We start from the raw sequence: 112,857 nt of genomic DNA, 5'->3' as shown, positions 1-112,857 counted from the left end.
GAACGGACGAGGTCCGAGAGTGTCGCGACCCCGTCCTTCGTGCGCAGCGCAACCAGATTGGACGTCGTGCATTGCAGTTCGCGGGTGTCTTCGATGAGCACCACCCGGTCGGAGGTCTTGGCGACCTCGGCCAGCAGCGCATTGGTCAGCGTGGTCTTACCCGTGGATGTACCACCGGCGACGAGGATGTTGGCGCGGGATGCCACCGCCTCGCGAAGTGCATCGGCGGCGGCCCCATCCATGATCCCGGCGCGGACGTAATCGTCGAGCGTGAAGACGGCGACGCCGGGCTTGCGGATGGCGAAAGTTGGCGCGGCGACGACCGGAGGGAGCAATCCCTCGAAGCGTTCGCCGGTTCCGGGTAGCTCGGCGGATACTCGCGGCGCATCCGCATGGACTTCGGCGCCGACATGATGGGCGACGAGGCGAACGATCCGCTCGCCATCGTCGGCGGTAAGCGTGGCACCCGTATCGCAGAGACCCTCGCCGAGCCGGTCGACCCAGAGGCGTCCGCATGGATTGAGCATCACTTCGACGACGGCGTCCTCGTCGAGCCAGGCCGCAATATCCGCACCAAGCGCCGTGCGGAGCATGCGGGAACCGCGCTCGATCGCTGCTGATTTGAGAGTGTGGACGGTCATAGGCGGCCCCGCAATTGAGTACGGGGTCGATCAAGAAGCCCGCTAAAGGATCATTCGCAACAGGTTTGACGGGGTAGTAGTGCGGTGGCGTAGAGAGGCAGGGACAAGCGCATTTCACATGAAGTCGCGATGGCGTCAGACGGTGGATGTTCGCTCGCGGATGTCCTCCGATACTTCCTTGGTGAGCGTTTTCCCCTTTGCGAGTCGCCGCCCGAGCGCTTCTACGAACCCGTCATAACGCTCCTTGCCCGAGGCCTGTGCGGCCTCGCGCATCTCATCCGGCGGCGGCGGCGTGGTGGTCAGCCAGAACTTCACGAACAGGGCCATCGCCTCATTGCCGATGGATAGATCGCGTTCCAACCGTTCCACAGCCCGGGTCAGCCGATCCAGACGTCGGACGATCGCCGCCTCGCGCTGATCCGCTCCGTCTGGCGACAGGAAAGTGGCGAGCGCCGCCTCCACGATCTGCGATTTCGAGACCTTCCGCCTCGCGGCCAACGCCTCCAACTCACCCGACAAAGCCGGATCGAAATACACGTTCAGCCGGTCTTTCTTCACGGCCACCTCCTAGAGCTCGATCCCGTCATCGGGATCAAGCGAGGCCTGCCGTGCGACCGTGCCGAACCGGTCACGCATGGCCTTGGCCCGCTGTGCATCATCCTCCGGTTCGTCATCGAGATCGGCGAACTCGCTGCGTGCCGGAGCCGGTTCTGGCGCGATGTCTTCATGTTCCGGCAAGTCAGGTTCGCGACGGACACCACTATCGGTGTCGTCGGTTGTTGACTTTCGCTTCTTCGGTGGCGGCGCAGCGATCGGTTCGCCGCCGCTCCAATCGTCTGCCGTGCTGCTAACTGAGTCATCGCTGGCAGTGCGATCCGGCGGCGGCGCAATGCGAGCCTTGAACTGGGGATCGGTATAGTAGCGCGCTTTCTCCGCGCGCACCGGCGGCGAACCTGAGACCAGCACGATCTCTTCGGTCGGCGGCAGTTGCATCATTTCGCCGGGGGTGAGCAGCGGCCGCGCCGTCTCTTGGCGCGAGACCATCAGATGCCCAAGCCAGGGGGACAGCCGATGTCCGGCATAGTTCTTCATCGCGCGCATCTCGGTCGCTGTCCCGAGCGCGTCTGATACGCGCTTGGCCGTGCGCTCGTCGTTTGTTGCGAAGGCGACGCGCACATGGCAATTGTCGAGGATGGCGTTGTTTTGCCCGTAGGCCTTCTCGATCTGATTGAGCGACTGGGCGATCAGGAACGCCTTGATGCCGTAGCCCGCCATGAAGGCGAGCTGGCTTTCGAAGAAGTCGAGGCGGCCGAGCGCCGGGAATTCGTCCAGCATCAGCAGCATGCGGTGACTGCGCTTGGCGTGCAGGTCTTCGGTGAGCCTTCTGCCGATCTGATTGAGCACGAGCCGGATGAGCGGCTTGGTGCGCGAGATGTCGGATGGCGGCACGACGAGATAGAGCGTCACCGGCCTGTCGCCGGTCACGAGATCGTCGATCCGCCAGTCGCAGCGGCGCGTGACTTTGGCCACGACCGGATCGCGATAGAGCCCGAGGAAACTCATCGCCGTCGAGAGGACGCCTGATCGTTCGTTCTCGGATTTGTTCAGGAGTTCGCGCGCGGCCTGCGCGACAACAGGATGCGGGTGATCTCCGAGATGCGGCGTCCGCATCATGGCGGCTAGGGTCGACTCGATCGGCCGCTTTGGATCGGACAGAAACGCCGCGACGCCCGCCAACGTTTTGTCTGCTTCGGCGTAGAGAACGTGCAGGATTGCGCCCACGAGCAACGAGTGGCTCGTCTTCTCCCAGTGGTTCCGTCGTTCGAGGAGGCCTTCGGGGTCGACCAGGATATCGGCGACGTTCTGGACGTCGCGCACTTCACTGTCGCCGCGCCGCACTTCGAGCAGCGGATTGTAGGCCGCCGAGGTCGGGTCGGTTGGATCGAAGAGCAGTTCCCGGCTGAAGCGGGAGCGGTAGTTCGCCGTGAGCTGCCAGTTCTCGCCCTTGATATCGTGGACGATGGCGGAGCCGGGCCAGGTCAGAAGCGAGGGCACCACCAGACCGACGCCCTTGCCGGATCGCGTAGGAGCGAAGCACAACACGTGCTCGGGGCCGTCATGCCGGAGGTAGCGGGACTGGTAGCGTCCGAGGACCACACCATCGTCGACGAACAATCCTGCTTCGCGCATATCCTTCTCGGTGCCCCAGCGGGCGGACCCGTAGGTGGTCACGTTGCTCGCTTCGCGGGCGCGCAACACGGAGAGAAAGATGGCCATGCCGACAGAAGCGATTCCGCCCGCGCCCGCGATGATGGCGCCTTCCATGAAGATGCGCGGCGCATAGGCGTCGTACCAGTACCACCAGACGAAGACGTTCCAGGGCGCGTAGATCGGCAGACCAAGGATCGTCGTCATCGGCTCGCCCAATTCGGACTGGAAGCCGAGCCGGAACGCGACCCATTGCGTCGCCGCCCAGACGAAGAGCAGCGCGACGGTCGAGACGATGAGGATCTGGCCCCACAGGATGGCGGTGGCGGGCGATGCATGTTTCTTCGAGGTCACAAGGTTCTCCGGGTCAGATCGAAAGGCCGCGTTTGCGGCCGAGCGACCAGTTGATGCCGCCGCCGGCTGTGGCGGTGCCCGAGACGGTCTGGCCGAGATACTTTTCGAGCTGGGGTTTCCAGGGCACGAGCTCGAAGCCCATGCCGTCATCGATCATGGCGAAGCGGCCCGAGGCGAGGTCAAGGCGTTGGCGATAGGTTCCGGCAACGGTCTCGCCGTCACCGGACTTTCGAAATGGCAGACCGGTCTCGTCTGTGGTCTTGCTCGCCGCTCTATCGAGATCGCGCTGGCGGAGTGTCTTCAAGAGATCGCGGTTGAAGGTGCCTCGGTGACCTTGCCGCGTCGCAAGACCCTGACCGACCAAATGCTCGGCGCGTTTTTCCAGAGCGTCGCGGACCTCGGCTCCGAACCCGCTCTGCGCCAACGGCGCGCGTGTCTTGGCGAGCGCCAACCGATCGACCCAGGTCGCGCCGTCGGCATCGACTTGTTTGCCGAGCGCGATGTCCGACCGCCCGACTAAGGCGAGGCGTCGCGCCCCAACATCCTTCCCGGCCCAGCTCCGCGTCTCGACGATCCCGCCGAGAGGCGTGTCGCCGGTGAGATCGAGATCGCGAAAGCGCAGATGATGGAGACGGCCATCGACCCCGTCGATGACCGCGTAAGCTTCGCCCGAGAGTTCGTTGTGCAGCCCGCGATCGACCAGCTTGCCGAGGATGGGAGTGTCCGGATGTCCTTCGATGGCGAAGTCGGTTTGTGCGCGAGCCTGACCACCCATCGAACGATGCATCGTCTTGATGATGTCGCCGCGCACGGCCATCTCGCGCAGCGTGTCTTCCATGCCGGGCTTGAGCTGCCAGACCGAGGGCGCGAGCTTTTCGGCGAGCCCGAACCGTTCCAACGTCTGCGCGCGCCCGATCATCCGGCGCTTGAGGTCTTTGTCGTCGAGATCGGGTGCGCCCGGCCGCATATCCGCAATGCCGAGTGTGTCGTCCGAGTAGGACCGCAGCACCCGGTCCAGTCCAGTCCAGCGCTCGGCCTTCACTTCGACATCGAGACCGGCGGCGATTTCCTTCTCGCTGCGTGGTCCGAGTTCGAGCTCGACGAGTTCCTCTGCGCGGCCCCGCAAACCGCGGCTGATGTAGTCGCGCGAGATCACGAGGTCTTTCCCGTCATCGGCCTTGCCGCGCACCATCACATGAATATGCGGATTGTCGGTGTTCCAATGATCGACCGCGACCCAACTGAGTTCGGTGCCGAGATCGCGCTCGGCTTGGGCCATAAGGTCGCGGGTGAAGGCGCGCAGATCCTGCATTTGCCCGGCGTCTTCCGGCGAGACGATGAAGCGAAAATGGTGCCGATCGTCCTCGGTGCTGGCGGCAAAAACGCGGTCGTCGGCCTGCTCATGTTCTTTGTCGAACATCACCGCATTTCGGCCATCCTTGGTGACGCCCTCGCGCTTCAGATAGTCGAGGTGCTTGGCAAGCGGCACCGAGCGAAACTTCTGGCCGCGATGTCTAACGATCCGCGCATTCACGACAACCCGGCGCTGGGCTCGCGCGAGGCCTCTTGAGACTCGCACGAAGCGTCCACGCCCGAACGTCGATCGACCAGAGCGAGCGCCGCTCGTCCTGAAATGATTGCCGGTATGCCCCGCTTTCTTCGCGGCACGCATGACCTGTCCGACGAAGCTCTTGGCGCGTTTGGCTGACGGGCCTTTGTCGCGGATGCGACCCGGCTTGATGCGGATGTCGTTATCGCGCTGGCTCATGCTCGTGCCTCCCCAAAAACAGGCGTGGCACGGTGAAAGGGACGGAGAATCAGTGAGATAACCCTGGGTGCAGCACTTTGACCAAGCGGGCAGCACGCAAAAACCCTAACAACAACAACGCCGTAGACGCTTTGCGCGTCCGGCCTTTTATCTTGCCCTCCCGTCGTTGAGTTGGTCTGCAATCCTCCGCCTGCCGCATTCCATACGAAGCAGCACGACGGAACGGGGCGCAGCCAGATCGCTACGATCATCGGTCTGACTCCTCGGTTCTGGAGACGAAAAGCGGGTTTGGTTGGCTGTTCTGAGAACCCGATTGGCGGGGTTTTTCGGCAGACCGAACATCAGCGGATGCTCGGTCTGGCTCTGCACTGCGTTGCGTTTCACGCGAAGCTGATACCGATGCAAAGATCGGTGCGGACTGCCACCGATCGGTAGAAACTGTGCGCACTGGCTGCAACGGCGCTGCATCCGAAAAGCCAAGCTCTTGCGAAAGCGCGGCAACGTAAAGACGGGTCTCACGCGGCAAGGTGCGCCCAGTTCGCAGGTGCTCGGCATACCGCCCGGGGCCAGCATTGTAGGCCGCGAGAAACCCCGGCGCGCCAAACTGGTCGTACATCTGACGCAGATAGGCCGCGCCCGCGAGGATGTTCTCGCGACGGTCGAACGGGTCCGATCCGAACCCATGGGCCGCGCGAAGCTCGGCCCAGGTGCCGGGCATGATCTGCATTAGACCCATCGCACCGGCGCTGCTGACGGCGCGGGGATTGCCCGCGCTCTCGGCCTGCATGACGGAGCGTATCCAGCGCTCGGGGATGCCGAAGCGCTGCGCCGCTTCTGCGATATACGCTTCGATGTCGGACGTCGGCCCGGAGGTCTCTGCGGAGCGCGAGACCGTATCCCGTGCGTCAGCGGCGGGCGGATTGGTGCAACCGGAAAGCACGAACAAGATCGCGGAAGCGGCAACGAAGCGACGGCCGGAAGGGCGAAGGAAGGCCATCGCGTCAGCCCTCCCGCGTGAAGATCGCGACGGCGCGGCCGATGATCGTGTCGCGCGGCAACGGCCCGAAATACCGGCCGTCGAGGCTCGCCTCGGTGTCGGGATTGAGGAAGAAGATCTGTTCGTCGGTGAGCAGATGACAGCCCTGCCAAACGGGCAGCGGGCGGTCGAAGCGGTCGCGCTCTTTCGCTGTTGCTACCGCTACCCCGTCAATGCTGACCGTGACGCCAATGCGGCAGACACGCTGTCCCGGAAGGGCGGCGACATGCTTGATGAGAGGGACGTCGGCGCCGAGATAGCTGTGCTCCAGGAGCCAGTCGCCGAGCGGCGATGGCGGTTCCAGTACGACTAGCTCGCCAATCTTCGGGGCGTCGATGGGCTGCACGGCGTAGAAGCCGATGGGCACGCTGGCCGATGCGTTCCAGACCAGGATCGGGTTGGCGTGGACGATCGCGGAGAATGCGATCAGGGCGATACCGGCGCTGCCGATGATGAGCGAGGTGTGTGCGCGTTTCATGCTGCCAGCGCCCGACGTTTGAGCCAGGCGGCATGCCGAAATGCTGTGTAACGACGCGGTTCGAGATTACAGTTGAGGCGGTTATGGACGTGCCGCCAGTGGTCTGGGCAGACGTCCTCCGGCGCGATGTGTTCGGCCTCGATCTGGTCGATTGAGAGCAGCGCCGCTTCGACCTTGGGCCAGCCCGAAAGCCGCAGCAGAGACACCCCGCCTGGCGTCACGAATGGGACCGTCGAATAGCGCTCGCCCGGGCGGGTCGCTTGCAGGATATCGATCCGGCTCTCGATTGTGCCGTAGTCGTTCGCGGCCCAGCGAACGAAGGCGAAGACGCTGCCGGGATCGACACCGACGACGCGGATCGAGCGGCTTTTGATCGTCTCCTGAACGATCCGTCCGAAGCGCAGCCAGCGCTCGATGCGGCCTTCGATCCATGTGAGTTCGATGGTCGTGCGCCCGCTCATGAGCGCTTCTCGCCGCTATAGGCCGGCGAGATCGCCGCATGCCGTTTGGCCGGAAGCACGGTGTCGCCGGTGTCGTCGGAGGTCGAGCGTTTCTCGCCGCGGCTGACCCAGGCTTGCAGATCTTCGACCGCGTAAACGACACGCCCGCCGATCTTGGAATACTTCGGGCCGGTGCCGTAAGTGCGGTGTTTCTCCAGCGTGCGGCCGGATAGGCCGAGAAAGCGGGCGGCTTCAGGGGTTCTCAGATAGCGCGGCGGAAGGCCGGCATTGGGATCGGGCATCGGGGGCTCCTCTGGTCATCGCGGGTCCGTCGCGGGATGCGAGGGACGGCTGATGGCCAGAGAAGCGGAGAAGAGCGCCCAGGAGGGATGATGAAGATTCTCGCGAGGAATCGTCACCCCTTCGAGAAGGACGAGTGGTGTTCCGATAGGATCTGTTTGGGGGACGGTGAGACAGTTACTTTCGAGGCAAGCGGGCTGCTGATTTCCCGCGCAATAGCTGTCGATAGCCGTCACTTACGAGGGTACGTCCATATGCGGCGAGACGCGCGACCTGCGCTTTCAGAGCGCTCGTCTTCCAAGGTTCGGCGGCGACCCGTCGTGCGCCGAAATAGGTCACCGCAATGTCGCGCAGACGCGTCCCCGATTGCCGTGCATCGTTCGTGCGGAGCGCATGACCGATGCGTTTACGTCGTTGAAGGGTGAACAGAGCGCGTGGGGTTTGACCACGCCAGACACGCCTTAGACGCTCTGCGGTGGCGACTCTGATGGACCAGTCAGGCGTCAAAGGCACGATGACGGCGCGGGGGCGGTCTTCGGTCAAGGCGTCGTCCGAAACGACGATCAATCCGGTACGAATGCACGACCAGTAGCGACCATGGTCGCCACGCCTCGTTTCGAGGATGATTTGATCGAAGACAGCGTGTTCGGCCTCACAGAGATTTCTGGCCGTCATCAAGCATGTTACGACTGGCGCAACGGATGGCTTCCAGTAGAGTTTCGCATCCGTTGCCTTTAGCTCAGGATCGACCGGGAAATCGCAACCTCCAAGCGGCCGCCTCGTTCTCGGTCATATCTGGAAACGCGGCGCGGTAGTCTGGATTGCGCCTGAGGCATTCCCAGGCCAGACCGGAGGCATCGAGTTTTTCGATGTAATCGTAATCGGTTTCGTCTCTCCAGTTCGTCGGCATATCCGCTCTCCAACTGTTACGCGCCGAGCGTCAGACGCTTTGGACTCAGCAATATGCTCGCGTTAAACGGGAAAGCGTAGGGAGACGGACGGCATAGGGCGATGCGCGAAGGGCATCACGCGCAAGCTCGCTTATTGCGGCTTCAGGCGTTCGTCAGGAGGTCGCGGTAGCCTTGCTCAGCGACCCAGTGAGCGCGCACGAGGTGATTGTTATGCACGCGTCTGGCGCGCTCCGGTTCGTCTTTGGCGTCGATCCCGAACAGGCGGTGCGCGACTTCCGAAAGCGCCGCCCCATCGGCTTCCGCGTCGAGGAGGCGTGCATAAAGCTTGAGCTGGGCGCGGTCATATTCGGTCAGGTGGTCGCTGTTTGGCGGGGTATCGGTAAGTTTTCGACTAATCTCGCTGCTCATCTTATCCCCCATGGGCACCGTTGATGCCCATATGGTTAATGCCTCATTTACATGGCTTCGCGCAACTGCCGCACGGCTGAAAGGCTGCATTTACGTATCTGATCGCTGAACGACATGGCATAGGATGTGTATTATAATACGTCGCACTAAAATACGCGATAGGTCTTTTGTCGTCGGATGGATATCCGGCAGATTTTTGGGAACAATCTCAAGCACTACAGAACTTTAGCTGATATGAGCCAAGCGGCGTTGGCCGTGAAGATGGGCGTGGATCGCGCCCATGTGAGTTCGATGGAGCGCGGCCAGCAGAACGTCACGATCATAACCCTGTGGCACGCCGCGCTGGCGCTGGATGTGCGACCGGATCTGCTGTTGAAGGAAGGCACACGAGACGAAGGCTAATCCTTCGGCGGCAGCCCACCCAGATATCGGCTCTTGGGACCGGAGCGGTCGTACACCGTTGAAAGCCGAACGGCGGTTTTTCGCGTTTACACATTTTTGAATGCCGGTCTGGTCTAGGCGTCCGTGTGACGCCCTTTCCGATAGTTTTTGGAGAAGTGACCGAGCATCCGGGTCAATGCCGGAACGATCACGACGGTCATCGCGGGGACCATCACGCCGGTCAAAAGGAGCGTGCGCAGGGCCAAAGGCCAATGCCCAAGCGTTCCTTCAAGAGCGAACAACAGTGCCGTGATTGTTGGCCATGCTGCCGCCCAGGTGATCAGCACCCCGCGCATGTCAGGCTGCCAGTGCTGCTGCGTTGGCTTCCAGATGCGCGATTGTCGTCGTGCCGGGAATGACAAGGACGTTCGGTGCGCGCGCCAACAAGGTGCGTAGTGCTTCGCCCGGATCGACCGCTGCGCCCTGTTTCATTGGGTTTGCACCCAATGGACCGTGCGGCACAAACGCGGTGCCATGTTCGTTCAGCCAGTCGATCATCTCTTCTAGCGCGGCATCATGTTCATCGGCGGGCGAATAGCGGTTCTGCACCGCCGCAATCGGCGCGACCTTCAGCGCGTCCTCGACTTGCGTTTGGGAGACGTTGGATAAACCGATCATTTCAATTTTTCCTGCTTGGCGCATCTCTTCCAGCGCTGCCACACTCTCGGAAACCGGTGTGACGCCGTCGGGCGCATGCACATAGTAGAGGTCGATCTTGTCCGTGCTGAGGTTGGCGAGACTATCTTCGAGATGTCGTTTCATCGTATCGGCCGAGGTATCCCGCGTGAGGCTGGTGGCGCTTTTCTCGACGCCGCCTTTGGAGGCGATGAACATATCGCCATAGCTGCCATCGGCACCCACTAGCGCATCCGCGATCAGTTTTTCGTTCTCATGCGGGCCGTAGGCCCGGGCTGTATCGATGTGGTTGATTCCGAGATCACGGGCACGGCGCAGCAGGTCAATGCCGCCCTGCCAATCGGCGTAGGGACCAAAATTGCGGGGCTGGCCTGTTAGGCGCATGGCACCATATCCGATGCGGTTCACGGTCCGCCCGTTCAGGAATGTAAAGGTCGTGTCTAATTCATTGGTCATGTCTTGGTTCCTTTCGTTTCTGTTGCCAAGAACATACCCATCACTCTCTGAGACGGTAGTAGCATGAAGAGTAAGACTGCTATACGATCAACGTATGAGCACCCGTTTTGACCGCCTCGCCCTTCTTGAAACCTTCGTTCGTATTGCTGAGCGGCAATCGCTCTCCGGGGCAGCGCGTGATCTCGGCACGTCACAGCCCTCAGTTTCCAGGCAGCTTGCCGCCTTGGAGAGCCGACTTGGCGTTGTTCTCGTGCGGCGCACCACACATGATGTCACGCTGACGCCAGACGGTCTGGCGCTGTTGGCAGATGCGCGGCGTATGATCGGGGAATGGGAGGCGATTGAAGATCGTCATAGCGAAGATGACGCGCTGAAGGGCACCATCCGGGTCATCGCACCGGTCGCCCTTGGCCAGAGCCTGTTTATTAGGGCTTCCGCGCAGTTCATGAAGGATCACCCAAACATCACGATAGACTGGCGGCTGCGAGATGATCCGATCCGTTTTGCCGAGGAAGGCTGCGATTGCTGGCTCAAGGTTGGTCCTGTCCAGGATGAGACGCTTGTCGTGCGGGAACTGGCGCGGGTGGAACGACTTGTCGTCGGGACACCGGAATGTTTGGCGCGACATGCTGGAATTGATCTAGAGACAATGCCCTGGCTGACACTTGGTCCCTTCGAGGGAAACCGGATTGGGTTGTTCGATGAAAGCGAAACGCCGCAGACATTCTCCGTCACGCCGAAGATGGCGAGCGACAACATTTTTGCCGTTTATGAAGCCGCGATGCAGGGCGTTGGCATCGCGATCATGCCGCATTGGTTCGTTGCGGCTGACCTTGAAGAAGGCAGATTGGTCGACGTGAAACCGGCCCTGCGAGCCGCACGCTTACCAGTGAATCTCGCACTTGCTTCGGGGACAAGGCGCCCTGCACGAGTTGAGCAGTTCTGTCATGCGGTTCAAAGCTGGTGTGATGCGCAACTCTAAGAAACCAAATAAAAATAGCTAAGTTTGCAAACCGTAGAATCTCAAAATCGGGCTCGGCGCCGCCATTCGATTGCGGGATGAGCGATCACGATACACACATTCGCAAATACTGGTTACCCGTATAGGAAAAAACCCCGCCCGGTCTCCCGGGCGGGGCTGAGGCTGCGGTGCTCAGTCGCCGTTCTTGCGGCGTGCCCGGGACCAGATGAGGCTGAAGGTCTCTTCGCCGCCTTCGACGACCGTGTCATCGAAGAGGTTGGCGTAGATCGGCTGGGTGAAGCTCGGATCGTCCAGCTTGAGGCTAAGATAATCGCGGTCCTCGTTCGAGCGCTTCGACCAGGCGGCGCCGATCTCGGCGCGGCCGACGAAGACCCGGTGGGAGGGAGCGTTCTCGCCTGAGGTGCTGTCCTCCGGGACGATGCGGACGTTCTGCGCCTGCACGTTGAGGGTGACGATTTCTCCGACGTATTCGTTGCCGGTCTTCTTGAAGGTTCCGATGGTGGCCATGTCATTTCTCCTTTGGTTTTCGATCCCGCGCCCGTCGCGGTCTCGATGGCGATCGTCAGGACCGGGACGATCCGCCGACGCAGCCCTTGGCCCGCAGCGCCAGCGGAGGACGCCGGGGGCGGTCTTTCTTGGACCCGTAAGGGTCGTCCCGCGAGGAATGGGCAAAGCCCAGGGGAAGAAAGTCCGCCCCCGGCGTTGCGGCTGAGGCGGTCGAGGCGTCAGCCGATCCCGGTCAGATCAGCCCAATGAGAGGCCGTGACGGACGCGGGTGACGAGGGCATGGGATGAGAAATGACCGCCACCCTCGGACCGGGCAATCCATCGGCAATGTCGGTCGGAGAAAGACAGGCTCTGGCGTGCAGAACGGCGTAGAGCATGTTCATCGACAAGCTCTCCCGGCATTGCGAGAATGCTCCCTCCCACTTAGGCTTGGAAGTGTTTGATATGCGTTGTGCTTGGTCGAGGCGCTTTAACGAGATCAAACGCGCTCAGCCGAATGCCCATATCCGAGCTTCGGCCTGACCTGCGCTATACCGTGATGTCAGGCTTTCTGAAACGGCGAGGTGTCAGCGATCATTCGCGAAAGGGCTCGCCTGGATGGCTTCTGTGTGCTGCCCATCATCCTCGCCAATAGGACCGGCGAGGCTTGCGATCCGCACCCAGGCGGTGCCTGCGGTGACGATCCCGCCGATGATCGCGAATGCCAGTGTCCAAGTTTCGGAAGCACCCCCGATCTGCGACAGGCCCTTGATCGCGGAAAAACCGGCGACGCCGGCAGGCGCCGCGAAGAGCGCGCCGACGGCGAGACGGATGGGGACGGACTGGACCTTGGCGAAGACAATCTGGCCAATGAGATAGGTGAAGACGGCGGCAAACATACCAGCCACTAATGCCGCGATCACGCCCGCCTCGGTGTCGTAGATATACATGCCGACGCTCATCCCGACAAAGGCGGGGAGCGCGTAGACAGCGAGTGCGAACAACACCCAGACGAGGAAGCCGAGGCCGATGACACTTAGGAAGGCTGATACGAACATAGGCGGTCTCCTCTCATGGGATGCGCCTCCACCACCGCCACGGCACTAATAAAGTATAGCATATCCACGGTGTTCGCGGAATATTCCCGTTGAGCGCATCGCGATGCGATATACGCATCACGGGTCATGACGATCCGCCTTTCGTTGCGCGGAAATCATAGAGCGGGATGCCCAGCACCTTGGCTTTGTCGGCGAGATTGTCGGTGATGCCCGAACCCGGGAACACGATCATACCGATCGGCAGGGTTTCCAGGAGTTGATCGTTGCGCTTGAACGGCGCTGCTTTGCCGTGGCGAGTCCAGTCTGGCTTGAAGACGATCTGTTGGCACTTGCGATTGTCGGCCCAACAGGCCGCGATGCGTTCCGCGCCTTTGGGCGACCCACCATGCAGGAGCACCATGTCGTCGTGCTTGGCGCGGACCTTGTCGAGGGCGGCCCAGATGGCCCCGGTATCACTTACGTCCTGCCCGCCGGTGAAGGCGATCTTGGTGCCTGTCGGAAGCAGCGGTTCGAGTTCGGCCTTGCGCTTCGCGTCGAGATAGTCGCGGCTGTCGATCATCGCGGCGGTCATGTGCTTGCGATTGACGTGGCTGCCCGAGCGCGGATGCCAAGTCTGGCCGAGATGTGCTTCGAAATGCTCGGCAGCGAGATCGCGCATGCCCTCATAGGCGTTGCGCTGTTCGGTGAGCGTCAGCCCTTCAGCGATGAGGCGTTCCAGTTCGACCGAGCGGATTTCAGAGCCGTCCTGGCTGCGCTGCGCGCGTCGCTGCGCCTGTTCGTTATCGTCGAGCTTGCGATCGATGCGGGTCGCCATGCGGTGGAAGACATTGGTGGTCGACCAGAGCAGGTCTTCGAGATCGGGTTCGAGCCGCGTGTCGCCGAGCGCCACGACAAGTGCATCAAAGATGTCGGCGATCGCGCCTTCGACGATGCTGGCGTCTGGCAATGGCCGCGGATCGGGCTCATCGGCGAAGGGGCGATGTCCGAAGAGCTGGAGTTCGTCGAGGACGAGGGCTGTGGCGGAGCGTGTCTCGGGTTCGTGCTGGGTCATGGGCGTTGTGCCTCCTTGTCGCTGACCGCGCCTCGCGCGGCATTCATGGGCGACGGAAAGCGGGACGCAACCGGGCCTGCACCCTTCGCCAGAAGGGCCGGAGCGTCAGCGGAGGATGGCAGAGGCGACGCCGTTTTGAATCGCGATGCAAAGCCGGGCTCGCCCGGCGGCGGAAAACGGTGTCGCCGCAGCCATTGCCGGACCGGGCGGGTTCCGCTCCGGCTCGCCCCTCTCGGGAAGGCCGTCAGGCGCGGCTCCGTGGCGAGGGCTCATTCAGCCTGTCCCGCTGACGACACCGGTTCTCGACTTCAGCCGGTCTCGACCGCCAGCAAGGTCGGAACATCGACCGGTGAGAGCTGGGGACGCAAATGGCTGCGCATCTCGTCGATGCCGCATTTCCGGAGATCGCCGTTGAAATCATCCAGCATGGGTCGCAACGGCAAGAGGTGCAGGTCGCTGTCCGCGAAGCGCTCGACCAGTGCATCGAAAGCCGCCTGACCGGCCCCGTCATTGTCGATGGCGACATAGAGTCGGCGGCGATCTGCGGGCGGATCGAACGCTGCGAGATGGTTGCCGGAAAGCGCTGCGGCAACCGTAAGACTGGAAAGTGCTTGCCTTATCGAGAGCATCGTCTCCAGGCCTTCGCCGACAGCGAGAATGTCGGTCGGTGATCCGATCCTGGCGGCGTGGCCGAGCAGATTGCCCATCGCCTTGCGGTTGGGATCGAGCGGAGCCTTTTCGGCCGTCTGCGGATCAAGCCAGGTCCGATGAACGCCGGTCAGGGTTCCGGCAGTGTCGGTGACCTTGGCGAGTAGTGCGGGCCAAGCGTCGGGTGCGTCGTCGACATCTGCACCCTCTCTCCAGTAGTAGCAGTTCGGATGAAACCGGAGTGCGCCCACACTTCGAAGGCCTTTCAGACCGCGTGCGGAGAGATAACGCTCCGCCAACGTGCCCGCGATCGGCTGACCCATCGCCCAAAGCCGCCGTGCCGCCTCGGGCGATCCACGCGCTACCGGCGTCTGGGGCTGTCTTGCGGGCGGTTCGGGACGTGGCAGGCTCAGAAAGCGTCGTGCCTCGTCGAGCGTGTCGCGGAGTGTGGAGAGATTGAGATTGGCTGCTATGAGGTCGAGCAGATCACCATGTTCGCCGGTGGCGGCATCGGTCCATTTGCCCGCTGCGCCCTTGCCGCGGGTCGGCCCGGAGAGACGGATGTAGAGGCTGCGACCAGGAGTGTTGTCGACGTCGCCGACGACCCAGTAATTGCCATGCTTTCGACCATTGGAGAGGTATTGGCGGCACACAGCCTCGGCCTCGCGGCTCAGCTTTTGCGATAGGTCCGTTGCGGGACTGTCCATGTCGGTCTCCTGAAAAATACACAAAAAAAAGGCCTGCCGCGTCCGACAGGCCCCAGGGTGAGGGAGTTGGGGGAGCGTCTCCCTCGGTTGGTGGTCGCCAACTGCTCGAAGAATTGGGCGAAGGCGGCTTCGGCGACAGGTTGATCATCACCCAATCGGGTGGTTCGAACCATCGACCAAGAGCCGCCGAACGCCTGCCTTTGTGCCCTCACTCGGCGGCTTGGAGCGCGACCGCTTCCTCGTCGTCCTCGACGGCGGGTTCCTCTGACGCGACATCGCCATCATCGACGATCTCGAATTCCGGCTCGTCCGGGTCTTCCGCGAGTGGGGCCGTGCGCAGCGGTTGCGGGAGCCAGCCGGAGCCAGCCAGCAGCTCTTCCGCTGCGTCGACCATGTCGGGCTTCTTGAACCCGGCGATCCGGTCGGCGTCCTTGTCGCCCTTCGCCTCGCGGACGGCGGCGAGGATCTGCGCCTTGGTCACGCGACCGAGATAGCTGTCGGCCGTCGGCGTCCAGCCTGCCTTCACCATGTCGAACCCGAGCGTCGATGCGAGGATATCGGCATGTGCAATCTGGCGCGGCTTGCGGTGGTGCGGCTCCTGCACGGCGTTGACGGTCATCGCCACGCAATGGGCGAAGAGCGCGTCCCGGCTGTCGCTGTCCCACTCGGTCAGCGCATCCCACAGCTCTTCCGGTTGCTTCGGCAGATTGCCCGCCCAGGTCTCGATCCCGAGATCGATCGACTGAACGTAAGCAGCGTCGCCGAGGTTCGGGGCTTGCGATCCAAACTGCGCTGAACGCGGGCTGATCTCCACGCAGCTGTCCTGGCCGTAATGGTAGAAGAGCTGCAGGACCATCGCGTGCAGGCAGGCGAGCATGGCCAGCTGCGGATCGTTCGCGAGTGCGTTGCGCAGCGCCATCGTGCGATGGACGGTCAGTTCGCAGACGAGGCGGTCTGACAGCGGCTTGGTACCGTCGTCATCTTCGTCCTCATCGTGATCCTGATCCGTCACTGGATCGGATGCGTCAGCGACTGCATCGTCCGTATCAGGATCGACGGTTGTACCCTCCGGATCGTCCTCCATCTCGACTGCCGGTTCGTCCTCGGGGCGGACATAGCCACGCTCGACGCGAAGCCCGCCGGAGCCGTCGATGCTGACGAACGCGCCCGCGATGGCGTAGTCCTCCGCCTCGAACCGGATCGGACGATTCTGGAGCGCTTCCATCGCCGTTTCGATCTCGCCAAGCCGTTTGTCGACGTCTTCGGGAAGTTCATCCGCTTCGGCGTAGTTGTCTTCGAGCTTGTCGTACTCGGCCTTGAGCGCCTCGTAGGTCTTCTCTTCCTCCTCGCTCATCGGTTCGGCTTCGCCGCGAATGCGCCGAAGGTCATAGGTGTGGCCGTAAGGAAAGTCGGTGCCGACCTCGATCCAGTGCCAGCCTTCGGCGCGGATCGCCTCCGCTTCTTCGTTCAGCTTCTCGGTGACCATGGTTTCCAGCAGCGCGGCATCCTGAAGCCAGCCGCCATCGTCGGTCTGGAAGAGATCGCGCAGCACTTCGCCACCGGCTTCGACATAATTGTCGAGACCCACGAACTGCGCGCGGCGGTCGGAGGCACGCACGGCGCCTTCGGTCAGCATACGGCGGATTTCATAGGGCTGTTTGGAATAGTGCTGCTTGAGCGCGTCCCAGACTTGTTCCTGGCGTTCGTGGTCGGGATTGACCGTGAAGGCCATCAGTTGGTCGAGGGTCATCTCTTCCTCGGTATAGGCGTCGAGCAGTGTCGCCGAGACGGCGGCCAGTTTGAGGCGTTGCTTGACGAAGCCCGCGGAGACGAAGAAGGCCGCGGCGATCTCCTCTTCAGACTTGCCCTTCTCGCGCATCGCCTGGAAGGCGCGAAACTGGTCGAGCGGATGGAGTGGCGCGCGCTGGATGTTCTCTGCCAAGCTGTCCTCTTCGGCGAGACCTTCGGTCCGGACGATGCAGGGCACGGGCGCGGTCTTGTTGAGCCGACGCTGTTTGACGAGCAGTTCGAGCGCGCGGTAGCGGCGCCCGCCGGCCGGGATCTCGAACATGCCGGTTTCCGCGCCCTCATCGTCGAGGACGGGGCGCACCGTGATCGACGACAGGAGCGTGCGCCGGGCGATGTCCTCGGCCAGCTCCTCGATCGAGACGCCGGCCTTGACCTTCCGGACGTTGGACTGGCTGAGCACGAGCTTGTTGAAGGGGATGTCGCGCGAGGCGCTGAGGGTGATTTTCTTGGACTTTGTCATGGGATTTCTCCGCGACGGGCGGTCATGAGACTCTCTCTGACCTCCAGACCCGTCACGAAAATCCCGGCCCACCTCTTCCTCTGAGGAAGCGATGGGCCGGGGACAGGCTCTCGGGATAGGTGCGGAACCGTGGCCTTCAGGCAGCCGCCTCCAGCAGCTTCTTGGCGCGCGTCTCCATGGTGAGCCGCGCATCCTGCTGCGGCTTGGACCGCGCGACCGCCGTAATGCCCTGGACGAAGTCGAACACGCTCTCGGGCAGACGGCCTTCTTCGGCCAGCACCGTCTTGACGATCTTGCCGGTCTCCGCCTTGGAGAAGCCGCGCTTGCGCAGGAAGTCGGTGCGGTCCTCGTCGCTGCGCGCGACGATCCGTTCGCGCGCCGCCCGGATGCCCTGGATGAAGGGCTGCGGGGAGGAGTCAGCGAAGTTTGCGAGCGCCGGAGCCGCCTCGTGCGCGAAACGGTTGGCGGCGTATTTGGAATGCCGGATCGAAATCTCTTGGAAGTCCTCGACCCCCCAGAGATTGCGGTTCTGGCAGACGGCGCGAAGATAGAAGCTGGCGATGCCGAGCGTCTTCGCCCCCACCTCCGAATTCCAGCAATAGAAACCACGGAAGAAGAGATCGGGCGAACCGTCGGGCAGCGTGCCCGCCTCGATCGGGTTCCTGTCGTCGACTAGGAAGAGGAAGACATCGCGGTCGGAGGCGTAGAGCGTGGTCGTGTCCTTGGTGACGTCGACCATCGGATTGTAGACGCCGGTCGACCAATCGAGCACGCCCGGCACCTTCCACCGCGTGTCACCGACGCCATCGCCCGCGATGCGCTGGACTGCCGAGACCAGCTCATGGTCGAAGATGCGGCCATAATCCGGACCGGTCACGGCACGCAGCTCAGTGCGGGCGTTCGCGACCTCCATCGTCTTGACCTGCTCGGCGCGGTGATTGGTGAGGCCGTATTGCAGGTTGATGCCGGCCAGAGGCGCCGGCAGCTGGCGCAGATAGGCCGCCGGCGCGCCGACAAGGCTCGCGAGCTGGCCGAAGCTCCAATGGGTCGGCGCGACGGGCGCCTCGGCGTCCGGCAGCACCAGCGCGAGCTTTTCGGGATCATCGCGATGGGCCTCCACGCGGATCGCCGCGCTTTCGACCGTCCGCGTCTTGCTCCGCGTGGCCCGGCCCTTCACCGATGCGTATAGGTCCGAAAGCGAGAGATACTTCTCGTCGTCGGGCCGCGAAAACCATTCGGACGACACCCGCCCATTGTGCCCACCGCGGGACACATCCACCTTGTAGCCGCCGCTCTCGGGGCGGCCGTTCATGATCTCAATTGCAGTCATGGCTGTTCTCCATGACGGGCGACCTGAGAGCCTCTCTCTCGACCTTCAAACCCGTCACGGCGACAGCCGCTTCTCTCTTACTCTAAAGGGGGCGTTGCGGGGTCTCCCCGCAGAAGGGGTCGGGCGAGACTGCAGGCTCGACCGCAGGGGAAGGCTTTCCCCTCATGGCTAAATCCCACTCACATAGAGTCTTTCAAAGGCAGGATTTCGGACAACTAGAAGCGCCAGAAGCCTGAGTGCTCGCTGGTCTGTTATCCCTTAAACCCGTTGGGAATCGTCTGAGAGATATCTGATTGGTTCTTGCGGGGTGCCTAGTGCAACTGGCGTTGCCAACTCCAATATGTCCAAGAAGCTGGATTTGCGCTCGGCGCATATGCTGATGCGCCCGTCAGCTAGATCAAACTCCAGTCGACCCATTTCCGGAAAGTAGTACGTTACCTGCTGTTTTCGCTCAGATTCTTCCAGCGTTCCCCCAAAATCCATTTCAACTTCTTCGAGACGTCGAACAACTGAATCGAACTCTGGACCGCGTCCATGAATACGGCAGACGACACGATCAAACGTGATGCCAAATATCTCGTCGATGTCCTGAAGTTTTTCCTCAGAGTCGTTGCGCACGGACAAACAGCGCATGATTTGGATCTCGGCAGGGTCGTCTGGCGTTTGCCTGACCTCTATCCAAAAACGGAAATGATCGGTGTCCAATGTGTCGTCACCGGTTCCGATATCATCCCGACGCAGCCGGAGGACACGCTTGGCCTCTTTATAGTAATCTTCGATTTCTTCGGCGATCTCTTCTTCAAGTAGGCTACGTGCAAATTCTGCACTGCTTGCATTCACATTATCGGGCACGAAGTGTTTCTTTGAGCGGGAGAACCCCGGCAGTTTGTGGTACGCGCGCGTTTCAATGTGGCTGAAAAATATGGCGTCCGGGCTGAACGATAGACCCGTGAAGTCATTCTCGGGCGGGACCGGTTCCTCTTCCTCGTTTACTTGGCATATCGCGAAGCGGTTTGTTGCTGACGTACGTGTGAGCGGGGTCTGCTGTGCCGCTGTAGACATGTTTTTCGTTATGTAACGACGGACCGATGTGCCGAGATAGTCTCTGAGCGAGGCGTCGGTAACGACTGAATACGCATCAATCGCATCTGGCGCCTTGCCACGGAGCGCATTCACGAGGTGGTAAGACCAAACACCATGCCCAAGCCCGGCATGACTGTAGGATTTCTGTCCTGGGGTGCAGGATAGGAAGACGCCCACATACTGGTCGACTTTCACGAAGTCTTTGAATTCATTTTCGCTCATAGTCGAAACCACGTCGCGGCTGCTGAACTGTTCTTCAAGATCCACAGCGCAAGCATCAATGAATGCGAGGAGTTGTTGGCAGTCGCTTTTCTCAACGGGATCGAAAAGTAGCTCACGCAGGTTGAGGCAGGTTCCAGATAGGTTGTAACCGTTGCTGTCCCAGACTGTGATCAGGTTTGAGACACCATTGTGAAAACCATGTCCTGCATAATAGAATATCAAAAGGTCGTTTGGTCCTGTCGCGTAGATGGCTTCTTTGACCCCATCCTGGACGCTCATGTTCGTGGCCATGCTATCGATCAGCTCGATGCGGTGTATCTCTCTGCCCGGGAACATTTGATCGAGCGCCGCCGAAAAAGCGACTGCGTCGGCCTTGGCAAAATCGACACTTGGGATCTGGCCGTTCGTTCGCGGCTGATAATCTTCAATAGCAATGATGATCGCCGTCACGTGTCCATCGCTGGCGAGCAGGCTTGATGGCTCTTCTGAGACTTCTAGTTTTTTGGGTTTCTTGGTCATTCGAAGAAGCTGCTATTGTCTACTTGGAGCGTGATATCATTGGGCTGTATTTCCATCGGTTTTGCGGGGTTAGATAAGATCACGGCGTGGTAGGGATAAGAGTCGTCCTGGCGAAATCCGATGTCGTTCCGCACATCTGAGCTGGAGCCATATTGCAGTTCGACCTCGACCTGTCCGGTGATAGCGTATTCGATTCTGGTCGCTGTCAGGGACCTGACTTCGATGGTGTCGATGTAGTGTCCATCAACCATTGTGTGTGTCGATAGCTCATCGAGTTCCTGGATGGTCTCCGAGATCAGGTTCTCGAAGACGGCGTTGTGCATAACACCCGCGGTCGCGCGAACAATCTCCTCCCGCCCGGCTGCAGCGGCGTGAAGAAGGTCGAGCAGGCTCTCGAATACCTCATGGATCATTTGGCGGACCACAGATCCCTTGCGCACGATTGTTTCAGAGCGAACATGAGTGGATTTGTTCAGCGCTTCGAAGGCGTCCAAAAGCGGTTTCGTGAAGTCTGTCATCTCAAGCTTGAGCACGTCTTTGACGAAATCCTCCGGAAGCCCTGCATGGACGATGTAATGTGCCTTTTGACGTCGAGTGACGGTCTTGGTGTCTTTGGCTTGGACAAACCAACCACAGTCTCGCACGGCGTCGTCCGGCGCGAGACTATGCAGAATGTGGCCAGTGACTTCGCGTAGCCCGCTCGCGACCAAGTTTCCTCTGATCGGGTTTTTCTTGTCCCGGGCGACCCTCATGACGCCTTTGACAAGTTTCTTCAAAAACTGATCGTCGGGGAAAAACTCCAGAAACTCGGCCTTCAGTTCCGCGATGTCGCGCCAATCAGTTTTTTGCCTAGCCAATGTGTATACGTCTCGCTGTATCAGGTTTATGGATGCCGTCGCTGAATTCATGATGATTTATCAGTATTTCTCGAAGCTTGGATTGTAAAACTGGTCAGCAAACTCACCCAGTATTGAGCGAGCTTCTCTCACAGCACTTTGAGCGAGCGGGCTTGCGATGTCGTCTAGTGATCGATCAGTCGTCGCAATGGCCCCGATGACCCGCAGCAGTGTGGCGAAGGACTCTCGAATTAGATCAAGGATGTATGGCTCACACCACAAGTCGCCATACTCCCGTTTTCGCAGTTCGCCGTGCCATCTTGGATTTCGGCTGAACACCAGAGACTTTTCCATTTTGAACGAGACGCCGTGTGCGATGTTGTGGCGAATGATGAACCCGGAACGGGTTGCCTTCGACCAAGTTTGCAGAAAGGTGCGAACATCGTCTTCAGGCACAGTCTCAGCGTACTTTTCCAACATCGAAATCAAGTTGGTTATCGGTTTTGAGTCCGTCTTTGGACGAATGCCCTTTGGTTCAATTTTCTCCAAGATCCAGATCGCGCGCTCGAGATGATGTTCAATGTTTCCAGCGTGAACGATGATAGAGGCGACCTTTGGCGCGGTGACCTCGTCCAGGCCAAGCGTTTTGTCCATCAGGGACGCTCGGCCATACTGTTTGGCAGGCTGCTTCATGATTCTGCTGCGCTTCGAGGTGTTGGGGTACCGCCGGGCTTCGGGACGAAGTCGGGCCAGGTATGCGGTTGTTGATGGAGGATGATGTGTACGACCCGCTGCTCTAGGGCGCGTTCTAGAGCGCGCCGGAAATTGGTCATGTTGCTCACGACCGCGTCGCGTCTAATGGCATGGCGCCAGTTGATTGCTTCGCCTTGCGGTAAGGTCCAATGCAGGAGGTGTGTCAGCGCCATGTGGCCGAACATCATGCCGTCATCATTACCGGCGACGAAGCGAAGGTCGATGTGTGTGTCGCTGTGGGATTGCTGTTCGGATAGATCCCACGTTGTGAAAAGCGTGGTGACGTCCGGGTCTAGATTATCCGCTGTCTCTCCGCCGGAGATCATAAAGCCCACCTCGTCGATCCTCATTTTCCATTGCTCAGTTACGGTGCCTTCTGATTCCTCTCGGTCGACGAGTGCTTCTTTCTTGCAGCGGAAACGCAGACCCGCACCGGAGGCGATCTTGTAAGCGACGTCGCCTGCAAGGACACCGAGTAGGTTCTCTTTCATGGCGTCGCCGAACGTGATGTTGAAGTTCGTCTGAGCCTTGGTGAGGTGCTGAATGTCGAAGAGCACCCAGATGCTGTGGTGTTTCCAGGCGATGAGCAGGGGCATCTTGACAAGCTGCGCGTATGCGCGGAGCCGATAAAGATATCGCGGGGTAAAGGAAAGCGTCTGCTTCGTCTTTGACTTCACTTCGATGAGGACGGGGCCAGAATGTTCAAACTCGGCCAACAAGTCGGGAACTTGATAGAGGTCGCGTGAGCTTGATGGCGCTTGATGCTGGTCGAGCTTATGAAGGAGACGCGCCTTGCCGAGCCAGCTGCAGATGGCCGTAAACTCGTCTTCGGCGGGCAGGCCTTGGTCTAGCCGCTTGACCTTGTCAGCGACTTTCTTCGGGTCGTCATCCCAGCCAAGCTCTGAGAGAACCTCTTGAATCAACCGATCGCTATCGTCTGTCTCCGTCATACACGCACCTAGAATCATATTCATAAATCCGCTTTGAATGCGGAGTTAGCCATATTGAGCTTGTCTCAACGATAATATCATAATAGAAAATCGGTGGGTAGAGCGGATTTTGGAATATGATACCTCAGCGCACCTCTAGTTTGGCGACCTATGTTGAAGAGCTCGCATCCAGCGGTAGAACCTGTTTCACCCGCGAGAACGCAGTAGAGGCGTTAGGGGTTAGCCATGGAGCGTTTCTCGATGCGGCCGCGCGCCTCAAAAAGCGGGGTCATATCTTTGCGCCACGCCGAGGCTTCTACGTCATTACGCCCACACGGTATTTGAAGTGGGGTGCCCCGCCACCGACCTGGTACATCGATGCTATGATGAAGGATGCGGGACGACCATACTATGTGGCGCTCCTGAAAGCCGCAGAGCTCCATGGGGCATCTCATCAAGCGGTCATGGAGTTCCAAGTCGTCACTGATCGGCAGTGGAAACCTATCCGGGCTGGACGTTCAAAGCTCGCTTTCTACTTCCGCAAAGACATTGAACGCGTAGGGCAAGGCGTTGAGCAACGAAAGACCGACACCGGCTCGATGCGGGTGTCGTCGCCAGCGCTAACCGCTTTGGATTTGATACGCTATCCGCATGCGAGCGGTGGTGTCGATCATGCGGCGAGCGTTCTCAATGAGCTGGCCGTCCATATTGATCCGATCGAGTTCGATGTCCTCGCGCCGAGCTTTGAGCGGTCTGTTGTCCAACGCCTCGGCTATGTCCTCGAGCATTTGGGACATGATGAGATTGCGTCCGGCTTGGAGAAGCATATCCGAAACGGCAATGTACCGTGGGTCGAGCTTGATCCTGGAGAAGCAAGTGCAGCCACCTCCTACGATGAGCGAGAACGAAACGCACGTTGGCACATCATTGTCCGCCGCCCAATTGAAGTCGATGAACAATGATCCCGGAAACCAACATCACAGCTTGGAGCTTGGTCGCGCCGTGGGCCGAGCCAAGGCAAGTCGAGCAGGACTTGATTATCTCTCGCGCGCTCGTCGAGATATTCAATCACGATTTTCTGGGCGCCGAACTAAGGTTTCGAGGGGGCACAGCCCTCAACAAGGTCATCTTCCCGGAGCCTTTGCGCTATTCGGAGGATATTGATCTCGTCCGCACAACGGCCGGACCAATTGGTCCCATCCTTGATGCTCTGCGAGAGGTATTGGAGCCGTGGCTGGGACAGGCCAATTATGCCGCAAGTCCAGTCGCACCGAAGTTGCGCTTTCGCGTGCCGGCTGAGGATGATCCCGACGCTCAGATCCGGTTAAAGGTAGAGATCAACATCGCTGAGATCGAAGCTTTCGACCCGCCAGCTTCGATCCCGTACGTTGTCGAGAATCCGTGGTTCACAGGCAACACGACCATCGCATCCTTTTCCCCTGAAGAACTGCTGGCGACGAAACTGCGCGCTTTGTTGCAGCGCGATAAGGGGCGCGACCTTTTTGATCTCGACCATGCGCTCGATGCGCTTCCCGCTCTCGATTTCGATCACGTTGTGGAACTGTTTGTCCGGTATCTCGATCAGCAAGATCAGACCATCTCCCGTGCAGAAGCAGAGCAGCGGATGCTCGCGAAGTTCGCACGGCCCGACTTGTTGGGTGACATTCGAGCACTGCTGACCCCTGATCGTGCTGATACGCTGGATGGTGCCGCCGGGCGAGCGGCCTTCATCAGGGTATTCATCAAAATAATCGAACGCTTGCCCGGTCAGCGGTGGGCCCGAACTGGGGAAGTTGCAGAGCAGCTAGGCCTCTCTGAACTTCTCGAGCGGTCTTCATGACTGGGTGCTTACCGACCCACTCCTCGCGCGCGATGCGTTCGGGGCGTCCGGTCGTACAGTCAGTCACAAGACTTTACCCACATAAAATAATGTGGTTTAATACATTAAAATATGTGTTATTGGGTCTAATGCGGTATACGGAATTCTTGGCAGAAATTGGGAAGGTTGGACTGAGTGTCCGTGGTTTTGCGGAACTGGTCGGCATGAATCCCAATTCAATTTCCAACTACGCTCGAACGGGAGAGCTTCCGACGCATCTGGGACTGATTGCCGTGCTCGTCGCGGGTGTCCATGATCTTGGCGGCGACTATCGTCAGGTGATGTCAAAGGTGCCTGTCGCTCCAAAGAAGGTGCGTGGCGGAGCCCGCAAAGGCCGCTTTGGGGGAGATCGCCAGGCTACCTTGGAGCTTGGCTCATGAACCGGCCTTTTGAGAAGTCCCTTGGAGGAAGTCGTGCGGACGTCAGGTGCTGGCATGGTTGATCTCAAAGCCAATGCAACTGCGTTTGGGGCCGACCTTGAGTCGCTACATCTGTTCGACGACGACAGCCCTGAATTGCTGCCCTACGCGACGTTGCTGACCGCCCGGCGCGCTGGTGACGAGGATTTGCGCATAGTCAGCGCCGTCTATGAGTGGCAAGGGGCACCACTAATCTTTCTGGTAGACGCTGACTCTGTCACAGATGACCGGCAACTCCACCGTATCAGACGCCTGCTCGCGATGCGCGGTGATGCGCCATATCTTGGGCTGATCGCGCCAGGGCAACTCAACGTTTACCGGCTCGCACTTGATCGCAAGACTCCGGCGGAAGCTGGTGTTGATTGGGGCGCCGACAGAGATGAAAAATCCACTGCCTTTCCTCGTCTCGGCAACATCCGTCCGCAAGCCGAAATCAACAAGCGCAACTGGATTTCGAATGTTGTCCTCAATCTTCTCACGGGCTCAATCGACGCATTGATCAAAGCTGGCGGTGTTTCGGACGAGGACGCCATATCGCTCGTCGGCCGGGCATTGTTCACGCGCTTTCTTGCGGATCGCCATCTACTACCAAAAAGTATGGTAGGCGAAACGTCTGCTGCCAACCTGTTCGACAATCGCTCAGCTGCTGAGAAGACATCCACTTGGCTCGACAAGACCTTCAACGGAGATCTCCTGCCACTCTCCGACGAGATCTTCTCGCACCTTCCGGACAACACATACAAGGTTTTGGGCGATGTACTCCGGCGCGCGCCCGACAGCCAACTTTTTCTGGGTTGGGAGGAGAAGTGGGATAACCTCGACTTCTCACACATCCCGGTAGGTGTCTTAAGCCAAGCCTACGAACTCTATTTGCGCAATCACGCACCATCCCGACAGCGCCGCGAAGGTGGATACTATACACCGCGGTCTATAGCGGATCTCCTCGTTCGTGCGTCCTTCCGCGCCTTGGAACGACAAGAAGCGAGCCATGAGGCTCGCGTTCTCGATCCAGCAGCTGGAGCTGGTGTCTTCCTCCTCACGGCATTTCGCGAGTTGGCTGCGGCGCGGTGGCGCATCGAGGGACAACGGCCCGATACAGCCGCCCTCCGCTCCATTTTGGATGATCAGCTTGTCGGTTTTGACATTAATGAGGCTGCGCTCAGGTTCGCTGCCCTAGGCCTTTATCTGATGTCGATCGAACTCGATCCGAACCCACGACCGGTCGACAAACTTCGCTTCAAGAATCTGCGCGGCACAGTCTTGCACTTGATTTGGAGCGAGGAAGAAGTTGAAGGAGCGGCGCTTGGGAGCTTGGGGCCGCTGGTAAGCGATGCGCATATCGGCAGATACGATCTGGTTTTAGGAAATCCTCCTTGGGCGAGTGGTACGGGTCTTCCCGATTGGCACTTCGTAAGCGCGAAAGTCCGGGAAATTGCGATCGATAGAAAGATCTCAATATCCGCACCGCCGCTTCCAAACGAAGGGCTCGACATACCCTTCATCTGGCGAGCCATGGAATGGGCAAAACCAAATGGGCAGATTGCGTTCGCCCTGCATGCGAGACTCCTATTTCAGCAGGGCGATGGCATGGCGGAAGCTCGCCAGGCTTTATTCGAGGCCCTCGATGTGACCTCTGTTATCAATGGAGTGGAACTCCGTCAGACCAAGGTCTGGCCTGAAATCACAGCTCCGTTTTGTCTAATGCTGGCGTCGAACAGAACTCCAGGTTTGAGCGCCGGCTTCCGCCTTATCAGTCCCAAGATCGAGGACACGTTAAACGATTCAGGAAGCATGCGGATCGACGCGCTCAATGCGGAAGTTGTGCCACCTCGCTAGCTCTTCGAAGTACCAGAAATTCTAAAAATTCTCTTTCGGGGAACTAAGGCCGATCTTGGTCTTGTCGAGCGTATTCGTACTCAAGGATTTCCGACGCTGAAAGAGTTTTGGAAAGAAGCAATAGGAATTGGCGAGCGTGGGCAAATGCGCGGTAGTGGCAACGGCTATCAGAAATTGCGCAATAGCAGTCGCATCCGGAAAAATGGCGATGGTAAACCTGGTGTGGATGCGAGCTATTTGAATGGTCGCCACGAGATAACTGCATCTTCGTTCACGCGTGTGTCCACCGAAACGCGCAATCTGGGTCTTTTTTCGCAGGATCGCATCCATGACCCGCGGTCGCTGGACCTGTTCGGCGGACCGCTTCTTATAGTCCACGAAGCCCCGCCTGTAATGACCGGTCGCATTGGAGTGTCGGTTTCTGACAAAGACGTGGTCTTCAACCAGAGTTTCTATGGATATAGCCCACTCGGATTTTCCGAGGCGAAAATCCTGGTTCGATATCTTGCCCTCGTGTTTGGAAGCGAGCTTGTCACGTGGATTGCTCTGATGACTAGCGGTCGGTTCGGCGTCGAGAGAGAAGCAATCGAGAAAGCAACGTTGGACAGGATACCGATACCTGATTTCAGAAAGCTGACGCGCTCACAAAAGGAAGAAATCTCAACTCTCTTCGAGGGCCTAAAGACAAGCGAACAATCCTGGGGAGAAGTAGATCGGTGGGTAGCAGAACTCTACGGGCTTGGCTCTCGAGACCTACAAGTCATTTCCGATACGCTCCAGTTTAGCCTGCCATATGCGCAAAATAAGCGAGATGCGCAGGCCAGTCCGACGAAGAAAGAGCAAGCACGTTTTTGTTCGGTGCTTGCCACGGAATTACAACCTTGGTGCGAGCGGTTTGGATCCAAGGTCTCTGTTTGCCGAATCGATTTACCGGCCAGTTCACCGTGGTATGGGATCAAAGTGCAAACGGCGTATGCCGATAATGGAACATCGGCTGGCGAAGACGATTGGGAAGGCCTGATGCGCGCGGCAGACGATGCGGCGGCATCAGAAGTGATATTAAGAGATCGCGAAGGAGCCTTGTTGATTGGTCGACTTGCACAGCGACGCTACTGGAGCGAAACGCAGGCTCGCTTACTTGCACAACGCATTGCCTGGTCACACATCGATTTGCTTCACAGGAAGGTGGACGCATGAGGGCGGCGACAATTCGCCCCCGCGCAGATCAGGTAGCCGAACTTACCCGCGGCATCGATTTGCCACTGCCCGAGGTCTCAGCTCTTCATCTTGAAATAGTCGCTGAAGGCCTACTGAAGGCATTTAGCGACATTCGCGTGACCGCGCCGACGACGGTGAAATCTGGTAGCGAGGCGGAAGTAACGGCACTTCTGGAAGCACGCTTGAACGCAATGATCCAAGATGATCCGCTGTGGAGACAGCTGGTCTTGTGCGTGGCGCGCGGGAAAGAGAGCATCAGCTATGATGGTTCACATCTGGAAAAACGACCCGATCTGTCGATATTCCTATCGGACGCGCATCGAGGCTTTCCGCTCATCGTTGAAGCAAAGATTATCGACGGGGCAAATTCGAAAACCGAAGCTCTATATTGCGACAACGGCCTACGCCGTTTCGTCGACGGCGAATATGCCTGGGGCAATCGTGAGGCATACATGATTGCCTACGTTCGAGATGGTTCGTCTATCGACAGTAAGCTGACGCCATACTTGTCCCATGCGATGGAACAAACGCCCTCGAAGTATCTCGTCGAAGGTCCTCCCTTTGCTGTCGGGCCAGATAATGTGGATTTGGCGCGCTCGCAACACGGGCGCAGCTTCCTTTACGGCAGTTCGTCCGCGCCGCCGGCGGAACCCGGACCTATTTCCGTTTGGCATCTATGGCTCACGTAAGAATGCAACCATGAGTGATTTGCAGATGAGGGTGGTGTCTCGACTTTGTTAATGGCGTGAAACACTAGTGCATTTGGCTCGAAGGATACTAACCGTCAGATATGACGTTTAATGCTGGTATAGCTGTCAAATATGACGGTTAGTGACAGGCATCGAGAACGACGGCTAACTGCACGGCCGCGCTTCGATCAGCATTTCGTTGATTGCGCTCCTTCGTGTCTGCCGGTCAAGCGTGTAGGTATTCCGTCTGAACTCAACCCCTTCGAGAAGCGCTTTCACGTAGCCTGAAACAGTGTCGGCAGCCATGATCAAGGTCGAATCGAGCGTGTGAACATACTTGCTCGTAACTGAGCCTTTGGCGTGCCCGATCAGCGCGGCGATGGTGATTTCAGTGAAACCAAGGTCATTGGCGATGCTGGCGAAGCTATGCCGCAGCACGTGGGGTGTCACATCCCAGAGCGGCGTGTCGGCGAAGAGCTTCTTCCAGCTCTGCGGAAAGTTTCCGACGGCGTTGTCCTCGCCTTGGCCAGGAAAGACGAACGTCCCATCCCGTTTCAAGCGCGCGGCCTCGAGATAGTCGACTACCGGCAAGCCGACCGGTCGTACTGATGCGCCTTCTTTGCTATCTTTCAGACGCAGGCAACTGCCTTCGATGTCGACCTCGCTCCACCGCAGATTGATGATCTCGCCACGCCTGCAGCCGGTCAGGGCGATGAGGCGGAGGATCTCGGCGTGGATGCCGAAGTTGCTGTCATGCTGCACGTCCTTAAGAATGCGACCCAGCGTCCGGTACTCCGCTTCACTCAGTCGTCGATCCCGCACCTTGTATCGCGGCTTCTTTAGGCCGTGTGTCGGGTTCTGATCAATGATCCCGGCTTCGATTGCGTAGGTGAAGATGCCGCCGAGGAGGCCCATGGTGCGGATGGCAGTGCCACGTCCGCCGCGCACGATCGCTTTGCCACGGAGCTTCTCCGTCTTCATAACGACGCGCGTCTTTCCGGCGATGATGTCTTTCATCAAATTGTTCATGTCCGGTTTGGTGATGTCCTTGATCCTCCGCGTGCCGAGCAAGGGGATGATGTGGCGGCGGATGCGACCTACGTCGGTCGCGACAGTAGTCGCCTTCTTGGGGCGCCCGCCTTTGCCGAGAACAAGGCCTGCTTCCATGTCGGCGATGTACTGTTCGCAGAGCTCCCGCACGGTCACCGCACGGCGTTCCTCTTCTCTTTCGGCAGCGGGGTCTTCTCCCTGAGCGATCTGGCCAAGCAATGCCTTTGCTTCAGGTGCGCCACTCCCAAGTCCATTGTTTTATCTTCGCATAGCCCCGGGATTGCGCTGATGGTGAAACCAACGTTCTCTTTCGGGGTTTTGGGATCAGCCCGGGCGTTGTCTCAGCAACCAGACAAAGAACAGCCCACCAATCAGTCCGGTCACGATCCCGATTGGCATGTCGTCAGGGGCCATGATTGTACGTGCCAGGATGTCAGACCAGAGAAGATAGATCGCTCCAAACAACGCTGAGGCAGGCAGAACCCGGGCGTAGTCGCCCCCGACCAGCAAGCGGACGATATGCGGGACCATCAGGCCGACAAAGCCGATAATGCCTGAAAAGGCCACCATCACGCCGGTGATCAATGCGCCTGTCATGAAAATCATCAACCGGAAACGGGCGACGGGAATGCCAAGGGTTGATGCGGTTTCATCGCCGATGGTCATGGCATTTAGATTGCGGGCGTTCAGCCAAAGATAGCTGCCGCACAACACCAAGATCACTAGCGGATAAATCAACTGGCTCCATTGTGCCAAACCCAACCCACCAAGCATCCAGAAGACCACTGTATGTGTGGCGCGTGGGTCGCCCAGAAAGATCAGAAGGTTGGCAAGGGACATGACGATGAACGACACGGCCACACCTGCCAAGATCAGGCGATCTGCACTGGTGGCCGAGGCAAATTGCGACACACCCAACACCAACAGTGTCGCCCCAAGCGCACCGAGGAAGGCAAACAAGGGCACCGTCAGAAGCCCAAGGAACATACCGGTGTGTAAAAGTGCCAGAATGGCGCCAAACGCACCGCCCGCCGAAATGCCCAGCAGGTGTGGATCGGCCAACGGGTTGCGCGTGACCGCCTGAAGACTGCCACCGACCATGGCCAGCCCCGCACCCACGAAGCAGGCCAGAAGAGCGCGGGGAAAGCGGATATCCCAGACGATAGCCTCGCGCCCGGCGGACCAGTCTTGCGCGATGGTGCCCGGGGCAATCTTGTTGATCACAATGCCCCAGACGGTTGGCAGGGGCACAGATATGGCCCCCACGCTGATGGCAACAGACATGGAGAAGAGCAGCAGGACAAGCCCACCGCCCGTCACAAAACGGAAACTGGTGCTGCGGCTGTCTGCTGCCCTTGCAATCATCTCATTGGTCCCGGAAAGCCGTGGCGAGAGTTTTCACCGCCTGGATGTTGCGCGGGCCTGGTGTGGCTTCGACATATTCCAACGTTACGAAACGGTCGTTCTTCACGGCATCCAGATCCGCAAAGGCTGGATTAGATGTCATGAAGTTGCGTTTTTCCTCGGCGGTCACCTCGCCGTAGTTCACGATTACGATGACCTCGGGATTGCGTTCAACCACGGTTTCCCAGCCCACAGTGGCCCAGCTTTTTTCGAGATCATTCACGATGTTGGTGCCACCGGCAGCCTCGATCAAAGCATTTGGCATGGCGTAACGGCCTGCCGTGAACGGAACGTCCTCTCCGCTGTCATAGACGAAGACACGCGGGGCCTCGCTCAGTGGGGAAAGGCCAGCCGTGAAATCGGCCAACTCGGCGCGGTAGCCTTCCACCAGGCTTTCAGCTTTGTCTTCAACGTTAAAGATTTTGCCCAGATTCAGCAGGTCGTTATACACGTCGTCCATGCTGGCGGCGGCTTTTTCACCGATGTGAATGCAGCTTTCCGTCAACTCATAGACCTTGATTCCGAAGGGCTCGAGCGTCTCGGGTGTCACCTCTCCGCCGACCTTCATGCCATAGTTCCAACCTGCGAAGAAGAAATCGGCATCCGCGCCGATCAGCACCTCTTTGCTGGGATACTTGGCAGACAGCTCTGGCAGTTCCTCAACCCCCGCCGTCATGGTTTCGTCCAGCGTTTTCCAGCCCGAAATGCCGGTGTATCCAACCATCCGGTCGGCCAGACCCAGCGCCAGCATCATTTCAGTCAGGTTGACGTCGTTCGAGATCGCGGCCCTGGGCGGCTCATTAAATGTGACTTCACGGTTGCAACTTTGCACGGTGGTTTGCGCAAACGCGGTTGTTGTCATCAAGGCAAGCAAAGCGCCCGATACAGTCGAAGTACAGGTCAGTTTCATCAGGGTTTTCCTTTAGTTCGGCAGATGAAATGAAAGATGCTGGTTATTGCTGCGGCTCAGCGTCTCACGTTGGGCGGTGACCCGGAATGTCCGGGACACCGATGCTTCGCTCAGCACCTCTTCGGGTGGGCCGAAACCCTTGCAGTGTCCGCCCTCAAGCAAAAGAACCACATCGCAGACTTGGGCCGCCATGTTCAGGTCATGCAGGGACACGACAATCGTCAGGCCCAGGGTGCGGATCAGCGACAGAATTTCAAGCTGATGGCGGATGTCGAGATGATTGGTCGGTTCGTCCATCACCAGCACCCGGGGCTGCTGCGCAAGCGCGCGCGCCACCATCACCCGTTGCCGTTCACCGCCCGATAGCGTGCCAAGGTCTCGGTATATCAGATGTTGAAGATCCATGCGGTCTATGGCCGCGTCAACAATCTCGGCGTCCCGCGCGCCGGGGGTCGAAAACCCCAGCCGGTGCGGCGTACGCCCAAGGGTAACGATGTCGTGCACAGTCAGCCCGAATGCACCAGGTTGCTCTTGCAGGACGGCCGCGACTTTGCGTGCCGCGGCACGCGGTGAGAGGGACCAGATATCCTCGCCATCCACCAGGATCCGCCCGGATGTTGGCTGTTGGTAGTGGTAGATCATGCGCAACAGCGTGGATTTACCCGCACTGTTGGGCCCAACCACGCCCAGCACCTGCCCGGGCTGAAGTTCGAAGCTGACTGGATGAAGCAGGCGGGGCAGAGAACTATGAGGCGCCCAGCTGATATCGTCCGCGACAAGGCTTGCGGCACTCATGACAGGCGCGCCTTGCTGTCTTCTGGGGCAAGCATCATGGCCGGAACCCGTGCCAGTGTATGCGTGCGCAACTTACCGGGTCGCTCAATCGCAGAACACCAACCATCCCCCGGAACTGCGTATTGCCGGGCAAACGCAACAAGGTCGTCAATATCCTGACCGGGCTCTATATCCCCGAACAGATAAGTGGCCTTGCGCGTGCTGTGGTAGGCAACCGTGCAAGGATGCTCACAACCTGCCATGCAGGCGGTGCCCGAGATTTCGAACGTTTCGGTGATCGTGTCACCGGCCGCATCGATGGCCGCGCGCAGCCGTTCGATCAGCTCATAGCCGGGATGACAGCTGTCGCTCTTGTGCTTGCACGATGTGCAGATGGTAATTCTGTGACTTGGTACGCCCATGTCGCCCTCCGCGATGGCGCGGGGCAAGCACAGGTCGATTTTCACACGGTTCAAACCGTAAAGCCATCATGGCCTCCTGTCCGGACACCCCGCCCAGGTTGAAGTTACATCTTTGATGGCAGGTCTCCTGACTTGCGGGTTGTCGCTTGCCCGAACCTTCCCAAACGCTGCGCGTTCAGTGGTGTTCATCGAGTTCGCTCGCCGCTCACAGTTGCGGGGGCAGTCACGGTTTTGGCGCCTGTTGGCTATTCCTCACCGTATTCCCTTTTCATTCCGAAAGCGCATTTGTCTTCCGAAAACCATCTGGGATCATTTCAGACAATAACTTCTCCAAGTCAATAGAATTACGGCATGCCGATTTCCGGAAATGGGGAAGGGCCATGATGTGCTTCAAAGCCGCCATGAAAGGGAAGATAGCCAGGGGCAGCTTTGTTCCGCAAATCGGTCATTTTGGCGCGATAAGGCGAGAGTCTAAATTGTATCAAAACTCATCATATTCGCACCAATGGGGCAGGGCCAAGATAACAACGCTCTGATGTGGTGCATATATCCGGTGCATATTTGCTGCATCTGATAGGCGCGGAATATGCTTATTGGTTACGCCAGAGTGTCCAGTCATGGGCAATCCCTTGATCGCCAGCTACGTGCCTTGAACGCCGCCAGTCTCGACAAGATTTTTCGCGAGAAGGTATCTGGAAAACTGTGAGGGGTCGGCCTCAGCTGGAATGTGCAATTGACAAGCTTGGGGCAGGGGGAGTGTTTGTGATCGCTGAGTGGAATAGGGCAACCCGATCTATGATTGATGGCATCACCATCATCCAGCGGATTGCGGATCGAGGTGCCTGCGTGAAAGTTCTGGACAAACCCTGGCTCGATCTGGCCACGCCGATGGGCAAGGTGAATTCTGGCTTTTCTCTCCGCCCTTGTCGAAGATGAACGAGAACGTATCACGCCGCGCGGGAATGAAGGCCGTGAAGGCACGGCCCAAAAGAGCGTCAGGTTTGGACGTAAACAAAAGTTGTCCGAGCATCAGCGCCAGCTCGCCCGTGAACGCATTGCCAACGGCGAGACTGCAGAGCCATTGCGCTAGACCTCGGTGTTGCTCATACGACGCTTTCAAGGTTGAGCTGACCAGCAGGGCGCATATGCCGCCGTGCCGTGGAGATTTCCTTCCAACGCAGGAAATACGCCAATGACTTAATTTTTGAATTCAGGGGGATATGTGTCTCAACAATTCAGTCCCATTATACAGATGATCCGACACATGCGCCGCGTTACAATCGTAAAAAGCGCATAATCAGTATTATGTAAATATAATATAAATGATGATTTGTAATTAATTTAGCATTTACAGAATGATACGGGATAAAGTTAACGCAATCTGGTTCGGCGGGATGATGGTCTGCCTCTGTCTTCTGCTTGTCCGAACTTAACTCCCGGGCTGGCTCCCTCAAGTCTTTCTTTTCGACTGGCCTCGACAGATGCAGCGCTGAGAGTCTAAGACTTGATCCAAAGGACACGCATTATGACATCTATTTTGATTTTGAACGGACCCAACCTCAACCTGCTGGGTCAGCGTCAGCCAGACGTTTATGGCTCGACCACGCTCGACGATATCGAAGAGATGAGCCAAGCGAGCGCCAAATCGCTAGGCGTCGCCCTCGCCTTTCAGCAACATAATAGTGAAGGCGTTCTGGTGGATCAGGTTCATGCGGCGCACGGTGTCCATGATGGGATTATCCTGAATGCGGGTGCGTATACGCATACGTCGATCGCACTGATGGATGCGATCAGTTCGGTGGAACTGCCGGTCATCGAGCTGCATCTGTCCAATATTCACGCCCGTGAGGAATTCCGCCACACCTCCTATATCGCCAAGGTTGCGCTTGGCGTGATCTGCGGGTTTGGTGCCCAAGGGTATTTGCTTGCGCTGCAGGCCATGGTCGAACATCTGAAGGCGCGCGGATGATCACGACAGACCATCTCAAGAAACTGCTGAATTCGCCGACGATCGAGGCGCTGTGGGATATGCATACGCGCCAGATGGCCGAATACGGATTTGACCGGCTGATCTATGGCTATACGCGCTATCGTACGGCAACCAGCCTTGGCGATCCGGATGATTTCGTGTTGCTGACCAATCACAAGCCGGAGTTTACCGATGTGTTTATCGGCGAAGGCCTGTATCATCATGGGCCGATGGTGCGTTGGGCTCTGGATCATGAAGGCGCGTGTTCGTGGTCGGTGATGCAGGAGATGGTCAAGTCGGGCACGCTGAGCGATCAGGAGAAGAAGGTCGTTGAATTCAACCAGCAACAAGGTGTTCTGGCGGGCTATTCTATCAGTTTCAAGTCGGTCTCACCACGCTCCAAGGGTGCGATCGCGCTGACAGCGCGCGCCGGGCTGAGCCAGGCTGAGGTGGACAGCATATGGACTGAACATGGTGATGATATCGTGGTGTTGAACAACATCACCCATCTGCGCATCCTGTCCCTTCCCTACAACGCACCCGGTCGGTCCCTGACCAAGCGCCAGCGTGAGGTGCTGGGTTGGGTTGGGGACGGTAAAACCGTGCAGGATATTGCCATGCTGCTGGAGTTGACGCCCGCCACAATTGAGAAACACCTGCGTCTTGCGCGCGAAGCACTCAGCGTGGAAACCACTGCTCAGGCTGTGTTGAAAGCGTCGTTTCAGAATCAAATGTTTGTGCTGGACGGTTAAATCCGGGCAAAAACGGGCATTTTTCCAATAAAACTGTAATTTTATCCTTTGGTAAGGAAACCCATACTTTCGTTACGCGACGTAAAGTTGCAATCTAAGTATGTTCCGTGAGTGGTGGCTTTAGCCTGGGAACATCGGGTCAGACCTCTGAGATAGCAGAGCTCTCTGATCTGCCGGTTACACCGGATGTCAGTCACTGGTCTTATTGTTCGGGTTGGTGGCTGACGCTTACTGCCTGCCGTTTCATCCCTGTTCTGACGGGCAGTATTCACGCGGTGCTGTCTTGTTTTGGGGGCAGCACCGTATTCTTCGGCATCAATGCCCTATTCAAGATAGTGGGTCAGATTGCTGTCCCATCTGTCCTCGCGCCCGTCCCGCAAGCCAACCTGATACAGTTTTGCCATATATACAGGGTCAAAAAGCTCGGTGGGCGTTTCGCTGAAATCCTTGGGCAGGATCAGTGTGTTTACCGAGAACCCATCGCGTCTGGCCAACGCCACGATCTGTCCGATGTCCCCGACGGTCTGCGACTTGATCAGCAGACTGACCGTGCGTTCCACCAATCGTGGCAGTCGGGTATTTTGCGGTTCATAGCGCGGATAGATACTTTTGTTCTGGATCACCCAGATTGTATTATCCCTGTTGGCGAGTCCGACATCCCGCAGAAGACGTTTCATCGGAACTTCGACGGGATAGACGAACACCTGTTGCGTCAGGCCGCCATCGACGTGCAATTCTTCGCGCAGACGCTTGCCATCACTTACCTCGATAGCAATCGGTTCGAACAGGACCGGGATTGATGCGGAGGCCAAGATAACCCGCCGGATCAACGCATTTGCTTCGGGGGTACCGATCTGGGCCATGCGCCCGATATCCCAGATAACCGGTCGTTCGGAATCGATATTGGTGGTTCCCACGAAAAGATCGCGCCCTTTCGCGGCCTCGCGTCCAATGTCGGCAATCACATTATCGTTCAGCTCACGTGCAATGGCAGCCGCCAGAGGGGCCGTATCGGCCACATACCCGCCGTCAATCAACGCCCTCAGAATCCGAAAACGGGCAATCTGCCGGGTTTGCGTCCTTGTGTAAAAACGTTCGAGGGCGGGGTCGTATTGCTGCCCCAGAAAGGCAAAAGGCGCGATGATCGCGCCGGTCGATATCCCCGTGACCATGTCAAAATCCGGGCGGCTGCCGGTGGCGCTCCACCCGGCCAGCACCCCTGCCCCATAGGCGCCACCTGCCCCACCACCCGAAAGCGCCAGAATGTTCAGGCCACCATCCTTGGGAAAACCGCCGACCCGCGCCCGGTATTCGCTGATCAGAGCCGCAGTGTCGCGCCCGAACTCATCGCCATAGACGCGGATATCCCTTGGCATGCCAACGGGATGAAACGCCGCTGCACCGGGTTCCGGCACCGCAATCGCGGTGCGGTCATGGTACGCGCAGCCCCCAATCCCCAAAACAAACACGCAGATCGCAAGATGTTTCAAACGGGTCCGGGGCATCTCGGCACTCACAGATTAGGGAAGTAATCCTCGCAGTTCCCTTCGCGATACACGTCTGCCGTGCAGCAATGCAAGCCCCCACCAAAGGCATAGGCATCCCTTAGCTCGACCGGAATCACCTCTAGGCCAAGTTTGTCCATCTGTTCGGCCTGATAGACCTCGGAAGCTTCGACACAAACGGTCCTTGGATCCAATACCAGCACGTTCATGGACAGCCACGTCGAGGAATAGCACAAGGGCGGCGGCGTGTTATGCGCAGGCTGCGCGGCATCCACGATCTCCCAGTCATTGTCGTTGAACATCTTGCGCTGTTCGTCGGGCAGACGGCGTTGCGGATTGTTCAGGATCAGGCCCGGCCGCAGCGGCGTAAAAGTGGCGTCGATATGGATCGGGTATGGATCGCCGGGGAAATTCACTGCATGAACGCGGTGATCCGGATAGTGACGGCGTAGCCATTCGATCCCTTTGAGGTTGGTGGTGAAGCCGTGCTGCACCACCAGATCCCGGCCAAAGCGCAGGACATCGGCAGCGTCAAATAGCGGCTCTTCTTCGGTGGTGACAAAGAATTTCTCGGCCGTCCATTTCAGGCGCTTTTCCACGCCGGTTTTTTCGGACAGATAATCAGGGTGATAATCGGCATCCGTCAGCCGCGGTTTCGGCGCGCATTCATGGCGGAAATTCGGGTCTTCGTCGAAATACCGCTGCATCAGGGGCCGGTAATTCAGGTACTCAAACCAACGGCAACGATAACTCATCGTGGCTTCCAGCATCTCGCTGCCCACGGTCAGCAGAACATCGCGCGGGGGCATACACCCGAACTGGCTGTCCGTGTGAAAATCCGGCGTGGTGGCGGGCAGAGAGTGATCAATCGGCGTGGGGCGATCCACGCGGATGCCGCGCTTTTCCAGCAGGGATGCGAAATTGTCCAAAAGCTCGTTGGCGCGATCAATCGTTTCCTGGGGCCGCCTGCCCCATTGTCCGCGCATATCGCTGTCCTCGGGCACCTTAGCATCCAGCGCAGGTTCCTCGGGCGGGATGTGACAATCATCGGCACGGCCAACAATCACATGGCGCAACCTGTCCCATTCATTCCAGCTGTTGACGATGGTTTTCTCAGGTCTCCACGCCATGCTGCGTCTCCTTGATTGACGGAGACGAAGGCCGGTCCCCTCAATCCCCCGATTGAAAGCCCCGGCGTACAGGAACAGTGAAACGGCAAGAGGTCCTATGCCCTCTGGCGACGCCATCGCCATTGCCCGAACAAAGTATAACAGCGCTATTCAGACAGAAAAGGCGGTTCATGTGGTCAACAAGTGATTTCAGCTAACAAATGTCTGACGATCCAGACGTTTGGGGTGCTATGTGCCTTCACGATCACCGATATCCCCTGCCCACCAGCTGCGCTTGTCTCCATGAAAGACAAGCAAAGTGTCGCCGGGTCTGAAGCCCATCAACTTATCTGCCTTATGCAGAAGGCTTCGACCTTCGCGTCCCGCTTTGTCGCGCCATATCAAGCAGTATCCATCGCCAGGACCCCACCAGTTCTTTTTGCGCACCTCAATCAGTTTGACCTCTTTGCGTTGGCCATGATTTCTTGCTCGGATTGCGCCCATGACTCGCCTTCCGTAGAACAAAGCCCCCAATAGAACAGCGAGGACGGATATCCACATCAGCCTACGCATAAAATGCCCCTTGCGCAGATTGCTACCTTTGGACACTTCGATTTTTTGAGGATTGCTGCGTAGGTAGGTCACATCAATCACCTGTCCCGGCTCAGCCGCGTTGTATTCGGAGTATTCCACGCGGCTTTTCAGGGAAATGGTTTCCCCGGCGTGCGTCTCGTATTCAAGATCGAGGATGAAATACGTTTTATTGTCGCCGCTGGCATTCCGTTTTCTTTCTGAATACTTTTGAACCACGAGTGCGTTGGCGACTTCTCCCTCTTCGGCAAACTGTCGAGCTGAGACCAAGGCCGGTTCACTGAAAAACCAGAACATAGCGACCCAGGACATGAAGACCATGACAGTGGTTCCACCAAGTTTGAAGAAAAGGATGAACAGCGATTTGGGAGGGTAAATGATAGGGTGCGACATATCTTCTAGCTGTGATTGAACTGTTCGATGAACAAGGTGGAATTGTCGCGCAACTTTCCCATTGCCGGGTTGTATCCCTTTTTGGAAACTCGCCAAATCAGCATGCATCGAGAAGTGCATGTTGGTTCAACAAAAAAGGGGCACCCGATTTGATGCCCCTTTTCTTTGGTTTGAAGAAGGCTCAGCCGCCAGCCGCTTTGGCGACTTCCTCGGCAAAGTTTTCTTCTTTTTTCTCAATGCCTTCGCCCACTTCCATGCGGACGTAACCGGTGATCTCGGCACCGGCCTCTTTGGCGGCGGCCTCGACCGTCAGGTCAGGGTTGATCACGAAGGCTTGGTTGACCAGCGTGACCTCGGCCATGAATTTCTTCATGCGGCCAACGATCATCTTCTCGATCACCTGCTCGGGCTTGCCCGATTCACGTGCGATGTCGATCTGAACCTGCTTTTCCTTCTCGACGACGGCGGGGTCCAGTTGCTCTTCGTTCAGGGCGGCAGGGTTGGTGGCCGCGATGTGCATGGCAACCTGTTTGCCAAACGCCTCGTCGCCGCCTTTCAGGGCAACCAGAACACCAATTTTGCCCATACCAGCGGTGGCGGCGTTGTGGACATACGCCACAACGGTATCGCCTTCCAGCGCGGCCATGCGGCGCAGCGACATGTTTTCACCGATGGTGGCTACTTTGGCGGTGATGGTGTCGGCAACAGATTTGCCACCCATATCCGCCGCGGCCAGTGCCTCGGTGTCGTTTACACCCATGGCAACGCTTGCCACGTCCGCGACCATGCTTTGGAACTCAGCGTTCTTCGCGACAAAGTCGGTTTCCGAGTTCACTTCAACCGCGACACCGCGACCGCCATCTACTTTCACAGCAACAAGGCCCTCAGCAGCGGTGCGGCCGGATTTCTTGGCAGCCTTCGCCAAACCTTTGGTGCGCAGCCAGTCAACAGCGGCTTCCATGTCGCCATCGGTTTCGGTCAACGCTTTTTTCGCGTCCATCATGCCTGCGCCGGTGCTGTCGCGCAGTTCTTTCACCATTCCAGCAGTGATCGCCATCTCGGCTCTCCTCAAATTTACGGATCAGTCATGGGCGCAGGTTTCCCCGCGCCCCGTATCAGTTTTGCGAAACCCCGAAGGCTTAGGCTTTTGCTTCCTCAGCAGGGGCTTCTTCCGCAGGCGCTTCGACAGGTGCCTCTTCCGCTACAGCTTCGGCTGCGGGGGCTTCAGCAACGGCCTCTTCCACGACAACTTCTTCCACAGGGGCCTCTTCCATCGCACCCAGGTCAACGCCAGCCGCGCCCATTTGGGCCGACATGCCATCCAGGGCTGCGCGGGCTGCCAGATCACAATAAAGAGTGATCGCACGGGCCGCGTCGTCATTGCCCGGGATGATGTAATCGATCCCGTCGGGCGAGCAGTTGGTGTCAACCACGGCCACAACCGGGATGCCCAGCTTGTTGGCTTCGGCCACGGCCAGTGCCTCTTTGCGCACGTCGATGACGAACAGCATATCAGGTGTGCCGCCCAGCTCGCGGATCCCGCCAAGCGACGCTTGCAGTTTGGTTTGGTCGCGTTCCATGCCAAGACGTTCTTTCTTGGTCAGGCCTTCGGCACCGCTTTCCATCGCTTCGTCGATGTCTTTCAGACGCTTGATGGACTGCGATACGGTTTTCCAGTTGGTCAGCGTACCGCCCAGCCAACGGTGGTTCATGAAGTACTGAGCCGATTTTTCGGCGGCTTCGGCGATCGGCCCTGCGGCCTGACGCTTGGTGCCGACGAACAGAACCCGACCACCTTTTGCGGTGGTTTCGCGGATCGCGTGCAGCGCCGCGTCCAGCATCGGGACGGTCTGTGTCAGGTCGAGAATGTGAATGCCGTTGCGCGCGCCATAGATGAACTCGCCCATACGGGGGTTCCAGCGTTGCGTCTGGTGGCCAAAATGTACGCCTGCTTCAAGCAGTTGGCGCATGGTGAACTCAGGTTGAGCCATGTCCGTTTCCTTTCCGGTTTAAGCCTCGGTACGGGATGAGAAGCATTTGCTTCAACCGGTGGACACGAAAGGGATGTCTCCCCCAACGGCCCGCCCATACCTGCGGAGTTAGTGGCGCGCGTATAGCCCGGCGTGTCAGCGTGCGCAAGCCCCTTTCAGGACAAGGGTGTGACCCGCCAAAAGACGAAACTTTGATCCAAAGCGGCCTTGTCCTTAAGTGACACAGATACCTCGATCCCCTGCCCCGTGAACTGCCGGATCAGATAGCTGTCCGGGTGGTTCACGTCCGGCGCATTTGGCGTTGCGCTGATATCGCCGAAACACGCGGCTGAAATCTGTTCGATCTGTGCATACAACGCCTCGGCGGCCGCCGCGCGATAGTCAAACCCCCATCTGCAGTGCTGGCTGGTCTGCCCCGATTGACTGAGGCTGGTGGCACAGACCGGGTTCGGCGCAATCCGGGCCGCAAGCGCGTCAAGCGGCGCAGAACCCGGGCAATGATCCTGCGCCTGCACGGCGGACGCAAGGATCAAGCCGCTCAGCAAGGAAAGGAAATGGCGTTTCATACCGCCAATCTGGCACAGCATACGTCGACTGTCAGGGCCAAATCGGCCTTGCGTGCCTTTGCCATCCGGGTCAAAACCGCCCGCATGAGCGATCTTCTTTGCATCGGCAGTGTTCTCTGGGACGTGATCGGACGCACCGCCAGCCATATGAAACCGGGGGCGGATGTACCGGGGCGGATTCTCCGCCAGCCCGGCGGCGTGGCCTTGAACATTGCCATGGCGCTCCGCCGCTTTGGTCTGTCCCCTGCCCTGCTCAGCGCTGTCGGGCGCGATGAGGCGGGCGAGGAGTTGATCCGCGCCTGCGATCTGATGGAGCTCGACACCGCGCATATCTATCGCTCGGATGATTTGCCCACCGATGTCTATATGGCCGTCGAGGCTGCAAACGGCCTGATCGCCGCGATTGCCGACGCGCATTCGCTAGAGGCTGCAGGCGCACGTATTCTGACCGCGCTTAGCGATGGGTCACTGGGCTCGGCCAAGCAGCCCTTTGCCGGCGCCGTTGCGCTGGATGGCAATCTGACCGAGGCGCTGCTGAGCGAGATCGCCACTGGCGATGTTCTGGCCAAGGCCGACCTGCGCCTCGCCCCCGCCTCGCCCGGAAAAGCGCAACGCCTGCTGCCCTTCCTGACTCACGGACAGGCGGTGCTTTATGTCAATCTGGAAGAAGCCGGATTGCTGTGCCAAACCAGTTTCACCCGCACATCCGACGCAGCCGAAGCCCTGCTGGTGCGTGGGGCAAAACGCGTGTTGATCACCGACGGGGCCAACCCGGCTTGTGATGGTGCGCCTTCGGGACTGATCACCGGACAGCCGCCACAGGTGCTGGTGACCCGTGTCACCGGTGCGGGTGATACGTTCATGGCCGCCCATATTGCCGCCGATCTGGCTGGCGCAAGCCGCGAGGCCGCGTTGGAACGCGCCTTGCAGGCCGCGGCCGCCCATGTATCAGGAGAGGCCTGAGCGATGAGTCTTTACACCCTTTCCCCCGAAGTGGCGCAGGCCCGTCGCGATGGCGCCCCGATCGTGGCCTTGGAAAGCACGATCATCACCCACGGTATGCCCTATCCGGACAACCTGGAAACCGCGTGGAAGGTGGAAGAGGCCGTGCGCGATACCGGGGCTATTCCTGCCACCATCGCCGTGCTGGACGGTGCTTTGCATATCGGGCTGTCCGAAGACGAACTGGAAACCCTGGCCAAGGCGCAAAACGTTGCCAAGCTCAGCCGGGCCGACCTTGCGGTCTGCATGGCCGATGGGCGTATCGGTGCCACGACGGTGGCGGCCACGATGATTGCCGCACATCTGGCCGGGATCAGGGTGTTCGCGACGGGCGGTATTGGCGGTGTTCATCAGGGTGCCAGCGACAGCTTTGACATTTCGGCGGATCTGCAGGAACTCGCCCAAAGCCCGGTCACCGTGGTATGCGCCGGGGCCAAGGCGATCCTCGATCTGCCCAAAACACTGGAAGTTCTGGAAACTTTAGGTGTGCCCGTGATTGCCTATGGACAGGACAGCTTCCCCGCCTTCTGGTCGGCCACCTCGCCGCTCACCGCGCCTTTGCGCATGGATACACCCGCGCAAATCGCCAAAGCCCATTTGATGCGTGGTGCATTGGGTCTGCCTGGCGGGCAACTCGTCGCCAACCCCATCCCGCCCGAGGCAGAGATGCCGCATGATCAAATTGCCCCGATCATCGCCCGGGCTCAGGCCGATGCCATGACCCAAAATATTACCGGCAAGGATGTCACGCCTTTCCTGTTGGGGCGCATTTACGAGCTAACAGAGGGGCGCTCTCTGGCAGCTAATATCGCGCTGGTTCTGAACAACGCCCGGCTGGCAGCGGCCATTGCCGCGGAGCTTGAGAAAAACGATACTCATTAACCCCCATTGTCGACCGGCAGGTTTCTGCTTACATATCGGCTGAACCCGTTGCTGATAGAGCCTCATGAACACACCGTTTGACGAAGAACCACCTCATCCACGCAAGGGCGGGATGTTTTCGGGGCTGCGTGCCAGCTTCCTGACCGGTATTGTTGTTATCGCTCCGGTGGCGCTGACGATCTGGTTCCTCTGGGCCTTTATCGGCTGGGTAGACAGCGTTGTGCTGCCCTTGGTGCCCTACAACTTCCAACCCGAGAAATACATCGGCATCAACCTGCGCGGCATTGGGGTGATCATCTTCCTGATCTTCACCATTCTGGTGGGGTGGATCGCCAAGGGCCTGATCGGCAAATCCCTGATCAACTTCGCCGAGTCGTTGGTCGACCGGATGCCAGTGGTGCGCACCATTTATTCCGGCGTCAAACAGATCGCAGAGACGGTGTTTGCCCAATCCGAGCGCAGCTTCGAAAAAGCCTGCCTGATCCAGTACCCCCGCAGAGGCATCTGGGCCATCGGGTTCATCTCGACCACCGCAAAGGGCGAAGTGTCCGCGCGCGCCGAAACTTCGGGTGACCTGATGGGGGTTTTCGTACCCACCACCCCAAACCCAACCTCGGGATTCCTGCTGTTCTTTCCAAAAGAAGATGTGATCGAACTGGACATGACTGTCGAAGAAGCCGCCAAGCTGGTGATCTCGGCGGGGCTTGTTTACCCTGACCACAATGGCGGGGTCGAGGTTGTGGAAGGTTAGAGACAATCTTCCAAGCTTGTCGAATGACTGTTTTGAGCCCAAAACTGTCGCCACTATTACGCGCCAAGCCGGTTAACAGCCGCGCAGCGGCCCGGCCATCGTCCGTCGACCGAAAGTCGATTACTTTGTAATCGACGCAGGGGGCCCCTCCCTTGGGCTGACGATTACTCTGACGACGGCGCTGCGTTCATTCTGTAGATGTACTTTGCGACCATAAAGCGCCCTGAAGCAAATGGTGGGTCGCCACCCCAGGGTCTGACGTTGGCCTCCGGTGGCTGGCACATAGCGGAGTTTGGTTTTGTCCCGCTGGGCGGACATTGCCTTTTTGACATGCAAAAGAGCCAATTCAGCCAAACATCTCTTCGATATCGGTGCTACCGACCACGTTCAAATCGTCGAAGTGGTTCGCAAGAAATGTATCACAGGCCGCGCGCCCGGCTTCTTTCAGTTGGTTGAGCAAGTAAGGGTTCGGCATCAGCTTGGTTGCGACCGACAGCTCGCGCATCAGCGCGTCATCTGCAATCATATGCACCAGCACATGTTTCATCGCCCCATCGGCCAGCGCGCCTTGCTTTAACAGCCGCTGTGCGAAACGGATCGCTCGCAATTCGCGCAACAATGACGAGTTAAAGCTGATCTCGTTAATCCGGTTGTGAATGTCCTGCGGGCTTTGAGGCACCTCGGCGCGCTCCAGCGGGTTGATGTTGATGATCAGGATGTCATCCGGCAAATCACCGTCAAACAGCGGAAACAGCGCCGGATTGCCCGTATAGCCGCCATCCCAATAGGATTGCCCATCAATCTCAACTGCCTGAAACATCGTTGGAAGACATGCCGACGCCAACAGGGCATCGGTGCTGATCTCCTGACCTGAAAACACCCGGATTTTGCCGCTATGCACATTGGTTGCCCCGACATAAAGCCGTGGTTCGGCATCGGCGCAAACCTTGTCATACTCAAAAGCCCGCGCAATCGGTTCCAGCGGGTTGGCATAAAACGGCCCATATGCGTAAGGCGACACCATGCGCGACATCGCATCGCTCCAAAGGTAGGCCGGAGACATCTCCAGTGCCGCGCTCACTGCGCCGGGCATTGGCATCGTGCCGCTCATCCAGGCGGGCATGCGGATGTCTTGCACGGCGCCCATCTTTGACCAAAGCCAATCCAAATGGGCCTTGGCCCCTGCCCTGCCATCTTCAAGCCAGCCCGCCTTGAAGGCCGCACCGTTCATCGCGCCGGCCGAGGTGCCCGAGATCGCTGCAACCTCGATCCGCTCATCCTCAAGCAGCCGGTCCAGCACGCCCCAGGTAAACGCACCATGCGCACCGCCACCCTGCAAGGCCAGATTGATCCGTTTTACATCCGCCACACGCCTGCCCCTTCGGTTTGACGCGCCCCTTGCGTTATCAAAGCGCCGTCCAACCGCCATCGACACTGATCGTTGTGCCCGTCACCTGTGCCGCTGAATCCGAACACAGGTAAAGCGCGGTCCCGCCCAGCTGTTCGACCGTGGCAAATTCTTTCGAGGGTTGCCGCGTTAACATAACGTTCTTGATCACGTCCTCGCGGCTCATGTCATATTCCTTCATCGTGTCTGGAATTTGCGCCTCGACCAGCGGTGTCAGAACGTAGCCCGGACAAATTGCGTTGGCGGTGATCGGTTCCTCGGCGGTTTCCAGCGCAGTCACTTTGGTCAACCCGACGACCCCATGTTTGGCCGCCACATAGGCCGACTTGTAAGGGCTTGCCGTTAACCCATGGGCCGAGGCCACGTTGATCACCCGGCCCCACCCGGCGGCACGCATCATCGGCAGGGCGGCGGCGGTGGTATGGAAGGCCGAGCTGAGATTGATCGCAATGATCGCATCCCATTTGCCGTTCGGGAAGTCAGGAATTGGCGCGACATGCTGAATGCCTGCGTTGTTCACCAGGATATCGCAGGACCCGGCCTTCTCGATCAGCGCGCGACACTCATCTGCCTTGGACATATCGGCCTTGATGTAACGTACCTCGGCACCATGATCGTCGGACAGCTGTTTTGCCAGCGCGTGATCTTCGTCGTTGTCAGTGAAGGAATTCAACACGACCTTCGCGCTCGCCTTGGCCAATTCGATCGCAATCCCCAAACCGATGCCTGAATTGGACCCTGTCACAATCGCTGTCTTACCCGCTACGCTCATCCCGTGCGCTCCTCATGATTTTACAATGCTGCAGTTGCAAAAAAGGATGAAGCCGCGTGGGTGAAATTGCAATCCCTACCCTCGAATGAAGACAGATTCGGCCAAGGTCATCCTTGTCCACGCCCCATTCATCCACACCCCATTACGCCCAAAAAAAACGCCCGCACGAAGCGGGCGTTAAGTTATTGAGGCAGGTTTCATACAGGCAAGAAACCTATCGAGCAGTAACATCTTTATAAGCAATCTCGCGCCGCAGTCCAAGCTAAAAGTTTGAAAAGACGTGAATCCCTGTTTACCTAACCCTTGAGGAAAAGAAGGGGCGAGAAGGATTGTTGCCGAAATGAGATCAGAATTTTTCCGCTCATTGCTTCTCTGCGCCATCATTTTTTCAGGCATTTTATCCACACCGCCTGTGAGCGCACAGCCCAGCCATGGCATAGCTATGTATGGAGAGCCCGCTCTACCACCGGATTTTGTGTCTCTCCCTTATGCAAATCCGGATGCACCCAAGGGCGGACAGGTGGTGACGGGCAATGTTGGGGGCTTCGATTCGCTCAATCCGTTCACCCTCAAGGGCAGCCCGCCCTGGCAACTGAGGTTCCTGGCGTACGAGTCCCTCATGGGCCGGTCCTGGGACGAACCGTTCTCGCTTTATGGCCTTCTGGCCGAATCGGTCGAGACAGGTCCGAATCGCGAATGGGTCGAATTCACCCTGCGCGAAGAGGCCCGATTCTCGGATGGCAGCCCGGTCACCGTCGAGGATGTGATCTGGTCTTACGAGACCTTGGCCACCCAGGGACACGTACGTTATGCCGGGTTCTGGAAAAAAGTGGACCGGATCGAAGCGACCGGGCCGCGCAGTGTCCGGCTGACCTTTAACACCGAAGACCGCGAGCTTGCCCTGATCGCGGGATTGCGTCCGATCCTGCAAAAGGCCCAGTGGGAGGGTAAGGATTTCGCCAGCGCGCGGATCGGTGACATCCCTATCGGCACCGCCCCTTACGTGGTCGACAGCTATGAGGTTGATCGCAATGTGGTTTTGAAGCGCAACCCGGATTACTGGGGTAACGACCTGCCCTTTCGCCGCGGAACCGCCAACTTTGACGAAATCCGGATCGAGTTCTACGGCGATGACACCGTGCTTAAGGAGGCGTTCAAAGGCCAGGCCATCTCGTTCGTGCGCGAGTTCAACGCCGAGGATTGGGCCACCCAGTATGATTTCCCCGCCGTTCAACGTGGCGATATCGTCAAATCCGAAATCCCGCACCAGAAACCGTCGGGCATGACCGGTTTCGTGATGAACACACGTCGTGCCGCTTTGGCCGATTGGCGCGTGCGCGAGGCGTTGATCCTCGCGTTCAATTTTGAGTTTATCAACGACACGCTGACCGGCGGGCGCCAACCGCGCATTACGTCGTACTTTTCAAACTCGGAACTGGGCATGCAGCCGGGACCGGCGACAGGCCGTGTCCGCGAACTGCTGGATCCATTCGCCGACGATCTCCTGCCCGGTACATTGGAAGGTTATGCCCTGCCCCAGGGGGATGGCACCAAACGCAACCGCGCCAATCTGCGCAAAGCCATCAGGTTGCTGGCCGAGGCGGGATGGGCCGTTCAGGATGGAGTGCTGAAAAACGCTGACGGTCAGCCGATGGAGCTAAATGTCGTGCTGAAACAGGATGCGCTGATTCAGCAGGCCACGGCAATCATGGATATCTATGCCCGCGCGCTGGAACGTCTCGGCATCACCTTGAACATTCAACAAATCGACAAGGCACAATATGCCGAGCGCGAGACGAGTTTTGATTTCGATATCACTTTCATGCGCCGCTCACTTTCGCTCAGCCCGGGCAATGAACAATTGCTCTACTGGGGATCAGCCGCCGCCGATCAGCCGGGCAGCCGCAACCTGATGGGCATGAAATCTCCGGCGGCGGAGGCGATGATCAACGCCATGCTGACTTCGGACAGCCGCGAGGACTTTATTGCAGCCACCCGTGCCCTGGACCGCGTTTTAACCGCCGGGCGCTATGTCATTCCGATCCACAACTACGCGGTTGGACGTGTGGCACATGTGAAACAGTTGACATACCCAAAAGACCGCCTGCCGATCTACGGGGATAGCATTTATTTCCTGCCTGAAGTATGGTGGTCGGAAGAATAAGAGCAGATAAAAAACGTAACTGAGGCAAAAAACAATGAAACATCTGGCAGTTCTCGGGCTCGTCGCCTTGCTGGCGGGCTGTGCAACCATTGACGGGATCGGACAAGATGTCTCGGGCGCGGCCCGTGGCGTTCAAAGCTGGTTCTGACAGGCTGACCGTCTCTTTGCTTGATTTGTGAATGAACCGCGCGCGCCCGATGCTGCGTGGGGTTTTAAGTGCTTATACCAGGGAGGTGACCCAGAGGATCGTTGCATCCTCATCGCTGAGCGACACGACATTATGGCCCATCGTGGCATCATAATAGGCGCTGTCGCCGCGACGCATGGTCACCGGTTCATAAAACTCGGTATAAAGCTGGATCACCCCGGTCAGCACATAAAGAAACTCTTCACCATCATGGCGCACCCAGCCGTCAAACTCCGCAATATTACGCGCCCGGATCCGGGCGCGATAAGGCAACATGTGTTTCTTGGTCAGCGCATCGCCCAGCAATTCATGCTCGTAAGTCACGGTGACTTTCTGCGCGCCCTCGCCCGACTTGGTCACGGCCATGCGTCCGTTGATCTGATCCTTCTGCGGCGGCGTAAACAATTGCGGCACCGAGATATCCAAACCCACGGCCAGCTTTTTCAATGCCTCGTAAGTGGGTGACATCTGACCGTTTTCGATCTTGCTGAGGGTTGAACGCGCCAACCCGGCCTGCGTCGCCGCCTGTTCCAGCGTCCAGTTGCGTGCCTTGCGCAACTCGCGCACGCGTTGCCCCAGATCCAGCGGCTCGGCGCTGCCGCTCTGGCCATCTTCGCGCTCGATGCGGATCAGGTTTTGGGGGTCCATTTGGTCCATGAGTTCTAGATAACGTTCCCGCCGTCCCCTTGCAACAGACCCGGCCTGCGCCTAAGCCTTGCGCTATGTTGTCAATCTTCGATAATGGGGCCTATTCGCCCTGCCCTGCGCCGTTCAATCTGGCGGCTCACGTGTTGGGCCAGGGTTCGGCGCTTGGCGATAAGACTGCACTGGATGTTTTGGGCCTCACAGGCGCGGACAGCTGGTCGTATCAGCGGCTGATTGCGGCGGTGCGCGGCACGGGAACGGGTCTGTTACAGGCTGGCCTTGTTCCCGGCGACCGGGTGATGATGCGGCTTGGCAATACGGTGGAATTTCCGATTGCATACCTGGGGGCAATAGCGGTCGGCTTGGTGCCTATTCCCACCTCATCACAGTTGACAGGCCCCGAAGTGCAAGGGGTGATCGAAACCACATCACCCGCTGCCATCTTGTTGGGTGATGGCATTGCCTGTCCCGCAACGACCTTGCGGGTGATTGACCAATCCACACTTGAAGCGATGCGCGATCTGCCCCCTGCCGCGTGGCACATGGGCGATCCGAACCGGCCCGGATATATCATCTTCACCTCCGGAACCTCGGGTATTCCCCGCGCCGTGGTCCACGCTCATCGCGCGATCTGGGCGCGTCAGATGATGCACACCGGCTGGTATGGACTGACCGTGGATGACCGATTGCTACATGCCGGGGCGTTCAACTGGACCTATACGCTGGGCACCGGCCTGATGGACCCGTGGAGCGTTGGAGCCACCGCCCTGATCCCCGAGCCCGGCGTCGCCCCGGATCAACTTCCAATGCTTCTGGCCCGGCATGACGCAACGATTTTTGCCGCAGCACCGGGCGTTTATCGAAAACTCTTAAACCATGTACCGCTCTCCTTGCCGAAGCTGCGCCATGGGCTGTCCGCTGGTGAAAAACTGTCCGATACGATCCGCCAGGCTTGGGAAACGGCCACCGGCACGCCGATTTACGAGGCGTATGGTATGTCCGAATGTTCGACCTTTATCTCGGGCAGTCCTGACCACCCTTCGGCACCGGGTGCGTTGGGGCGCCCGCAGGATGGCCGCCGGATTGCACTGGTAGATGAGGCAGGCAAACCTGTCCCTCTTGGAACAGAAGGAACAATTGCGGTGCATCGATCTGATCCCGGCCTGATGCTGGGTTATCACGGCGCCGAGCAGGCCACCGCCGGGAAGTTCAAAGGCGAATGGTTCCTGACCGGCGATCAGGGCCATATGGATGCTGACGGGCAAATCACCTATCACGGGCGTGACGATGACATGATGAATGCAGGGGGCTATCGCGTCTCGCCGATCGAGGTCGAGGCGGTGATGACCACCCATCCCGGCATCACCCAATGTGCCGTCACCGATATCGAGGTTAAGGCCGATGCCCGACTTATCATGGCTTTCTACACCGGCCCTGCGCCCGTGCCCGAGGCCGATTTACAGGCTCATGCCAAAACCCGTCTGGCGCGCTACAAACGCCCGCGCGGTTTCTTTCACGTCGACGCCCTGCCAACGGGTGCAAATGGTAAACTGATCCGCCGGGCTTTGGCTCCGGTCTATGAGGCACTGAATGATCAAGCTTGATATTATTTCCGACCCGATTTGCCCTTGGTGCTACATCGGGAAAACTCTTCTGGATCAAGCTCTTGCCGAGCGTCCTGATCACCCCTTCACGATGGAATGGCATCCCTTTCAGCTGAATCCCGACATGCCCGCCGAAGGCATGGATCGGCGCGCCTATCTGGAGGGTAAGTTTGGCGGCAAGGAAGGTGCGGTACAGGCCTATATGCCCGTGGTGGAACGCGCCGCAGCCGCGGGGCTTGAGATCAATTTCGAAGGGATCGCGCGCACTCCCAACACGCTGAACGCCCACCGTCTGATCCATTGGGCCGGAATTGAACAACGTCAAACCCCTGTCGTGATGGCGCTGTTCAAGGCCTATTTCGAAGAAGGTCGTGATATTGGCGACATGGACGTTCTGGCCGATATTTCCGACGCGGCAGGGATGGACGCCGCGGTGGTGCGCAAACTGCTGCAATCGGACGCCGATTTGGACGACATTCGTGCGCGCGACGCACAGTATCGCGAAATGGGCGTCACCGGCGTGCCCACGTTTATCGTGGCCAATCAACATGCAGTGCCGGGCTGCCAACCCGCCGAACTTTGGGTTAGGGTGATTGATGAATTTAAGGAACAAACCGCCTAGCTTACCCGGAGGCCCGACATGCGCAGCTTTCAGTTTCTCGCCATTTTATTGGCTCTTGCCACCGTGGTCCTCAGTGGCACGGTGTTTTTCAAGTTCGTTGAGGGCTGGAGCTGGATTGACGCGTATTTCTTCACAGTCGTCACCCTGTCGACCGTCGGCTATGGCGAGCTGGTGCCCGCGACACCGCTAGGCCGGATTGGCACAACGGTTTTCATCTTCGTTGGCCTTGGTGTCTTTGCGTTGGCGATCCAGCAATTCGGGCACTTCACTGTCAAGAAACGGGAAAAGCACGCCGAATGGTTGATGAAACATCTGGCCCATGCGCCACCGCCCGAGGATACCAAGGGCGACAGCTAGCGGCCAGTGTGCGCCTGCGGCGGCTGGCCTGTGCGGATACGGGCGTTGGCCCGCCCGGACGCGCTGTGATAGCCCAGCCATATGACTGACACCTCCGTCCAGCGTCCAAGCCTCGGCATTGCCGAATTCATCGCCCTCATGGCGATGCTGACCGCCATCGTGGCCTTTGCGATAGAGGCGATGCTGCCCGCCCTGCCCCAGATCGCGGGCGAACTCACGTCCGAGGCGCCTAATCGCGCCCAGTTGATCGTGACCAGTTTCGTCTTTGGCATGGGGTTGGGCACGTTCTTTGTGGGTCCTTTGTCGGACAGTTACGGGCGCAAGCCGGTTGTCCTGTGGGGCTCTGCCTTGTTTATGTTGGCCTCGGCCTTGGCCTGGATGGCGACCAGCCTTGAAATGGTGATCGCCGCCCGTGTGTTGCAGGGGCTTGGGGCTTCGGCGGCCCGGATCGTGCCAATGGCGATCACGCGCGACTATTTCGCCGGGCGTGAAATGGCGCGGATTAATTCGATCATCCTGATGGTATTCACCCTTGTGCCTGCGATTGCCCCGCTCTTGGGCAGCTACATCATCGCATTGGCGGGCTGGCGTGGGATATTTGCCTCGTTAATGCTGTTTTCCTTCGCCTCGGCCTTCTGGTTGGCCCTGCGTGTGGCCGAGCCCTTGCCCCCCGGGCGCCGTCGTCCGTTCCGTGCACGCCCGCTGAAGGAAGCGGTCCGCGAAGTTCTGGCCAATCCGGTTGTGCGGCGCAGCACCTTCGTGCTGACACTGTGTTATGTCGCCCTGTTCGCCTCGCTCAGCTCGATCCACCCGATCTTTGAAACGGGGTATGAGCGGGGTGCAAGCTTTCCCTACTGGTTCGCCCTGCTCGCCCTGACTGCCGGGGGGTTTAGCCTGCTGAATGCCGCGTTGGTGGTGCGGTTGGGCATGCGGCGGCTGGTACGGGTGGCGATGGCCGGGCTTGTGACGATCACTCTGATGCTGCTGATCTATGAAATGCTGATCGGACCCCTGCCCTTCTTGCTCTATTTCATTTGGCAGATTGGCGTCTTCATTAATATCTCGATGACGCTGGGCAACCTCACCGCCATCGCGTTGGAACCGATGGGGCATCTGGCGGGTACCGCCACCAGCGTTACCTCGGCGATCGCGACGGTAGGATCGGTGGTTTTCAGCATTCCCATCAGTCTGATGTTTGATGGCACAGCCCTGCCTTTGATGATCGGAGTGCTGGTCGCTGTCGGCGCAGGGCTGATACTTATGCGCGGTCTTGGGGCAGAATATATTGAATAGTATACAATCGCATACTGTACCTTTTCAGCACTGCGAAATTGCGTTATGACGCAGGCAGCAGGGCGACTCATCATGGGCCGCCACATGACCGATAATCCCTGATCCGGAGGCACATCATGGCCAACAGCACCACACCCGACATCATCTATACCAAGGTTGACGAAGCGCCTGAGCTTGCCAGCGCCTCACTCCTGCCGATCATTCAGAAGTTTGCCGCCGCTGCGGGTGTATCCGTCGGTACCAAGGATATCTCGCTTGCAGGCCGCATCCTGGCCACCTTTCCCGAACACCTCACCGCGGAGCAACGCATTCCAAACGATCTGGCCGAGCTTGGCGAGTTGGTGAAAACGCCCGAGGCGAACGTGATCAAGCTGCCCAATATCTCGGCTTCGGTGCCCCAACTGGTCGCCGCGATTGAAGAGTTGCAGGGCAAAGGCTTTGCAATCCCCGACTACCCCGAGACGCCGGAAACCATCGCCGAAAAAGAAGTGCGCGCGCTCTATGACACGATCAAAGGATCGGCGGTAAACCCGGTTCTGCGTGAAGGCAATTCGGATCGTCGCGCGGCGGCGGCTGTGAAATCCTTCGCCCAAAACAATCCCCATCGCATGGGCGACTGGAGCGCGGACAGCAAAACCCGTGTTGCTGCCATGGACGGTAATGATTTCTTCTCGAACGAAAAGTCCACGACGCTTGATGGCGCCGCGACAGCAAAGATCGTCCTTGAAACGGCTGATGGCGAAACCGTCCTGAAAGACGGTGTGTCCTACCCCGCTGGCACAGTGGTGGATGCGACGTTCATGTCCGCAAAGGCGCTGGATGAGTTTCTTGCCGCAGAAATCGAACAAACCAAGACCGAAGGCGTGCTGTTTTCGCTGCATATGAAGGCGACGATGATGAAGGTCTCGGACCCGATCATCTTTGGCCATGCGGTCAAGGCGTGGCTGGCCCCGGTGTTTGAGGCCCATGGCGATAAGATGGCCGAACTGGGTGTGAACCCCAATCAAGGTCTTGGTGCGCTGTTGGAGAAAGTCGAAGGCGACGCCGAAATCATGGCTGCCATCGAGGCCGTGACCGCAGCACGCCCGCCAATGTACATGGTCGACAGCGACCGGGGCATCACCAACCTGCATGTGCCCTCCGACGTCATCATCGATGCCTCGATGCCCGCGTTGATCCGCGCCGGTGGCAAAGGCTGGGGTCCGGACGGGAAAGAGGCCGATGCGGTCTGCGTGATCCCCGACAACTCCTACGCGCCGGTTTATGATGAGACGATCAAGTTCTTCAAGGCCAATGGAAAGCTCAACCCAGCCTCCGCCGGGACCGTGCAGAACCTGGGCCTGATGGCCCAGAAGGCCGAAGAATACGGCTCGCATCCCACCACGTTTGAGATCCCCGAGGCCGGCACTGTTAAGATGATCCTTGAGGATGGAACTGTGCTGCATTCTCACGCTGTCGAAGCTGGTGACATCTGGCGCTCGGCCTCGGCCCGCAAGGCACCGATCGAGGACTGGGTGAACCTGGCCATTGCCCGTCAGAAGGCCACGGGCTTCCGTGCGATCTTCTGGCTGGATGAAAACCGCGCCCATGATGCCGAACTGATCAACTATGTGCGCCCGATCCTTGACGCCAAAGGTGTGGCCGACAAGTTCGAGATCATGGCCCCGCGCGAGGCCACACGCGCCAGCCTTGAAACCATCACCAAGGGTGAAAACACCATCGCCATCACCGGCAACGTGCTGCGCGATTACCTGACCGACCTGTTCCCGATCCTCGAACTGGCCACTTCGGCCAAGATGTTGTCGATTGTGAAACTGATGCAGGGTGGCGGATTGTTTGAAACCGGCGCTGGCGGGTCGGCCCCGAAACATGTGCAACAGCTTCAGGCCGAAAACCACCTGCGTTGGGACAGCCTTGGCGAATTCTGCGCTCTGGGCGAAAGTTTCAAGTTCCTTGCCGACGCCAAAGATAATGCCAAGGCCCGCGTGCTTGGTGAAGCGGTCGAAGCGGCCACCCAAGGCATTCTCGATAACAATCGCTCACCCAGCCGCAAGGTGGGCGAGCCGGATAACCGCGACAGCCACTACTGGTTTGCCCGCTACTGGGCCGAGGCGCTTGCCGCGCAAAGCCACGATGCCGATCTGGCCGCCGAGTTTGCGCCCGTCGCCCAGGCCCTCGCCGACAATGAGGCCGCCATTGTGGCCGAACTGGCCGCAGCGCAGGGCAACGCGGCAGATACCGGCGGCTATTACACCGCCGATGCGGACAAATTGGCCGCAGTGATGCGCCCCAGTACCACGCTGAACGCCATCATTGGCTAACAGGATACCGCGCCCCGACCCGGCTTGAGGGAGTCGGGGCGCGCCATTACCAACGCTGTAATGCGGCCAGATAGGGTGCGGGATCGCCGATCTTTTCTGCCACCCAATCCGGATTGTAATGTGTGTCGAGATATCGCTCGCCCCCGTCGCAGAGAAGCGTGACGATCGAGCCTTGTTCGCCCCTTTCAAGCATACCTTCCGCCACTTTCAGCGCGCCCCAAAGGTTGGTGCCTGTTGATGGGCCGGCCTTGCGGCCAATCCGCTTTTCCAACCACCAGATTGTGGCGATACTGGCCGAGTCGGGCACTTGAAGCATCTCGTCTATCACGCTGGGCTGGAAAGACTTTTCCACTTTGGGCCGGCCGATCCCTTCGATCGGGCTGGAACAGTCTCGTGTCAGGTCCATATCGCCGGTCACGTAGCTGTCGTAAAACACCGAACACTCCGGATCGACAACCAGCAGGCGCGACCCATATCCTTTGTAGCGCACATAACGCCCCAAAGTGGCCGAGGTGCCGCCAGTGCCCGCACTCATCACCAGTGTATGGGGGATCGGGTGCGGTTCGCGTTGCATCTGCGAAAAGATGCTTTCAGCGATGTTGTTATTGCCCCGCCAATCGGTTGCACGCTCGGCATAAAGGAACTGATCCATGAAATACCCACCCGTCTGCTCGGCCAGTGTCACGGCGGTCTCGTGCATTTCCGGGGCCGTCTCAACGAAATGACACTGGCCGCCATAAAGGGTGATCATGTCGATCTTCTTTTGCGCGGTCGAGCGCGGCATAACCGCCACAAAAGGCAGCCCAAGCATCTGCGCAAAATAGGCTTCGGACACCGCCGTGCTGCCCGAAGACGCCTCGATCACTGTCATACCCTCAACCAGCTTGCCATTGCACAGCGCATAGAGAAACAGCGACCGGGCAAGGCGATGTTTCAGGCTGCCAGTAGGATGGGTGCTTTCATCCTTGAGATAAATATTAATCCCCTCCAGCACCGGCATCGGCAGCTTGAACAGATGCGTATCGGCCGAGCGTTGATAATCGGCCTCAATCCGTGAAATGGCGTCGGATACCCAACTGCGCATCGCGTTGCCCCTTCTGTGATGGTGGTGTTCCGTGAGTGGTGGTTAAGTCAGAGTAATTCGGTCGGCTTGAGAATCTTTCCCGATTATCATGACAAATTCCTTGATTGTGGGATGTTATCTCAGGTATCTCGCAATTTATGGTGAATATTGATGATATAGACCGCCGCATCCTGATGGAATTGCAACGTGATGCTTCCTTGCCGTTGGAAACATTGGGTGACCGTGTCGGACTGTCTCGCAATGCCTGCTGGCGCCGCGTCAAGGCCCTGGAGGCGGCGGGCATCATCAGGGGACGCGTGGCATTGCTGGATGCGCGTAAGCTGGGTCTGGGGCTGATGGTCTTCATGCAAGTACGCGCCGCGGCCCATGATGCGGCATGGCTTGAGAAATTTGCCCGCGCCACCACCGGTGTGCCAGAAATACAGGGGGTCTACCGGATGAGCGGCGATCTGGATTACCTGATCCGCGCCCGCGTGGCGGATATGGCCGACTATGATCGGCTCTACCAAACCTTGATTGCCCGTGTGCCGATGGGCGATGTCTCGGCAAGTTTCGTGATGGAAGAGATCAAGGACACAACAGCGCTACCCTTGTAACGCGCTCCCAGAATTTGGCTTTCGGCAATCCTTTTCTAGTTTTTGGCCATTTCATTGGATAAGTGCCTGGGGATTTCATTGTTTCAAATGGGTCAGGAATTGCAAAATTTAATGGAACAAATGATCTTTAAATGCTGAACAGCAAGCCGATCCCAAGAAAAAAGAAAAACTGACCCGCCAGGCTAAGAAAGCGGTCTATGAATTGGAAGATGATCAACGTTTCTTGGGGGAAGACATAAGCGCTTTGCAGGGCTGGGAAGACACACTGGTGCATTGCCAGGCGTTCACAAATCCGTCTCGAATGGATCAAGAATCATAACGACAACTAGAACACCGGCGTTCAGAGCCCCTCAAACTGCGCCTTTTGCATCGCGTTCCAGCGCACGGTCAGGGTGTAGCCGTCCTCGCCCGGTTCTTCGGCCTCAACCAGGCCTTTCTCAAACAGCCAGGCGCGTTTGCGCCCGTCCTTATAGCCCAGCACCACCTCTTCGTCCTGTGTTGTGCCGGCCAAAGCCGCTGTGATCGCATCGACCAGAGCATCAAGCCCCTCGCCTGTCACGGCCGAGATCGCCAGAACATCTTCGGCGCGCTCAGCACGGGTCAGGACCGCGGCCTTGGCCTCCCCGTCCAGCCGATCGACCTTATTCCAAACCTCGATCCGGGGCGTTGTCTCAAGCACGCCAAGACTGTCCATGATCGCCGCAACGTCCTGCGCCTGTTCCTCGGTTTCAGGGTGCGAGATATCGCGGACGTGACAGATCAGATCAGCCTCAAGCACCTCTTCCAAGGTGGCGCGGAAGGCCGCAACCAACTCGGTCGGCAGATCGCTGATGAACCCCACCGTGTCGCTGAGGATGATCTGGGGGCCGCCGCCGGGCAACTCGATCTTGCGCATCGTCGGGTCCAGCGTGGCAAACAGCATGTCCTTGGCCATCACCTCGGCCCCGGTCATGCGGTTGAACAGCGTGGATTTCCCGGCATTTGTGTAGCCCACCAGCGCGACAATCGGGAATGGCACCTTGGCGCGCGCGGCGCGGTGCAGGGTCCGGGTTTTGATCACCTTGGCCAATTGGCGGCGCAGGCGTACCAGTTGGTCGTCAATTGCCCGTCTGTCCGCTTCGATCTGCGTCTCGCCGGGACCGCCGACAAATCCTAAACCACCGCGCTGGCGTTCAAGGTGTGTCCAGGCGCGCACCAGACGGGTGCGTTGGTACGACAGGGCGGCCATCTCGACCTGCAACACCCCTTCCCGGGTCGCCGCCCGGTCGCTGAAGATTTCCAGGATCAGACCAGTCCGATCCAGCAATTTCAGCCCCCAGGCCTTCTCAAGGTTGCGTTGCTGTACAGGGCTGACCGGGCCGTCGATCAGAACCAGATCAATCTCTTCGGCTTCGAACAAAGCGCGCAGCTCTTCCAGTTTGCCCTTGCCAAACAACGTGCCTGGATGCGGGGTTTTCAAACGCACGACCGTATCGCCCGCCACTTCAAGTTCGGGCAAGGCATGGGCCAGCGACACTGCCTCTTCCAAAGCAAGAGCGGGATCGCGGGTGCGGTCGTTGGACGGGATGTCAGGATGCAGCACCCAAGCCCGGGTGCGCACAGGGGTGTCCCCCATCAAGAGGCGTCGTCACCGTCGTAGAGATTCACCGGCTGCGACGGCATAATCGTGCTGACCGCATGCTTGTAAACCAGCTGGGATTGCCCGTCACGGCGCAGCAGAATGCAAAAATTGTCAAACCAGGTGATCACACCCTGCAGCTTAACGCCATTGATCAGAAATACAGTGACCGGAATCTTGGTCTTGCGCACCTGATTCAGAAACGCGTCCTGCAGGTTTTGTCGGTCGTTCGCCATAATTAAATTAACCTTTATTCTTGCATGTGCCGCGGATCGGCACCGTTTTTCCCTCGGCGCGAGTATGGCGGCACCGTTCGGGGTTTGCCACCCCAAAAATCAAGTTGCTACGCTTGAGCGCAGGCCCACGCCTAGTTGCGCCAAAAACCGGGGTTCAGGAGAGCGATAATCGCCAAGGTTTCCATGCGTCCCAGAACCATAGCTGCGCATAGAACCAGTTTGGCCCCGGGGGCCAGTTCGAGCAAAACAATAGGCGTTTCCGCCGCCACGCTGACCAGCGGTCCTGTGGTGGACAAGGCCGCAATTGAAAGGATCAGCGCCGATTCCAAGTCCTGGCCCAACGCTGCCAGAACAACGGTGATCAAAGCCAGAGAAATCGCGAATAGCATAAAGAATATCCACGCAATGAACGCGCCTTCGCGGCGAATGCGTCGGCTGCCTTCGCTGGCCCGTCCCACTGAGGACGGATGCACCAACCGTTCCATCTCGCGACGTCCATTCAGGTAAAGCGCATAGACCCTCAGCAGTTTGACACCGCCGGCCGTGGTGGCCACCCCGCCTCCGACAAGGGACAGGCCCAGCAGGATCAACCCCGGCGTGCCAAGGCCTGACCAGTCGCGTGCCGCGACCCAATCGCCGCTTTCAAAACCGGTGGTTGACAGGAAGGACAACACGGTAAAGGCCCCGCCCCAAAGTGCCTGCAGCGCCATCCAGAGGTTTTCGGTCTCGTCCACGTCAAACGCGGCCAGCCAATGACGCGCAAAGAGCAGAATCGGTACGCTAATGACCAGGAGCACGCCAAGTCGAAATTCGGGATCAGTTTGAAAACCAGACTGGGCGCTGGTGATCGTGTCCTTCGAAAAGGTCAGACGCGACAATGCGAACAGCATGAACAGGAACATCACCATCTCGCCGCCAAGGCCCGAATTGCCGTTTTGCACCCCCCCCACCGGGGAAATCCCGCTGGTGGCCATCACCGACATCGAGTGGATCAGGGCAACCAGCGAGCGATCTCCATTCAGCATCAACAGGATCCACATCCCCCCCGTCAGGCCGATATAGATCGGGGCCAGCGTATAGGTGATCTGCTGAAATCGCTTGGCGGAACTGGCGCGCTGAAACCGGTCCAAACGGGTTTCGTTCTGCCCCGGTTCAGCACTGGCCGTCACCTCGAACCCCCCGAGGTTCAGCGGCGCCAGAACCGCCGAGGCCGACACCCAGATCAGCAAGCCCCCAAGCCAACCAACGATCCCGCGCCATAAATGCAGGCTGTCGACCAACCGGTCCGGATTGTTGAACAGTGGTAAGCCTGTCGTGGTCAGGGCCGACACCATGTCGAGATAAGCGTTGAGGAACGATGTGGTCTCCAACGCCTCGTAAAACGGCATGGCAAGAAATACCGGCAGCAGAACATAAGCCAGGAACAGCGAGATCAGGTTGGAGAAATCACTGTCCTTGCGTCGCTCGCGCGCGGACATGGCCAGACCGATGATCAAAACCAGCGCCATACCAAGCACAGCGGAATAACCAAAAGCCTGCGCGACGCTGTGATCATCGCGCATCAGCGCATCGATCATCGGAAGGAACATCGCCAGCGCGGCAATCCCGGTGAGGATCAGGATCAGGGGGAAAGACAGCAGCTTGCTGAACATGCGCGCGCCGATCCGGACCTAGAAAAAGTCGATCGAGACCTGCAACAGCTGCTCGACCTGGGCCACATCAGCGGCCATTGCAAAAATCACTACGACATCGCCTGCCTCGATCCGCAAGCCGCCCGTGGGTTTGAGAATTTCATCGCCGCGTTTCACTGCGCCAACCAGAACGCCCTCAGGAAAATCAATCTCGCGGATTTGTGCGCCCGCGATAGTCGAAGTCGACATCACTTCGGCCTCGATGACCTCTCCCTCAGCATCGCCGATGGAATAAACACCGCGCACCCGGCCATGACGGATATGGCGCAGGATCGAGCTGACGGTCGTGGCGCGTGGGTTGATATAGGCGTCAATGCCAAGCGGTTCCAACAAGGGCAGCAGCGTCGGGTCGTTGATCAGGCTGATCGCCATCGGGCAACCTTCGGCCTTGGCCCGCACGGCGGCCAACATGTTGGTCTTGTCATCATCGGTGACCGCCAGAATGGCATCAGCGCGGCTGATCCCGGCCTCGGCCAGCAATCCGCTGTCCAACCCATCGCCATTCAGCACGATAGTGCGCTCTAGTGTATCGGCCGCCGTTTCGGCCACTTTGCGATTCTTCTCGATCACCTTGGCGCGGATGCGTGCGGTGCTTTCTTCCAGTGATTTGGCAACAGCAAGGCCAATATTGCCCCCACCGACAATCACGATCCGTTCTTGCTTGGTTTCGGATTTGCCGAAGACTTCCAGGGTGCGGGGAATATCCTCGACCGGGGCAAAGACATATGCCTCGTCGCCCACAAACAACTGATCCCCCGCTTCGGGTGCAAACAGGCGCCCTTCGCGGCGCACGGCCAGTACCAGCACACGAAGGGTGGAAAACAGATCGCTTAGCTGGCGCAGCGGTGTGTTGACCACCGGACAATCTTCGTCCAGCCGTAGGCCCATCAACTGGGCCTTGCCGTCAAAAAACCGTTCCGTGTCGAAAGCGGCGGGCGCGGCCAGGCGTTGCAACGCGGCCTCGGCCACCTCTTTCTCGGGGCTGATCACGACGTCGATGGGCATGTGATCGCGCCGATAGAGATCTGAATAGATGGCATCCAGATAGGATTGGCTCCGCAGCCGGGCAATCTTGCGCGAAATGGCAAAAACCGAATGGGCCACCTGACAGGTGACCATGTTGACCTCGTCCGAATAGGTAGCGGCGATGATCATATCCGCATCACGCGCTCCGGCACGATCCAGCACGTCCGGATAACTGGCGAAACCTGCCAATCCTTGCACATCCAGCGTATCGGTGGCCCGGCGCACAAGATCGGGATTGTTATCCACGACCGTGACATCGTTCTTTTCGCCTGACAAATGGCGGGCGATTTGCCAGCCAACCTGCCCGGCGCCACAGATGATGACCTTCATAGGGCTTGCCTCATCCCGTTTGAGGGTTTTGAATGACAGATGGGTCTGCCATGGTCAATCGCTTTGTCCCGGGCCGCCAACAGCAGGTTGGAATGGAGTTTGTCATGAAACACGTGGGTTTTCTTGTTCTGGCATTGGGTGTTGCCGCGGCCTGCACCCCGCTGAACCTCTATTACAAAGAGGGCACGCCCGTTGACCGTTTGAACCGGGACGAGGCCAATTGCGGGTTAGAGGCGGCCAAGGCGGTGCCGATTGACAATCGCACCCGGATTGTTCCTGGAACGCAGATACCGAAGACCCATTGTAATGCGGCGGGACAATGCCACACCTATTGGGTGCAAACCACGCCGGACCGGATCGAAACCTATGACGCCAATGAAGGCGCGCGCCGGGCGTATGAAGAGCAATGCATGATTGCGAAAGGTTATCAGCGTGTGCGTCTGCCCGCCTGTACCAGCGATGTGGTGGAGGCAACTCAGATATCCCGCACCAAAGTGTTGCCGCCGATCACCGGAGAGTCTTGCGCAATCCGCATCAAAGGGGGCGGTTGGCAGGTTGTCACCCCGCCCAACTGACTTTCTGAACCAACAGGAAGCGATGCGAGCCTTTTCGCGATGCGTCAGGCTGACTGCGCGGCTTTCGAGCCGGTGACAACCCCCAAAGACTTCAGCTTGCGATGCAAGGCGCTGCGCTCCATGCCGACGAACTCGGCCGTGCGGCTGACATTGCCGCCAAAGCGGTTGATCTGAGTCAGCAGGTATTCACGCTCGAACGCCTCTCGCGCCTCGCGCAGCGGCATGGTGGCAATCGCGCCGGACAGCACCACGCGCCCATCGCTTTCGGGCGCTTCGCTTTCACCAGGCAACTCCCCCACGGCGATCGGACCAGTGTCATCACCAAGGATCAGCACCCGTTCGATCACATTGCGCAGCTGGCGGACGTTGCCGGGCCAGGACATGGTTTGCAGCAAGGCGCTAGCCTCTTCACTCAACACCCGCTGCGGAAGACCCTGGGATTTATGCAGCGTTTCGATGAAATAATCGGCCAACATCGGGATATCCTCGCGCCGCTCTTCCAGCGAAGGCACAGGGATAGGCACCACATTCAGGCGATGGAAAAGCTCCCGACGGAACCGTTCGGCGGCAATCTCGGCCTCAAGGTCGCGGTTGGTCGAGGAGATCACTCTCAAATCCACCCGCACTTTCTCCGATCCTCCCACGCGCAGGAAAGTCTGATCAACCAGAACCCGCAGGATCTTGGACTGGGTGCCAGAGGGCATATCCGCGACTTCGTCAAAGTAAATCACCCCGCCATTGGCCTCTTCCAGAAGCCCCGGTTCGATCCCTCTTTCGCCGTTTTCACGACCAAAAAGCACCTCTTCCATGCGCTCGGGCTCGATCGTTGCACAGCCCACAACCACAAAAGGAGCCGAGGCACGGTTGGAATTGGCGTGGATATAGCGCGCGGCCAGTTCCTTGCCGACCCCGGCAGGCCCGGTCAGCATCACGCGCCCATTGGATTTGGTCACCTTCTCAAGCTGGCTTAGCAGCGTGCGCATGGCCGCGCTTTCACCCAGAATCTCGGCCGGTTCGACTTCGCGCTGCTTCAGGGCTATGTTCTCGCGCCGCAGATGGGCAGTCTCCATGCCGCGGCGAATAACCACCAATAACTGGTCAATATTGAAGGGTTTCTCGATGAAGTCATAGGCGCCCTGCTTGATCGCTGCGACCGCGATTTCGATATTGCCGTGTCCGGAGATGATCACCACCGGCACTTCCGGGTAATCCCGTTTGACCGTCTTGAGGATATCGATCCCGTCCATATGGCTGTCTTTCAGCCAGATATCGAGGATCAAAAGTGCCGGCCTTTCCTGCGCAATCGCGGCCATGCATTCATCGGCATTGGCCCCGCGCCTTGTGCTATAACCTTCATCCTCAAGGATATCGGCAATCAATTCGCGGATATCGCGTTCGTCATCGACAATCAGAATATCGCCCATTTTGTCCTCACACTGCCTGTTCCATCGGGTCGTTTTGACCCATGTCTGTCGCTGCGATAAGCGGCAGTCGGATCACCGCCATCGCGCCTTGCCGCCCGTCCTCGCCAAAGGCAGGCGCGTCCTCCAGCGACAAGCTGCCGCCATGTTCTTCGATAATTTTCTTCACGATGGGCAAGCCCAGCCCTGTACCCTTCTCACGGGTGGTCACATAAGGCTCGAAGAGCCGCGAACGGTCTTCCGGCAAGCCGATCCCATTGTCGGCAATGCGGATCACAGCCTCTCCGTCATGCTGTTCCGTGCTGACCCGAATGGTTGGCATCAAACCCTCATCGCCGTATTTTTCGCAATAACTTTCAATGGCTTCCCCTGCGTTCTTCAATAGGTTTATCAGCGCTTGGTTGATCATTGTTGAATCGATTTCGGCCAACAATGGAGCATCCGTATACTCAGTCTCAAACCGGACATCTGGCTGGCCGCTTTCCTGCAGTAACGCGGCTTCGCGCACCATCTTGTCGAGGCTTTCCTCTTTGGTTACCGGTTCCGGCATGCGTGCGAATTTCGAGAATTCATCGACAATGCGCCGCAGGTCATTGGTCTGACGCACGACCACATCGGTCAGTTGTTCCAGTTCTTCCGCCGGGGCCTCGTCCAATTGTTTGGAAAACTTGCGCTTGATCCGCTCGGCAGACAATTGGATGGGCGTCAGCGGATTCTTGATTTCATGGGCAATACGGCGTGCCACATCGCCCCAGGCGGCCATGCGCTGTGCACTGACCAGATCGGTTACATCATCAAAGGCCAGCACATATCCCTCGCGTTTGCCCTCTTCAGAAAGCCGCGAGGACATACGCACCAGCAGGTTTTCCTGACGCGCGTTACGCGTCACCTTGATCTCTTCCTGCACGAAGCCGGTTGGATTGCTTTTGAGGCGTTGAAACAGCTCGCCGAATTCCGGAATCGCCACGCTTAATGCGACGGATTGCTGATCTTCGGTCCAGTCCATCAAGCGTTCTGCGGAGCGGTTCACGAAGGTGACACGCCCCTCCACATCAAGTCCCACAACGCCGGAGGATACGGACCCCAGAACGGAATCAAACAACCTGCGGCGGCGTTCAATTTGTTGCGTGTTGCTCAACAGGCGGTCACGTTGCGCCTTCAGCTGCCGGGTCATCTGGTTGAAATAGGTGCTGAGCATGGCGATCTCGTCATCGCCTTCTTCCTCGCGCACTTTCACGTCAAGATCGCCTTCACCCACGCGTTGCGCGGCGGATGTCAGGCGGCCAACAGGGCGTGACAACCGTTCGGCAAACCACAAACCCAGCCAGATCGCAGCCAGGATCAGGATCACCGCAAAGCCAAGGTAAAACAGGCCAAACTCAAAAAGCACCCTGCCCCGCTCACTTTCGCGCTGCTTATAGAAAAGCGCGGTTTCCTGCGTTTCATCCAGCAGGTTCAGGATATCGCCATCGACACTGCGACTGACATAGAGAAAACGATCCGGAATTGCTTCGAGTGGCATCAGGGCGCGAAACTCATCATTGTCCCAATCGCGGATCACGACAACGCCCCTCTCGCGGGCAAGGGCCAGTTCACTGGCCGCCGGTTGCTCGTAATCAAACAGGTACGACCTTTCACCGCGCGCGCGGATATCGCCGGTCCCATCAATGACGAAGGCTTCTTTCAGACCGCGTTGAATCTCGCGCTGACCGCGGGACAACACTTGCCGGATATCGCCATCGTCGATGAAGACCGCCGCGCGTTTCGTCGCGTTGATCACCGAGGCCAGAACCCGCGCATCCGCCACCAGATCCACGCGATGTTCCTCTTCATAGGCCTGTGCGGCCGCCACCGAGGTGTCGACAACACGCCCCACACGATCGGAAAACCATGCTTCAAGCCCCATGTTCACTGTGAAGGTTGCAAATATGGCCACGGTGATCGTGGGGATCAGCGCCATGATGGTAAACACCCCGGTCAGACGCAGGTGCAGTCGCGATCCGGCCGAGAGCTTTCGGCGGTCCGCCACCATGCGTAAAACGCGTTGCAGCACCAAGGCGGCCACTATGATCACGTAAACCAGATCAGCCAGAAGAACGATGCGCAATGTGCTGGACGAAGCACCCTGATCCAGCGGGCCCATGACAAGATAGGTCATCAAGGCCAGCACCGGCCCCAACACAACCAGACCAAACGTGGCCAAAGTCTGCAGTTTCCGCAAACGGCGCAGCCGGCTGATATTATCCCACGTTAGCCTGCGTGTCCTTGTTGCCACGCCCTACTCCCAATCTCTCGTAGGGCGTCAAAGCCCTGCACCCAGATTTAGCGGTCAAACGGGTTCTGCCGTTTTCGCGCCACATCTCTGTTGCAGTTTTACATCAACTTGCGGCGACGTGTCACGCGAATATCCAGTTCTGTGATCTTCTTGCGCAAAGTATTGCGATTGATACCCAAAAGGTCGGCGCATTTGGCCTGATTTCCGCCAGTGGCGTCCAACGCAATCTCGATCAGGGGCAGTTCGAACTCTCGCAGGATTCGTGCATAGAGACCCGGCGGCGGCAGCATTCCGCCATGCAGATCAAAGTAACGTTGCAGATGGGCGGCGACTGAAGCCTGCAAACTCTCCGCACCTCCCCCGCCCGCCGCAAGGCTCAGCGCCGCGCCCGCATTGGGTTGGGTGTCCAGGGCCAGGCGGGTGTCGGCCTCGGTGATGTCTTCGCTCTGCGCGGTCAGGCCAAGCCGTTGCACCATGTTTTCCAACTGGCGTACGTTGCCTGGCCAGCCATAGCGGCGCAGCCGCTCCAGCGCGTCCCCCGACAAGCGTCGCGGCGATTGACCGTCGCGGACGGCCTTTGTCAGAAAATGATCGGCCAGCAGGGAGATATCATCGACCCGATCCCGTAAGGCCGGCACATCGATAATGGCACCGGTCAGACGATAATACAGATCATCGCGCAACCCTTCGGACTTATCTTCGCGTGCCTGCATCGTGGCCAGGAACCGGGGCTTATCTTCGCCCGGGGCATCCATCATCCGCACCACGCGGCCCTGCAGCTCGGAATCAAAGTCAGCAATTTCGTCCAGCAGGATGGTACCGCCCCGCACCCGCGCCATCAGCTTGGCAGGGCCATCCAGATCGGTCAGATCAGAGGGCGTGACAAGAACCATCGGCAATCCACGCCGGTCAGACAGGTCATGAATAGCACGCGCGATCAGGGTCTTGCCGGTTCCGGATTCGCCATGGATCAGCACTGGCAAATCGGCATTCATGATCCGCGCCACCACCCGGTAGAGCGCTTGCATCACCGGTGTGCGCCCAATCAATGGCAGGTCGTCAGGCCGTTCAGGGCCCGGCCCCGCAGCGGCCACTCGCCTTGTATTGATCTCGAGCGCGCGCGCAGTGCGTTTCATGATGTCGGGCAGATCAAAGGGCTTGGGCAGATAATCAAACGCCGCCGCCTCTTCGGCCTTGATCGCGGTCATGATCGTGTTTTGCGCCGAAATCACGATCACCGGCAGACCGGGGCGATCCGCAGCGATTTTCGGGAGCATTTCCAACCCGTTCCCGTCGGGCATCATCACATCCGTGATCACCGCGTCGCCCTTGCCTTCGCCGACCCACCGCATCAGCGTGGTCAGGCTGGACGTGGCATGGACACGGCATCCGGCACGTGTCAGGGCTTGTGTAAGAACCGTTCGGATCGTGCGATCATCATCGGCCACCAGAACTGTGCCATCCATCTAGCTCGTCTCCTTTTCAGCCTGCCCGGCGCGCGGCAGCGATAATCGAAACACCGTGCGTCCAGGCACAGAATTCACCGACAGCCAGCCACCATGGTCCGATATGATCTTGGCTGCCAGCGCCAACCCCAGCCCGGTGCCGTTTTCACGCCCCGACACGAAGGGCTCAAACACTTGCGCTGCGATCTCGTCGGGAAGGCCCGGGCCGTCATCTATGATTTCGATATGCAATGGCAGGGATTGATCCGGGCCGCCTTCGCGCCGCACGCGCAGGGACTGCTCGTAATAGCTGTGCAACCGGATCGTGCCACTGCCATCCGCGGCCTCGGCGGCGTTTTTCAGCAGGTTCAACACCACCTGCAACAGTTGGTCACCATCGCCCAAGGCCAGCGGTAGCGAGGGATCGTAATCCTCGATCACCTCCATATGTGCGGCAAATCCTACAATTGCCGAGCGGCGCGCGCGATCCAGCACGTCATGCAGGTTGACGGGTGCCAATGTCGGCGCACTGATATTTCCGAACTGCTCAACCTGATCCAGCAGCCCGACGATGCGATGGCTTTCAGAGACGATCAGATCGGTCAATTCGCGGTCTGCCGCACTCAGATTCATCGCCACCAGTTGCGCTGCGCCGGTAATCCCCGCCAGAGGGTTCTTGATCTCGTGCGCCAGCATTTCCGCCATACCAATGGCCGAACGAGCAGCGGATTTTACCGAATGGCTTTGCGTCATCCGCCCGGCCAGTTCGCGTGGCGCGATCTGCAGGATCATATGGCCCGGTTGACCCGCCAGCGGCGCGATTTGCAGGTTACACTGCATAGGTGGATGGGTCCCGGTACCAATATCGACATCATTTACGAAAAGAGGGGCACCATGTGTCCGGGCACGTTCAAATGCGGCCTCCAGAGGGGTATCCACGCTCAGGCGATCCCATACCGGATAGCCCTCGACCGCACGCGCCGAAGACATCAGGAAGCCCTCGGCTGCGGGGTTGATCCTTGTGATGCGATCCTCGGCATCCAGGATCATCGCTGGCGTCGGCAGGGACGCCCATATCGCTTTATCTGCTCCGCTCATGCTGCTTGTCTTTCCGGATCGGCGATGGCCTGCGGCAGCAAACGTTTCACCTGATCAGGATCGCGAGCGGTCAGGATCAAGCGACGCAAGCTGGGTCCTGTCTCAGCCGTATCCATGTACCAGCCCAGGTGTTTGCGCGCCACGCGCAGGCCCAAATCAGTGCCGTAAAACTGCAATATTGCCTCGTAATGCTCTCCCACCAGATCAACCAATGCCGCTCCGGTAGGGATCTCAAGTTTAGCGCTGTCAAATAGCTCATGCGCTATCTGCGCCAAGACCCAGGGGCGGCCCTGCGCCCCGCGTCCAACCATCACGCCATCGGCTCCGGATTTATCCAGCGCCTTTTGCGCCGTCATGCTGTCTGTAATGTCTCCGTTGGCAATCACCGGTATGGTGACGGCCTGCTTGACTGCCGCAATGGCCGCCCAATCCGCATGACCCTTGTAGAACTGGCACCGGGTGCGGCCATGAATGGTGATCATCTGAATGCCCGCCGCTTCGGCGCGGCGCGCCAGTTCGGGCGCGTTCAGGCACGCATCGTCCCAACCCAGCCGAGTCTTCAACGTCACCGGCAGCTTGACCGCGCCGACCACCGCCTCGATCAGGTCAAGCGCATGATCAAGGTCTTTCATCAACGCCGACCCGGCGGCCCCGGCACCGCTGGCACTGGTCACCTTCTTAGCAGGGCAGCCCATATTGATATCAATCAGCGCCGCGCCGTTTGCCTCAACAATCCGCGCGGCTTCGGCCATCCAATAGGCCTCACGCCCGGCGATCTGCACGGCGGAGTTGGCGACCCCATAACCCAGCTCGGCTCGTTCGCGCACCCCCGGCTTGGCCTGCACCATCTCCTGGCTGGCCACCATTTCGCTCACCACCAGCCCCGCGCCAAAGCGAGACACCAGATTGCGAAACGGCAAATCAGTGATTCCAGCCAGCGGGGCCAGAAAAACAGGGGGCGAGAGAGTGATGTCGTTCAGTTTGACCGGCAAGTGCCTAATCCTTGTGCATTGCTCAGGTTCTAGGGCGAGATAGGGGGTTAGACAATGTTTTGAGGGTGAAATTCAGGCATCTCACAAGGTTGGCGCCTAATTTTTAGGCAATTCGCTCGACCATTGCACTTTGGCAAGACGGACCTTAATCACATATCCCATGAGCACCGCTGCTATCATCGTTGCCGCCGGGCGCGGCACCCGTGCCGGCGGGGGACTGCCAAAGCAATGGCGGCCCTTGGCTGGTCGGCGTGTGATCGATTGGACGGTAGCGGCATTTCAACAGGTCGAGGCGATCGAGACGATCCTTCTGGTGCTGCATTCCGATGATCTGGATCGCTTTGCTCCGGATGGCTGCGTTGAAGTTACCACCGGTGGCGCCACGCGCGCGCATTCGGTCCGCAATGGTCTTGAGGCTTTGGATGGGCGCGGGATTACGAAAGTGCTGATCCATGACGTGGCCCGCGCGTGCATAACGCCTGCGCATATTCGCGAAATTCTGGACCATCTGGATGATGGCGCCGTGGCGCCCGCCCTGCCCGTTACCGACGCGCTATGGACCGGCGAAGATGGACAAGTCACCGGCACCCAGGACCGTGCCGGATTGTTCCGCGCACAAACGCCACAAGGATTTGGGTTCGAGGCCATCCTAACTGCGCACCGCGCCCACCAAGGCGATCCGGCAGATGACGTTGAAGTCGCACGTGTGGCGGGCCTCCCGGTTAAGATCATTCAAGGGTCCGAGACAAACCTAAAAATCACCACACCCGAGGACTTTGCGCGGGTCGAGAAAATACTGAGGGATCAAATGGATATCCGTACTGGTTCAGGTTATGACGTGCACCGGTTTGGCGATGGTGATCATGTCATGCTTTGTGGTGTTGCCATCCCCCATGATCGCGGATTGCAAGGGCACTCCGATGCGGATGTGGGCATGCACGCGCTGACCGACGCGCTTTACGGTGCGTTGGCCGAAGGTGATATCGGGCGACACTTTCCCCCCAGCGACCCGCAATGGAAAGGCGCTGAAAGTCACATTTTCCTGACCCATGCGGTTCAGCTTGTTGAAGAAAAAGGTTATCGGATCAGCAACGTGGACGTCACTTTGATTTGCGAATTTCCCAAGATTGGGCCGCACGCGATGGCCATGCAATCCGCACTCAGTGTCTTGCTTGGCATCACGACCGACCGCGTGTCGGTCAAGGCCACCACCTCAGAGCGTCTGGGTTTTACCGGGCGCGGTGAGGGTATTGCCGCGATGGCCACTGCCACGCTGGTGTCGCCATGAAACTGGCCGAGATCATTGGCACGGTTTGTTACGTGGGTTACCTGCGCCCCGCTCCCGGCACATGGGGGTCGCTGGCCGCCCTTCCATTGGGCTGGCTCATCCATGTGATTGGCGGGCCATGGCTTTTTCTGATCGCGATTATTGCCGGATTTATCAAAGGCGTATGGGCCACGGCTCAACTCACCCAAGGTACCGAGGACCACGACCCATCCGAGATTGTCATCGACGAGGTCGTGGGTCAATGGATCGCCCTTCTGCCGCTGTCTTTCGGGGCCTGGCATGTGGGGGCGAACATCCTGGCGCTCTGGCCCGGTTGGGTCACCGCATTCATCGCATTCCGCGCTTTTGACATTCTCAAACCCGGCCCCATCGGCTGGGCTGACAGGCGCAATGATGCAATGGGTGTCATGCTTGATGATGTGATTGCCGGTGCCTTTGCCGCCCTCACGGTCCTGATCTTTGCTGGCATTTCACATGGAGTGATGGGCGGATGAAGGACGTTGTCGACCTTCTGGAACGCGCCCGGGCCAAGGGGTTGAAATTTGCCACGGCCGAAAGCTGCACCGGTGGAAAGATCGCGGCAGAACTGACTGAAATTGCAGGGTCTTCTGATGTTTTTCTATGCGGTTTTGTTACTTACTCCAACGCGGCCAAGATGCATATGCTGGGCGTTCAACCCGAGACACTGGACGCGCACGGTGCTGTATCAGAAGAGGTTGCACAAGAGATGGCAGAAGGTGCTTTGGGGAATTCGGACGCCGATATCGCCGTCTCGGTTACGGGTATCGCAGGCCCCGGCGGTTCCGAGCACAAGCCAGAGGGCCGGGTCTGTTTCGGGTTGGCCCATCGTGGCCATCCCACCCATATAGAGACGCAAGAATTTGGTCCATTGGGACGCGCGGAGGTGCGAGGGGTCAGCACATTGCGCGCGTTAGCCTTGTTGTCAGAGGCAGTTGATCGGGCCTAGCCCATCCGGCTCGTGATCTCCTCCAACGCGTCACTATTATCGTGAACCGCATCCCAAATCATCTCGCCCTTGGCTTCACCCAACAGCGCATCCACTTTGGCCCTGATCCGCAGGGCGCGCTCCGGCGTGTTAAGTGGCGCAGCGATGTCATACTCTGCCCGCTGCGGACCGGCCTTGGTGTTGATCACAACATGCGCCTGGGTTTCGGTCAGCGTGTCATCGGCCACAACATCGACTTTGTCGCGTAGTCTTTTTACATTAGGATTGCCACATAACTCATTGGTAAAACTCTCCAGATCAGCGGTATCCCGACCCAATAAGGATAAAGCTGTGACCATCCGATAGGAAAACTTCGCCTCTAAACCTGTCGTGGGTTCCGGTTTGTTACACACGCTCATCCAGCGCGGATGTGTGTGGATTTCAACCGATGTTACAGCCTCAGGATTCAGCGGTTTGAGTGTATTCAAAGCCTCGAGAGCGGCATGCAGGCCATGACAACAGGCATGAAACTTGTGGTTGACCGCCTCCATCAGAAACCCCTCTGTGTCAGGGACTTGCCCATCGCAATGATGCGTCTCACAGAACCCCAAAGGTCCCTCAACGGCCAGATCAGAGGAGGTGAAGCCGCGCATGGCCAGGGAGGCCGCCTCTACGCCATTCGCCGCAGCCAGACCGGCATTATAGGGTTTGCCCATGGTGCCGAATTGCGATTTGAGGCCCGAGGCGCGCGTGCTGACGATCGCCAGCGCCTGCTGCATCACCTCATGATCGCCCGACAGCAACATTGTCGCCGCAACCGTCGCGCCGAAAGCCCCGGCCGTCGCCGTCTGATGGAATCCCGTCTGATAATGCCCGCGCCCAAACGCAACGCCAAAGCGGACCGACGCCTCGCACCCGGCCAACGCTGCGCGCAACATCGCCGCTTTGCCCAGGCTCTGCTGTTCGGCCACGGCCAGGGCCGCCGGGATCACCGCAACGGATGGATGCCCGATATGGGCAAAATGCGTATCGTCCAGATCAAGCGCATGGGACGTTGTGCCATTGACCAAGGCAGCCGCGCGCGCCGGGGCTCGACCGCCGCCAAACATCGTTACCAGTTGCGCGCCGCCTTCCGCCTGAACCATCTCGCGGGTGATGCGCGCCACCGGTTCGCCCTGCCCGGCCACGCCCACCGCCAGCCAGTCGACCAGTGACAGGCGCATGATAGCCAAAGCGTTCTCTGACGGTTCGGTCAGCGCATGCCGCAAAACAGTGTTGAGCAAATCACCCATAAAGCTGTGCCGCGCGATCTTCAAAGGCCTGCACGACCCGTTTCATCGCATCATAGAAAAACAGCCCCGCAGCGGTTTGCAAAAGACGATTGCGAAACTCGAAATCCACGAAGAAAGAAACCTCGCACCCTTGCGCGGTTTCGGCAAAAGACCAGGTGGATTTCATATATTTGAAAGGCCCGTCCAAATACTCGGTCTCGATCCTGCGATCGTCGGGCCATAACACGACGCGGCTGCCAAACCGTTCGCGGAACACTTTGAAACTGATCACCAGATCAGCCAGCATTACCTCGCTGCCATTGTCCTGCGGCGTCACCGAGCGGATACGCGCGGCGGCGGTCCAGGGCAGGAACTGCGGATAAGAGGCCACATCGGCCACCAGATCATACATCTGCTGAGCCGAGTAAGGCAGCGGGCGGGTTTCAGAATGTGTTGGCATAAGTCCCCGGATTTCGCGTGACACTGCGCGGTTCTTTCGTAGACTGGCCGCAAGAAATCAAGGGGAAGTCATGGCGGATCGTCCTTATGTAATTGATCAGATGATCTCGGCCAAGTCCATCGCGGCACGCATTGAGGATCTCGCGCGGGAAATCAAAGGCGAGTTTGCCGATACGGATCGCTTGGTCGTGGTGGGGCTTTTGCGGGGGTCTTTCGTGTTCATCGCCGATCTCGTGCGCGAATTGGACATGACCGTCGAAGTGGATTTTGTCGAAACGTCTTCTTACGGGAACAGTACGGAATCCAGCCGCGAAGTGCGTATCCTCAAGGATCTGCGCGGCGAGATCGAGGGGCGTGATGTTCTGGTCGTGGAAGATATCGTGGATACCGGCCACACACTGACCCATGTGCTGCACCTGCTGGAAAGCCGCAACCCGCGCAAACTGCGCACCATCGCCCTGCTCGACAAACCCTCGCGTCGCGAGACCGATATTGCGGCCGATTGGATCGGCTTCGAGATTCCGGATGAATTTGTTGTAGGTTATGGCATTGATTATGCGCAGAGAAACCGCAATCTGCCCTTCATCGGAAAAGTCCGGTTTACAGAGCCATGAACTATCGCTGGCTGTTCAAGATGAAACGCTGGGTGCAAAATCCGCCCAGCGAAAAGCGGGTGATCCTTGTGCTTTCTATTGTTGCTATCTGCATCGTGGTGGCCATGATCGAACACTTTATCGGTTGGCCCGAGCTTTTGTCGATGGAACCCGGGCGAGCGCGCTGGAAATACTGACCGGGTCTTCCCTTGATGCTAGACTTTTAGCTGTCCGGCACCCTAAATGATTTTGATATACGTGGATCAAGGAAGGGTTCCTTAGGATGGCTGCTGAAAACGGACACGGGCATGCCCTACCTTCGTGGTTTGTAGAACCCGGTGAGGGCGATTTTTTTGCATGGTTTTCGCTGGCCATGATCGGCCTGGCGATTTACGGGATTTTCTATCTTTATGCCCGGTTTGATCGCTGGGCCGAGCATAGCGCGGCAGGTACGCCACTGGCCAAGACCATTCCGACAATGCTGACCATTGCGCTGCTTTACGAGGTGTTGCCACTTGGCCACTTCAACATCCTGTTGCCGCTGGCCGCGATCCTTGTGGCGTTGATGGCAGATCTGGCTCATTTCCGGTTTGGTAGTTCGCACAACGATACGGCCGAACCGGAACACGCATCCGAAACGCCACCCCAAGAGCCATCCAGCCCCGACGACTCGCCAGAAAAGGAGCCCGCCAATGCTTGAGCTGCTGGCCACCTCCTTTCCTGTCGTCATCCAGTATTTCCTGCTGAAACGCCGCGGCGAGACGATGACGCTTTGGAACATGAAGACAGCGTTATTCCTGTGGCTTGCCATGGCGTTCATGCTGTTCCTGACGATCTTTTATTTCCACCCGAAATCTTATTCCGGCCTCCTGCCCTTCCGCACCATTTCGGTGGTGTCCCAAACCACTGGCCCGGTGACCGAGATTCTGGTGGAGAACGGACAGACCGTGTCATCCGGCGATGTGTTATTCCGCATCAAGGATGACACTCAACGGGCAGCCCTGGTGCAGGCCGAGGCCCAATTTGCCAGCATCACAGCGGCCGAGGCCAAGGCCGCTGACAGCCTGAAACTGGCTCAGGCCGTGGTCAGCGAGGCCGAGGCTTCGTTAGCACAATTGCAGGATGATCTGGGCGATCAGCAGCAATTGCTGAGCCAGAACGTCGTTAGCAAGAATGTGGTTGAACAACTTCAACTGCAGGTGACAGTGGCCGAGGCTGAACTGGACTCGGCGACGATACAGCGCGATCTGGCGCAGGTCGATATAGATCAGACCCTGCCCGCACAACGCAAAGCGGCCGAGGCCGCCGTGGACGCCGCCAAGGTCGAGCTGGACAAGACCGAGGTCAAAACCTTCTCCGACGGGGTTGTCACGCAACTGGCACTGAGTGTCGGCAGCCCGGCTTCCAGCTTTATACTCAGCCCCGCCATGGTGATTATCCCCAAGCGGCCCGAGGGCCAGCCGCTGCGCATCACGGCCGGGTTTTCACAAGTTGCGCGAGGTGTGATGTATGAGGGCATGCCTGCTGAAATCGCTTGTGACAGCAATGTCAGCATGTCGTTCAAGAACGCCGTGCTGCCTGCCCGGATCGTGGCGTTCCAACCCGCCATTGCAGCCGGTCAGGTGGTACCAGGTGGCAAGTTGCTGGAGGCAGAAAACGGTCTGCGACGTGGATCGGTGCTGGCTTACTTTGAGCTTAATCACAAAGAGCATGAGGCGATCATGCTGGATGGCAGCGGTTGTATCGTGCAAACCTACACCAACAATATGGACGGATTTGTGGGGCACATGATCGGTGTCACGGGTGTGGTGAAGGCCGTCGGTCTGCGCCTGAAGGTCTGGGGCGTGCTGCTGGCCGGCGTCGGACTGACGGGTGGCGGGCACTAGGTTGATCTTTTGCGGCAACAGAACCAACCTCAAGGTTGGCGGCATTCTGATGTTTTCCAATACTGTCACGGGCTGCTAAAGCTTGGGCATGCACGGTCCTGATATTTCTTTCTTTCCACCTGCGAATGCCCGGACCCATGAAGTTTGCGGGTCTGGCGCCTATGTTTTTGCCTTTACACTGGCGGCGCAGATTGGTGGGAGAGTTCTGTGGGTGCGCGAGTCCTGGGACACCATGCAGCTTAACCCAAATGGGTTTGCCGGGTTCATTGATCCGGCGGTTCTGACCCTCTGTCACGCCAAAACCCCAAAAGAGGTTTTGGCGGTGTCGGAAGAAGCGTTGCGATCAGGGGCTGTCACGCTTCTTGTTATGACGCTGAGTCAGCCCATCGGCCTGACCGAAGGGCGAAGATTACAACTGGCCGCGCGGGACGGAAAAGCCACCGGATTGGCCATCATCCCCGAAGGCATGGGCAGCAATGCCGCAGAAACCCGGTGGCGGTGCAGCCCTGTTTTTGGCCCCAAAGACTCGACACTGCAGAAATGGGAGCTTATTAAGAACAAATCAGGAACATTAGGTGCTTGGCATGTTCGATGGGATACAACGTCGCGTCGTCTCATTATGGTTTCCCCGGCTGGCAAGTGACCGGGTTTTACGCCAGCACCTGATCGATGCCCCCTTTGCCCTGACACTGAAACAGCAGAACGCCAATCGGATTTACTGCCTGAACGGCGATGCCACGCGGCAAGGGTTGCACCGGGGAATGTCGTATGCCGATGCCCGCGCCTTTTGCCCAAGCTTGCAAAGCGCCCCTGCCGATCCCGCAAAAGACCAGCAGTTTCTTCATATCCTGCGTCGGTGGGCGACACGGTATTGCCCTTGGGTCGGAATGGAAGGCGAGGATGGGCTGGTTCTGGACATTACAGGATCCGCCCATCTTTGGGGCGGAGAGCAGGCCATGATCGCGGATATGCGCAGGCGGCTGTTGCGGGCGGGGCTGTCCGTTCAAATCGGGATTGGGGATACACGTGGCGCGGCCTGGGCCTTGGCCCATTATGGAGAGGGGCTTGCCCCCTCTGGCGATATGCTGGGGGCACTCAAGGCCCTGCCCGTGGCCGCGCTGCGCCTTGAGGACAAGACCTCGGTCGCGTTACAGCGGTTGGGGTTGCGAAAGATTGGAGACCTTGCGACTGCCCCGCGTGCGCCGTTGACCCGCCGTTTTGGCCCCGGCCTTTTGCTGCGGCTTGATCAGGCCCTTGGCACACAGCCCGAAGAGATCACACCGCTGACAGCCCCCCCGCATTACGGCGTGCGGATAACACTGCCTGAACCGATTGGGTTGCTGAGTGACGTCATCGCCGGCACCGACCGTTTGCTGGTTCAGCTGTGCGCAAAGCTGAAAGCACAGGAAATGGGCGCGCGCATGCTTTGCATCACGTTGCGCCGGGTGGACCAGGATCGGCAACAGGTCGAACTGCGTATGGCCCGCCCCTTGCGAGACCCCAAGCGCATCCTGCCCTTGTTCGAGCGTGGATTGGCCGAAGTTGAGGCCGGGTTTGGCATTGATCAATTGCGCCTTGAGGCGACACAGGTCGAAGCATTACCCGTGCAGCAAGTCAGCCACGTATCGGATCGCGGAAAGGACAAGCTGGACGACCTGATCAGCCGTCTTGGCACGCGTATCGGGCTGGAGAATATTCAGCGTTTCCTGCCCGCAGACAGCCATATTCCAGAGCGCAGCTTTCTGATCGCCTCTGCGGCTTACTCTGAACCGCAGAGTGGCTGGAGCAGCGCAAAGCCACGCCCACTTTGCCTGTTTTCGCCCGAACCGATTGCCGCCACAGGTGCCCGCCCGCCGGCCCGCTTTCGCTGGCGGCGCATGTCCCTGACCACAGGTCGCGCCACTGGCCCTGAACGCATCGCGCCGGAATGGTGGCTTGGGGATGAAAACTGGCGCTCTGGTATGCGTGATTACTGGCGGGTGGAGACCAAACAGGGGCGACGGCTGTGGCTGTTTTACACCCCGCAAAACCCGGGCTGGTTTGTGCAGGGGGAATTCGCATGATCGAGGTGAACCGCACCCATCGTCCGGTCGAAGCCTTTCGCCGGGACATGCTGGACCACCATGTGCAGGGGCAAGCCTATGCAGAGCTTTGCGTGACGACGAATTTCACCTTTCTGACCGGGGCATCACATCCCGAAGAATTGGTGATGCGCGCGGCTGAACTGGGTCTGTCGGCCATTGCCATAACGGATCACAATACCCTGGCCGGGGTGGTGCGGGCGTGGAGCGCCCTGAACGAACTGAAGCGCGAGGCAAAAGATGCGGTGCAAATCCGTTCCCAGCATCAGGTTGATTCTTCTTCACGGCAAGAGGTTGGGCAGGTTGACCCGATTGTGAAACCGGCCTCATTTTCATTGCCCAAACTGATTGTTGGATGTCGCTTGGTTTTACAGGACAGTTCCGTGGATTGGCTTGCTTTGCCCTGTAACAGGGCGGCTTATAAACGGCTGACCCGGTTGCTGACACTGGGCAAACGCCGGGCCGAAAAAGGACGGTGCGACCTCTATCGCAAAGACATGATAACCGCCTGCAAGGGCATGATTTTGATCGCCTTGCCGCAAACGGGTTTGGACAAAGCTGCGCCTGACATTCAGGCAATGAGGCGTCATTTTTCCAATCATGTGTTTCTCGGCGCGGCCCCTCGGTATGACGGCAGTGATCAGGCCTATCTGGCGGCCTGTGCTCGGCTGGCGCACAAGGCATCTGCCCCCATGGTGGCGGTTGGAGATGTTTTGATGCACCGCGCCAACCGCAGGCAATTGGCCGATGTGCTGACCTGCATGCGCGAGCATATCACCATCGATCAGATCGGAACCCGCGCCCTGCCCAATGCCGAACGTCGTTTGAAGTCCGGGGCTGATCTGGCGCGGTTGTTTCGCAACCATCCCGGCGCGTTGCAGCGAACGCTTGAGATTGCCAACAGATGCAGCTTTGACCTTGAGGAGCTGTCCTATGAATATCCTCATGAAGATAACGATGGCGAGACACCGCAGGCCCGCCTGGAACGTCTGGCCCATGAAGGTCTTAAAACCCGCTACCCCGCTGGCCCGCCAGAGCGGGCGATCCAGCTTATGAAAAAAGAACTGGCCTTGGTAAAGGAGCTGAAGTTTCCCGCCTATTTCCTGACCGTTCATGACATCATGCATTTTGCCAGATCACAGGGAATCCTCTGTCAGGGGCGCGGATCAGCGGCGAATTCGATCCTTTGCTACCTGTTGGGTATTACCGATGTCAGTCCGGATATGATCGCCATGGTTTTTGAACGGTTCGTGTCAAAACACAGGGGCGAGCCGCCGGATATCGACGTGGATTTCGAACATGAACGGCGTGAAGAGGTGATCCAGTGGATCTATCAGAAATATGGCCGGCACCGCGCGGGACTTTGCGCCACGTTGATTCATTTCCGCTCCCGCGCTGCGATCCGTGAAGTGGGCAAGGTCATGGGGTTGAGCCAGGACGTGACCTCGGGCCTGTCCAGCCAGATCTGGGGCATGACCAATGGCGGCGTTGATCTGGATCGCATTCGTGAACTCGGCCTTGATCCAGAGGATCGCCGCCTGATGCAGACCATTCGCCTGATCGGTGAGATCATCGGATTCCCGCGCCATTTATCCCAGCATGTTGGCGGCTTTGTCATCACACGCGGGCGGCTGGACGAACTGTCGCCCATTGCCAACGCGGCGATGGAAGACCGCACGGTCATCGAATGGGACAAGGATGACATCGATGCACTTGGTATTTTGAAAGTCGATGTTCTGGGGCTGGGAATGCTGAGCTGCCTGCAGAAGGCATTCGCACTTTTGCAGCACCACGAAGGCCAGACACATACCATTGCGTCGGTCCCACAGGGGGATGCCGACACCTATGACATGCTGTGCCGCGCCGATGCGGTTGGCGTTTTTCAGGTGGAAAGCCGGGCGCAGATGAATTTCCTGCCCCGCATGCGTCCGCGCGAATTTTATGATCTGGTGATCGAGGTCGCCATTGTGCGGCCCGGTCCCATTCAGGGGGATATGGTCCAGCCCTATATCCGGCGGCGCAATGGCCTGGAAAAACCCGAACCCTTTGGTCCGGAGTTGGAAAAGGTCACGGAGCGGACATTGGGAGTGCCCCTGTTTCAGGAACAGGCCATGCAGATCGCCGTGGTGGGGGCCGGGTTTTCCGCCGAAGAAGCAGATCATCTGCGCCGGTCTCTGGCCTCCTTCCGGCGGATGGGCACCATCGGAAGTTTTCGCGAAAAGTTCATCAAGGGAATGCTGGACAACGGGTACAGCCCCGAGGTGGCAGACCGCTGTTTTTCCCAGATCGAGGGCTTTGCCGATTACGGCTTTCCCGAAAGCCACGCAGCGGCTTTTGCCATGCTGGCCTATGTGTCGGCCTGGCTGAAACGTCATCATCCGGCGGTGTTTGCCTGCGCGTTGCTCAATTCTCAGCCCATGGGGTTTTACGCCCCGGCCCAGATCGTACGCGATGCACGCGAACACGACGTTGAAACACGCCCTATTTGTGTCAACCATTCCGAATGGGACAATACGTTAGAGCGTCGCCCGGATGGCACGCTTGCCCTGCGACTGGGATTTCGCCAGATCAAAGGGGTCAGGGAAGAAGACGCCGGCTGGATCGTGGCCGCACGCGGCAATGGTTATCCGGATCCCGAGGCGCTGTGGCTGCGCGCCGGGTTACGGCCCGATGTGCTGATGCGCCTTGCCGAGGCAGATGCATTTTCCGATATGGGCCTCGCCCGTCGTGATGCGCTTTGGGCGGTCAAGGCAATCCGGGATCACAATCCGCTGCCTCTGTTCAATGATCCACTAGATGGAGAGGCGATAGATGAGCCACAGATGCATTTGCCAGCCATGCAGCTGGGTGAAGAGGTGGTCGAGGATTATGTCTCAACCCGCCTGACATTGCGGGCGCATCCAATGGAACTGTTGCGCCCCTCTCTGCCGGGGTTGGTCACACATGCCTCTTTGCAACATATCGCGCTTGGGCGGTACAGCGTTTGCGGGCTGGTGATTACCCGGCAGCGCCCGGGAACCGCCTCTGGCGTGATCTTCCTGACATTAGAGGATGAAACCGGTGTCAGTAACGTCGTTGTCTGGCCAAAGATTTATGAACGGTTTCGCCGTATCGTCATGGGGGGGCGGCTTTTGCGGGTATCTGGCTATCTGCAACGTGAGGGCATTGTCGTGCACCTGATTGCCCAGGATGTTCAGGATATGTCTCATAAACTGTCAGAACTGGGTCACCCACTGCCCGAAGCCCTGACAACCGAAGGCCCCCGCGCAGATGACACCCCGAAACAAGCCCGCTATCCGGCCCGTGCCATGCATCCGCGCGATCAAGCAAAACGCCTCTTCCCCAGCCGGGATTTTCATTAAAGCGTTTCGCGAAAACCCGGTGTCACTTCTTTCCGCGCAACGCACGAGCCTTGAGCGAATTTTGCCTCTGGAGAGTGCCTCAGGACCCCAAAACCTAAAATTCTGATTTCCTTAAAATTGCAGTCTCACTGTCGGGGTGATCCGACACAGGTTCCGCCCGACACCCCGCGCGCCTTCATTTCGATCAGAAAAACGCCTGCAGACCGGTTTGCGCCCGTCCCAGGATCAATGCATGCACATCATGCGTCCCTTCATAGGTGTTCACCGTCTCAAGGTTCATCATGTGGCGGATCACCTGAAAGTCGCCCGAGATCCCGTTCCCGCCATGCATATCACGGGAATGACGCGCAATATCAAGGGCTTTTCCGCAGTTGTTGCGCTTGATCAGGCTGATCATTTCAGGCGCTGCATTGGCGGCGTCCATCAGGCGCCCGACCTGCAGGCAGGCCTGCAAGCCCAGCGTGATTTCGGTTTGCATATCGGCCAGTTTCTTCTGGAACAGCTGCGTTTGCGCCAATGGGCGTTTGAACTGATGCCGGTCAAGCCCGTATTGCCGTGCAGCGTGCCAGCAGAACTCGGCGGCCCCCATCACCCCCCAGGCGATGCCATACCGCGCCCGGTTCAAACATCCAAAAGGCCCTTTAAGGCCCTGTATGTTCGGCAATAAGGCGTCTTCACCGACTTCAACCCCTTCCATGACGATCTCACCGGTGATGGAAGCGCGCAGGCTGAGCTTGTTGTCGATCTTAGGCGCACTCAATCCTGCCATCCCCTTCTCAAGCACGAAGCCACGGATTTTGCCATCATGTGCATCGGACTTGGCCCAGACGATGAACACATCGGCAATCGGTGAGTTGGAAATCCACATTTTTGATCCGGTCAGGCGGTAACCCCCGTCGATCTTTTCTGCGCGAGTCTTCATCCCCGCCGGATCACTGCCGGCATCCGGCTCGGTCAGGCCAAAACAACCGATGAACTCGCCACTGGCCAGCTTTGGCAGGTATTTCTGGCGCTGCTCTTCCGAGCCATAGGCATAGATCGGATACATCACCAAGGAGGACTGCACAGACATCATCGAGCGATAGCCGCTATCCACCCGCTCAACCTCACGCGCGACCAGACCATAGCTGACATAGCCCGCCCCAAGACCGCCATAGGCCTCGGGGATCGTGGTGCCCAACAAGCCCATTTGCCCCATTTCGCGAAAAATCTCGGGGTCGGTCTGTTCATCCGCATAGGCCTTGACCACGCGGGGTTGCAGCTTTTCCTGGCAATATGCCTGCGCACTTTCGGCCATCATACGTTCGTCTTCGTCAAGTTGGTCGGACAGTCGCAAGGGATCGGCCCAGTCAAACGTGCCCAGATCAGGGGCGTCCTTGGCGGTCAGTTTGGGGGTGTCCAAGCTCATTTCGATAATTCCTTGTATGAGGTTTGGGTAATATTTATTGCCTTTTGCGTGCGTATACCGCATTAAAAAGCGCAAAAACAGCGAGATTAACGCATAATAACATGAGCAAAGCGCAAGTATGAATGCACCCCGCCGATTCCTGCCCTCCATTCCGTCGCTGCGGGCTCTTGAGGCGTTGGATCGTTTGGGGAGTGCCACGGCTGTGGCTGATGAGTTGAATCAGACACAAGGTGCCATAAGCCGTCAATTGCGCACATTGGAAGAGCAGCTTGGTCAAAGCCTTTTTATTCGCAAGTCCAGACGCTTAACCCTCACTCCTGAAGCCGAAACCTATGCCGAGGAAATACGTCAGGCCCTTGCCCAGATCACGCGAGCATCCATGAAACTGAGCCTGAACCCCTCGGGTGGGACAATCAACCTTGCAATCTTGCCGACCTTCGGGATGCGCTGGCTGGTTCCGCGCCTCGCCGATTTTGCGCGCCAACACCCTGAGGTGACAATCAACCTGTCAACACGCATAGAAAAGTTTAATTTCGCAACAGAACCATTTGATGCTGCGATACAATTTGGGAGTGATATGTCACCGGATACGGAACGGCTGCGATTGAAACCCGAGGCGGTGATCGCCGTGGCCGCACCGGACCTGTTGAGGGGTAGAACCCTTGCCCATCCACGTGACATCCAGTCCCTACCCTTGTTGCATATCGCCAGCCGTCCGGATGCCTGGACGGATTGGTTCACCGCACAAAACGTTACGCCGGAGCACCCGGCAGGCACGGTGCATGATCAGTTCTCGACCCTTCTGCAAGCGGCGCTGCATGGGTTGGGAGTGGCCTTGCTGCCGGATTACCTCGTCGAACAGGATCTGGCCAGTGGCCGACTTGTGGCCGTCTGGGGTGGACCCGTAGAAAGCAGGGGGGCGTATCATCTGGTCTGGCCTGTGGAGGCCTCTAATGATCCAGCCCTGAAAAAATTTCGTGACTGGCTGGCCGGTCAGGCGGAAACCGAGGAAGACCCTCTGCCCCGATAACCGTTACCCCAGCGCATAGCCCGCACCGCGAACCGTGCGCAGCGGATCATCGCCGCCAAACTGGCACAGCGCTTTGCGCAGGCGCCCGATGTGGACGTCCACGGTGCGCGAATCCACATAGATATCGCGCCCCCAGACCCGATCCAGCAGCTGGTCACGGCTCCAGACCCGGCCGGGTTTCTCCATGAAGGTGGCCAGCAGGCGAAACTCGGTTGGGCCCAGTTTCAACTGTTCGCCTGCGCGGCTGACCCGGTGAGTTTCAGCGTCCAGCACGATGTCGTCAAACTCCAACCGCTCACCCACCACCGAAGGGCGCGAACGGCGCAGATGGGCGCGCACCCGGGCCATTAGCTCGGCCACTGAATAAGGCTTGATCACATAATCATCCGCCCCGGTTTCAAGGCCCCGCACGCGATCCACCTCTTCCGAACGCGCCGAGATCATGATGATCGGCACACCGCGCGTTTCGGGACGGATTTTCAGTTGGCGACAGACTTCGATACCCGACAGGTTGGGCAACATCCAATCCAGCAAGATCAGATCGGGTGGGGCTTCGTCCGCCAGCAGCAAAGCTTCTTCGCCATCCGCGGCATGCGACACACGAAACCCTTCGGCCTCAAGGTTGTAGGCCAGTACCTCGCGCTGCGCGCGTTCATCTTCGACCAGAAGAACCGTCGGTTGTTCCATTCACCCACCCCCTGCCCTAATGCGCCGCCGGGGCGATTTCTGGGTCGATCGATGTTTGATCTTGCTTGGGGCGTGCACCGTCCGGCAGTTCGCCGGTGACCAGATAGATCACCTGCTCGGCAATGGCGGTGACGTGATCGCCCATGCGCTCGGTGTTCTTGGCGATGAAATGCAGGTGCATGCAAGGCGTGATATTGCGCGGATCTTCCATCATGAAGGTCAGGAATTCGCGGAACAGTGCATTATACATCTGATCCACATCGTGATCGCGCTGGACAACCGATTGGGCCAGTTCGGCATCGCGCTGGATATAGGCATCCAGCGCGTCCTTCAGCATCAGTTCGACCTCGCGCGCCATGCGACGCAACGCGGCGGGTGCCCCGTCAATCTCGGGCATATGCGACAGCAGGTTGGTGCGCTTGGCCATGTTCTTGGCATAATCCCCGATCCGTTCGAGGTTGCCGCTGATCTTCAGCACGGACAGCACCACGCGCAAATCTTCGGCCATGGGCGCACGCAGGGCAATCACCGTGGCAGCGGCCTGGTTGATCTGTTCCTCAAGCGCGTCAATCGCGCGATCATTATCGCGGACCTGTTCTGCCTTTTCCTCATCGCGCATTTCCAACGAGGTTGCGGCCTCCATGATGGCCTGTTCGACAAGGCCGCCCATTTTCATGATCTGGGCCTGAACCGCTTCGAGATCGCGATCAAAGGCCGAAGCAATATGCACGTCGTTCATTGCAGCTCTCCTTAGCCGATCCGTCCGGTGATGTAGCTTTCCGTGCGCTCATCCGTAGGGTTTGTGAAAATCTGTTCGGTTGCGCCAAATTCCACCAGATGACCCAGGTGGAAAAACGCTGTTTTCTGGCTGACGCGGGCGGCCTGTTGCATCGAGTGGGTCACGATCACCACCGAATAGCTTTGGCGCAGTTCGTCGATCAGTTCTTCGACCTGCGCGGTCGCGATCGGGTCAAGCGCCGAGCACGGTTCGTCCATCAACAGCACTTCGGGTGCCGTGGCCACGGCGCGGGCAATGCACAAGCGTTGTTGCTGCCCACCCGAGAGGCCAGTGCCCGGGGCGCTGATACGGTCCTTAACCTCGTCCCAGAGCGCGGCGCGGCGTAGCGATTTTTCAACGATCTCGTCCAGCTCGGCCTTGTTGCGGGCCATGCCATGGATACGCGGGCCGTAAGCAACGTTGTCATAGATCGATTTGGGGAACGGGTTCGGCTTTTGAAACACCATCCCGACCTTGGCGCGCAGTTGCACGGGATCGACCTGCTTGTGATAGATGTCTTCGCCATCCAACAGGATGTCACCTTCGATCCGGCAAATATCAATCGTATCATTCATCCGGTTCAGACAGCGCAGGAATGTGGATTTTCCACAGCCCGAGGGGCCGATGAAGGCGGTGACGGTTTTATCGTCCAGATCGACATTCACGTCTTTGATGGCATGGTTATCACCATAATAAACCTGAACATTCTTGGCCGAGAATCTGTAGGTGGACTGGTCCAAACTGCTCTCCGACTGTGGTGTGTCATACATTGTATCGGTGTCCTCGTGCTCTTACCAGCGGCGCTCAAATCTGCGGCGTAGCAGGATTGCGATAAGGTTCATGGTCAAAAGGAAGGCCAGAAGGATGATGATCCCGCCCCAGGCGCGTTCGATAAAGGCCGGGTCCGAACGCTTGGCCCATTCATAAATCTGCGCTGGCATGGCCGAATTCGGGTCAAGGAACCCTGCCGCGACGCCATCAGGTGCGTTGGTGGCGATGTAGCCCACCATCCCTATCAGCAGAAGTGGTGCGGTTTCCCCGAGGGCCTGGGCCAGACCGATGATCGTGCCGGTCAGAATGCCGGGCATTGCCAGCGGCAGAACATGGTGGAACACCGCCTGCATTTTCGACGCGCCCACCCCAAGGGCCGCGTCGCGGATCGAGGGCGGCACAGCGCGCAGCGACGCACGGGTCGAAATGATGATCGTCGGCAGCGTCATCAGCGTCAGCACCAAGCCACCCACCAGAGGGGCGGATTGCGGCAGGTGCATAAACTGGATGAAGACGGCCAGACCAAGAATTCCGAACACGATGGACGGTACTGCGGCGAGGTTCGAGATATTCACCTCTATCAGGTCGGTGAACTTGTTCTTGGGCGCGAATTCTTCAAGGTAGATGGACGCCGCCACGCCAATCGGCAGCGACAGCAGCAATACCACCAGCATCATGAAGAACGACCCGATCATCGACACGCCCATACCGGCTTGCTCTGGGCGCTTGTCCGAGGCATCCGATCCGGTGATGAAGGCAAGGTTGAACCCCGAGGTCAGAATATCGTTGTCCAGCAGCGCATCCGCCAAATCCAACTGGGCAACGTTGATGTTCTTGTCCTCGGCGATAGTGTCCCGGCTGACCCGGTCTTTCAGATAACCGTCCACCCGCGAAGCCGCGAGGATGCGGAAATCCACCGTCTCGCCGATCCGATCGGGATTGTTGATCACGTAGTCGCGCACCTGGGCTGCGGCCGAGGGCGAAATAAGGTTCTTCATGTCCTTGGGCTTGGAAAGCCCGGTCTCAATCCCGGCTTCCTGCACTTGGTCCAACAGCCCTTGTTGGATCAGTGGCGCATAGCCGAAGGTCGAGACTTTCTTGATATCATCAATGTCACGCGCACCGTTTTTGTCCAGCTTGGCCGGGTCCAGATAGACCGGCACATTCAGGAATGCTTGCTGGAACGCACCGGTGCCGTTGCCCATGATCGTCGCCAGAAGGATCACAAGGAACAGCAAACCGGTGAAGATCGCCGTCAGGCCATAGGCGCGAAAGCGTTTTTCGGCGGCATTGCGGCGACGGGTACGCTCGTCTTGTTTCATCAGGCCGCCCTTGACGGGACGGGCTGCGGGAGAGGCTGTTGCGTCGGTCATTCGTATTGCTCCCGGTACTTGCGGACGATGTAGAGGGCAAACACGTTCAGCCCCAGCGTGATGATGAACAGCGTCATGCCAAGGGCGAAGGCCACCAGCGCTTCGGGGCTGGCAAAGTCAGCATCGCCCGTCAACTGGCTGACGATCTTGGCCGTGATCGTGGTCATCGCGTCAAACGGGTTCAGGCTGAGCCTTGCAGCGGCCCCTGCCCCAAGCACCACGATCATCGTCTCGCCGATGGCGCGGCTGGCAGCCAGCAGGATCGCCCCGGCGATACCCGGAAGGGCGGCCGGAAGGATCACTTGGCGAATTGTCTCGGACTTGGTGGCCCCAAGCCCGTAGGAGCCATCGCGCATCGCCTGGGGAACCGCGTTGATGATGTCATCACTGAGTGAGGAAACGAAGGGGATCAGCATGATCCCCATCACCAACCCGGCGGTCATCACGGCTGTTCCCGCCTGCATCCAACCAAGGCCATCATCGCCGAACACCTTCATCAGCATTGGGCCGACCGTCAGCAGTGCGAAGAGGCCATAAACTATGGTAGGAATGCCCGCCAACACCTCCAGAAGAGGTTTAGCGAAAGAGCGCAGCTTCGGCCCCGCATATTCCGACAGATAAATCGCGGCGAAAAGCCCGATGGGTACAGCGACCAGAAGGGCAATCACCGAGATGTAAAGCGTGCCCCAGAGAAGCGGCCAGATACCCAGTTCGGACCCGCCACCAAAGCTGGGCGACCATGTAAGTGAGCCAAAGAAGTCGGAGGCCGGATAAACGCGGAAAAACTCGACGGTGTTGAAGATCAACGACAGCACGATGCCCAGCGTGGTCAGAATGGCGATCGAGGCCGCCATCACAAGCAGCGTGCGGATCACCGCCTCGACGGCGTTGCGCGCGCGAAAATCCTTGTGGGTACGTCTATAGGCGTAAAGGAAGCCCGCGACTCCCATCAACAGCACGACGATGGTCATGGCCCAGATGGCGGTGTTCGACATCGCGCGGTATCTCTGCGCGGCCAATAGCACCTCGGCCGAGACGTTTGAGCCAAGCGCCACGCCGACACTGGCCAGGCGCTCCCGGACATTGGTGAATTCGGTGCGAATGTCCGTGGCCTCTTCGGCTGTCATCGCCCCGTTTGACACCGCAAAATCAAGCCCGTCAGCCACACGTCGTACGTCACTCATCATAAGGCTGAGCGAACCGTCTTCAGGGATGGCGCTTTGCGGGATCTGACCTTGCACCGACGAGCCGACGATCAGTGGCTGCGCGATCAGCCAGGTGCCGAGGATCAGGAACCCCGGGACCGCGGCACTGAGCGCGACATTGACGCCATAGTAATTCGGTCGGGAGTGGAGAATGCGAGCGTCCCCCTGCCCTGCGGCCAGGGCGCGGGCGCGGCCGATGAAAAACCCTGCCACTGCAATCGTCAGCAGGATCAGAACAATCGTGAAGGTGGGCATGGCAGCTCCGCAGTCAAAGGGTTGAGGCGGCGCAGGGATGCGCCACCTCGCGATTGGGTCGCTTAGCTTCCGCCGCCCATGACGGATTCGTCTGACACGACAGCTTGCGTTGCTGCCAGCTCAGGATCGGATACCAGACCGTATTCTGCCAGAGGGCCGTCGGGACCGGCGATTTCATCCGAGACAAAGAATTCAGCGAATTCCTTGAGGCCGGGGATAACGCCCATATGAGCTTTCTTGATGTAGAAGAACAACGGGCGTGACACCGGGTACTCGCCCGAAGCGATGGTTTCGGTCGACGGGCTGATGCCGCCCATGGTGGCCACTTTCAGGGTGTCGGTGTTGTTTTCATAGAAAGCCAGGCCAAAGACGCCAATGCCGTCCTGGTTGCTGTCGATACGGGCGAGGGTTTCCGTATAGTCACCATCGATATCCACAGACTTACCGTCGGTGCGCACTTTAATGCAGGCATCCTCGGCGTCATCCTCGGACATGCCCGCTTCCATCATAGCCGCCATCGCGCCGGATTCTTCACAGCCCACAGCGATCACTTTTTCTTCGAAGACCTCGCGGGTACCATGCTTGGTTCCCGGAATGAAGGCAGCGATTTCAACGGCGGGCAGATCAGGGTTCACATCGGCCCAGGTGGTATGCGGGTTATCCACCAGCGCACCGTCAACCATAACTTTTGGGCCCAGGGCGTTGAACCAGTCCACTGCTTGGAATTCGGTGAAGGCGGGGCCAGATTTCTGGCTGGCAAAGACAATACCATCATACCCGATGCGCACTTCGATGATGTCGGTCACGCCATTTTCTGCACAGGCTTTGACTTCTTTTTCGCGGATCGCACGTGATGCGTTTGCAATGTCGATCGTGTTTTCACCAACACCTTCGCAGAAGCGCTTCAGACCGGCAGACGACCCGCCCGATTCAACAACCGGTGTGGGGAAGTCAAAGTTCTCACCGAAGGCTTCGGCGACAATCGAGGCATAAGGCAGCACGGTGGACGACCCGGCAACCTGAACATTGTCACGCGCCATCGCGGCAGTGGCCGAAAGGGCGGCAATGGCTGTGGCCGAGGCGGAGATTTTGAGAAGGGACATGCGAAACGCTCCTGTTTTTGCATAAAACCGGCCGCAAGCAGATCGCGGCTCTGTCCCGGGGCATAACGGCCCGGCACTACGCTTTTGTTACGTTTTTGTAACGGTTTTATGACGACAGCAAAGAAACGGCGCTGTTCCAAAGGGCGGCGATGTAATGCCCTGCTACAAAGGCAAAATAGCCCTGAATTCACTGCCTTTTCCGACCGCACTGGAAATCCGCAAACGCCCGCGATGACGGTTCAGGATATGCTTGACGATGGCCAGACCCAGGCCCGTCCCCCCCATTTCGCGGGATCGGTGGTTGTCGACACGGTAGAATCGCTCGGTCAGGCGGGGAATATGCACTGCTTCAAAACCCGGGCCCTCATCCTGCACTGTCAGATGGGCCGCCGGGCCAAGAACAAGCGGATCGTTTTCCGAGGTCTTCAGCGTGACATGCACAGCCCTGTCCGGCCCACCGTATTTGATCGCGTTTTCCACCAGATTTGTCAAAACCTGACGCAGCTGGTCAGGGTCGCCCCGCACCACAAGCGCGTCGTCCTCAGGCGTTATAGAATTGAGGGATACGTTGGTTTCACGCCCAAGGGGCGTCAATGTCTGAAGCACGGAGTGTACAATCTCACACAGATCCACTGTGGTCTGTGGACGTACGCGTTCCTGTGCTTCGACACGGCTGAGAGACAGCAGATCGCGGACCAGTCGTTCCATCCGCTCGGCCTCGTCCTGCATGATATCCAGAAACCGCGTGCTGGCCTCTTTGTCATTGCGGGCTGGTCCGCGCAGGGTTTCGATGAAACCCATAAGGGCTGTCAAAGGGCTGCGTAATTCGTGGCTGACATTTGCTACAAAATCGCGGCGCATCTGGCTGGCCTGCTGAAAATGGGTGATGTCCTCAAAGCTGACCAGAACGCCCTGCCCCTGTCCCGTCTCCACGCTGGCGCAGCGGGTTACGAACGTCGTATCCTGCGCGCCATCGTTGGCAAGGTATCGGGTTTCCTGAGGCAGACCGTCGCGCAGGGTTGCTTCAACCGCGTCGAGCACGGTGGGTTGGCGCAGGATCGTCATGTAGTGACGGCCGGACAGCGCATCGGGTTGCCCATCGCCCAACAGGTCCGCAGCCCCCTGGTTTGCAGCGATAATTCTGTCTTGCGACCCGATCAGCACGGCAGGCATAGGTATTGCAAGACACAGGCTGACCAGTGCGCTTACCATCCCGGCCGCCCTAGACCTCGGTCAGACCGGCGCGAAAGCGGCGCATGTTTTGTTGGTAATGCAACGCGCTGTTGCGCAGGCCCTGAATGGCGTCTTCGCTCAACTGACGCACCACCTTGCCGGGGCTGCCCATTACCAGCGACCCGTCGGGAATATCCTTGCCTTCGGTGATCAGTGCCCCTGCCCCGATCAGGCAATTGCGACCGATGGTAGCCCCGTTCAGCACTGTGGCACCCATCCCGATCAGAGAGTTTTCGCCAATGGTACAGCCATGCAGCATTGCCTTGTGCCCAATGGTGCACCCCGCGCCGATGGTCAGCGGATAGCCCATATCGGTGTGCATCACGGTGTTTTCCTGCACATTGCTACCCGCCCCGATCAGGATCAGCTCGTTATCACCGCGCAAAGTGCATCCGAACCAGACCGATGCGCCTTCTTCAAGGTTCACCTGACCGATCAGGTTCGCATCAGGCGCCACCCAAGTGTCATCGGCAATCTGTGGTGCATGGCCGTCCAGGGCATAAAGGGTCATTGTGTATCCTCAAACTCGGCATGGAGCGCCTTGACATGGGCGTTCAGCCCGGGTTGTTGCAGACGTTTCAAGCGGGCCGCGGTGATGATGGACTTCAATTGTGTGTCCGTCTCATCCAGATCGTCATTGATCAGAACATAATCATATTCGGCCCAATGACTGATCTCATCCCAGCTTTTGCGCATCCGTTTGGCGATCACCTCGGCGCTGTCCTGCCCCCGATTAATCAGACGGCGATGCAGTTCGGTGATCGAAGGCGGCAGGATGAAAATCGACAAAGTGTGCTGCCCAAGGGCAGAATTCTGAATCTGCTGCGCCCCTTGCCAGTCAATGTCGAACAGAACATCGCGCCCGGTGTCGATGGCCGCCTGCACCGGCGCGCGGGGTGAGCCGTAGAAATTGCCAAAGACATGGGCATGTTCCAGCATATCACCCTCTGCCACGTCGGCGTTGAACTGTTTCTCACTCATGAAGTGATAGTCCTGACCGTCCACCTCGCCCTCGCGCGGGGTGCGGGTCGTGGCCGAGACCGAAAAGGCAATCGTCGGATCCCACTCGCGCAGGCGCCGGGACAAGGTCGATTTACCCGCGCCGGATGGCGAGCTGAGAATGATAAGAAGTCCTCTGCGTTGGCTCATGCTGCTCTCTGCCTCTTGTTATTCGACATTCTGAACCTGTTCGCGCATTTGGTCGATTACTGTTTTCAACTCCAGCCCGATCTTGGTCAACGCGGGGCTCTGTGCCTTGGAACACAGGGTATTGGCTTCTCGATTAAACTCCTGGCTCAGGAAATCCAGCTTGCGCCCGATGGGTGAACCTGCGGCGATGAGGTCGCGTGCGGCGGCCACATGCGCGCGCAACCGGTCGATTTCTTCGGTCACATCGGCCTTGACGGCCAGCACGGCCAACTCCTGCGCGATGCGCGCCTCGTCAATGTTATCGGCATTTTCGGTGACCCGCGCGAGGGCCGCGCGCAGGGCCTCGGCGGCTTCGGGTTTACGGGCTTCCGCAGCGGTAGCCGACGCTTCGGTCAAAGCGGCGATCTCGGTGATTTGCGCATCCATCAAACTGCTCAAGGCCGCCCCCTCATGAGCGCGCATGGCGAGGAAACTTTCCAAAACCGCCTCAAAATCTTCAAGCAACGCCTTTGACAGGGCTGTGCTGTCTACCTCGGCTCGCCCGGCTTCCATCACGCCGCGCAAGGCAAGGATATCAACCGCATTGGACGGGGCCAGTGTCACGCCGCGATCCATGGCCTGGGTTTCCACCTCGGCCAGCGCGCTGAGAACCGTGTTCAGTTGCGCGCTGTTCAGCACCTGACCGCCGCCCTTCTCCTCGGTACTCAGCCGCAGGTTCAACGTGACGTTGCCCCGTGCCATGGCCTTGCCCAGACGTGTGCGTAATGCGGTTTCCAGCCCGTCGATCCAATCGGGTACCCGCAGGCGCAGATCCAGACCCTTGCCATTCACGCTGCGCAATTCCCACGCCCAGCTATAGATTTCAAACTGTCCCTGGCCCGAGGCAAATGCGGTCATCGAATGCAGCACGCAGGCGTTCCTTTTTGTTGCAATGCGCCTTCTCCTACTGGGTTTTGCGCAAGACTGACAACCGATTTTGCGACCAGAGCGCACGAGCTTTCCGTTTCTGGTTAACCAATTGAGAGGTTTTTTTAGACAAAAGCGCAATCAAATGTGCCATTATTTAGCTTGCAGGGGGATCGGCGATTCTACTTAGGGGTGATTATTGATGGACAGTTGCAATCCAAGCGATGTCGTAGCTCTCGGGCCAAGCAGCGGGATTTCAAGAGAAAAACACCTTGGTTCCTTTGTCAGCTATTGGCAAAGCATGCGCAAGATGGGCGATGTCCCGCGCCGGTCCGATATCGACCCGCGCGGTATCGAACCGCTTTTGGAGAATGCGCTGATTGTGGAAAAAATTGCGCCTGGGCTTGCGCGGATGCGTATCGCGGGCTCTCAACTGAGCGATCTGATGGGTATGGAAGTGCGGGGCATGCCGCTCAGCGCCTTTATTGAACCTGCGGGCCGAGAAGAGCTTGCCGATCTTCTGGCCGATCTGTTCGAGCGCCCCGCGATCCTTGACCTTGCTCTAAAAAGCCCCTCGTCGATCGGGCGGCCTGCGATGACCGGGCGTCTTGTATTGTTGCCGCTGCGCAGCGACCTGGGAGATATCTCGCGCGCCTTGGGCTGTTTCATCACCGATGGGGTTTCAGGCCGGGTGCCGCGCCGGTTTCGCATCACCAATCGCACCGTGACCCCTGTGACCTTGCCGGAAGAGGCCTGCATGGCCTTCGCCGAGGCCCCCACGCCCTTCGAAGGCAACGCGCCGGCCCATCCCAGCGAGCGGCCATATCTGCGTCTGGTTAAGTAAACCTGCCTGAAACCCGCCCAAAAGAAGCACGCGGCCCGTTACATTGAGGCCCTATTTTCCTGTCATGACAATCCTGAAAACTGACAGGAGAGCATCATGGAACGGACCCGCAAAACTTTCAGGGCCCCCAAATTTCACCGACTGTTCGAATTCATTCGCCAGGGAGATTTGGCAAATGACATGGCCAATCGTCCGGTGACGCATGGGGCCGCGCACGGTTCCGACTTGTTGGTCTTACAGATCGCAGCCGCCCAATCGCTCAACCCTGATGCAGGCCGTTAACCTCGAAACCCGGTTGCGACCACGAATTTTTCTGAACTGTCCGAGCGTGAGGCAGGGGGTTTGACATTGGCCACTTTGGTGAACCGTTGCTTCAGCAGCTTTTGCAATTCGCCCTCCGCTCCGCCCGCCAGCACTTTGGACACGAAGGTCCCGCCCTCTTCCAGAACGTCAAAGGCAAAGTACGCCGCTGCCTCGCACAGCGCCATGATGCGCAGATGGTCGGTTTGTTTGTGCCCCGAACTGGAGGCTGCCATATCCGACATCACCACATCGGCCTTGCCACCCAACCAGTTTTTGACTTTGTCATCGGCCCCTTCATCCATGAAATCGAGCTGGTGAAATTCGCAGCCTGCCAAGGGTTCCACCTCTTGCAGGTCAATGCCCAGAATACGCCCCTGCGCCTTCCCTGACTTTTCGCCTAATGCGTTGACGCGCGGCACAGCCACCTGGCACCACCCTCCGGGCGCACAGCCCAGATCCACCACCCGCGCACCGGGCACCAGAAAGCGGAATTTGTCATCCAGTTCCATGATCTTGAAGGCCGCGCGTCCGCGATACCCTTCGGTCTGCGCACGCTTGACATAAGGGTCATTCAATTGCCGCTGCAACCACCGGGTCGAGCTTGAGCGCCGCCCGCGTGCCGTCTTGACCTTTACGGTCAGGTCACGCTGACCACGCCCCGAGGTGTTTTTGCCATCTGGTCCCTTGGCCATGGCTCAGTCTCCTTTGTCGTTCAGCACGCCATCAGCCGCCATCTGGGCATAGAGCATCCCTTCGCGCAGGCCCCGGTCCGCAACGGACAGGCGATCCGTTGGCCAGCACCGAAGCAGCGCCTGAAGGATCGCCGAACCGGACATGATGAGCGCCTGACGGTCCTGCCCGATACGAGGATCCTTGCGCCGTCCCGCCTCGCCCAGTGTCAGGTAGCGGCGGATCACCGCGTCGATCTCGTCGCTGGTCATGGTCAGGCCGTCAACCTTGTTTCGATCATAACGTTTCAAGCCCAGGTGGCTGGCCGCGACTGTGGTCACCGTGCCCGAGGTGCCAACGATCTGGAACCCGTCGCGGGGCTGTTCGTTCTTATAGGGCGCAAACTCGGCCAGGTTTTCCTCGAAATACCAGCTCATCAGGGCAAAGCGCGCGGCATCGTCTTCAACATCGTTGAACTGATCCCGCAGGGTAGCCACGCCCAGCGGGACACTGATCCAGTCGACCACCTTGGCTCCTTCAATGCCAGGAGGCGTCTGAAATCCCGAATGCATGCGCATGATCGATTGTGCGCGGTCTGTGCGCGCGACCTTGGTCAGGTCAATCCAGACCAGTTCGGTCGAGCCCCCGCCGATATCGACCACCAGCAATTGATCGGTGCTGGGCGCCACCAGCGGCGCACAGGACACCACGGCCAATTGTGCCTCTTCCTGCGGGTCGATGATGTCCAGGGTCAGGCCGGTTTCGCGGCGTACGCGCGACATGAATTCGGCCCCGTTTGTCGCACGTCGGCAAGCCTCGGTTGCAACGAGGCGCATGCGTTTGACCTTGTGGCGCTTGAGTTTCTGGCGGCAGACGCGCAGCGCCTGAATGGTGCGGTAGATGGACGAACGGGACAATCGGCCCGAATGCTCAAGCCCGGCCCCAAGTTGAACCGATTTGGAGAAGCTATCCACGACTTTAAACTGAGTGCCGCGCGGTTCGGCAATCAGCATTCTGCAACTGTTTGTTCCCAGATCCAATGCCGCATAGAGCGGAGATGCTGCACCAGCTGGGTTGAGTGCGGGGCTCTCAACCTGTTCAGGGATCGCGCCCGCACCATTGGGACGCTTGGGCGCCATGACGTCACGCCCTCCATTTCGAGTTGGGATCAAGATAGGAGTCTTCCAGAGACGGCGCAATCCCTTGCGGTGCCGAAAATGGTTATGAGAAACTTTCACAGGCAGGACGGTAGAAAGGTCACGTCGGATCGCATAGGACAAATGCGTCGCTGTGAGAATGCATGAAGTCGAAAACCGACCGTGAATGTGCCGCCATGTGCCCTAGATAGGGACAACTGAGAAAGAGGAATCAGCTATGGTTGATGTCACTGTTGTTTACTGGCGCGATATTCCCGCGCAAGTGATCGTGGGCAAGGGCCGTCGCGGCACCAAAAAACAACTGCCCGAGCGGTTTGAGCAGGCCATTGACCGGGCAGCGATGAAGACCGGCGCTGCCGGAACAGATGAATACCTCGCCGAGTGGCGCAAGGCAGCACCCTACTCTGTCGAGGGTGAGGCAAATGACGTGGTGGAAGCCGAGGCCGCGCGTCTCGATGCAGAATATGACCAGGACCGGATCAAGGCCCTGATCGCCAATGATGGATGGGCATGAGCAATCGCTCTTTTTGGGAGGCCGCTATGGCTTTGTTGAATTTCCGCAAGCGTGAAAGCGCCATTGACAAACCTGTGAATGGCAATGTCGAGGCGTTCCTCAAGGGATACTCGATCGAGGTGATGCCACGCACCGCCGAAAAGGTAGAGAACTTCCGCGATCTGCTGCCCGAAGGCACGCGCGTCTACATAGCCCATATCGAGGGCACCCCGATCGAAGACATGGTCGCCACTGCCAAGCGTTTGGCCGAGGATGGCTATCCGGTGATGCCGCATTTCCCGGCGCGCATCATCAAGGATCAGGCCACGCTGGCCGACTGGATCGCGCGCTATCAAGGTGAGGCCGGTGTTGATCAGGCCCTTCTTTTGGCTGGTGGTGTGACCGAGCCGCATGGTGACTTTGACAGTTCTATGCAGCTGCTGGAAAGTGGCGAATTCGGCAAGGCCGGCTTCAAACGCCTGCACGTAGCAGGTCACCCCGAAGGCAACCGCGACATCGATCCCGATGGCGGCACCCGCAATATCGACGAAGCCCTGCAATGGAAGCAGAAATTCTCGGAAACATCGGATGCGAAGATGGCCCTGGCCACGCAATTCTCGTTTGACGCGTATCCGGTGATCAACTGGGCCAACAGCCTTAGCGCCGCCGGGATCGATCTGCCTGTTCATATTGGCATTGCCGGTCCGGCCAAGCTGCAAACCCTGATTAAGTTTGCGATTGCCTGCGGTGTTGGCCCCTCTCTTAAAGTGCTGCAGCGGCGCGCGATGGACGTTTCAAAGCTGCTTTTGCCCTATGAGCCGGACGAGATCGTGAAAGCTCTGGCCGATCACAAGGCAGAGAACCCCGATTTCAACATCGAGTCGGTGCATTTCTTCCCGCTGGGCGGGATCAAGACCAACGCCAACTGGGCGATTGAAAACGGCGGCGCCTCGGGCGTACCCGCCAACCAACAAGGATAAATAAATGACCCGCACCATTGTTGAGAGCAAAACCAAGACCGCCATCATCGGCTTTGATCAGCCCTTCTGCGTGATTGGCGAGCGCATCAACCCCACGGGCCGCAAGAAACTGGCGGCCGAATTGGAAGCCGGTGATTTTTCGACCGTTGAGGCGGATGCGGTGGCGCAGGTTGCGGCCGGGGCGACAGTTCTCGATGTGAACGCGGGCGTGGTCTACAATTCCAACCCCAACCCGAACGAGACCGAACCACCGCTGATGACCAAGATGATCGAGCTGGTGCAAGGTCTGGTTGATGTGCCGTTGTGCATCGACAGTTCCGTTCCTGCCGCCTTGGAAGCGGGTTTGCAGGCCTGTGAAGGCCGCCCCCTGCTGAACTCGGTCACCGGCGAAGAAGACCGCCTGGAATTCGTTCTTCCATTGGTGAAGAAATACAATGTTCCGGTGGTTGCTATCTCGAACGATGACACCGGTATTTCCGAAGACCCCGAAGTACGCTTTGCGGTGGCCAAGAAGATCGTTGAGCGCGCTGCTGACTTTGGCATTCCGGCCCACGATATCGTGGTTGATCCGCTGGTGATGCCGATTGGTGCGATGGGCACGGCTGGTCTGCAGGTCTTTACGCTGGTGCGCAAACTGCGCGAGGAACTGGGCGTGAACACCACCTGTGGTGCCTCCAACATCAGCTTTGGCCTGCCCAACCGTCACGGCATCAACAACGCTTTCCTGCCTATGGCGATGGGCGCAGGTATGACATCGGCAATCATGAATCCTGTCGCCCTGCCCGTGAAACAGGCCGAAAAAGACGCCAAGCGCGCCGCGGCCGAGGCGGCTGGCATCGTGATTCCCGAGGACATGGATGACGAAACCTTCTGCCAGCTCTTCGGCCTTGGGTCGACGAAACCACGTGCGGGCAAGGAAATGGAGGCCATTCGTGCCGCCAACTTCCTGACCGACAATGACCCGCACGGCGCGGCCTGGATTCGCACCAACAAGGCGCCATCGGCCGAGGGCGAAGAAGGTGGTCGCGGTGGTCGCTCGGGTGGACGCCGTCGTCGCCGGGCATAATCTTCTGACAGAATTGAATGGCCCCCGCAACCGGATGGATGCGGGGGCCTTTTTTGTTTGCCAGCCTTCAGGGTGCGGTGATCTCAAGAGTGAGTTTGAAATCTTCCTCAAAAACGGCAAGCTGCTTGGTGACGGTATCTGCTCGACTGGTGTCCCCGGCGGTGCCGGTCAGCGTAATCTGATGCGCGTCCATGCTAAGCGTCCCTTTCTGCAGCAGGGACAAAGCCTTGAGGCTGGCGCGTGCTGCGATCCACCACTCGGCGTCGGCCGGGATAGCCGCGAAGTCCAGGGCGTCTGCTGTCACCGGGTATCCAAGGATCGCCGCCTGCGACGCCGGACCAAGGTCACTGGGGGTTTTCCCACTGAGCGTGGCGCGGTGACCGTCGAAGTCTAAACGGAACGCAAACGGGCGGCCATCGTCCTGAAAGGTCAGGTCAGTCATGGCGCTGTAGCCGGCGGGCAGGTTTTCCAGACGCGTCAACACCTCGCGTTCACGGGCCGGGTTAAGCACCGTGCCTCTGAGCAGAAGCTGATCACCTGTCAGTTCCAGCCGCCCTCGGGCAAACAAGGTCAGGGCGTCTGCCCCCGTGATCGCCGCCGCCTGCCAATTCAGCGGCGGTGGGTTGGGTGTGATGATCAAAGTATCTTCAAGCAGCTCCACGCCAAGCGCGTCACTCAGCATGGTAAGGGTCAGGCTATCGGGTAGCTTGCCCGACGCGCTCGCATTCTTGCCATCGAAATCGAGCGTCAAACGCACCGGCGTTCCATCATCGATCAACGTGAGATCCAGCGCCAGTTCCACCCCCTCGGGCAGTCCGGCCAGATGCATGGTTAACTCTTCGGCAGCAAGTGGGTCTTGTACCAGTGCGTTCAGGCTCAGCGTGGTGCCATCGAATTTCAGGGTGCCACTTTCGCTCATGCTTAGCCCCTCAGCCCCGATGCTGGCCGCGTCCCACCATACCTGGCCGGGTGAAATGCGCGCAATCTCAAGCCCATCGTCTTCAAGGGGTACGCCAATCAGGGCGGAAAGAACCGGCGACGACAGGCTGCGGGGCACCTTGCCGGAGGCAACACCAATGCCATCCGCCACTTCGAGTGTTAATCCGAAAGGCGCGCCACTATCGGCCAGCGTGATATCGGCAGAGACCTGCATTCGGGATGGCAGCCCCTCAAGCGTGGCCATCACCTTATCATAAGCCTCTTGCGACCAGGCATCGCCGGTCAAGGTCAGGCTGCGCCCGATCACCGCCAGATGGCCAGAATGCAGATGCTCTAACGCACCGACCCCCTGCAAGACCCCCTGCCCCCAACCCTCGAACGGAACGGGCAAGGGCGAGGCTGCGATTTCGGCCCCCTCGGTGGTCGGCAATTGCCCGACAAGTTCTGCAGGCAGCTTGCCGGACAGGCTGGGCGTGCCGCCCTCGCTGCGTGCCGCGTTCAGACGCAGGGGCGTGCCATCATCCAGCACGACGATCTTATGGGATACCACGTAACCCTCTGGCAGGTCTTCGATCAGCAATAGGGCGCGATCCCTGATGTCCGGAGTCAATGCATCACCGGTCAGGCGTACTGTCTGGTCCTGCAGCTTAAGGATCCCATGATCCAACTGTGACAAACCCCTCAGACCGGCGGTGGCGACATTAGGCCAGTGTTCATCCGGTGAACCAGAGGCGAGTGTCAGCGCGTCAACCCCTTCGCCAAAATCCTGACGCAGGGCGTCGCGCACGGCTTCGCTTGGGACACCGCCGGTGAATTTGATATCACCGCCCTCTTCCAGCCGCGCGCCCAAGGCAAATGGCTCTATACGTTCCAACAACGTCACTTCCGAGCGCAGCTTGCCGCGGCCTTCGATCTTGCGCAATTGGCCCAAAATGTCGTCTTTTTCGACCTCACTGTCGGCCAGTCCGGTCAGGGTGATGTTGCGCCCGTCCACGATGGCGCGCAGCCCATGAACGCTTTCGGTGGTGATCGCATTGGCTTGGGCGCGGATTCCAGCCTCGACAAGGGGTTCGTCAGATCGGAAATTGAACAGCCCCAGGGCAAACAAAGCTCCGATCAACAGCAGCGCGCCGAAGAAATCTTCCATCGAATATGTGCGTTCGCGCTTCATCCTGCCGTGGTTAAACACGCGAGGTAGGCCAAGGTAAACCCCGTTTCAGCACAGCCCCTGATCACGCGCCAGCATGGCGGCATGGGTGCGATTGCGCGCGCCGAGTTTGCGCGACAGTGTCTTGAGATGCAATTTGACCGTGACCTCCTGAATCTTCAGATCACGGGCGATTTCCTTGTTGGATTTGCCATGGCTGATCCCGCGCAGCACGTCCAGTTCGCGTGGGGTCAAGGCGATGCTCAGACCACCTTGTGCCGGATCAGACAAAAACTCGATCGGCATATAGACGTCACCGGCCAGCATTTCCCGTACCGCGGCCACCATATCCATGGGCGCAAGTGTCTTGGGCAGGAAACCTGCCGCGCCGTCGCGCAATGCACGGCGTGCCACATCCCGCGGCGCCGTGCCAGACAGAATGGCCACCGGACAGTTCGCCAATTGCCGCATCCGTGCCAGGCCAGCCAGTTGGTCCATTCCCGGCATCGAGTAATCCAGCAAGATCAGATCAAATGGAGCGAACGCCGAGTAATCATGGCACGCCTGCTCAAGGCTGGGCGCGCTGACAACCTGAAATCCACCTTGATGGCGCAGGTAATCAGCCAGTGTTTCGCGCACCAGAGCGTGATCATCAGCCAAGAGCAGCTTGGGCATCGGGAATTCGATCCTTTGGCCTGACGGGGCGTTCTTTAACAGAAAAAGGTCATAATTACCGCGAAAAAGGCCCCCAGCCCCCAATAGTGTGTGCCAGAGATGTTTGCAAAGAACAAACAGCGTCCCTATCATACCTTTTTTTGCCATTAGAGGCCAGTCACCACAGATGAGGGCATCATGACGCCAGCCCAGCTCGGCAGATGGCGGATCGGCCGCCGGGTGCAACTGACCCTGTTCAGTGGTCTGTCGGCATTGTTGTTGGTGGTTACCATCGTGTTGACCACGCAAGTCTTTTTGCAACTTGACGATTACCTGACCACCCAAAAAGACGACCTGATCCGTTCCATTTCGCGGCTGGAGGTTGAGCAACTCAAACTACATGAATCGCTTTATCGATATCAGCCGGACCTGCCTGAAAGTGCCGTTGACGTGGAAAAGCAGATTGCTGCACTGACGCAACAGGCAGACCTGATCACCTCTAACCCCGAATACCTGGACCTGCTTGGAGACGCCGCTGCGACACCGCTTGGACGGATCAACGATACCATTCAAACGGTAGAGGCGCAGCTTGCCGAATCCTCCGGACAATCTGTGGAGAGGCAGATCGCGTTGGAACGCCTGACCGCGAATCTTGGCACGCCCATTGCAGAACTGCTCGACATTGCTGTCACAGCAGATCGGCTTGCGACGCTGGCTGAACGCCGTACGCTGGAAAACCGTCTTTTGCAGGTCAGCTTGTTGAGCGTGGCATTGCTCCTTGCCTTGATGTCTCTGACCTTGTTGCTGTGGCAGCTTTACCGGCTGTATCGTCATCGCGCCCTGGAAAACCAGACAACCTTGAAGCGGCTTGAGACCATCCTGAACACCTCGCAGGATGCGGTGATGGTGGTGTGCCCGGATGGTCGCATCATAGATACCAATCGTGCGGCAGAAGCCTTGTTTTTTGACGGGGACAGCCCGTCTCCCTCGACCCGCATCGATCAGGTCCTCTTGCGCAAAGATCCCAATGGTGTGGTCAATCGGGTCAGCGCCGAGATGTTGCAGAAGTCCTGCGAAACCGGCCCGAACCTCTGTGCCAATGTCATCGCGCAAACTGCCAAAGGCACACGGTTGCCGGTTGAACTGTCCAATGACCGGGCCAAGCGAGGCGGTCAGACTGTCGTGATCTGCTTTATTCGCAACATTGCCCGACGTCTGGCGGATCAGGCCGAAGTGCTGGCCGCACGCGACACCGCGCTGTCGGGCGAGAAAGCTAAGGCGCGGTTTCTGGGTATGATCAGCCACGAAATGCGCACGCCGCTGAACGGCCTTCTGGGGACGTTGGACCTGTTGCAGGACACCAAACTCAGCAAAGAACAAGCCAAGCTGACCAAGATCATGCAAAGTTCGGGACAGGCCCTTCTAACCCAGATCAACGATGCCTTGGATATCACCCAGGCCCAGCAAGGTGCGCTCAGCCTGAATGACGAAGTGTTTGACCTCGACAAGCTGGTCAAGAAACTGCTGCGCGAACAGGGCCTCAGCGGCAATTTGCGGGGCAACACATTGCATCACGCCCCACCCCCGACCGACCCATTGGGCGTTGTCCGGGGAGACCCTAATCGCGTGCATCAGGTGTTGTTGAACCTGATCAGCAATGCCATCAAGTTTACCGAGAATGGTCAGATCACGATCGAAGCCTGCCGCTGTGTTCCCAATGATCCGGACCTGGTGGAGTTTCAGATCACCGATACCGGGATCGGCATAGACAAGGCTGATCACGCCCGTATCTTCGATGATTTCGTCCGATTGGAAAGCGGCGCGCAGGCCATCGAAGGATCGGGCCTTGGTTTGGGTATTGTTCGCCATCTGGTCGAGTTGATGGGGGGCGATCTGGGGCTAGAAAGCGAACCGGGCCTGGGCAGTGTTTTCTGGGTGCGCCTGCCTCTGCCCCCGGCCAGTGAATCCACCCGCCCCGAGCCCCGGCAAGCCACCCTGCCCGATGTGCCGATGGACATCCTGATTGTCGAAGACAACCCGATCAATCGCACCGTTCTGGAAGAAATGCTGCGCCAGGACGGTCACCGTGTCTGGCAGGCCACAAACGGGGCCGAGGGCGTGGAACTGGCCACAGAACAGCGGTTTGATCTGATCCTGATGGATATATCGATGCCCGTGATGGACGGGAGCGAAGCCGCCCGACGCATCCGTCAGGGCAATGGCATCTCGGCCAACTCGCGGATTTTGGCGCTCAGCGCCCATCCGACGCCAACCTTGGCCACCAGCCCGGGCATTGATGGTGTCCTTATGAAACCGCTGCGTCGTGCCGAGTTGCGTGCCGCTTTGGCTGGCGTCCCGCTCAACAAGGTTGATCCTGGCGCGCATCCCATGATTGATCCCCAACGCCTGAAAGAACTGCGCACCAGCCTCAGCGATGACAAGATCAGCGATCTTCTGGATGGGTTTGAAGCCGAAGGGGACGCCTTGTTTTCGAGATTGCCAGCCCTGACCCCAGACGATCCTGCCCCGTTGATCACCGACCTCCATCAGTTCGCGGGGCTTGCCGCGACGGTAGGCGCGATGCGGCTTCAACAGGCCTTGGGCTCAGCTGAAACTGCTCTCCACTCGGGCGAACACGACTCCATCACCTCGTCGCTCAGCATTCTGCCTTCAATCTGGGCAGAGACGCAGGCCCATCTTTCCAGGCGACGTAAGGCTGCCTGATCACGAACGCGCTTTACATTCGATATTTTAGAATGTTTCCTTTGAAGGCTTAGGTATGGCCCCGCCTTACAGGAAAACGCGATGAAGAAATCTCGACTTAGCCTGAAATGGCTTGAAGTGTTTCAACTGGCGGCGCGCAGCGGATCGGTGCAGGACGCCGCGCAAGAGGCAACCCTGTCGATCAGTACCGTGTCGCATCACCTGCGCCAGCTTGAGACCGCGCTGGGGGTCAGCCTGTTTGATCACGGACGGCGCCCCATGCGCCTGACGCCTTCAGGGGCGATGTTTCTGCGCCATGTCGACGAAGCGATGCAGATCCTGCGCCGCGCTGAGATCGAGGCGCAAAGCGGGCGGATGGCGGACACGAGGGCCTTGTCCCTTGCAGTGGTTGAGGACTTTGACAGTGAAATCGCCCCGGAACTGGCCCGGCTGCTCAGCGCCGCCATGCCCAACTGTACCTTCCGCCATCTCACACGCCCCAGCCATGAAACCCTGCAGATGTTGCGTGATCAGGATGTGGACATCGGCATCGCCGCGCGTCCCCAGTTCGATCAGGACGATCTGATCGAATATCCGGTGCTGCGCGATCCTTTCGTTGTCGCAGTGCCTGCTATGGCTGACACGGATGCGGCCGCCTATCTTGAGGGGCACAGCCCCCTGCCCCTGCTGCGTTACAGCCGTGACCAGATCATAGGCCGTCAGATCGAGGCGCAGCTGCGCCGCCTGCGCCGTGATTTACCCAACCGATTTGAGTTTGAAAGCAACCAGACGATCATGTCGATGGTCGCCGAAGGGGCTGGCTGGACGATCACCACACCCACCAACTATATTCGTGCCACGCGGTTTCAGCGACAGGTCAGTTTGCTGCCCTTCCCCGAGAAGGGATTTGCGCGGTACCTGTCGGTGTTTACAACTGGCCTGCATCCTTCGGCGGCTGCCGAAGTGGTGGCCAACACTTTACGCCAGCTGGTTCAGGCCCGCGCGATTGATCCGGCCGTGGCGCGTATTCCCTGGCTGTCCGAAGTCTTTACTTTGCAAAATGACCGGGTTGAGTGAACGTCTTAATCTGACCCGGCTCAGCTCGCAATCGTGAAGATGTCGCGGATTGCGGCCTCTTGGGTGGCATTCAGATAATCTGGATGATGCTCGGCCAGAACGGCACGCGCTTTTTCGTTGGCCACTGTCCAGGCATCGCGGGCACCCCCATCCGCCCAGGTCTTCGGGTTCTCGCGATCCGCCAATTTCGGATAGACGTAATCTCGCTCCATGGCCGAAAACGTATGCTGCCCGCCCAGGAAATGCCCTTCTCCCAGAACAGCCTCGCAAATCGCGTCAAAGCCAAGGTTTTCCTCTGATACTTCAACACCGCGCAGCGCGCGGTAGGTCATCGCATGCATTTGATCATCAAGGATAAACGCCTCGAAACTGGCCCCCAGCAACGAGGCGGTCATGCCGGAACTTTCATAGATCAGATTGCCCCCCGCCAAACCGGCGGCCAGCGAGGTCATGCCCTTTTCCACACCATATTGCGCATCAATCGCCTTGGCGTCTGTCATGCTGGCCGCCACGCCCGAGGGCAGGCCCAGCCAGTTGGACATCTGCGCCGAAGCCGCGTTCAGCAGAACGGTTTCCCCACCGCCACCGGCAAAGGCGCCGGTGCGCAGATCAATCACAAGGGGCCAATTGGAAAACACCATCGGATGGCCCGGTTTGATGGCATTGACCATGACCAGAGATGCCAGCGTTTCAGCCAGGGACTGCGCGAGAAAACCTGCCATGGTGGCAGGGGCCGTCGCCCCGGCTTGAGCCGCAGTTATGCATGAGACCGGAATATTGTGCTTGAGGCACTCAAACGTCACGTCCACCGCATCCTCACCATAGCGCATCGGCGAAATCACCGGGCTGATATGTGCCTTTACAAAGGGGCGCTTGGCAAACCTCCCCTCGCCCCCGGCAACGATATCAAACATCTGGACAATGGGATCGACATGTTCGGCCAGTGTAAAGGCGGTCGCAACCGGTTTGGTGGTGTTCTTCATCAACGCAAAGGCCGTGTTCACATCCAGATCAAACGGATCTTCCATATCCGTGGCAATGCAACACCGGGTGAACCAGCTGACGTTCGTTAGTGTGTCCTGCAACCGGGTGAAATCGTGCAGGTCCTGCAGCGTCGAACTGCGGTAGAGGCCGCTGTCGAGATCAAGGGTTTGCACCGCTGCACCCCCGGTCCCGAAATGCACGGTCTTGCCGCCGACTTCGATCGAGCGATCAGGGTCACGACCATGAAAGGTGAAGGATTTCGGTGCCTTGGCGATCATATCTTCGACCAGTGCTTTCGGGAATCCATACCGTCCGTTGCCAAGATTACGCGCACCTGCGGCCAGCAGGACCTGCGCCAATCTGTCGGGCACCTCGCCCATTCCCAATTCGTCCAGAAGCCGTAGGGCTGTGGCGTAGATGGATTGACAATCTGCCTCGCTCAGGGGGCGGTATTGCCCGCCTACCTGCCCTGGGGGCGCCGGGTTGATCACGGGCGGGGCCGCGCGTTTGGCCAGTCGATCCTTGCGCCCGGACCGGCGGGATTTGCGAGGGGTGTCCATGCTCATCAATGGGGTCTCCGGTCAAAAGCCTTTGTTGCAGGATCATGCGCTCTTCCCCCCTGTGCGGCGCAAGTCGAAAACAGCGCGCACAAGTATTTCAGATACCATATTCGACTATCTCGAAACTAACGCAATCTGATTGACCCAAAGCCCTCTCACGCAGTCAGTGAGTCAAACCCCATTGGAGAGTCCTGATGAAAACCCAAACTCGTTGCGTTGTGATCGGCGGCGGCATTGCTGGTTGCTCAACCCTTTATCATCTCACACAGGAAGGATGGACCGATGTTGTTCTGGTTGAACGCAATGAACTGACCAGCGGCACCACGTGGCATTCGGCCGCGCAAGTGACAAACTTCGGAATGAACCAGACAATGGTGGGTCTGAAAACTCATTCCATCAAGCTTTACAAGGAATTGGCCGACGATCCCGAATACCCGATCAACTATCATCATGGGGATGGCGGCATCCGTCTGGCCAATACCGAGGCACAGATGGAAGGCTATCGCCACTTTGCCTCGATGGCACGTGGCATGGATGTGCATTTCGAGGTGATCGACGCCGAGGAATGTGCCCGCCGTCATCCGTTGATCAGCACCGACAACCTTGTTGGCGGCCTCTGGGATCCGTTGGATGGCGATATCGACCCCGCACAGTTGTGTCAGGCGCTGGCACGCCGGGCCCGCAAGGCCGGAGCCGAGGTATATCGCAATACGCCTGTTACCGGGCTGACCCAACACGCCGATGACACCTGGACTGTCCATACGGATAAGGGAGATATCGACTGCAAGGTGGTGGTAAATGCCTGCGGATACCGCGTGAACGAAGTTGGCGCGATGATGGGCGTGCACCATCCGGTCATGTCGATGGAACACCAGTATTTCCTGACCGAAGAAATCCCGGCCATCAAGGAGGCTGGGCATCGGATGCCGTTGCTGCGCTGCCCAATCAGCGACTATTACTGCCGTCAGGAAAAGAACGGCCTTCTGGTGGGGTTTTACGAACAGGATTGCAAGACGTGGGGCATGGACGGAATTGATCCGAATTTCGTCAACGCTCTCTGCCCCGATGACCTCGACCGCGTGACGGATGTTCTGGAGGGTGCATTTGCGCGGATGCCCGCACTGATGGAAACCGGCATCCATACTGTGGTCAACGGCCCGATCACCTATACGATTGATGGTGCCCCCCTAGTGGGGCCTATCCCGGGCAAAAGAAATGCATTCTGTATTATAGGTTTACGCGCCGGTCTTGGCGAAGGTGGCGGGCATGGCTGGCTGCTGGCGCAACAGATCGTGCAGGGCGAGGCCTGCTATGATACCTGGCCGCTGGACCCGCGCCGCTTCACCACTCACGGCAATGTTGAACTGTGCGCACTGAAGGCAATCGAGGATTACCAGAACGAGTTTCGCTTTCACTTCCCGCATGAGCATCGCCCTGCTGGGCGCCCCGGTAAAACCACACCTCTGACCCCGGTGTTGGAGGCGGCAGGTGCGGAATTCACGCTTGTGAATGGTTGGGAGCGCGCCGAATTCTTCAAACCGACTCCTGATTTTCATGAAGACTATTCGTTCAAATTCAACAACGTGTTTGACATTGTTAAAGCCGAGGTCAGCGCCGTGCAAAGCGGCGTGGGACTGGCCGAAGTCAACGGGTTTAACCGGTTCGAACTGACCGGCAGTGGCGTGCATGATTTCCTGGACCGGATGTTCTGTGGCTCTGCGCCGCGAAAGTCTGGACGGATCGGGTTGGGATACCTGCTCAATCAGCATGGAATGCTGAAAAGCGAGGCCACCGTGGCCAACCTGCCCGCTTCGGATCGTGGGCCTGATCGGGTTTGGTACGGATCGGCCGCTGCTGCGGAATGGCACGATATGGACTGGTTGAAGATGCACCTGCGCCCGGATGAGGATGTGCAGATTCGCAGCCTGACCAATGATCAGACGATACTTGTTCTGGCTGGCCCTAAGGCGCGCGAAGTATTGCAATCCGTCAGCCGCGCGGATTGGTCTGCCGCAGCTTTCCCGTGGCTTTCAGCGCGGGAGTGCTTTATCGGAATTGCCCCCGCAACCGTCTTTTCCGTCAGCTTTTCCGGTGAGTTAGCCTATGAAATTCATGTTCCCAATGCGCATCTTTATAGTGCTTACCTTGCCTTGCGGAAGGCCGGTGAATCCCATGATCTGACGCATTTCGGAGCCCGCGCGGTCGAGTCGATGCGAATGGAAAAGGGGTTCCTGCACTGGAAGGCAGATATCCTGACCGAGTTTGATCCCTTCGAGACCGGACTGGCCAGATTCGTAAGGCTCGATAAGCCAGACTTCGTCGGTAAGGCGGCCCTGACAAAACGCCACGCGGCTGGTCCAACGAAGCGCCTCGTCACATTGGAGGTTCAGGGCAATGTGGCCCCGGCCCATGGTGGCGCGTCGGTCATGCTGGAGGGTCAGGTTGTCGGCACCGTAACCTCGGGCGACTATGGGCACAGGGCTGGCAAGAACCTCGCCTATGCCTTCTTGGATCCCGGCCTCGCCAGCAATGGCACAGCGTTGGAAATCGACATCATTGGAACCATGACCCCGGCACTGGTCATTCCTCCCTCACCTTACGATCCTGATATGTCTTTGCCACGGAGTTAATGGCATCAAAAAAGAACCAATTTTGACAAGATGCGGATTTATTGGTTCTTTTCTGACAGAAGTGGTATAGTCAGAAAGACCTTACCGCCGATTGAGAATCCGATGAACACTCAGGCCAGCAAGCCACAGACCGCAACACCGCAGCCGATTGGTGCGACCGCCCAGATCGTGATCGACACGCTTTTTGCGCGCATCAAGGCCGAAGAATATCCCGTCGATACCCGCCTGCCCTCGGAACGCACGCTGGCGGCGGAACTGGGTGTGGCCCGCAACACCGTGCGCGAGGCGCTGGATGTGCTTGAGTCGCAATCGGTGATCCGCCGTCGCGCGGGCAGTGGCAGCTTTGTCACTTATCGCTCATCCAGCCCAGCACCGGGTGCCGATCCGACATTGGCCGAAGATACCAGCCCGCTGGATCACTTGGTGGTACGCGGCATCCTGGAACCTGAAATGGTGCGCCTGGCGGTGGTTAACATGACGCCGCGGATGCTGAATGCATTGGCCGAAACCCTGTCCAAGATCGAGGCCATTCAGACCGACGTGGATGCGTTCATTGCATTGGAAGAGACGTTGTTCACACAGATCGCCGAGGGCACAGGCAACCCGCTTTTGGCGTCATGCTATCGCTTGACGATCGAAACCTATCGCCAGAGTTTCCGTACCAAACTGCGCCGTCGCGCATTGACACCTAAACGCATACAGGATCACCAGAAACGCTATAACACTCTGTTCAATGCGATCTCGTCACGTGATGTGGCCTCGGCCGTGGAATTCATCAAACTCCATCTGATTGAAGAACAAAGCCTGCTGTTGCAGGACGATCAGACACTCACCTGACGCGCGCCCAAGGCTGGGGGTGCCTCGTGCCGCGCCACCCGCTGATCCCACATCTGACCCAGGTTTTGCATCTCGGATCTCAACAGTTCGCTGTGGTTCGACAGCCAGTTGGGCACTGATCCGAAACTCACAATCCGCGCCTTGCCATCCTGTATCGTGACAACGGGCCAATCGCCGATCAACGCGTTGTCGATGCCAAAGATATCGCTGCCCCACCATTCGGCCGGACCAAAGGCATGGGTCACGTGGCCCAGTTCTTTCATCGCCGCCAAAACCGAACCTGTGTTGACTGATCCGGCCTTTTCAACGGCGGCATGCCAGATGTCGAGGATCGCGGCATATTCCCAGCTTACCGCACTCCAGCTTCCCGGATAGTCTGCGGTGTAGGCCTCGTAAAACTCGTTCGGGCGGTTGAAGAAAAATGCCTTCTCGCGCAGGGCCGGATCGTCAAAATCCGGGAATTGAAAGGTGATGCCTTCCATGAACTCCGTCGAGGTGCGGGCCGTCAGCGCTTCGTATTGATCCAGGGTGCAGGACAGAATCTGCCCCTTGAAGCCAGCCTTGTAGGCATATTCGGTCATCGCATGCACCATCGGCGTATAGCTGGTGCACCAGCACAGTACGTCGGGGTCCTGATCCAGCATTGGCTGCACGATCTGCGCCGGACCGCGCCCCATCGCCGGATACTGCACCTCTTTCACCACCTGCCACTCCGCGGCCTTGAACGCCGCACGGTAGGTCGCCAGCGACGGCAGGCCCATCCCATCCTGCTGACTGCACATGGCCACGGTTTTCAATGCCGGTTTGTTACGCGCCAACCAGTCGACGCCCGTGACCACATAGACCGGATGTACCTCGGAGGGTGCGATCAGGTAGCGCGTGTCAGGCGAGAGGTCCGAGGGCAACAGTGTGGAGGTCAGCACTCTCTTCTCGGTCAGGAAATCTGCAACGGCGGCGAAGGCATCTCCGCCCAGCATCATCATTAGCCTGATATCGTGCGCCTGAACCAGTTGCTTGGCACCTTCGCGCGCCATTGCCGGATCATCGCCGCAATCAAACGCATGAATGCGAATCGGATAGCGCCGCCCGCCAATCAAAATCCCGCCTGCCTGGTTCAACCAGCTTTCCCAGATCCGGCATCCATGCAGCCCCGGCAACCCCCAGGATTCCGCCTGCCCCGACAGCGGAGCGAGAAAGCCGATATTCAC

At 58.7% G+C, this 112,857-nt stretch carries 111 protein-coding genes and 1 riboswitch (2 of these 112 cut by a window edge); of the genes, 44 read left to right on the top strand and 67 right to left on the bottom strand.

Annotated features, from left to right (window positions below):
• The 11 genes from trbB to V6N02_RS04220 all read right to left on the bottom strand — a co-directional run.
• Nucleotides 1-593: the 5' portion of a P-type conjugative transfer ATPase TrbB gene (gene trbB / locus V6N02_RS04270; RefSeq protein WP_478013481.1), read on the bottom strand. 343 nt of this gene lie to the left of the window's left edge; 593 of the gene's 936 nt are visible here — the first part of the coding sequence; the start codon lies at nt 591-593; its stop codon lies beyond the left edge, outside the window.
• A 183-nt stretch (nt 594-776) separates the two neighbouring features.
• Entirely contained in the window at nt 777-1,199 is a 423-nt protein-coding gene (locus V6N02_RS04265) for a ribbon-helix-helix domain-containing protein (protein WP_371224253.1), read from the bottom strand.
• A 9-nt stretch (nt 1,200-1,208) separates the two neighbouring features.
• Nucleotides 1,209-3,203 (bottom strand): conjugal transfer protein TraG, encoded by a 1,995-nt coding sequence (locus V6N02_RS04260; protein WP_371224252.1) that lies wholly within the window; start codon nt 3,201-3,203, stop codon nt 1,209-1,211.
• Between the two features lie 13 nt (nt 3,204-3,216).
• A complete protein-coding gene (locus V6N02_RS04255) occupies nt 3,217-4,971 on the bottom strand; it encodes a relaxase/mobilization nuclease domain-containing protein (protein WP_371224250.1) in 1,755 nt (584 codons plus the stop codon).
• A 247-nt stretch (nt 4,972-5,218) separates the two neighbouring features.
• A complete protein-coding gene (locus tag V6N02_RS04250) occupies nt 5,219-5,968 on the bottom strand; it encodes a lytic transglycosylase domain-containing protein (RefSeq protein ID WP_371224249.1) in 750 nt (249 codons plus the stop codon).
• 4 nt (nt 5,969-5,972) lie between these two features.
• On the bottom strand, nt 5,973-6,485 hold the full coding sequence (locus tag V6N02_RS04245; protein WP_371224248.1) for a S26 family signal peptidase: 513 nt from the start codon (nt 6,483-6,485) through the stop codon (nt 5,973-5,975).
• Nucleotides 6,482-6,946: a DUF2840 domain-containing protein gene (locus V6N02_RS04240; protein ID WP_371224247.1), complete on the bottom strand. Its 465-nt coding sequence runs from the start codon at nt 6,944-6,946 to the stop codon at nt 6,482-6,484. Before V6N02_RS04240 ends, V6N02_RS04245 begins: the two co-directional genes overlap by 4 nt.
• Complete coding sequence (locus V6N02_RS04235) at nt 6,943-7,227, bottom strand: helix-turn-helix transcriptional regulator (protein ID WP_111793675.1); 285 nt, start codon at nt 7,225-7,227, stop codon at nt 6,943-6,945. The genes V6N02_RS04240 and V6N02_RS04235 overlap by 4 nt, the downstream gene beginning before the upstream one ends.
• A gap of 175 nt (nt 7,228-7,402) precedes the next feature.
• Nucleotides 7,403-7,900, bottom strand: coding sequence for a DUF2285 domain-containing protein (locus V6N02_RS04230; RefSeq protein WP_371224246.1), 498 nt, complete (start codon nt 7,898-7,900; stop codon nt 7,403-7,405).
• Between the two features lie 64 nt (nt 7,901-7,964).
• Nucleotides 7,965-8,135 (bottom strand): transcriptional regulator domain-containing protein, encoded by a 171-nt coding sequence (locus tag V6N02_RS04225; protein ID WP_371224244.1) that lies wholly within the window; start codon nt 8,133-8,135, stop codon nt 7,965-7,967.
• 142 nt (nt 8,136-8,277) lie between these two features.
• Nucleotides 8,278-8,544, bottom strand: coding sequence for a DNA -binding domain-containing protein (locus V6N02_RS04220; RefSeq protein ID WP_371224243.1), 267 nt, complete (start codon nt 8,542-8,544; stop codon nt 8,278-8,280).
• A gap of 177 nt (nt 8,545-8,721) precedes the next feature.
• On the opposite strand from V6N02_RS04220, the gene V6N02_RS04215 reads away from it, so the two are divergent.
• Nucleotides 8,722-8,946 carry a helix-turn-helix domain-containing protein gene (locus V6N02_RS04215; protein ID WP_371224239.1) on the top strand — a complete coding sequence of 75 codons (225 nt, stop codon included), beginning with the start codon at nt 8,722-8,724 and terminating at the stop codon, nt 8,944-8,946.
• Between the two features lie 113 nt (nt 8,947-9,059).
• On the opposite strand, the gene V6N02_RS04210 is transcribed toward V6N02_RS04215, so the two are convergent.
• Complete coding sequence (locus V6N02_RS04210; RefSeq protein WP_371224237.1) at nt 9,060-9,281, bottom strand: putative antibiotic biosynthesis monooxygenase; 222 nt, start codon at nt 9,279-9,281, stop codon at nt 9,060-9,062.
• 1 nt (nt 9,282) lies between these two features.
• The gene (locus V6N02_RS04205; protein ID WP_371224236.1) at nt 9,283-10,077 is read right to left on the bottom strand and encodes an aldo/keto reductase; all 795 of its coding nucleotides are present in this window, start codon (nt 10,075-10,077) and stop codon (nt 9,283-9,285) included.
• 94 nt (nt 10,078-10,171) lie between these two features.
• Here V6N02_RS04205 and V6N02_RS04200 point away from each other — a divergent pair, with 94 nt between their 5' ends.
• Nucleotides 10,172-11,059 (top strand): LysR family transcriptional regulator, encoded by an 888-nt coding sequence (locus V6N02_RS04200; RefSeq protein ID WP_371224234.1) that lies wholly within the window; start codon nt 10,172-10,174, stop codon nt 11,057-11,059.
• Nucleotides 11,060-11,230: 171 nt separating this feature from the next.
• On the opposite strand, the gene V6N02_RS04195 is transcribed toward V6N02_RS04200, so the two are convergent.
• The 11 genes from V6N02_RS04195 to V6N02_RS04145 form a co-directional block, all read right to left on the bottom strand.
• Nucleotides 11,231-11,566 (bottom strand): DUF736 domain-containing protein, encoded by a 336-nt coding sequence (locus V6N02_RS04195; protein ID WP_204412223.1) that lies wholly within the window; start codon nt 11,564-11,566, stop codon nt 11,231-11,233.
• Nucleotides 11,567-11,784: 218 nt separating this feature from the next.
• Nucleotides 11,785-11,949: a hypothetical protein gene (locus V6N02_RS04190; RefSeq protein ID WP_371224233.1), complete on the bottom strand. Its 165-nt coding sequence runs from the start codon at nt 11,947-11,949 to the stop codon at nt 11,785-11,787.
• A gap of 183 nt (nt 11,950-12,132) precedes the next feature.
• Nucleotides 12,133-12,603 (bottom strand): hypothetical protein, encoded by a 471-nt coding sequence (locus V6N02_RS04185; RefSeq protein WP_371224232.1) that lies wholly within the window; start codon nt 12,601-12,603, stop codon nt 12,133-12,135.
• 124 nt (nt 12,604-12,727) lie between these two features.
• Nucleotides 12,728-13,654, bottom strand: coding sequence for a DUF2493 domain-containing protein (locus tag V6N02_RS04180; RefSeq protein WP_371224231.1), 927 nt, complete (start codon nt 13,652-13,654; stop codon nt 12,728-12,730).
• Between the two features lie 308 nt (nt 13,655-13,962).
• Nucleotides 13,963-15,009 (bottom strand): DUF7146 domain-containing protein, encoded by a 1,047-nt coding sequence (locus tag V6N02_RS04175; protein WP_371224230.1) that lies wholly within the window; start codon nt 15,007-15,009, stop codon nt 13,963-13,965.
• Nucleotides 15,010-15,217: 208 nt separating this feature from the next.
• Nucleotides 15,218-17,278 carry a ParB/RepB/Spo0J family partition protein gene (locus tag V6N02_RS04170; RefSeq protein ID WP_371224229.1) on the bottom strand — a complete coding sequence of 687 codons (2,061 nt, stop codon included), beginning with the start codon at nt 17,276-17,278 and terminating at the stop codon, nt 15,218-15,220.
• Between the two features lie 136 nt (nt 17,279-17,414).
• Nucleotides 17,415-18,608, bottom strand: a complete 1,194-nt coding sequence (locus V6N02_RS04165; protein ID WP_371224228.1) for a DUF932 domain-containing protein — start codon at nt 18,606-18,608, stop codon at nt 17,415-17,417.
• A gap of 258 nt (nt 18,609-18,866) precedes the next feature.
• Complete coding sequence (locus tag V6N02_RS04160) at nt 18,867-20,432, bottom strand: caspase family protein (RefSeq protein ID WP_371224227.1); 1,566 nt, start codon at nt 20,430-20,432, stop codon at nt 18,867-18,869.
• On the bottom strand, nt 20,429-21,340 hold the full coding sequence (locus tag V6N02_RS04155) for a pPIWI-associating nuclease domain-containing protein (RefSeq protein ID WP_371224226.1): 912 nt from the start codon (nt 21,338-21,340) through the stop codon (nt 20,429-20,431). Before V6N02_RS04155 ends, V6N02_RS04160 begins: the two co-directional genes overlap by 4 nt.
• Before the next feature lie 9 nt (nt 21,341-21,349).
• Nucleotides 21,350-21,922, bottom strand: coding sequence for a hypothetical protein (locus tag V6N02_RS04150; protein ID WP_371224225.1), 573 nt, complete (start codon nt 21,920-21,922; stop codon nt 21,350-21,352).
• Nucleotides 21,923-21,957: 35 nt separating this feature from the next.
• On the bottom strand, nt 21,958-22,971 hold the full coding sequence (locus V6N02_RS04145) for a hypothetical protein (protein ID WP_371224224.1): 1,014 nt from the start codon (nt 22,969-22,971) through the stop codon (nt 21,958-21,960).
• Nucleotides 22,972-23,111: 140 nt separating this feature from the next.
• On the opposite strand from V6N02_RS04145, the gene V6N02_RS04140 reads away from it, so the two are divergent.
• From V6N02_RS04140 to V6N02_RS04115, 6 genes are all read left to right on the top strand, one after another.
• Entirely contained in the window at nt 23,112-23,912 is an 801-nt protein-coding gene (locus V6N02_RS04140; protein WP_371224223.1) for a type IV toxin-antitoxin system AbiEi family antitoxin domain-containing protein, read from the top strand.
• Nucleotides 23,909-24,790 carry a nucleotidyl transferase AbiEii/AbiGii toxin family protein gene (locus V6N02_RS04135; RefSeq protein WP_371224222.1) on the top strand — a complete coding sequence of 294 codons (882 nt, stop codon included), beginning with the start codon at nt 23,909-23,911 and terminating at the stop codon, nt 24,788-24,790. The genes V6N02_RS04140 and V6N02_RS04135 overlap by 4 nt, the downstream gene beginning before the upstream one ends.
• A 128-nt stretch (nt 24,791-24,918) precedes the next feature.
• Nucleotides 24,919-25,209, top strand: a complete 291-nt coding sequence (locus V6N02_RS04130) for an XRE family transcriptional regulator (protein ID WP_371224221.1) — start codon at nt 24,919-24,921, stop codon at nt 25,207-25,209.
• A gap of 54 nt (nt 25,210-25,263) precedes the next feature.
• Nucleotides 25,264-27,084 (top strand): HsdM family class I SAM-dependent methyltransferase, encoded by a 1,821-nt coding sequence (locus V6N02_RS04125; RefSeq protein WP_371224220.1) that lies wholly within the window; start codon nt 25,264-25,266, stop codon nt 27,082-27,084.
• A gap of 144 nt (nt 27,085-27,228) precedes the next feature.
• Nucleotides 27,229-28,281: a hypothetical protein gene (locus tag V6N02_RS04120; protein WP_371224219.1), complete on the top strand. Its 1,053-nt coding sequence runs from the start codon at nt 27,229-27,231 to the stop codon at nt 28,279-28,281.
• On the top strand, nt 28,278-28,991 hold the full coding sequence (locus tag V6N02_RS04115; protein WP_371224218.1) for a hypothetical protein: 714 nt from the start codon (nt 28,278-28,280) through the stop codon (nt 28,989-28,991). The genes V6N02_RS04120 and V6N02_RS04115 overlap by 4 nt, the downstream gene beginning before the upstream one ends.
• A gap of 165 nt (nt 28,992-29,156) precedes the next feature.
• On the opposite strand, the gene V6N02_RS04110 is transcribed toward V6N02_RS04115, so the two are convergent.
• From V6N02_RS04110 to V6N02_RS04090, 5 genes are all read right to left on the bottom strand, one after another.
• A complete protein-coding gene (locus V6N02_RS04110) occupies nt 29,157-30,260 on the bottom strand; it encodes a tyrosine-type recombinase/integrase (RefSeq protein ID WP_371224217.1) in 1,104 nt (367 codons plus the stop codon).
• Nucleotides 30,261-30,365: 105 nt separating this feature from the next.
• A complete protein-coding gene (locus V6N02_RS04105; RefSeq protein ID WP_371224216.1) occupies nt 30,366-31,406 on the bottom strand; it encodes a FecCD family ABC transporter permease in 1,041 nt (346 codons plus the stop codon).
• Between the two features lies 1 nt (nt 31,407).
• Nucleotides 31,408-32,355 carry an ABC transporter substrate-binding protein gene (locus V6N02_RS04100; protein WP_371224215.1) on the bottom strand — a complete coding sequence of 316 codons (948 nt, stop codon included), beginning with the start codon at nt 32,353-32,355 and terminating at the stop codon, nt 31,408-31,410.
• Nucleotides 32,356-32,367: 12 nt separating this feature from the next.
• The gene (locus V6N02_RS04095; RefSeq protein WP_371224214.1) at nt 32,368-33,150 is read right to left on the bottom strand and encodes an ABC transporter ATP-binding protein; all 783 of its coding nucleotides are present in this window, start codon (nt 33,148-33,150) and stop codon (nt 32,368-32,370) included.
• Nucleotides 33,147-33,551, bottom strand: a complete 405-nt coding sequence (locus tag V6N02_RS04090; RefSeq protein WP_371224213.1) for a DUF1636 family protein — start codon at nt 33,549-33,551, stop codon at nt 33,147-33,149. The genes V6N02_RS04095 and V6N02_RS04090 overlap by 4 nt, the downstream gene beginning before the upstream one ends.
• 100 nt (nt 33,552-33,651) lie before the next feature.
• Nucleotides 33,652-33,870: riboswitch (cobalamin riboswitch) on the bottom strand.
• A gap of 267 nt (nt 33,871-34,137) precedes the next feature.
• On the opposite strand from V6N02_RS04090, the gene V6N02_RS04085 reads away from it, so the two are divergent.
• From V6N02_RS04085 to V6N02_RS04070, 4 genes are all read left to right on the top strand, one after another.
• Complete coding sequence (locus V6N02_RS04085; RefSeq protein WP_371224212.1) at nt 34,138-34,257, top strand: recombinase family protein; 120 nt, start codon at nt 34,138-34,140, stop codon at nt 34,255-34,257.
• Nucleotides 34,254-34,487 carry a recombinase family protein gene (locus V6N02_RS04080; RefSeq protein ID WP_371224211.1) on the top strand — a complete coding sequence of 78 codons (234 nt, stop codon included), beginning with the start codon at nt 34,254-34,256 and terminating at the stop codon, nt 34,485-34,487. The genes V6N02_RS04085 and V6N02_RS04080 overlap by 4 nt, the downstream gene beginning before the upstream one ends.
• Nucleotides 34,488-35,076: 589 nt before the next feature.
• Nucleotides 35,077-35,520 (top strand): type II 3-dehydroquinate dehydratase, encoded by a 444-nt coding sequence (aroQ, locus tag V6N02_RS04075; protein ID WP_371224210.1) that lies wholly within the window; start codon nt 35,077-35,079, stop codon nt 35,518-35,520.
• Entirely contained in the window at nt 35,517-36,272 is a 756-nt protein-coding gene (locus V6N02_RS04070) for a LuxR family transcriptional regulator (protein ID WP_371224209.1), read from the top strand. The genes aroQ and V6N02_RS04070 overlap by 4 nt, the downstream gene beginning before the upstream one ends.
• Nucleotides 36,273-36,595: 323 nt before the next feature.
• Here V6N02_RS04070 and V6N02_RS04065 read toward each other — a convergent pair whose 3' ends face one another.
• The 6 genes from V6N02_RS04065 to V6N02_RS04040 form a co-directional block, all read right to left on the bottom strand.
• Nucleotides 36,596-37,777: a patatin-like phospholipase family protein gene (locus V6N02_RS04065; RefSeq protein WP_371224208.1), complete on the bottom strand. Its 1,182-nt coding sequence runs from the start codon at nt 37,775-37,777 to the stop codon at nt 36,596-36,598.
• An 8-nt stretch (nt 37,778-37,785) separates the two neighbouring features.
• Entirely contained in the window at nt 37,786-38,907 is a 1,122-nt protein-coding gene (locus V6N02_RS04060; RefSeq protein WP_371224207.1) for a serine/threonine protein kinase, read from the bottom strand.
• 228 nt (nt 38,908-39,135) lie between these two features.
• Nucleotides 39,136-39,870 carry a DUF3592 domain-containing protein gene (locus V6N02_RS04055; protein WP_371224206.1) on the bottom strand — a complete coding sequence of 245 codons (735 nt, stop codon included), beginning with the start codon at nt 39,868-39,870 and terminating at the stop codon, nt 39,136-39,138.
• Between the two features lie 181 nt (nt 39,871-40,051).
• Entirely contained in the window at nt 40,052-40,927 is an 876-nt protein-coding gene (tsf, locus tag V6N02_RS04050; protein WP_371224204.1) for a translation elongation factor Ts, read from the bottom strand.
• A gap of 82 nt (nt 40,928-41,009) precedes the next feature.
• A complete protein-coding gene (gene rpsB / locus V6N02_RS04045) occupies nt 41,010-41,861 on the bottom strand; it encodes a 30S ribosomal protein S2 (RefSeq protein WP_371224203.1) in 852 nt (283 codons plus the stop codon).
• Nucleotides 41,862-42,016: 155 nt separating this feature from the next.
• Nucleotides 42,017-42,427, bottom strand: coding sequence for a hypothetical protein (locus V6N02_RS04040; RefSeq protein WP_371224202.1), 411 nt, complete (start codon nt 42,425-42,427; stop codon nt 42,017-42,019).
• A gap of 84 nt (nt 42,428-42,511) precedes the next feature.
• Here V6N02_RS04040 and V6N02_RS04035 point away from each other — a divergent pair, with 84 nt between their 5' ends.
• From V6N02_RS04035 to V6N02_RS04025, 3 genes are all read left to right on the top strand, one after another.
• Complete coding sequence (locus V6N02_RS04035) at nt 42,512-43,390, top strand: PfkB family carbohydrate kinase (RefSeq protein WP_371224566.1); 879 nt, start codon at nt 42,512-42,514, stop codon at nt 43,388-43,390.
• A 3-nt stretch (nt 43,391-43,393) separates the two neighbouring features.
• Nucleotides 43,394-44,311 carry a pseudouridine-5'-phosphate glycosidase gene (locus tag V6N02_RS04030; RefSeq protein ID WP_371224201.1) on the top strand — a complete coding sequence of 306 codons (918 nt, stop codon included), beginning with the start codon at nt 43,394-43,396 and terminating at the stop codon, nt 44,309-44,311.
• 64 nt (nt 44,312-44,375) lie between these two features.
• A complete protein-coding gene (locus V6N02_RS04025; RefSeq protein ID WP_371224200.1) occupies nt 44,376-45,062 on the top strand; it encodes a DUF502 domain-containing protein in 687 nt (228 codons plus the stop codon).
• A 346-nt stretch (nt 45,063-45,408) separates the two neighbouring features.
• Here V6N02_RS04025 and V6N02_RS04020 read toward each other — a convergent pair whose 3' ends face one another.
• On the bottom strand, nt 45,409-46,431 hold the full coding sequence (locus V6N02_RS04020) for a patatin-like phospholipase family protein (RefSeq protein WP_371224199.1): 1,023 nt from the start codon (nt 46,429-46,431) through the stop codon (nt 45,409-45,411).
• A gap of 37 nt (nt 46,432-46,468) precedes the next feature.
• Nucleotides 46,469-47,242 (bottom strand): 3-hydroxybutyrate dehydrogenase, encoded by a 774-nt coding sequence (locus V6N02_RS04015; protein WP_371224198.1) that lies wholly within the window; start codon nt 47,240-47,242, stop codon nt 46,469-46,471.
• 340 nt (nt 47,243-47,582) lie between these two features.
• On the opposite strand from V6N02_RS04015, the gene V6N02_RS04010 reads away from it, so the two are divergent.
• Together V6N02_RS04010 and V6N02_RS04005 are read left to right on the top strand one after the other, a co-directional pair.
• Nucleotides 47,583-49,406 (top strand): extracellular solute-binding protein, encoded by a 1,824-nt coding sequence (locus V6N02_RS04010; RefSeq protein WP_371224197.1) that lies wholly within the window; start codon nt 47,583-47,585, stop codon nt 49,404-49,406.
• Nucleotides 49,407-49,440: 34 nt separating this feature from the next.
• Nucleotides 49,441-49,554, top strand: coding sequence for an entericidin EcnA/B family protein (locus V6N02_RS04005; protein WP_371224196.1), 114 nt, complete (start codon nt 49,441-49,443; stop codon nt 49,552-49,554).
• A gap of 72 nt (nt 49,555-49,626) precedes the next feature.
• On the opposite strand, the gene V6N02_RS04000 is transcribed toward V6N02_RS04005, so the two are convergent.
• Nucleotides 49,627-50,250 carry a helix-turn-helix domain-containing protein gene (locus tag V6N02_RS04000; protein ID WP_371224195.1) on the bottom strand — a complete coding sequence of 208 codons (624 nt, stop codon included), beginning with the start codon at nt 50,248-50,250 and terminating at the stop codon, nt 49,627-49,629.
• 65 nt (nt 50,251-50,315) lie between these two features.
• On the opposite strand from V6N02_RS04000, the gene V6N02_RS03995 reads away from it, so the two are divergent.
• The 5 genes from V6N02_RS03995 (at nt 50,316) to V6N02_RS03975 (ending at nt 56,435) form a co-directional block, all read left to right on the top strand.
• Nucleotides 50,316-51,842, top strand: a complete 1,527-nt coding sequence (locus V6N02_RS03995) for a class I adenylate-forming enzyme family protein (RefSeq protein ID WP_371224194.1) — start codon at nt 50,316-50,318, stop codon at nt 51,840-51,842.
• Nucleotides 51,829-52,464, top strand: a complete 636-nt coding sequence (locus V6N02_RS03990) for a DsbA family oxidoreductase (RefSeq protein WP_371224193.1) — start codon at nt 51,829-51,831, stop codon at nt 52,462-52,464. The genes V6N02_RS03995 and V6N02_RS03990 overlap by 14 nt, the downstream gene beginning before the upstream one ends.
• Nucleotides 52,465-52,482: 18 nt before the next feature.
• Nucleotides 52,483-52,821: a potassium channel family protein gene (locus V6N02_RS03985; protein ID WP_371224192.1), complete on the top strand. Its 339-nt coding sequence runs from the start codon at nt 52,483-52,485 to the stop codon at nt 52,819-52,821.
• A gap of 81 nt (nt 52,822-52,902) precedes the next feature.
• On the top strand, nt 52,903-54,114 hold the full coding sequence (locus tag V6N02_RS03980) for a multidrug effflux MFS transporter (protein WP_371224191.1): 1,212 nt from the start codon (nt 52,903-52,905) through the stop codon (nt 54,112-54,114).
• Between the two features lie 116 nt (nt 54,115-54,230).
• A complete protein-coding gene (locus tag V6N02_RS03975; RefSeq protein WP_371224190.1) occupies nt 54,231-56,435 on the top strand; it encodes an NADP-dependent isocitrate dehydrogenase in 2,205 nt (734 codons plus the stop codon).
• Between the two features lie 46 nt (nt 56,436-56,481).
• On the opposite strand, the gene V6N02_RS03970 is transcribed toward V6N02_RS03975, so the two are convergent.
• Complete coding sequence (locus V6N02_RS03970; RefSeq protein ID WP_371224189.1) at nt 56,482-57,519, bottom strand: PLP-dependent cysteine synthase family protein; 1,038 nt, start codon at nt 57,517-57,519, stop codon at nt 56,482-56,484.
• Between the two features lie 137 nt (nt 57,520-57,656).
• On the opposite strand from V6N02_RS03970, the gene V6N02_RS03965 reads away from it, so the two are divergent.
• Entirely contained in the window at nt 57,657-58,115 is a 459-nt protein-coding gene (locus V6N02_RS03965; RefSeq protein WP_371224188.1) for an Lrp/AsnC family transcriptional regulator, read from the top strand.
• 340 nt (nt 58,116-58,455) lie between these two features.
• Here the strand turns inward: V6N02_RS03965 and hflX are convergent, their stop codons facing one another.
• The 4 genes from hflX to trkA all read right to left on the bottom strand — a co-directional run bounded on the left by hflX (nt 58,456) and on the right by trkA (nt 63,016).
• Nucleotides 58,456-59,730 carry a GTPase HflX gene (gene hflX, locus V6N02_RS03960; RefSeq protein ID WP_371224187.1) on the bottom strand — a complete coding sequence of 425 codons (1,275 nt, stop codon included), beginning with the start codon at nt 59,728-59,730 and terminating at the stop codon, nt 58,456-58,458.
• Entirely contained in the window at nt 59,730-59,969 is a 240-nt protein-coding gene (gene hfq / locus V6N02_RS03955) for an RNA chaperone Hfq (protein WP_371224186.1), read from the bottom strand. Before hfq ends, hflX begins: the two co-directional genes overlap by 1 nt.
• Before the next feature lie 131 nt (nt 59,970-60,100).
• Nucleotides 60,101-61,621 (bottom strand): TrkH family potassium uptake protein, encoded by a 1,521-nt coding sequence (locus V6N02_RS03950; RefSeq protein ID WP_371224185.1) that lies wholly within the window; start codon nt 61,619-61,621, stop codon nt 60,101-60,103.
• An 18-nt stretch (nt 61,622-61,639) separates the two neighbouring features.
• Nucleotides 61,640-63,016 carry a Trk system potassium transporter TrkA gene (gene trkA / locus V6N02_RS03945; RefSeq protein WP_371224184.1) on the bottom strand — a complete coding sequence of 459 codons (1,377 nt, stop codon included), beginning with the start codon at nt 63,014-63,016 and terminating at the stop codon, nt 61,640-61,642.
• A 32-nt stretch (nt 63,017-63,048) separates the two neighbouring features.
• Between trkA and V6N02_RS03940 the strand changes: the two genes are divergently transcribed.
• Entirely contained in the window at nt 63,049-63,591 is a 543-nt protein-coding gene (locus V6N02_RS03940; RefSeq protein WP_371224183.1) for a hypothetical protein, read from the top strand.
• A gap of 44 nt (nt 63,592-63,635) precedes the next feature.
• On the opposite strand, the gene ntrX is transcribed toward V6N02_RS03940, so the two are convergent.
• The 5 genes from ntrX to dusB form a co-directional block, all read right to left on the bottom strand.
• Complete coding sequence (gene ntrX / locus V6N02_RS03935) at nt 63,636-65,015, bottom strand: nitrogen assimilation response regulator NtrX (RefSeq protein WP_371224182.1); 1,380 nt, start codon at nt 65,013-65,015, stop codon at nt 63,636-63,638.
• 7 nt (nt 65,016-65,022) lie between these two features.
• Nucleotides 65,023-67,233, bottom strand: coding sequence for a sensor histidine kinase NtrY-like (locus V6N02_RS03930; protein ID WP_420884249.1), 2,211 nt, complete (start codon nt 67,231-67,233; stop codon nt 65,023-65,025).
• Nucleotides 67,234-67,385: 152 nt separating this feature from the next.
• Nucleotides 67,386-68,753 (bottom strand): response regulator, encoded by a 1,368-nt coding sequence (locus V6N02_RS03925; RefSeq protein ID WP_371224180.1) that lies wholly within the window; start codon nt 68,751-68,753, stop codon nt 67,386-67,388.
• Nucleotides 68,754-69,830 carry a two-component system sensor histidine kinase NtrB gene (locus V6N02_RS03920; RefSeq protein ID WP_371224179.1) on the bottom strand — a complete coding sequence of 359 codons (1,077 nt, stop codon included), beginning with the start codon at nt 69,828-69,830 and terminating at the stop codon, nt 68,754-68,756. It lies immediately after the preceding gene.
• Nucleotides 69,827-70,822, bottom strand: coding sequence for a tRNA dihydrouridine synthase DusB (dusB, locus tag V6N02_RS03915; protein ID WP_371224178.1), 996 nt, complete (start codon nt 70,820-70,822; stop codon nt 69,827-69,829). Before dusB ends, V6N02_RS03920 begins: the two co-directional genes overlap by 4 nt.
• A 160-nt stretch (nt 70,823-70,982) precedes the next feature.
• Between dusB and V6N02_RS03910 the strand changes: the two genes are divergently transcribed.
• The 3 genes from V6N02_RS03910 to V6N02_RS03900 are packed head-to-tail and all read left to right on the top strand — an operon-like array spanning nt 70,983 to nt 73,077.
• Complete coding sequence (locus tag V6N02_RS03910) at nt 70,983-72,110, top strand: bifunctional 2-C-methyl-D-erythritol 4-phosphate cytidylyltransferase/2-C-methyl-D-erythritol 2,4-cyclodiphosphate synthase (RefSeq protein WP_371224177.1); 1,128 nt, start codon at nt 70,983-70,985, stop codon at nt 72,108-72,110.
• Complete coding sequence (locus V6N02_RS03905; protein ID WP_371224176.1) at nt 72,107-72,604, top strand: phosphatidylglycerophosphatase A family protein; 498 nt, start codon at nt 72,107-72,109, stop codon at nt 72,602-72,604. The genes V6N02_RS03910 and V6N02_RS03905 overlap by 4 nt, the downstream gene beginning before the upstream one ends.
• The gene (locus V6N02_RS03900) at nt 72,601-73,077 is read left to right on the top strand and encodes a CinA family protein (RefSeq protein WP_371224175.1); all 477 of its coding nucleotides are present in this window, start codon (nt 72,601-72,603) and stop codon (nt 73,075-73,077) included. Before V6N02_RS03905 ends, V6N02_RS03900 begins: the two co-directional genes overlap by 4 nt.
• Here the strand turns inward: V6N02_RS03900 and V6N02_RS03895 are convergent.
• Both V6N02_RS03895 and V6N02_RS03890 read right to left on the bottom strand, forming a co-directional pair.
• The gene (locus V6N02_RS03895) at nt 73,074-74,348 is read right to left on the bottom strand and encodes an MmgE/PrpD family protein (RefSeq protein ID WP_371224174.1); all 1,275 of its coding nucleotides are present in this window, start codon (nt 74,346-74,348) and stop codon (nt 73,074-73,076) included. The genes V6N02_RS03900 and V6N02_RS03895 overlap by 4 nt on opposite strands.
• The gene (locus V6N02_RS03890) at nt 74,341-74,787 is read right to left on the bottom strand and encodes a type II toxin-antitoxin system RatA family toxin (RefSeq protein ID WP_371224173.1); all 447 of its coding nucleotides are present in this window, start codon (nt 74,785-74,787) and stop codon (nt 74,341-74,343) included. Before V6N02_RS03890 ends, V6N02_RS03895 begins: the two co-directional genes overlap by 8 nt.
• 70 nt (nt 74,788-74,857) lie before the next feature.
• Between V6N02_RS03890 and hpt the strand changes: the two genes are divergently transcribed.
• From hpt to V6N02_RS03855, 7 genes are all read left to right on the top strand, one after another.
• Complete coding sequence (hpt, locus tag V6N02_RS03885) at nt 74,858-75,400, top strand: hypoxanthine phosphoribosyltransferase (RefSeq protein ID WP_371224172.1); 543 nt, start codon at nt 74,858-74,860, stop codon at nt 75,398-75,400.
• A complete protein-coding gene (locus tag V6N02_RS03880) occupies nt 75,397-75,576 on the top strand; it encodes a hypothetical protein (RefSeq protein WP_371224171.1) in 180 nt (59 codons plus the stop codon). The genes hpt and V6N02_RS03880 overlap by 4 nt, the downstream gene beginning before the upstream one ends.
• Before the next feature lie 86 nt (nt 75,577-75,662).
• Entirely contained in the window at nt 75,663-76,079 is a 417-nt protein-coding gene (locus V6N02_RS03875; protein ID WP_371224170.1) for a hypothetical protein, read from the top strand.
• Nucleotides 76,072-77,265, top strand: a complete 1,194-nt coding sequence (locus V6N02_RS03870; protein WP_371224169.1) for an HlyD family secretion protein — start codon at nt 76,072-76,074, stop codon at nt 77,263-77,265. The genes V6N02_RS03875 and V6N02_RS03870 overlap by 8 nt, the downstream gene beginning before the upstream one ends.
• Nucleotides 77,266-77,353: 88 nt before the next feature.
• Entirely contained in the window at nt 77,354-77,908 is a 555-nt protein-coding gene (locus tag V6N02_RS03865; protein ID WP_371224565.1) for an ImuA family protein, read from the top strand.
• The gene (locus V6N02_RS03860; RefSeq protein WP_371224168.1) at nt 77,850-79,328 is read left to right on the top strand and encodes a Y-family DNA polymerase; all 1,479 of its coding nucleotides are present in this window, start codon (nt 77,850-77,852) and stop codon (nt 79,326-79,328) included. The genes V6N02_RS03865 and V6N02_RS03860 overlap by 59 nt, the downstream gene beginning before the upstream one ends.
• Entirely contained in the window at nt 79,325-82,708 is a 3,384-nt protein-coding gene (locus V6N02_RS03855; RefSeq protein ID WP_371224167.1) for an error-prone DNA polymerase, read from the top strand. The genes V6N02_RS03860 and V6N02_RS03855 overlap by 4 nt, the downstream gene beginning before the upstream one ends.
• A 184-nt stretch (nt 82,709-82,892) precedes the next feature.
• On the opposite strand, the gene V6N02_RS03850 is transcribed toward V6N02_RS03855, so the two are convergent.
• Nucleotides 82,893-84,116, bottom strand: a complete 1,224-nt coding sequence (locus V6N02_RS03850) for an acyl-CoA dehydrogenase (RefSeq protein WP_371224166.1) — start codon at nt 84,114-84,116, stop codon at nt 82,893-82,895.
• Between the two features lie 118 nt (nt 84,117-84,234).
• On the opposite strand from V6N02_RS03850, the gene V6N02_RS03845 reads away from it, so the two are divergent.
• Nucleotides 84,235-85,146 (top strand): LysR substrate-binding domain-containing protein, encoded by a 912-nt coding sequence (locus tag V6N02_RS03845; RefSeq protein WP_371224165.1) that lies wholly within the window; start codon nt 84,235-84,237, stop codon nt 85,144-85,146.
• A gap of 3 nt (nt 85,147-85,149) precedes the next feature.
• Here V6N02_RS03845 and phoB read toward each other — a convergent pair whose 3' ends face one another.
• The 10 genes from phoB to V6N02_RS03795 all read right to left on the bottom strand — a co-directional run bounded on the left by phoB (nt 85,150) and on the right by V6N02_RS03795 (nt 94,597).
• Nucleotides 85,150-85,833 (bottom strand): phosphate regulon transcriptional regulator PhoB, encoded by a 684-nt coding sequence (gene phoB / locus V6N02_RS03840; protein ID WP_371224164.1) that lies wholly within the window; start codon nt 85,831-85,833, stop codon nt 85,150-85,152.
• A 16-nt stretch (nt 85,834-85,849) separates the two neighbouring features.
• Nucleotides 85,850-86,572 carry a phosphate signaling complex protein PhoU gene (gene phoU / locus V6N02_RS03835; protein ID WP_371224163.1) on the bottom strand — a complete coding sequence of 241 codons (723 nt, stop codon included), beginning with the start codon at nt 86,570-86,572 and terminating at the stop codon, nt 85,850-85,852.
• A gap of 11 nt (nt 86,573-86,583) precedes the next feature.
• Nucleotides 86,584-87,381, bottom strand: coding sequence for a phosphate ABC transporter ATP-binding protein PstB (gene pstB, locus V6N02_RS03830; RefSeq protein WP_371224162.1), 798 nt, complete (start codon nt 87,379-87,381; stop codon nt 86,584-86,586).
• Between the two features lie 21 nt (nt 87,382-87,402).
• Complete coding sequence (pstA, locus tag V6N02_RS03825; RefSeq protein ID WP_371224161.1) at nt 87,403-88,755, bottom strand: phosphate ABC transporter permease PstA; 1,353 nt, start codon at nt 88,753-88,755, stop codon at nt 87,403-87,405.
• A complete protein-coding gene (gene pstC, locus V6N02_RS03820) occupies nt 88,752-90,215 on the bottom strand; it encodes a phosphate ABC transporter permease subunit PstC (protein WP_371224160.1) in 1,464 nt (487 codons plus the stop codon). The genes pstA and pstC overlap by 4 nt, the downstream gene beginning before the upstream one ends.
• A 62-nt stretch (nt 90,216-90,277) precedes the next feature.
• Nucleotides 90,278-91,318, bottom strand: a complete 1,041-nt coding sequence (locus tag V6N02_RS03815; RefSeq protein ID WP_371224159.1) for a substrate-binding domain-containing protein — start codon at nt 91,316-91,318, stop codon at nt 90,278-90,280.
• 162 nt (nt 91,319-91,480) lie between these two features.
• Nucleotides 91,481-92,530: an ATP-binding protein gene (locus tag V6N02_RS03810; RefSeq protein ID WP_371224158.1), complete on the bottom strand. Its 1,050-nt coding sequence runs from the start codon at nt 92,528-92,530 to the stop codon at nt 91,481-91,483.
• Nucleotides 92,531-92,540: 10 nt separating this feature from the next.
• Nucleotides 92,541-93,062, bottom strand: a complete 522-nt coding sequence (locus tag V6N02_RS03805) for a gamma carbonic anhydrase family protein (protein WP_371224157.1) — start codon at nt 93,060-93,062, stop codon at nt 92,541-92,543.
• Nucleotides 93,059-93,700 (bottom strand): guanylate kinase, encoded by a 642-nt coding sequence (gene gmk / locus V6N02_RS03800; protein WP_371224156.1) that lies wholly within the window; start codon nt 93,698-93,700, stop codon nt 93,059-93,061. Before gmk ends, V6N02_RS03805 begins: the two co-directional genes overlap by 4 nt.
• Before the next feature lie 18 nt (nt 93,701-93,718).
• Nucleotides 93,719-94,597 carry a YicC/YloC family endoribonuclease gene (locus tag V6N02_RS03795; protein ID WP_371224155.1) on the bottom strand — a complete coding sequence of 293 codons (879 nt, stop codon included), beginning with the start codon at nt 94,595-94,597 and terminating at the stop codon, nt 93,719-93,721.
• Between the two features lie 211 nt (nt 94,598-94,808).
• Between V6N02_RS03795 and V6N02_RS03790 the strand changes: the two genes are divergently transcribed.
• Complete coding sequence (locus V6N02_RS03790; RefSeq protein ID WP_371224154.1) at nt 94,809-95,450, top strand: PAS domain-containing protein; 642 nt, start codon at nt 94,809-94,811, stop codon at nt 95,448-95,450.
• A gap of 96 nt (nt 95,451-95,546) precedes the next feature.
• Nucleotides 95,547-95,732, top strand: coding sequence for a hypothetical protein (locus V6N02_RS03785; RefSeq protein WP_371224153.1), 186 nt, complete (start codon nt 95,547-95,549; stop codon nt 95,730-95,732).
• On the opposite strand, the gene V6N02_RS03780 is transcribed toward V6N02_RS03785, so the two are convergent.
• Both V6N02_RS03780 and V6N02_RS03775 read right to left on the bottom strand, forming a co-directional pair.
• Entirely contained in the window at nt 95,729-96,445 is a 717-nt protein-coding gene (locus tag V6N02_RS03780; protein WP_371224152.1) for an RlmE family RNA methyltransferase, read from the bottom strand. The genes V6N02_RS03785 and V6N02_RS03780 overlap by 4 nt on opposite strands.
• Before the next feature lie 3 nt (nt 96,446-96,448).
• Complete coding sequence (locus V6N02_RS03775) at nt 96,449-97,561, bottom strand: Ppx/GppA phosphatase family protein (protein WP_371224151.1); 1,113 nt, start codon at nt 97,559-97,561, stop codon at nt 96,449-96,451.
• Between the two features lie 235 nt (nt 97,562-97,796).
• Between V6N02_RS03775 and V6N02_RS03770 the strand changes: the two genes are divergently transcribed.
• From V6N02_RS03770 to V6N02_RS03760, 3 genes are read left to right on the top strand one after another with little or no spacing between them, the layout of a single operon-like run.
• Nucleotides 97,797-98,093 (top strand): virulence factor, encoded by a 297-nt coding sequence (locus V6N02_RS03770; protein WP_371224150.1) that lies wholly within the window; start codon nt 97,797-97,799, stop codon nt 98,091-98,093.
• 26 nt (nt 98,094-98,119) lie between these two features.
• Nucleotides 98,120-99,052 (top strand): methylenetetrahydrofolate reductase, encoded by a 933-nt coding sequence (locus V6N02_RS03765; protein WP_371224564.1) that lies wholly within the window; start codon nt 98,120-98,122, stop codon nt 99,050-99,052.
• A 4-nt stretch (nt 99,053-99,056) separates the two neighbouring features.
• Nucleotides 99,057-100,118 carry a methyltetrahydrofolate cobalamin methyltransferase gene (locus V6N02_RS03760; protein ID WP_371224149.1) on the top strand — a complete coding sequence of 354 codons (1,062 nt, stop codon included), beginning with the start codon at nt 99,057-99,059 and terminating at the stop codon, nt 100,116-100,118.
• Between the two features lie 67 nt (nt 100,119-100,185).
• Here the strand turns inward: V6N02_RS03760 and V6N02_RS03755 are convergent, their stop codons facing one another.
• Together V6N02_RS03755 and V6N02_RS03750 are read right to left on the bottom strand one after the other, a co-directional pair.
• Nucleotides 100,186-102,228 (bottom strand): hypothetical protein, encoded by a 2,043-nt coding sequence (locus V6N02_RS03755; protein ID WP_371224148.1) that lies wholly within the window; start codon nt 102,226-102,228, stop codon nt 100,186-100,188.
• 45 nt (nt 102,229-102,273) lie between these two features.
• Entirely contained in the window at nt 102,274-102,879 is a 606-nt protein-coding gene (locus V6N02_RS03750) for a response regulator (RefSeq protein ID WP_371224147.1), read from the bottom strand.
• A gap of 177 nt (nt 102,880-103,056) precedes the next feature.
• Here V6N02_RS03750 and V6N02_RS03745 point away from each other — a divergent pair, with 177 nt between their 5' ends.
• Complete coding sequence (locus tag V6N02_RS03745) at nt 103,057-105,582, top strand: hybrid sensor histidine kinase/response regulator (RefSeq protein WP_371224146.1); 2,526 nt, start codon at nt 103,057-103,059, stop codon at nt 105,580-105,582.
• 81 nt (nt 105,583-105,663) lie between these two features.
• Nucleotides 105,664-106,638, top strand: coding sequence for a LysR family transcriptional regulator (locus tag V6N02_RS03740; RefSeq protein ID WP_371224145.1), 975 nt, complete (start codon nt 105,664-105,666; stop codon nt 106,636-106,638).
• A 20-nt stretch (nt 106,639-106,658) separates the two neighbouring features.
• On the opposite strand, the gene V6N02_RS03735 is transcribed toward V6N02_RS03740, so the two are convergent.
• Nucleotides 106,659-108,188: a trimethylamine methyltransferase family protein gene (locus V6N02_RS03735; protein WP_371224144.1), complete on the bottom strand. Its 1,530-nt coding sequence runs from the start codon at nt 108,186-108,188 to the stop codon at nt 106,659-106,661.
• 188 nt (nt 108,189-108,376) lie between these two features.
• Here V6N02_RS03735 and V6N02_RS03730 point away from each other — a divergent pair, with 188 nt between their 5' ends.
• A complete protein-coding gene (locus V6N02_RS03730; protein WP_371224143.1) occupies nt 108,377-110,812 on the top strand; it encodes a GcvT family protein in 2,436 nt (811 codons plus the stop codon).
• Nucleotides 110,813-110,914: 102 nt separating this feature from the next.
• On the top strand, nt 110,915-111,649 hold the full coding sequence (locus tag V6N02_RS03725) for a FadR/GntR family transcriptional regulator (protein WP_371224142.1): 735 nt from the start codon (nt 110,915-110,917) through the stop codon (nt 111,647-111,649).
• Here the strand turns inward: V6N02_RS03725 and V6N02_RS03720 are convergent.
• Nucleotides 111,634-112,857: the 3' portion of an ABC transporter substrate-binding protein gene (locus V6N02_RS03720; RefSeq protein WP_371224563.1), read on the bottom strand. It continues 78 nt past the right edge of the window; the window shows 1,224 of its 1,302 coding nt (coding positions 79-1,302); its start codon lies off the right edge, out of view; it ends in the stop codon at nt 111,634-111,636. The two genes, V6N02_RS03725 and V6N02_RS03720, sit on opposite strands and share 16 nt — an antisense overlap.

The sequence above is a fragment of the Roseovarius conchicola genome (assembly GCF_041403425.1).
GTDB lineage: Bacteria > Pseudomonadota > Alphaproteobacteria > Rhodobacterales > Rhodobacteraceae > Roseovarius > Roseovarius conchicola.
This window is presented reverse-complemented; position numbering and strand designations above follow the sequence as displayed.

What these genes read in the sequence shown, in the direction of transcription:
- V6N02_RS04105 (WP_371224216.1), bottom strand. Translation starts at nt 31,406, where the DNA reads ATGATTGCAAGGGCAGCAGACAGCCGCAGCACCAGTTTCCGTTTTGTG.
- V6N02_RS04120 (WP_371224219.1), top strand. Translation starts at nt 27,229, where the DNA reads ATGCGCGGTAGTGGCAACGGCTATCAGAAATTGCGCAATAGCAGTCGC.
- V6N02_RS03995 (WP_371224194.1), top strand. Translation starts at nt 50,316, where the DNA reads ATGTTGTCAATCTTCGATAATGGGGCCTATTCGCCCTGCCCTGCGCCG.
- V6N02_RS04175 (WP_371224230.1), bottom strand. Translation starts at nt 15,009, where the DNA reads ATGGACAGTCCCGCAACGGACCTATCGCAAAAGCTGAGCCGCGAGGCC.
- V6N02_RS03785 (WP_371224153.1), top strand. Translation starts at nt 95,547, where the DNA reads ATGGAACGGACCCGCAAAACTTTCAGGGCCCCCAAATTTCACCGACTG.
- V6N02_RS04180 (WP_371224231.1), bottom strand. Translation starts at nt 13,654, where the DNA reads ATGACCCAGCACGAACCCGAGACACGCTCCGCCACAGCCCTCGTCCTC.
- V6N02_RS04150 (WP_371224225.1), bottom strand. Translation starts at nt 21,922, where the DNA reads ATGGACAAAACGCTTGGCCTGGACGAGGTCACCGCGCCAAAGGTCGCC.
- V6N02_RS03750 (WP_371224147.1), bottom strand. Translation starts at nt 102,879, where the DNA reads ATGCCCAAGCTGCTCTTGGCTGATGATCACGCTCTGGTGCGCGAAACA.
- V6N02_RS03925 (WP_371224180.1), bottom strand. Translation starts at nt 68,753, where the DNA reads ATGGATGGCACAGTTCTGGTGGCCGATGATGATCGCACGATCCGAACG.
- phoB (WP_371224164.1), bottom strand. Translation starts at nt 85,833, where the DNA reads ATGGAACAACCGACGGTTCTTCTGGTCGAAGATGAACGCGCGCAGCGC.
- V6N02_RS04165 (WP_371224228.1), bottom strand. Translation starts at nt 18,608, where the DNA reads ATGACTGCAATTGAGATCATGAACGGCCGCCCCGAGAGCGGCGGCTAC.
- V6N02_RS04095 (WP_371224214.1), bottom strand. Translation starts at nt 33,150, where the DNA reads ATGAGTGCCGCAAGCCTTGTCGCGGACGATATCAGCTGGGCGCCTCAT.
- hfq (WP_371224186.1), bottom strand. Translation starts at nt 59,969, where the DNA reads ATGGCGAACGACCGACAAAACCTGCAGGACGCGTTTCTGAATCAGGTG.
- V6N02_RS04230 (WP_371224246.1), bottom strand. Translation starts at nt 7,900, where the DNA reads ATGACGGCCAGAAATCTCTGTGAGGCCGAACACGCTGTCTTCGATCAA.
- rpsB (WP_371224203.1), bottom strand. Translation starts at nt 41,861, where the DNA reads ATGGCTCAACCTGAGTTCACCATGCGCCAACTGCTTGAAGCAGGCGTA.
- V6N02_RS04205 (WP_371224236.1), bottom strand. Translation starts at nt 10,077, where the DNA reads ATGACCAATGAATTAGACACGACCTTTACATTCCTGAACGGGCGGACC.
- V6N02_RS03875 (WP_371224170.1), top strand. Translation starts at nt 75,663, where the DNA reads ATGGCTGCTGAAAACGGACACGGGCATGCCCTACCTTCGTGGTTTGTA.
- V6N02_RS03725 (WP_371224142.1), top strand. Translation starts at nt 110,915, where the DNA reads ATGAACACTCAGGCCAGCAAGCCACAGACCGCAACACCGCAGCCGATT.
- V6N02_RS03985 (WP_371224192.1), top strand. Translation starts at nt 52,483, where the DNA reads ATGCGCAGCTTTCAGTTTCTCGCCATTTTATTGGCTCTTGCCACCGTG.
- V6N02_RS03780 (WP_371224152.1), bottom strand. Translation starts at nt 96,445, where the DNA reads ATGGCCAAGGGACCAGATGGCAAAAACACCTCGGGGCGTGGTCAGCGT.
- V6N02_RS04065 (WP_371224208.1), bottom strand. Translation starts at nt 37,777, where the DNA reads ATGCCCCGGACCCGTTTGAAACATCTTGCGATCTGCGTGTTTGTTTTG.
- V6N02_RS04005 (WP_371224196.1), top strand. Translation starts at nt 49,441, where the DNA reads ATGAAACATCTGGCAGTTCTCGGGCTCGTCGCCTTGCTGGCGGGCTGT.
- V6N02_RS04185 (WP_371224232.1), bottom strand. Translation starts at nt 12,603, where the DNA reads ATGTTCGTATCAGCCTTCCTAAGTGTCATCGGCCTCGGCTTCCTCGTC.
- V6N02_RS04130 (WP_371224221.1), top strand. Translation starts at nt 24,919, where the DNA reads ATGCGGTATACGGAATTCTTGGCAGAAATTGGGAAGGTTGGACTGAGT.
- pstB (WP_371224162.1), bottom strand. Translation starts at nt 87,381, where the DNA reads ATGTATGACACACCACAGTCGGAGAGCAGTTTGGACCAGTCCACCTAC.
- V6N02_RS03860 (WP_371224168.1), top strand. Translation starts at nt 77,850, where the DNA reads ATGTTCGATGGGATACAACGTCGCGTCGTCTCATTATGGTTTCCCCGG.
- V6N02_RS03815 (WP_371224159.1), bottom strand. Translation starts at nt 91,318, where the DNA reads ATGTCCCTTCTCAAAATCTCCGCCTCGGCCACAGCCATTGCCGCCCTT.
- V6N02_RS03855 (WP_371224167.1), top strand. Translation starts at nt 79,325, where the DNA reads ATGATCGAGGTGAACCGCACCCATCGTCCGGTCGAAGCCTTTCGCCGG.
- V6N02_RS04155 (WP_371224226.1), bottom strand. Translation starts at nt 21,340, where the DNA reads ATGAATTCAGCGACGGCATCCATAAACCTGATACAGCGAGACGTATAC.
- V6N02_RS04240 (WP_371224247.1), bottom strand. Translation starts at nt 6,946, where the DNA reads ATGAGCGGGCGCACGACCATCGAACTCACATGGATCGAAGGCCGCATC.
- V6N02_RS04055 (WP_371224206.1), bottom strand. Translation starts at nt 39,870, where the DNA reads ATGTCGCACCCTATCATTTACCCTCCCAAATCGCTGTTCATCCTTTTC.
- hpt (WP_371224172.1), top strand. Translation starts at nt 74,858, where the DNA reads ATGGCGGATCGTCCTTATGTAATTGATCAGATGATCTCGGCCAAGTCC.
- V6N02_RS04100 (WP_371224215.1), bottom strand. Translation starts at nt 32,355, where the DNA reads ATGAAACTGACCTGTACTTCGACTGTATCGGGCGCTTTGCTTGCCTTG.
- V6N02_RS03850 (WP_371224166.1), bottom strand. Translation starts at nt 84,116, where the DNA reads ATGAGCTTGGACACCCCCAAACTGACCGCCAAGGACGCCCCTGATCTG.
- V6N02_RS03760 (WP_371224149.1), top strand. Translation starts at nt 99,057, where the DNA reads ATGACCCGCACCATTGTTGAGAGCAAAACCAAGACCGCCATCATCGGC.
- V6N02_RS03920 (WP_371224179.1), bottom strand. Translation starts at nt 69,830, where the DNA reads ATGAGCGGAGCAGATAAAGCGATATGGGCGTCCCTGCCGACGCCAGCG.
- V6N02_RS04220 (WP_371224243.1), bottom strand. Translation starts at nt 8,544, where the DNA reads ATGAGCAGCGAGATTAGTCGAAAACTTACCGATACCCCGCCAAACAGC.
- V6N02_RS03890 (WP_371224173.1), bottom strand. Translation starts at nt 74,787, where the DNA reads ATGCCAACACATTCTGAAACCCGCCCGCTGCCTTACTCGGCTCAGCAG.
- V6N02_RS03775 (WP_371224151.1), bottom strand. Translation starts at nt 97,561, where the DNA reads ATGGCGCCCAAGCGTCCCAATGGTGCGGGCGCGATCCCTGAACAGGTT.
- V6N02_RS03765 (WP_371224564.1), top strand. Translation starts at nt 98,120, where the DNA reads ATGGCTTTGTTGAATTTCCGCAAGCGTGAAAGCGCCATTGACAAACCT.
- pstA (WP_371224161.1), bottom strand. Translation starts at nt 88,755, where the DNA reads ATGACCGACGCAACAGCCTCTCCCGCAGCCCGTCCCGTCAAGGGCGGC.
- V6N02_RS03805 (WP_371224157.1), bottom strand. Translation starts at nt 93,062, where the DNA reads ATGACCCTTTATGCCCTGGACGGCCATGCACCACAGATTGCCGATGAC.
- V6N02_RS03895 (WP_371224174.1), bottom strand. Translation starts at nt 74,348, where the DNA reads ATGGGTGATTTGCTCAACACTGTTTTGCGGCATGCGCTGACCGAACCG.
- V6N02_RS03990 (WP_371224193.1), top strand. Translation starts at nt 51,829, where the DNA reads ATGATCAAGCTTGATATTATTTCCGACCCGATTTGCCCTTGGTGCTAC.
- phoU (WP_371224163.1), bottom strand. Translation starts at nt 86,572, where the DNA reads ATGAACGACGTGCATATTGCTTCGGCCTTTGATCGCGATCTCGAAGCG.
- gmk (WP_371224156.1), bottom strand. Translation starts at nt 93,700, where the DNA reads ATGAGCCAACGCAGAGGACTTCTTATCATTCTCAGCTCGCCATCCGGC.
- V6N02_RS03970 (WP_371224189.1), bottom strand. Translation starts at nt 57,519, where the DNA reads ATGCGCAGTTGGGTATCCGACGCCATTTCACGGATTGAGGCCGATTAT.
- V6N02_RS04190 (WP_371224233.1), bottom strand. Translation starts at nt 11,949, where the DNA reads ATGAACATGCTCTACGCCGTTCTGCACGCCAGAGCCTGTCTTTCTCCG.
- V6N02_RS03975 (WP_371224190.1), top strand. Translation starts at nt 54,231, where the DNA reads ATGGCCAACAGCACCACACCCGACATCATCTATACCAAGGTTGACGAA.
- V6N02_RS04035 (WP_371224566.1), top strand. Translation starts at nt 42,512, where the DNA reads ATGAGCGATCTTCTTTGCATCGGCAGTGTTCTCTGGGACGTGATCGGA.
- V6N02_RS04135 (WP_371224222.1), top strand. Translation starts at nt 23,909, where the DNA reads ATGATCCCGGAAACCAACATCACAGCTTGGAGCTTGGTCGCGCCGTGG.
- V6N02_RS03740 (WP_371224145.1), top strand. Translation starts at nt 105,664, where the DNA reads ATGAAGAAATCTCGACTTAGCCTGAAATGGCTTGAAGTGTTTCAACTG.
- V6N02_RS04225 (WP_371224244.1), bottom strand. Translation starts at nt 8,135, where the DNA reads ATGCCGACGAACTGGAGAGACGAAACCGATTACGATTACATCGAAAAA.
- V6N02_RS03980 (WP_371224191.1), top strand. Translation starts at nt 52,903, where the DNA reads ATGACTGACACCTCCGTCCAGCGTCCAAGCCTCGGCATTGCCGAATTC.
- hflX (WP_371224187.1), bottom strand. Translation starts at nt 59,730, where the DNA reads ATGGGGGACACCCCTGTGCGCACCCGGGCTTGGGTGCTGCATCCTGAC.
- V6N02_RS03880 (WP_371224171.1), top strand. Translation starts at nt 75,397, where the DNA reads ATGAACTATCGCTGGCTGTTCAAGATGAAACGCTGGGTGCAAAATCCG.
- V6N02_RS03790 (WP_371224154.1), top strand. Translation starts at nt 94,809, where the DNA reads ATGGACAGTTGCAATCCAAGCGATGTCGTAGCTCTCGGGCCAAGCAGC.
- V6N02_RS04235 (WP_111793675.1), bottom strand. Translation starts at nt 7,227, where the DNA reads ATGCCCGATCCCAATGCCGGCCTTCCGCCGCGCTATCTGAGAACCCCT.
- V6N02_RS04040 (WP_371224202.1), bottom strand. Translation starts at nt 42,427, where the DNA reads ATGAAACGCCATTTCCTTTCCTTGCTGAGCGGCTTGATCCTTGCGTCC.
- pstC (WP_371224160.1), bottom strand. Translation starts at nt 90,215, where the DNA reads ATGCCCACCTTCACGATTGTTCTGATCCTGCTGACGATTGCAGTGGCA.
- V6N02_RS04015 (WP_371224198.1), bottom strand. Translation starts at nt 47,242, where the DNA reads ATGAGCGTAGCGGGTAAGACAGCGATTGTGACAGGGTCCAATTCAGGC.
- V6N02_RS04160 (WP_371224227.1), bottom strand. Translation starts at nt 20,432, where the DNA reads ATGACCAAGAAACCCAAAAAACTAGAAGTCTCAGAAGAGCCATCAAGC.
- V6N02_RS04000 (WP_371224195.1), bottom strand. Translation starts at nt 50,250, where the DNA reads ATGGACCAAATGGACCCCCAAAACCTGATCCGCATCGAGCGCGAAGAT.
- V6N02_RS04060 (WP_371224207.1), bottom strand. Translation starts at nt 38,907, where the DNA reads ATGGCGTGGAGACCTGAGAAAACCATCGTCAACAGCTGGAATGAATGG.
- V6N02_RS03755 (WP_371224148.1), bottom strand. Translation starts at nt 102,228, where the DNA reads ATGAAGCGCGAACGCACATATTCGATGGAAGATTTCTTCGGCGCGCTG.
- V6N02_RS03965 (WP_371224188.1), top strand. Translation starts at nt 57,657, where the DNA reads ATGGTGAATATTGATGATATAGACCGCCGCATCCTGATGGAATTGCAA.
- V6N02_RS03770 (WP_371224150.1), top strand. Translation starts at nt 97,797, where the DNA reads ATGGTTGATGTCACTGTTGTTTACTGGCGCGATATTCCCGCGCAAGTG.
- V6N02_RS04170 (WP_371224229.1), bottom strand. Translation starts at nt 17,278, where the DNA reads ATGACAAAGTCCAAGAAAATCACCCTCAGCGCCTCGCGCGACATCCCC.
- V6N02_RS04030 (WP_371224201.1), top strand. Translation starts at nt 43,394, where the DNA reads ATGAGTCTTTACACCCTTTCCCCCGAAGTGGCGCAGGCCCGTCGCGAT.
- tsf (WP_371224204.1), bottom strand. Translation starts at nt 40,927, where the DNA reads ATGGCGATCACTGCTGGAATGGTGAAAGAACTGCGCGACAGCACCGGC.
- V6N02_RS03940 (WP_371224183.1), top strand. Translation starts at nt 63,049, where the DNA reads ATGACAGATGGGTCTGCCATGGTCAATCGCTTTGTCCCGGGCCGCCAA.
- V6N02_RS04210 (WP_371224237.1), bottom strand. Translation starts at nt 9,281, where the DNA reads ATGCGCGGGGTGCTGATCACCTGGGCGGCAGCATGGCCAACAATCACG.
- V6N02_RS04010 (WP_371224197.1), top strand. Translation starts at nt 47,583, where the DNA reads ATGAGATCAGAATTTTTCCGCTCATTGCTTCTCTGCGCCATCATTTTT.
- trkA (WP_371224184.1), bottom strand. Translation starts at nt 63,016, where the DNA reads ATGAAGGTCATCATCTGTGGCGCCGGGCAGGTTGGCTGGCAAATCGCC.
- V6N02_RS03910 (WP_371224177.1), top strand. Translation starts at nt 70,983, where the DNA reads ATGAGCACCGCTGCTATCATCGTTGCCGCCGGGCGCGGCACCCGTGCC.
- V6N02_RS03950 (WP_371224185.1), bottom strand. Translation starts at nt 61,621, where the DNA reads ATGTTCAGCAAGCTGCTGTCTTTCCCCCTGATCCTGATCCTCACCGGG.
- V6N02_RS03795 (WP_371224155.1), bottom strand. Translation starts at nt 94,597, where the DNA reads ATGACCGCATTTGCCTCGGGCCAGGGACAGTTTGAAATCTATAGCTGG.
- V6N02_RS03865 (WP_371224565.1), top strand. Translation starts at nt 77,354, where the DNA reads ATGCACGGTCCTGATATTTCTTTCTTTCCACCTGCGAATGCCCGGACC.
- V6N02_RS03905 (WP_371224176.1), top strand. Translation starts at nt 72,107, where the DNA reads ATGAAACTGGCCGAGATCATTGGCACGGTTTGTTACGTGGGTTACCTG.
- V6N02_RS03900 (WP_371224175.1), top strand. Translation starts at nt 72,601, where the DNA reads ATGAAGGACGTTGTCGACCTTCTGGAACGCGCCCGGGCCAAGGGGTTG.
- V6N02_RS04145 (WP_371224224.1), bottom strand. Translation starts at nt 22,971, where the DNA reads ATGACGGAGACAGACGATAGCGATCGGTTGATTCAAGAGGTTCTCTCA.
- V6N02_RS03870 (WP_371224169.1), top strand. Translation starts at nt 76,072, where the DNA reads ATGCTTGAGCTGCTGGCCACCTCCTTTCCTGTCGTCATCCAGTATTTC.
- aroQ (WP_371224210.1), top strand. Translation starts at nt 35,077, where the DNA reads ATGACATCTATTTTGATTTTGAACGGACCCAACCTCAACCTGCTGGGT.
- V6N02_RS04125 (WP_371224220.1), top strand. Translation starts at nt 25,264, where the DNA reads ATGGTTGATCTCAAAGCCAATGCAACTGCGTTTGGGGCCGACCTTGAG.
- V6N02_RS03735 (WP_371224144.1), bottom strand. Translation starts at nt 108,188, where the DNA reads ATGAGCATGGACACCCCTCGCAAATCCCGCCGGTCCGGGCGCAAGGAT.
- V6N02_RS03745 (WP_371224146.1), top strand. Translation starts at nt 103,057, where the DNA reads ATGACGCCAGCCCAGCTCGGCAGATGGCGGATCGGCCGCCGGGTGCAA.
- V6N02_RS04085 (WP_371224212.1), top strand. Translation starts at nt 34,138, where the DNA reads ATGCTTATTGGTTACGCCAGAGTGTCCAGTCATGGGCAATCCCTTGAT.
- V6N02_RS04215 (WP_371224239.1), top strand. Translation starts at nt 8,722, where the DNA reads ATGGATATCCGGCAGATTTTTGGGAACAATCTCAAGCACTACAGAACT.
- V6N02_RS03845 (WP_371224165.1), top strand. Translation starts at nt 84,235, where the DNA reads ATGAATGCACCCCGCCGATTCCTGCCCTCCATTCCGTCGCTGCGGGCT.
- V6N02_RS04025 (WP_371224200.1), top strand. Translation starts at nt 44,376, where the DNA reads ATGAACACACCGTTTGACGAAGAACCACCTCATCCACGCAAGGGCGGG.
- V6N02_RS04070 (WP_371224209.1), top strand. Translation starts at nt 35,517, where the DNA reads ATGATCACGACAGACCATCTCAAGAAACTGCTGAATTCGCCGACGATC.
- V6N02_RS03810 (WP_371224158.1), bottom strand. Translation starts at nt 92,530, where the DNA reads ATGGTAAGCGCACTGGTCAGCCTGTGTCTTGCAATACCTATGCCTGCC.
- V6N02_RS04250 (WP_371224249.1), bottom strand. Translation starts at nt 5,968, where the DNA reads ATGGCCTTCCTTCGCCCTTCCGGCCGTCGCTTCGTTGCCGCTTCCGCG.
- V6N02_RS04245 (WP_371224248.1), bottom strand. Translation starts at nt 6,485, where the DNA reads ATGAAACGCGCACACACCTCGCTCATCATCGGCAGCGCCGGTATCGCC.
- V6N02_RS04200 (WP_371224234.1), top strand. Translation starts at nt 10,172, where the DNA reads ATGAGCACCCGTTTTGACCGCCTCGCCCTTCTTGAAACCTTCGTTCGT.
- ntrX (WP_371224182.1), bottom strand. Translation starts at nt 65,015, where the DNA reads ATGGGCGATATTCTGATTGTCGATGACGAACGCGATATCCGCGAATTG.
- V6N02_RS04115 (WP_371224218.1), top strand. Translation starts at nt 28,278, where the DNA reads ATGAGGGCGGCGACAATTCGCCCCCGCGCAGATCAGGTAGCCGAACTT.
- V6N02_RS04255 (WP_371224250.1), bottom strand. Translation starts at nt 4,971, where the DNA reads ATGAGCCAGCGCGATAACGACATCCGCATCAAGCCGGGTCGCATCCGC.
- V6N02_RS03730 (WP_371224143.1), top strand. Translation starts at nt 108,377, where the DNA reads ATGAAAACCCAAACTCGTTGCGTTGTGATCGGCGGCGGCATTGCTGGT.
- V6N02_RS04090 (WP_371224213.1), bottom strand. Translation starts at nt 33,551, where the DNA reads ATGGGCGTACCAAGTCACAGAATTACCATCTGCACATCGTGCAAGCAC.
- V6N02_RS04195 (WP_204412223.1), bottom strand. Translation starts at nt 11,566, where the DNA reads ATGGCCACCATCGGAACCTTCAAGAAGACCGGCAACGAATACGTCGGA.